The organism is Paraburkholderia phenoliruptrix (assembly GCF_902859825.1).
Lineage (GTDB): Bacteria > Pseudomonadota > Gammaproteobacteria > Burkholderiales > Burkholderiaceae > Paraburkholderia > Paraburkholderia phenoliruptrix.
Genome location: NZ_CADIKB010000021.1, coordinates 1 through 113,772, shown reverse-complemented (window position 1 = coordinate 113,772; position 113,772 = coordinate 1). Strand labels below are relative to the sequence as shown.

Here is a 113,772-nt window from a genome sequence, read left to right as displayed (position 1 = left end):
CGGCCCCGGGGTACGCGCCAATTTCCTGCGTCTGATGCAAGGCATAGGAAAAGGCCTGCCGCTGCCCCTTGGCGCCGTCCATGGACGACGCAGCCTCGTGTACGTCGAGAACCTCGCAGACGCGCTGATGCGTTGCGCGACGGATCCGCATGCGGCGGGCCAATGCTTCCATGTTGCGGACACGGACGCGCTTACCGTCGCTGAACTGTGCCGCGCGCTGGGCCGCCACTTGCGCCAGCCGGCGCGGCTGCTCCCGATACCCGAGCGTTGGCTGCGTCTGGCCGGCCGACTGACAGGCCGTTCTGCACAGGTGGATCGGCTGGTCGGCGCATTGCGGGTGGACACGGCGCGAATCCGCTCGGTGTTGGGCTGGACACCTCCGTATTCCACCGACGAAGGACTGGCGGCCACGGCCCGCTGGTACCGCACTACACAGGGAGATCGCGAGTGCTGACGTACCTCGTCACCTTGCCGGCTTGGGCGGCTGCAGCCCTGATCGCACTCGCATCCGCTTGCGCATGTGGAGCGATTCTCTGGACCTTGCTGCGCACCGGACTCGCCTGGCGTCTTGCCACGGATGTACCCAACGACCGGTCGCTTCACAACGCGCCCACGCCGCGAGTCGGCGGGTGGGGCGTGGTCCCCGTGGGCGTCATTGCGACCTTGCTGTTGGCGCCCGCACTCTGGTTCTCCGCGCTGGGCACGGCCTTCCTCGCGGCGGTTTCCCAGATCGACGACCGCCGCGGCCTGCCCGCGCGGGTCAGGTTTGTTGCGCACGTGTTGGCCGTTGTCGGCCTGGTGTCTCTCTTCGCCGCCAACGCGCCATGGTGGGTTTTGGCAATACTTGCCTTCCTGATGTTGTGGCTGGTGAATCTTTACAATTTCATGGATGGCGCCGACGGGCTCGCCGGGGGCATGGCCTTGTTCGGCTTCGCCGGCTACGCCGTGGCCGCGCTGCTGAGCGGTCATCCGTCGCCGGAGCTGGCCTGGTCCTCCGTCGCGGTGTCCGGCGCGGCTCTAGGCTTCCTCTTTTTCAACTTTCATCCGGCCCGAATTTTTTTGGGCGATGCAGGGTCCATTTCCCTAGGCTTTCTGGCGGGGGCATTCGGCTACTGGGGTTGGCGCGGGGGCGTCTGGCCCATCTGGTTTCCCGCGATGGTGTTTGCGCCGTTCATCGCGGATGCGTCCGTGACGCTCGCACGCCGGCTCCTGCGGGGAGAAAGATTTTGGCAACCGCACCGCGAGCACTACTATCAGCGTATGGTGCGCAGTGGGGTTGGTCATGCAAGGACCGCTTTGGCGTGGTATGTCGTCATGGCAACTGGCATAATGCTTGCTGTATTTGCTCTGGGCCGCGATGCTATCGTCCAGTGGGGCATCCTCGCCGGTTGGGTGGTGGTTCTTTTTCTGGCGGGTGTGGTTGTCGATATGCGCTGGCGTCGTTTCCAATCAACACTGTCAGACGAGTAAGGATGCCGCTGATGTTAAGAAACAAGGCCACCTGGCTGTCTTTCAGCGCGTTCCTTTTCGATCTGTGCGCGGTTGCGGGATCGTGGCTCATCGCGTATCTCCTCCGTTTCAACGGCTCGATCCCGGACGACTTCCGCGTCGGCGCCGTGCGTTCCCTGCTGTGGGTACTGCCGGTCTACGGCGTGATGTTCCGCATTTTCGGCCTGTACCGCGGCATGTGGGTATTCGCCAGCTTGCCCGATCTGCTTCGAATCTCGAAAGCTGTCATCGCCGGAGCGCTCGTTGCGATGGTTGTCTCGGTATTGGTGCAACCTTCGCCCATTGTGCCGCGCTCGGTCCTCGTCGTGTCGCCCCTCTTCCTGTTCCTGGCCATGGGCGGATCGCGGGCGCTGTACCGGGCGACCAAGGAGTTCTACCTTTACGGCGGCCTTGTCGCCCAAGGCAAGCCGGTCGTCGTGCTCGGCGCGGGCAACGCGGGTGCGAGCCTCGCGCGTGAGTTGTCGCGGTCGAGTGAATGGCGGCTGGTCGGCCTGCTCGACGACGACGTGGCCAAGCACGGGCGCGAAATCTACGGTTACAAGGTTCTCGGCTCGATCAGCGAATTGCCGCGCATGGCCGAGGAGCTGAAGACCGAATACGCGATCATCGCCATCCCGTCGGCCTCTGTGGATGTTCAGCGTCGCGTTGCCACGCTCTGTGTGCGCGCCGGCGTGCGCGCGCTCGTGCTGCCGGCGTTGACCGCTGTCAGCCAAGGCCAGGCCTTCCTCTCCCGCGTCCGCCAGATCGACCTCGAAGACCTGCTCGGCCGCGACCCGGTCATGATCGACACCGACCACGTCGAAGCGCTCCTCAAAAACCGCGTCGTCATGGTCACGGGCGCGGGTGGCTCGATCGGCTCGGAGCTGTGCCGGCAGATTCTGCGCTTCGGCCCGGTTCAACTGGTCGCGTTCGACATCTCCGAGTTCTCCATCTACCGGCTCAATGAAGAGCTGTCCGACAAGTATCCGGAAGTCTCCGTGGTGCCGATCATCGGCGACGTGAAGGACTCGCTGCTGCTCGATCAGGTCATGGCGCGCTATACCCCGCACATTGTTTTTCACGCCGCGGCCTACAAGCACGTGCCGCTCATGGAAGAGGTGAACGCGTGGCAGGCCGTGCGCAACAACGTGCTCGGCACCTATCGCGTGGCGCGCGCGGCGATCCGTCACGACGTCGCGCACTTTGTGCTGATTTCCACCGACAAGGCCGTCAACCCCACTAATGTGATGGGCGCGAGCAAGCGTCTCGCGGAAATGGTGTGCTCGTCGCTTCAGCAGCAAGGCACGCGGCGCACGCAGTTCGAGACAGTGCGCTTCGGCAATGTGCTCGGCAGCGCAGGCAGCGTGATCCCGAAATTTCAGGAGCAGATCGCGCGCGGGGGGCCCGTCACGGTCACGCATCCGGAAATCACGCGTTTCTTCATGACGATTCCCGAAGCGTCGCAGCTCGTGCTGCAAGCGTCGAGCATGGGGCACGGCGGCGAAATCTTCATTCTCGACATGGGCAAACCCGTGCGCATCGCCGATCTGGCGCACGATCTGATCCGGCTATACGGCTTTACGGAAGAACAGATCCGCGTCGTCTACACGGGCTTGCGCCCCGGCGAAAAGCTCTACGAAGAACTGCTCGCCGACGACGAAACCACCACACGCACGCCGCATCCGAAGCTACGTATCGCGAAGGCGCGCGAAGTGCCCGACAGCCTGATCGACAACCTGCTGCCGTGGCTGATGCAGCACCGCGTACCGACCGACGACGAGGTCCGCCGCGATCTGCGCCGCTGGGTCGCCGAATATCAGCCGGCCACGTCGACTGCACTGCGCAGCGTACCTGCGGCGGTTACGCGGGTTTCATGAGCGAGGGCGGGCTTCGCGCCGCGCATGTCGATCTCTCCTCCGCTGAGGACGCAGCAAAACGAAAGGCGCCCTAGGCGCCTTTCGTTTTTAGTGCTTCGCCTTCCTCACCACCATCCACCGCGGCGACTTGAACCGCACAATGCTCACATAAAGCCACACGTAAGTCGCCGCAAAGACCACCACAAAGCAGAACAGATGCAGCGTGTGCCGCCAGAACAACGTCGCCGGCACCACCGCAATCAGGCAGAGCAGCCACAAATAAGGCGACGTCAGCGAATTGCGCCGCGTGAGCTCGCGAGCGGTACGCGCGCCGACTGCCCAGCGCATCAGCCGCTTATAAACCAGCATGTGCAGATGCACGCCGTCCGGAATGCCCGGCGACATGCCGCGAATGAACTTCTTGCGGTAAATGGAAAAGCACGTCTCGAAGATCGGGTACATGAAAAGCAGCACCGGATACCACGCGGACACGTCGCGATTGCGCATCACCAGCATGATCGACAGTTCCGCGAGCATGAAGCCGATGAAATACGCGCCGCCGTCGCCGAGAAAAATCAGCCCCGCCGGGAAGTTCCAGATGAAAAAGCCAAGCACCGCGCCCATCATCATGAACGACGCGGACAGCACGATCGGGTCGTGCACCTGGAAAGCCACGTAGGCGAGCGACGCGAACATCATGAATGCGACCATCGACGCGAGGCCGTTGAAGCCGTCGATGATATTGATCGCATTCGCGAGCGCCGCCACCGCGAGCACGGTCACCGCGCACGAAATCACCGCATACGAGAGCAGAAAATCCAGCGGCGGCACGCTGATGCGCGTGACCGCGATATCCAGCAGGAAATAAGCAAGCGCCGCGGCCGCCATCGTGCAGACAAGGCGCGCGAGCGGCGACACGCGCTTGGTCAGGTCTTCTACGAGACCTGAGCCGAAGGCCGGCATGCCGCATGCAATCAGCCCGAGAATGCCGCCGGACACAGCCGGATAGGCACGATGCAACTGCACGGCCGAGACGACGAGCCCGAGCAGAATGCCGGTCCCGCCGATGCGCGGCACCGGACGAACGTGGAATTTCTGCACGCCGGCGAGATCGCTGTCCGTCGAGAATTTTTCATGCAGATGCGCATAGCGCACGATCACAAGCGTGATCAGCAGTGAAACGAGAAAGCCGAGCGCAAAACTGAGCATGAAAGTGGGCCTGAACAAAGACGCCGAATTATACAAACGAAACCTTGCACGCCCGGAAAAGCGCCGCGCTCGTCAAGGTCGCGAAGCATGCCGCGAAATATCCCAGATAGTGAGGTGTGAATCGCCCGGAAACCCGCGCCGGTCATGGATTTCACCTATTTAGCGAGGCGCTTCGCACGCCGTTAAAGCGGGATGCGGCGACGTGCGGACAACGCGGGTGAACAGGCACTCGCCGCGGATCGACAAGACTGTTCCGGAGAACCCATGCTAAACAACATCACAATTCGTGGCGGCCTGACGCTGGTCATCAGCGTGTTCGTTGCTTTTTTGCTGACCGTGATCGGTGTCGGCTATGGCGCGCTGCAACTGGCCAACAGCAGTCTCGACGACACGCAGCGCAGCGCCGGGGCGCTCTCGCATCTGAAGGCGAGCTCGGAAAAGCTGCTGCAGGTGCAATTGGCGCTGGGCTCCTATCAAACGCTCTTTAGTGTCGGCAAGCAGACCGACGATCTGCTGCCGGCGGCGCACAAGGTGCTCGTCGAGTCGAACAAGGACTTCCGCAATTACATGGCCGGCCCGTTTTCGAGCGACGCTGAGAAGAAGCTCGCGCAAAACGTCGAGCAGGCGCGCAGCGCGCTCGTCGATCAGGCGATCGAGCCCGAGTTCAAGGCGCTGACAGACTTCGACTTCAACACCTTCCGCAACATTCAGGGCGAGACGGCGAACGCGTTCTACAGCACGTATTCGAAGGCAATCGACGCGCTCGAACACGCGCAGACGGAAAACCAGCACCAGCAGGCCGAGACCGCCGCGCAACGCTTCCAGATCGCGACGCTGCTCTTCGCCGCGATCGGCGCGCTCGCCATCGTGATCGGCATCGGCGCGCGCATGGCGTTGTCGGCGGCGCTCATCAAGCCGGTCAACGCCACCGTCAAGCATTTCGAGCGCATGGCCGCAGGCGATTTGACGGTCGCGATCAAGAGCCAGTCGCGCAACGAAATGGGCCAGTTGCTGAGCGCCTTGACGAAGATGCGCGACGGCCTCGTTGAAACCGTATCGCAAGTGCGCGGCAGCACGACGGCCATCACGCAGGGCGCGAACGAAATCGCCTCGGGCAACGCGGACCTGTCCGCGCGCACCGAACAGCAGGCCGCGGCGCTTCAACAGACGGCGGCGAGCATGGAACAGCTCTCGGCGACCGTGAAGCAGAACGCCGACAACGCGAAGCAGGCCAACCGGCTTGCGCACGGCGCGCTCGACACGGTCACGCGCGGCGGCAACGTCGTCTCGCGCGTCACCGAGACGATGGACGGCATCACGGAATCGTCGCGCAAGGTGACGGAGATCATCGGCATGATCGAAGGCATTGCGTTTCAGACCAACATTCTCGCGCTGAACGCAGCCGTGGAAGCCGCGCGTGCCGGCGAGCAGGGGCGCGGCTTTGCGGTGGTGGCCTCGGAAGTGCGCAGCCTCGCTCAGCGCTCGGGCGCCGCGGCGAAGGAGATCAAGGAGCTGATCGGCGATTCGGCGGCGCAGGTCGAGCAGGGCGCGTCGCTTGTCGCCGAGGCGAGCCGCACGATGAACGAGGCGATGCAATCGGTCGAGCGCGTGACCGGCATTATGGGCGAGATCGAGGCCGCAGCGCTGGAACAGAGCGACGGCATCGAGCAGGTCAACAAGGCCGTTTCGCAGATCGACGAGGTCACGCAGCACAATGCCGCGCTCGTCGAGGAAGCGGCTGCGGCGGCAAAATCACTGGAAGAACAGGCGGCCGTGTTGCGCGAAGCGGTCGCCGTGTTTCGCGTGAGCGACGGCTCGGCGCGACACGCGAGCTACGCCGTGACGCCCACGAGCGGCGTGGCGGGCGCGGCGCTCGCCATGTCCTGATCCGGCGCACCGAGGGCGCTGCGGGTCCAAACGGCACCCGCAAGCGCCGCGCGGCGGGCAGCGTCTGCCGTCAGCCTGCAAATCCGCGAGGATTCGCCGACTGCCAGCGCCAGTGGTCCGCACACATTCTTTCGATGCCGAACTCCGCGCGCCAGCCGAGCACTTCTGAGGCCGCGCGCGGATCCGCAAAGCACGACGCCACGTCGCCCGGACGGCGCGCCACGATTTCATACGGCACCGGGCGGCCCGACGCCTTCTCGAACGCCTTCACCACGTCGAGCACGCTATAGCCCTGGCCCGTTCCCAGATTGACGACGAAGCTCGCGTCGCGCTTGACGAGCGCATCGAGCGCCGCGAGATGCCCGCGCGCGAGATCGACCACGTGGATGTAATCGCGCACGCCGGTGCCGTCCGGCGTTTCATAGTCGCCGCCGAACACCCGCAGTCTTTCCAGCTTGCCGACCGCGACCTGGGCGACATACGGCATCAGGTTATTCGGAATGCCCGCCGGATCTTCGCCGATCAGCCCGCTCTCGTGCGCGCCGACCGGATTGAAATAGCGCAGCGTGGCGATGCGCCACGACGGATCGGCCACTTCGAGATCGCGCAGCACCTGCTCGGCGATCAGCTTGGACTGGCCATACGGGTTAGTCGCGGAGAGCGGAAACGATTCGTCGATGGGGGAGCTTTTCGGCACGCCGTACACCGTCGCGGACGAGCTGAACACGAACTGCTTCACGTTGCGATCGCGCATCACGCCGAGCAGCGCGAGCAGGCTGCCCACGTTGTTGCTGTAGTACTCGATAGGCTTGGCGACCGACTCGCCCACCGCCTTCAGCGCGGCAAAGTGAATGGCGCCCGTGATCGGGTGCGCGTCGAAGATGCGATTGAGCGCCGCCTGGTCGCGCGCGTCGGCCTCATAAAACGCCACCGCGCCTCCAGTGATCTGTTCGACGCGCCGCAGCGACTCGCGGTTGCTGTTCACCAGATTGTCGATTACCACGACGTCGTAGCCACCGTTCAGCAGTTCGACGCAGGTATGCGAGCCGATAAAGCCCGCGCCGCCCGTTACCAGAATCGTGCCCTTCGTGGTCATGCTGTTGCTCCGTTAAAGTAAAACGCCCGTCATTTTTTGCACCAGGTCTTTATACGTTTCGACGACGACGCGTTCGTCGAACTCCTGCGCGACTTTCTGCCGGCCGCGTTCTGCCATGGCGCGGCGCTCGGCGCCGCTCATGTCGAGCATATGCGCGAGCGCGCCTGCCAGGCTTTCTGCATTGCGCGCTTCGCAAAGCAATCCGTTGACGCCGTGCGCGACCACTTCGCGGCAGCCCGGCACGTCGGTCGCGACAATGGGGCGCCCCATTGCCGAGGCTTCCATTAGCGTGCGCGGCACGCCTTCGCGATACGACGGCAGCACGATGCAATCCGCATCGGCAATAAAAGGCCGCACGTCGTGCGCCTCGCCGAGATAGTCGATGATGCCTTCCTGTTCCCACGCCGCCACTTCGTCGCGCGTGATCGCACTCGGGTTGTCGACGCCCACCGGCCCGAGCAACTGGAAACGCGCGTGCGGGTAACGCTCGTGCAGACGCCGCGCCGCTTCCACGTATTCGCCGACGCCCTTGTCCCAGAGCAGACGGCCAATCAGCACGAACCTGAATTCCGCGCGCTCGGGCAGGGGCGTGAAGCTGAACTGCTCGAGATCGACGCCTTCGCCATGCAAAAGCCGCGCGCGCTCAGGATGCACCAACAAATTCTGTTCGACAAACGCTGCCTGATCGTCGCGATTCAGAAACCAGACTTCGCGCGGGAAACGGAACGCAAAACGATACAGTTTTTTGGCGACCTGCGCGGCACGGCTCTGCTGGATGAACACATAGCCGAGCCCCGTGGTCACGGCGACCGACTGCACGCCCGCGAGTTTCGCGGCGATCGAACCGTAGATATTCGGCTTGATCGTGTAATGAAACACTACGTGCGGGCGGATCGCGCGGTAATGGCAATACAGCGAGTACAGCGTGCGAAGATCGTCGCGCGGATTGGTACCTTTGGAAGCGACCGGCAATTCGATGCAGCGGCAACCCATGGCCGCGAGCAGCTCGAAGGTGCGGTCGCGCGGCGCGAGCACGGTCACGTCGACGCCGCGCCCCACCAGCATGCGGATCAGCCCTTGCCGATACGTATAGATTGCCCAGGCGGTGTTACACACGAGTGTAATGCGTAACGCGGGCGTCGACTTGAGGGCTGGCTTCATGCTGGAAAGCGCTTGACGGTGAATGAAAGGGCGAAGGGCGCCGCGGTTAAATGCTTCGCGCGCGGTTCAATGAGTCGCGCGCGGTTCAATGGCTCGCACGGGGCGCGAGCAGGCCGCGCTTGACCCGCTGCAACGCGCGGTAAGGCGTCACGAGATGCAGCAGATTCTTGGCAAGACCGAGCCAGTCGTACGGATTGGCGACGTTGAAGTAGCGCAGTTGCAGCCGCAGCGTCGAGACTACCTGGCGGCGCCGCTTCGTCGCGCTGATGCCGCCTTCGTTCAGCTCGTAATAGAGGCCCAGTTCCGGCAGATTCGCGCAATCGTAGCGCTCCATCAGGCGTACGAACAGATCCAGGTCTTCGGCCGAGCGATACTTCGCGCGATAGTTGCCGACCGCGCGCACCGCGTCGATACGCAGCATCATCGAAGGATGTGCAAGGCATGAGCGGAAAAAACGCAGGCGCCGGATCTGCGCGGCTTCGGCGGGCGGGCGCAGCATGAAAAGCGGCTCGCCCGCGCGCGTGACGACCTGGGTCCACATGCCGAGCCCGGCCACCTGCGGATGCGCTTCCATATAGGCCCGCTGCTTCGCGAGCCGTTGCGGCACGCTGCGGTCGCCCGCGTCGATACGCGCCGCATAGCGAAAGCCGCGCTGGGCCAAAGCGTCGATGCCTGCTTCCAGCGCGCGCTCGATGCCGCCGTTCACCGGCATGCGCAGCACTTCGATCTGCAGGTTGGGCAGCGCAGGCGCGACGATGGGCGGCGTGCTGCCGTCATCGACGATCAGGACGTGCACCAGCGCACGTTCGCTGAACGACGCGAGCGTCAGATCGACGTCGGCCTGGCCGTTGTAGGCGGGCATCAGCACCGCGACGTCGTCGAGGCAGTGCGGCGGCGCGTCGGCGAAAGGAAGCGTCATGGGCTTAATTTGAAACGGATGTAATAAATATTAACGGCCGCCGCCGCCAGATAACCGCCCGCGAGACCGGCCAGCGCGCCATAGGCGCCAAGCCGCGGAATAGCCAGCAGGTTGACCACGAACGCGACACCGAGCGCGAAGAGCCACTTGAACAGCAACACGAACTTCGCCTGATACTTGAGTACGACGAGATTGCCGATCGCTTCAATGCCCGCCGGTACGGAAAGCCACACGGCCCAGCGGAAAATCTCGATAGCGCCTTCGAAGCCCGGCCCGAACACGCGCCGGATGATAAAGCCTGCGAGCAGGTCGAGCACGAGCGCGCCGGAGATCATCAGCGCGGCGGTCATCGCCGTGAGGCGCAACACGTTACGGCGCAGTTGCGCGGCCTGCTGCACGCGATAGACGAACGCGGGCGCGATGGTCTGCGCGAGCATCAGCGCGAGCGTGATCCAGTTTTCGTTCAGCTGTTGCGCGGCCGAATAGCGCCCGAGATCGGCGAATGAAATGGCGCGCTCGAGCATGAGCCGGTCCAGTTTCAGGAACAGGTACATACAGATGAGGCCAAGCCAGAACACCGTGCCCGCGCTCGCGAAATGCGTGAAGAGCGCGCGGTCGAAGTGCCAGCCCAGCTTGCCGCCATGCCGACGAATGTAATAGACGACCAGTACACTGCCGATCGCCGCCGACTCCAGCGCCCACAGCCAGCCAAAGCGCCAGGGCTCCGCGGCCGCGCGCACGAGCAGATACACGAGGCCCGCCTTGAGCACCGCAGTGCTCATGCTCGTAAGCAGCTGCGGCTTGCTGTAGGTCATGCTTTGCAGCCACGCATTGATCACGCCGACGAACGGCTCGCGAAACAGCATGGTGACCGCGAGCCCCGCGAGCATGGCGCCGACGAGCGGGTCGAAGAAACCCAGCGCAATGCCGAGCCACGTGAGCAGCAAGGCCGCGACCGACACGGAAAAGCGCAGCGTAAAGGCGCTGCCGAGCACGGTGCCGAGTTGCGCGGGCGGCCGCGCGACGATGGTGGGCACGAGAATCTCGGCTCCGCAGACCCACGTAATGGGCGAGAGCACGAGCAGCAGCGTATTGGCGTATTGCCATTTGCCGAACGTGTCGGGTCCGAAGTAACGCGCGAGCAGGCCGCTGATCGCTATCGCCACGCCGATTTGCGTGAGCCGTTCGAGACCAAGCCAGACAATATTCGCGAACGCGCGCGTGACGTCCGGGTTGGCAAAGCGTTTGAGCGTCAGCATCCGGCAAGCGCTCGCCCATGCACTTTGCGGCAGTTCATCCGCCTCGTTGGCCATCTGGGCAACTTTACAAATGGAGGGCGTCTAAGCATTAGAATGGCGTTACCAAGCTGGTCCGAAAGGCGCAATTATAAGTTGGAACCGGATCGCTTCCGGCAAGGGCGCAGCATCATGTCCGATCGCTATGATTTACCGATTCCGCATGACTGCGCCGGTCAAAATTTTCCATTGCACGCAAGTGAGCCAACATGATCTCCAAATCCATTTTCAAGGCGTATGACATTCGCGGTGTGATCGGCAAGACGCTCGACGCCGACGCAGCGCGTTCGATCGGCCGCGCGTTCGGCAGCGAAGTGCGTGCGCAGGGCGGCGACGCGGTGGTGGTCGCGCGCGACGGCCGTCTGTCGGGTCCGGAATTGATCCAGGCATTGTCCGACGGCCTGCGTGCGGCCGGCGTCGACGTGGTCAATGTCGGCATGGTGCCGACGCCCGTCGGTTATTTCGCGGCAAGCGTGCCGTTGCAGCTCGAGGGCGGCGAGCGCCGCGTCGATTCGTGCATCGTCGTGACGGGTAGTCATAATCCGCCGGATTACAACGGCTTCAAGATGGTGCTGCGCGGCTCCGCGATTTACGGCGAGCAGATTCAGGCGCTGCATCAGCGCATCGTCGACGAAAACTTTTCTGAGGGCAGCGGCACGTATGTCGAGTACGACATTGCCGACGACTATCTGCAGCGCATCGCAAGCGACGTGAAGCTCGCGCGTCCCATCAAGATCGTGGTGGATACCGGCAACGGCGTTGCGGGCGGCCTCGCGCCCCAGCTCTTCAGGAAGCTCGGTTGCGAACTCGTCGAGCTCTTCACGGAGATCGACGGCAACTTCCCGAACCATCACCCGGACCCGGCGCATCCGGAAAACCTTCAGGACGTGATTCGCGCGCTGAAGGAAACGGACGCGGAAATCGGCTTCGCAGTTGACGGCGACGGCGACCGCCTCGGCGTCGTCACGAAAGACGGCCAGATCATTTATCCGGACCGCCAGCTCATGCTCTTCGCCGAAGAAGTACTGTCGCGCAACAAGGGCGCGCAGATCATTTACGACGTGAAGTGCACGCGCAATCTCGCGAAGTGGGTGAAAGACAAGGGCGGCGAGCCACTCATGTGGAAGACCGGCCACTCGCTCGTCAAAGCGAAGCTGCGGGAAACCGGCGCGCCGCTCGCAGGCGAAATGAGCGGCCACGTGTTCTTCAAGGACCGCTGGTACGGTTTCGACGACGGCCTCTACACCGGCGCGCGTCTGCTCGAAATCCTCACACGCGTGGATGACCCGAGCAACCTGCTGAACTCGCTGCCCAATTCGCACTCCACGCCCGAGCTGCAGCTGAAGCTGGAAGAAGGCGAGAACTTCGAGCTCATCGCACGTCTGCAGAAAAACGCGCAATTCACCGGCGCGGACGACGTCGTGACCATCGACGGCCTGCGCGTCGAGTACCCGGACGGCTTCGGCCTCGCGCGCTCGTCGAACACCACGCCGGTCGTGGTCATGCGTTTCGAAGCCGATAACGACGCGGCGCTCAAGCGCATCCAGGAAGACTTCCGCCGCGTGATTCTCGCGGAGAAGGCGGACGCGAAGCTGCCGTTCTGATGCGGTTCTGACAGATCGAGCATAGGCAGCGGCGGCGCGGTGCTTTGCAACGCGCCGCAGCCATTGTCGCTAACGCGGCGCGGGTTTCACTTACCGCGCCGCGTTTTTTCATGCCAATTGGCCAGCTCGCGCTAGAATTGCCGTCCTGGCGCCATGACGTGCACGTCGTGGCGCCGCCCGCCGGAGGTCTCGCGCGAAGCAAAGCGGAAGGCTTCGCGGCACCTCTTTCAATGCATCTTCGGACCGCATAGCCGGTTTCCCTCTCTTGAGCGTGCAAAAGATATTGATCGTGAGGGTGTCGTCACTGGGCGACGTCGTTCACAACATGCCGGTGATCGCCGACATCCGGCGCCGCCATCCCGAGGCGCAGATCGACTGGCTCGTCGAGGAAAGCTTCGTCGGGCTCGTGGAACTGGTGAGCGGCGTGCGGCGGGCGATTCCGGTGTCGCTGCGGCGCTGGCGCAAGCGTCTCTTTTCGGTCGACAACTGGCGCGAGATCGGTGCGTTTCGCCGTGCGCTCGCCGCCGAGCACTACGATCTCGTGATCGACTGCCAGGGGCTCATCAAGACCGCGTGGGTCGCCAGCATGGCGCGCGGACCGCTCGTCGGCCTCGCGAATCGCACGGACGGGGCCGGCTTCGAGTGGCCGGTGCGTTTTTTCTACGACCGGCGTGTGCCGATCGAGCCGCGCACTCATGTCGTCGAGCGCACGCGGCAACTGGTGGCCGCAGCGCTGAACGATCCGCAGCCGCAGCCTACCGACGACATCGACTTCGGCATCGATACGGGGCGCGCCGCGCTGGCGCTCTCGGCGGCCAATCTGAATCTTCCGGTGCCTTACGTGGTGTTCGTGCACGCGACCTCGCGCGCGGACAAGCAATGGCCCGATACCGCGTGGATCGAGCTGGGGCAGTCGCTCGTGCGGCGCGGCGCGTCGATCGTGTTGCCGTGGGGCAGCGAATCCGAACGCGCGACGAGCGAGCGTCTCGCGAAGGAATTCGGCGCCGCGGCCATCGTGCCGCCCAGGTTGTCGTTGCCGGCGGTGGTCGGTCTCATTGAAGGCGCGGCCGCGACGGTCGGCGTTGACACAGGTCTAGTGCACATCGCGGCGGCGCTGAAGCGGCCGACGGTCGAGTTGTACAATTTCGCCACCGCGTGGCGGACCGGCGGTTACTGGTCGCCGAACGTCGTCAATCTCGGCACGGCCGGCCAGCCGCCCACGCTGCAACACGTGAAGTCCGCGCTTGCCGGCTTTGGCCTGCTGTAATTCGTCCGGCGCGCTTCGCCTTACGCATCATCCGTTTTCAAGGGCGATCATGAACGAAACCCAGATCATCGAAGTCGCGAACGCCGACTGGCACGGGCGCAACCTGTCCGTGCCGCGCGAGACGCTGCTCGCCGGCGTCGAACGCGGCAAGGTGCTGTATTTCCCGAATCTGCGCTTTGCGATCGAAGGCGGCGAAACCGCGCTGCTCGATCCCGCGCTCGCCGATCCAAACCGCAAGAACATCAGCCTCGAACCGAATGGCGGCGCGCTGCACGGCGTGGCCGGCGACGCCGTCACGCAGTCCGCGGTGCGCGCGTTGATCGCGCGTTATCAGGCGAATGCGCGCACGCTCGTCGACGGGCTTTTTCCAGAATACAACGGCAAGCTGCGCGTCGCGCCCACGAGCCTGCGGCTGCATCAGGTGGAAACGCGCCAGACGTCGTGGCGCAAGGACGACAGCCGTTTGCACGTCGACGCGTTCCCGTCGCGGCCGAATTACGGCGAGCGCATTCTGCGCGTGTTCACCAACGTGAATCCGCATGGTGTGCCGCGCGTGTGGCGCGTCGGCGAACCATTCGAAGACATGGCCAAGCGCTTCCTGCCGCGCATCAAGCCGCAAATGCCGGGTTCGGCATGGCTGCTCAATCTGCTGCATGTCACCAAGTCGCCGCGCAGCGAATACGACCACCTGATGCTCCATCTGCACGACGGCATGAAGGCGGACCTCGACTATCAGAAGACGAGCCCGCAGGAAACCATGCCGTTTCCCCCGGGCAGCGTCTGGGTGTGTTTCTCCGACCAGACTTCGCATGCGGTGATGTCCGGCCAGTTCATGCTGGAACAGACCTTCTTTCTGCCGGTCAAGGCGATGGCGCAGCCCGAATGCGCGCCCCTTGGCATACTCGAACGCCTCAAGGGCAGGGCGCTGGTTTGAGCGCCGCGGCTGGTTTGCATGCGCGGGCGCTGCCCGATTGGCTCGATTGGGCCGCTTGGCTCGATCGCCGCGCGCCCGCTCAAGCGGAGCGCCGATGCTGAGGGCGATCTACAACGCGCTGTGGTGGCTCATCGCGCCCGCCGCCGTGCTGCGGTTGCTGATCCGCTCGCGTAAGGAGCGCGGTTATCGTCAGCATATTGGCGAGCGCTTTGGCTATTCGCGCGGGCGTCTGCCGGAAGACAATGCGCCGCTCATCTGGGTGCATGCGGTGTCGGTCGGCGAGACGCGCGCCGCGCAGCCGCTCATCGAGGCGCTCATGAAGGCGCGCCCGGACGCGCGCATTCTGCTGACTCATATGACGCCGAGCGGCCGCGCGACCGGCGAGCAGATTTTCGGCGACCGTGTGTTGCGCAGCTATCTGCCGTACGACATGCCGCATGCGGTGCGACGCTTTTTGCGCGCGTGGCGACCGTCGCTCGGTCTGGTGATGGAGACCGAAGTGTGGCCCACGCTGATCGACGAATGCCGCCGCGCGGACGTGCCACTGATCCTGACGAACGCGCGCATGTCGGCGCGCTCGTATAAGCGCGCGGCGAAGTTCGGCGGCGCGACGAAAGATGTATTCGGCGGCTTTGCGCGCGTGCTGGCGCAAAGTCCTTCCGACGCGGAGCGGCTCACCGCGCTCGGCGCGCGCAATGTCGCGGTGCTCGGCAATCTCAAGTTCGACATGAGTACGCCGCCGGAACTGGCGGCGCGCGGCCATGCGTGGCGCGCGGCAATCGGCACGCGGCCCGTGTGGGTCGCGGCGAGCACGCGCGAAGGCGAAGAAGAGCTCGTACTGCAGGCGTTCGCTGCGCTCGGCGTGGAGGACGCGTTGTTGATTCTCGTGCCGCGTCATCCGCAGCGCTTTAACGAGGTGGCGGGGCTCGTCGAGAAAGCCGGCTTGCGCCTCGTGCGGCGTTCCGCGTGGGCGCCGGATGCGAAGGTGGCGTCCGCGGCCGCGAGCGGCGGCGTGCCTGCGTTGTCGGCGGAGGTGAACGTGCTGCTCGGCGATTCGATGGGCGAGCTGGGCGCTTATTACGCGGCGTCGGACCTGTCGTTTATCGGCGGCAGTCTGTTGCCACTCGGCGGACAGAATCTGATCGAGGCGTGCGCGGTCGGCGTGCCGGTGCTGATCGGGCCGCATGTGTTCAACTTCACGCAGGCCACAGCCGATGCGGTCGCCGCGGGCGCAGCGGTGCAGGTGCAGGATCCGGCCGATCTCGCTCGCGCGCTGCGTGAGCTCTTCAACGACAAGGCGCGGCGGCTCGCCATGGGCGGCGCGGCGTCGGCCTTCGCCGCGCGTCATCGCGGCGCGACCGCGCGCACCGTGGATGTGTTGATGGCGGTGCTGCCGGAGTGAGGGAGCGGGCGGCTCCGCCGCGCGCCGCCTCAATCACGCCTTCAACAATCCCTTGCGCTCGATAAACCGCACCACCTCGTCCAACCCGTCGAGCGCCTTCAGATTGCACATCACAAAAGGCCGCTCGCCGCGCATTTTTTTTGCGTCCGAGGCCATCACGTCCAGATTCGCGCCCACGAGCGGCGCGAGGTCCGTCTTGTTGATCACGAGCAGGTCCGACTTCGTGATGCCGGGGCCGCCCTTGCGCGGAATCTTCTCGCCGCCTGCCACGTCGATCACGTAAATCGTCAGGTCCGACAGTTCGGGGCTGAAGGTCGCCGCGAGGTTATCGCCGCCCGATTCGATGAACACGATGTCCGCGTCCGGAAAGCGCCCGAGCATGCGGTCGACGGCTTCGAGGTTGATCGACGCGTCCTCGCGAATTGCCGTATGCGGGCAGCCGCCCGTCTCGACGCCCATGATGCGCTCGGCCGGCAACGCGCCCGCAACCGTGAGCAGGCGCTGGTCTTCTTTCGTGTAGATGTCGTTGGTGATCGCGACGAGATCGTACTGATCGCGCATCGCCTTGCAGAGCATTTCGAGCAGCGTGGTCTTGCCCGAGCCGACCGGTCCGCCCACGCCCACGCGCAGCGGCGGCAGTTTTTTCGTGCGGACGGACGAGTGGGCGGTGTGTTGAGGTGCGTTCATGATGGATCGTTTTATGAGCGAAAAAGCCGCGAATACTGCGACTCGTGACGCGCCGACAGAATGCCGAGCTGCGGCGCAAACGTGTTGATGTCTTCCGGCGACGTCGCGAGCGCGCGCGTGACCGCCGCATCGATCGGCCCGCGTAACGCGACGATGATGCGTTGTCCCGCGAGCTGCCCAAGCGGCACCGCCTTCAATGCGGCGGCGGCCTGGTTTTCGACCCAGCTGAACGCGTAGGCGGCAAGCGCGGCGTCGACGGCGGCGTCATGCGCATACGCCGCGAAGGCGAACGCCGTGGGTTGCGCGAGCGGTGAGATCGCGGCGAGCGTCGCACGCCGCGCGGCATCGCCCCATTCCAGCGAGACGCACAACTGCCGCAGCGACCAGCCCATCTGCTCGGTTTCGCGCCGCAATTCGGCGGATTCGCGGCTCGCGAGGAATTCGTTGTTCGCTTCTCCGAGACCGGTGCTGTCGTGGCTGCGCCAGCGCTCCATCTGATGCGCCAGGAAAGGCAGCTCGCCGCGTGCGAGCACGTCGGTGAGGCCGCTGGCAATCCAGTCGCGGGCCGAATCGGCGTCGGTGATGAGTTGTGCTTCGATTGCCGCTTCGAGTCCCTGCGAATAACTGAAGGCGCCGATGGGCAGCGCCGGCGACGCGAGATGCAGCAGCGCCGTGAGTTCAGCGATGCGCATGCTGGTGATGATGCGCGTGGCCGCAGGATTCGTCGTGCACGTGGTCTTCGGGGCTGTGATCGTGCGCATGGTCATGACCGTGCTCATCAGCGTGGCCGTGCTCATGATCATGCGAATGCCCATGATGTTCGCCGAACACCTGCTGCGCCAACGCGTAATCTTCGGCGAAGGTCTCGTCGTGCCCATGCTTGTGGCCGCCGCCATACGCGCCCGTTTCGGGCTGAAACGGCATGGCAACCTGATCGACCGTCGCGCCGATGCGCTTGAGCATATCGGCCAGCACCGGATCGTATTCGAGCTTCAGATAATCCGCGCCGACTTCCACCGGCGTATGACGATTGCCGAGGTGATATGCCGCGCGCGTGAGCGTCAGCGCATCTTTCGCGCGGACCACGAGCACCGTTTCGGGCGCGGCGACGACGCGCACGAGGCCGCCGTCGTCGGCGACGAGCACATCGCCGTCGCGCAGCACGGTGCCGCGCGGCAGCAGCACGGCCACCTCTTCGCCGTTATCGAGCGTGGCCGCGAGGCGGCTCTTGCGGCGCTCGTCGAAAGCCAGCGTCAACGTCGGCGCGCGTTTGACGAGCACCGGCGCGAGTTTCAGGTGAGGCGCAATCAGCTTGTCGAGTGTGCGCATGATCAGAACAGGAAATAGCGTTGCGCCATCGGCAGGACACTGGCCGGTTCACAGGTCAGCAATTGACCGTCGGCAATCACCTGGTAGGTTTCGGGATCGACGCTGATCGACGGGCGCCACGCGTTGTGAATCATGTCCGCCTTCGTGATGTTGCGGCAGTTCTTCACAGCCACGATACGCTTGTTCAATCCGTAGCGCTCGGCCACGCCCGCGTCGGCGGCGAGTTGCGAAACAAATGTCAGCGACGTGCGCGCGAGGGCACCGCCGCGCGTCGCGAACATTTCGCGGTAATGCACCGGCTGCGGCGTGGGAATCGACGCGTTCGGGTCGCCCATCTGCGCCATCGCGATCATGCCGCCTTTGAGGATCAGCGAGGGCTTGATGCCGAAAAACGCCGGCTCCCAGAACACGAGATCGGCCCACTTGCCGGGCTCGATGGAACCCACCTCATGCGCGATGCCGTGCGTGATGGCCGGGTTGATCGTGTACTTGGCGACATAGCGTTTGGCGCGGAAGTTGTCGTGACGCGCACTGTCCTCGGGCAGCGCACCGCGCTGCACCTTCATCTTGTGCGCGGTCTGCCACGTGCGGATGATGACTTCGCCCACGCGGCCCATGGCCTGCGAATCGGATGAGAGCATCGAGAGCGCGCCGAGATCGTGCAGGATGTCCTCAGCGGCGATGGTTTCGCGGCGAATGCGCGATTCGGCAAACGCAATGTCTTCCGCAATCGACGGGTCGAGGTGGTGGCATACCATCAGCATGTCGAGATGCTCTTCGAGCGTGTTGACGGTGTAGGGCCGCGTCGGATTGGTCGACGAAGGCAGCACGTTCGCTTCGCCGCAGACCTTGATGATGTCGGGCGCGTGGCCGCCGCCCGCGCCCTCGGTGTGATACGTGTGGATCGTGCGGCCCTTGAACGCGGCCACGGTGGCTTCGACGAAGCCCGCTTCGTTCAGCGTGTCGGTGTGAATGGCGACCTGCGTGTCGGTGTCGTCCGCAACGGAAAGGCAGTTGTCGATGGCGGCGGGCGTCGTGCCCCAGTCTTCGTGCAGCTTCAGACCGATGGCGCCCGCGGCGATCTGCTCCAACGCCGGCTGCGGCTGGCTCACGTTGCCTTTGCCGAGAAAGCCGAGGTTCATCGGATAGCCGTCCGCCGCTTGCAGCATGCGTTCGAGATGCCACGGGCCCGGCGTGCACGTGGTCGCGTTGGTGCCCGTGGCGGGGCCGGTGCCGCCGCCGAGCATCGTCGTCACGCCGCTCGCGAGCGCTTCTTCAATCTGCTGCGGGCTGATGAAATGAATGTGCGTGTCGATGCCGCCCGCCGTCACGATCAGGCCTTCGCCGGCAATCACTTCGGTGGATGCGCCAATCGCAATCGTCACGTTCGGCTGGATGTCGGGATTGCCCGCCTTGCCGATGGCGGCAATGCGGCCGTCCTTGATGCCGATGTCGGCCTTCACGATGCCCCAGTGATCCAGAATGACCGCGTTCGTCACGACGGTATCGACCACGTCGGCATGCACGTGCTGCGACTGGCCCATGCCGTCGCGAATCACCTTGCCGCCGCCGAATTTCACTTCTTCGCCATACGTCGTGAAATCGCGCTCGACTTCGATCAGCAACTCGGTGTCGGCGAGACGCACGCGGTCGCCGGTGGTGGGGCCGAACATTTCCGCGTACGCGCGGCGGCCAATGCGTAAGGTCATGATGTAGGTCCGGAATTGAGCGGGGCGGTTCGGGCGAATGAGCGCGCGCGGCGCATCAGAGCTTGCCCATCACCTTGCCGTTGAAGCCGTAGACGATGCGCTCGCCTGCCAGTTCGACGAGTTCGACGGTGCGTTCCTGGCCGGGCTCGAAGCGCACCGCCGTGCCCGCCGCGATGTTCAGGCGAAAGCCGCGCGCGGCTTCGCGGTCGAACGCGAGCGCGTCGTTCACTTCATAGAAGTGGTAATGCGAGCCGATCTGCACCGGCCGGTCGCCGGTGTTCGACACGACGACGGTGACGGTCGCACGGCCCGCGTTGAGTTCGTGCTCGCCTTCGTCGGTGAGGAGTTCGCCGGGAATCATGGGGCGTGCCTTATGGAATCGGGTGATGAACGGTGACGAGCTTCGTGCCGTCCGGAAACGTGGCTTCGACCTGGATGTCGGGAATCATCTCGGGCACGCCTTCCATGACGTCCTCGCGCGTGAGCAACGTCGTGCCGTAGTGCATGACCTCGGCGACGGTCTTGCCGTCGCGGGCCGCTTCCATGAGCGCGGCGGTGATGAAGGCGACCGCTTCCGGATAGTTCAGTTTGAGGCCGCGCGCGCGGCGCCGTTCGGCAAGCAGCGCGGCGGTGAAGATCAGCAGCTTGTCCTTCTCGCGAGGTGTCAGCTTCATCGAATGAGTGCGGTGGGTTGGGCCCGGTCCGGGCAGACCGGCCGCGACAATGATAGGCGTTGCGGGCCGCCGCGGCGACCCGTGCAATGCCGGATAAGACAGCGACGCTATCAAGTCCGGCTAACGACGCGCTTACAGATCGGCAGGCAGCGCCGCGCCGAACCACTTCTTCGACATCGTATTGAGCGTGCCGTCGTGCTTCGCTTGAGCGATGGCGGCGTTGACCTTCTGCTGCAGACGCGGCTCGTTCTTGTTCATGCCGACGAAGCACGGCGAATTCTTGATGACGAACTTTGGCTCGGGGCGGCGCGGCGGGTTTTTAGCGAGAATCGCGGCGGCGACGATATTGCCGGCGGCAATCAGTTGAACCTGACCCGAGAGAAACGCGGCGATGGTCGCGTTGTTGTCCTCAAAACGCTTGATCGTGGCATTGGGCGCCATTTGCGTGAGTCCGAGCTCCTCCAACGCGCCGCGCGTCGCGCCGACCGTCTTGCCGGTGAGATCGGCGGGGCCGCTCACCTTGATGTCGGCGGGACCGAACACGCCCTGGTAATACGGTGCGTAGGCGGTCGAAAAGTCGATCACTTTCTCGCGATCCGGCGTCTTGCCGAGCGACGAGATCACGAGGTCCACCTTGCCGGTTTGCAGATACGGAATGCGATTCGCGCTGTTGACGGGCACGAGCTCGAGCTTCACGTTCATCGACTTCGCAAGCAGCGCGGCCGTGTCGATGTCGTAGCCTTGCGGCTTCATGTCCGGGCCGACGGAGCCGAACGGCGGATAGTCTTCCGGCACGGCGACCTTCAGCACGCCTGCCTTGGCGATGTTATCGAGCGTGTCGGCGTGGACCGCCGGCGAAGTCATGGCGAGGAGGGGCGAGGCGAGCAGGGCGGCGAGCAGCGTGCGGCGCGTGGAACGAAGCGTGGGTCGGTTCATGTGTCGTAGACGTGGTGGTGGGCAGGCGGCTGACCGTCTGGGGCGCGGCAGCTTCGCGGGTGGGGAATGCAAGGTGTGTGCCATTGCGGTGCGGCGAGCGCTGGCCAGAAGCGTCGCCTCTCCGTGCACTACATAGGGGCGCGGCATGGCTCCTGATTGGTGCATGCGCGTCTTACGCAGTGAAAGCGCGGTACCGACGCAACGCGTGTCTTGAACCTACGTCGCCCAGATCCTCAACGGCACCGCCTCGACCCCATGCACCACGGGCCGCAACTGCAGCCAGCACTGAGTCAAAGCGCGCTGGAGCGTTTCCATCGACCGCGAAACGGCTCGTACGAGCAACACGCCCTCCGTCACGCACGAAGCCGCCGCGCGCAGCGCGTCATCGAAAGTGAGCTGGGCGGTCAGCGCTTCGGCTAGTGCGTCGTCGCAAGCGGGCCCGACGGCCCACAGCGTGCCGTATGCCGGAAATCCGGCGAGGCCTTGCGCGGCATCGCGCAGCGGATCGTCGGCGGCGAGACTCGCGCGCTCCAGCCACAACAGGTCGCCTTGCGTTCGCGCGATTCGCGACACCGCCCGCAAGCTGCCGTGCGACCATCGCTCGCCGGCTGCCTGGCGCCCAAGCTGCGTCGTGTCCCAGCCGATCGCGGTGGCGCCTTCGTCGAGCGTCAGAGAAAAATCCAGCGCCGCATTCGCGTGATCAAAAACAATGTTGTTCTGCGGCAGCCAGTCGAGCCTGGCGTGCTCGCCGACATGCACCGCGATGTTCTGCCGCGCGGCGCGGCCATTCGACTTGTACCACTTGGTCGCGCCGGGCGTCGTGATGACCGCGTGCGCGCCAGCACCCACATCGACGTCGATGGAAAGCACGTCGCCGCCCGCAATCCCGCCTGGCGGATGCACGATCACCGCATGACAGATGGATTCGCCTTCGGGATAAAGCGGCCGTTGCACGCGCAACGGCCCGTCGTGAAGCCGATGCTGAAGCGCCGTGCGGCCGCCGTGCCTGACGAAGCCAAGCTCCAGATGCGCGCGCCATTGCGCATGCGCCTCCCCTTGCGCATGGGCCAGCGTGACGTGATTTTCGTGAAGCGACATGCGAATGAACGTGCTATCGACGTATGAACGAAGAACTAGAGGCGCGTGCAGGGCTCAACCGATAGCCCGGCACAAGACGCGCCGAGCATAGCACGCCCGCCAGCGCGTCAGAATCGCGCCGGACTCGCGCCAGAGTTACACCGCGATCAGCGCGCGCACGCCATCGGCATCCATATTGGCGCCTTCGCCGCCCGCGACAATCTCGCCGCGGCTCATCACCCAGTAGCGATCGGCAATGTCCTTCGCGAAGTCGTAATACTGCTCGACGAGCAGCACGGTCATGCCCATGTCCTCCACGAGCTGGCGCAGCGTGCGGCCAATGTCCTGAATGATGGACGGCTGAATGCCTTCCGTGGGTTCGTCGAGAATCAGCAGTTGCGGATCGCTCATCAACGCGCGGCCAATCGCGAGCTGCTGCTGCTGACCGCCCGACAGGTCACCGCCGCGGCGTCCGCGCATGTCCTTCAGCACGGGAAACAGCTCGTAAATCCGCTCGGGGATTTTCTTCGGCGCTTTCTTGCTGGCCGCGCCCACCAGCAGATTTTCTTCGACGGTGAGCCGCGGAAAGATATCGCGCCCTTGCGGCACATACGCGAGCCCTTTTTCCACACGCGAGTAAGTGGGCAGCTTCGTGATCGGCGCGCCGCGCCAGGCGATGGAGCCGCTTTTCGTCTGCACGACGCCCATCAGGCAGCGCAGCAACGTGGTCTTGCCGACGCCGTTGCGGCCAAGCAGCACGGTCAGCTTGCCTTCGGGCACGGTCAGCTTCACATCGCGCAGAATGTGGCTGCCGCCGTAGTACTGGTTCAGGTTGTCTACTTCTAGCATGTCCGTTCGACCCTTTTGAGCCTTTCGACTCTTTCGACGCTTCTGTTCGCCTGTTCGCTCATCGGCCGAGATACGACTCGATCACCGTCTCGTCGCGCTTCACTTCGTCGAGCGTGCCGTGCGCGAGCACGTGTCCTTCCGCCATCACCGTGACCTTGCCGGTCTCGCCGGAAAGCGCTGCCACGAACTCCATGTCGTGTTCGACCACCATCATCGAGCAGGTGCCGCGCAGGTGATTGAGCAGCTCGGCCAGTTGCATCGTCTCGTCGTCGGTCATGCCGGCGGCGGGTTCGTCGAGCAGCAGCAGCGCCGGCTGTTGCATCAGCAGCATGCCGATCTCGAGCCGCTGCTTCTGCCCATGCGAAAGCTCGCCCGCGAGGCGACGCGCTTCGCTCTCCAGACCGATCAGCACCAGCGTCTCTTCGATACGCGCCTGCGCCGTGCGGTCGAGCCGCGCGCGCAGCGACGCGAGCCAGCCCTTGTCGGTTTTCATCGCGAGCTCAAGGTTTTCCCATACGGGATGCTGCTCGAACACCGTCGGCTTCTGGAATTTGCGCCCGATGCCCGCACGCGCGATGGCGGGCTCGTTCATCCGCGTGAGGTCGATCGACTGGCCGAGGAACACCTTGCCCGAATCGGGCTCGGTCTTGCCGGTGATCACGTCCATCATCGTCGTTTTGCCCGCGCCGTTCGGGCCGATGATGCAGCGCAGTTCGCCGGCGTCGATCGAAAGCGTCAGCGTGTTCAACGCGCGAAAGCCGTCGAAGCTCACGGTCACGTCCTCCAGATACAGGATCGTGCCGTGCGATACGTCGATTGCACCCGGCACTACCGCGTGCCCCATGCTCGCGACGCCGCTCAGCGCGTGGCCGGACGGTTCTTCGGGCAGGTCCAGATCAGGAACCATCGGGTTTTCGTTCATGAGCGGTTCCTCTTGCGCGTCGCGAGATCCACGACTCCCATGATGCCGTTCGGCAGGAAGAGCGGGACCAGCACGAAGATCAGGCCAAGAAAGAACAGCCAGTATTCAGGGAAGTTCGCCGTGAAAAAGCTCTTCGCGCCATTCACCGCGAAAGCGCCGACAATCGGCCCGATCAACGTGCCGCGTCCGCCCACGGCGACCCAGATCGCCATTTCGATCGAATTGCCCGGTGACATCTCGCCCGGATTGATGATGCCGACCTGCGGCACATACAACGCGCCGGCAATCCCGCACAGCACCGCGGACACCGTCCACACAAAGAGCTTGTAGGCGAGCGGGCTGTAGCCGAGGAACATCAGACGCGTCTCGCCGTCGCGCACCGCGGTGACCACGCGGCCGAGCTTCGAGGTGACGATGGCGCGCGCGCCGATAAACGCGACGATCAGCACTGCGAACGTAATCAGCAGGAGCGCCGTGCGGGTGCCCGGATGCGTGATCGGAAAGCCGCCGATGCGCTTGAAGTCCGTAAAACCGTTATTGCCGCCGAAGCCCGTCTCATTGCGATAAAACAGCAGCATGGCGGCAAAGGTCATGGCCTGCGTGATGATCGACAGGTACACGCCCTTCACGCGCGAGCGGAACGTGAAAAAGCCGAACACCCACGCAATCACCGCCGGCACGAGCACGACGAGCAGCAGTGCGTAACCGAGATGCTGCGTGCCTTGCCAGTACCAGGGCAACTGATGCCAGTCGAGAAACACCATGAAGTCGGGCAGGTCGCTGCCGTACTTGCCGTCGTGGCCGATGGCGCGCATCAGGTACATGCCGATCGCGTAGCCGCCGAGCGCAAAGAAGAGCGCGTGCCCGAGACTCAGAATGCCGCAGTAGCCCCACACGAGATCGAGCGCGAGCGCGGCAATCGCGTAGCACATGAACTTGCCGGTGATGGTCGTCGCGTAAGCCGACAGATGCAGCGGACTCGTCTGCGGCACCACGAGCGTCGCGAACGGCACGCCGAGTCCGAACACGACGATCAACGCGATCAGCGCGAGCCACGCGCGGCGCGACAACAGCGCGGGACGCGGCGGCAGGCCGAGCGCGGAGCCGGACTGCGAGCCGCGGCCGGCGGCGCCGGCGGCTTTGGTGCCGACGTGTGCCGGCGCCGTCGAAGAAGAGGTTGCAGACGTCATCTCATGCCTCCGCGCTACGGCCCTTGAGGGCGAACATGCCCTGCGGACGCTTCTGGATGAATAGCACGATCAGCACGAGCACCGCGATCTTCGCGAGCACCGCGCCCCAGAACGGTTCGATTGCCTTGCTGACGAGCCCGAGACCGAAGCCGCCGATCACCGTGCCCGCCAGTTGCCCCACGCCGCCCAGCACCACCGCCATGAACGAGTCGATGATGTAGCTCTGGCCGAGGTCCGGCCCGACATTGCCGATCTGCGAGAGCGCACAGCCGCCCAGCCCCGCGATGCCCGCGCCGAACGCGAACGCATACGAATCGACGCGCGCCGTCTTCACGCCGACGCAGGCGGCCATGCGCCGGTTCTGCGTAACAGCGCGCACGAAGAGGCCGAGGCGCGTTTTCGTGAGCACGGCCCAAGCAATCCCGACGACTATCAGCGCGAACGCGAGGATCGCGAGCCGGTTGTACGGCAGAATGAGGCTCGGCAGCACGGTCACGCCGCCGCTCATCCACGAAGGGTTCACCACCTGCACGTTCTGCGCGCCGAACAGCATGCGCGTCGCCTGAATCAGAATGAGGCTGATGCCGAAGGTGGTCAGCAGCGTCTCCAGCGGGCGCCCATACAGATGCTTGAGCACGAGCCGCTCGATCACAATGCCGACCAGCGCGGCCGCCGCGAAGGAGGCGGGCACGGCGACGAGCGGATACCAGTCGAACGCGCCCGGCGCCACGCGCTGAAAGAGGTTCTGCACGACATACGTGGCATACGCGCCGATCATCAGAAACTCGCCATGCGCCATGTTGATGACGCCGATCAGGCCATAGGTGATGGCGAGTCCGAGCGCCGCGAGCAGCAACACGCTGCCGAGAGACAGTCCCGCGAACAGCGTGCCGGCAATCTGGCTGCGCCGCTGGATCGCGTCGAGTTCGTCGATGCCGCTTTGCGCCGCAGCCCGCACGCGCGCGTCGCTTTCCGCGAAAGAGCCGTCCGCTTTCTTCGCGACGAGCGGGCGCAGCAGTTCGTTCATGTCGAGGTCGTGCCGCGCGGCGACAAGCTGCACGGCTTCGAGGCGCTTTGCCGCGTCGGTGTCATGCAGCGCGCTCATCGCCCAGAGTGTGTCGAGGCGCTTTTTCAGCGCCGGGTCCGTCTCCTTCGCGCGGGCCGCGTCGACGAGCGGTTTGATCGACGGATCCGGGTTCTTCAGGAGCGCGTCGATGGCTGCCTCGCGCGTCGCCATTTCCGGCGAGTCGAGCTGCAGACCCGAGAGTGCGCCCGCGACTTTCGAGCGCAGCAGATTGTTCAGTGTGACCGGCTGCGCGTCGCCGGACTGGACGGCTTTGCCGGTGACGGCATCGCGCGTGGCGTCGCCGTCCTGGATCAGCACCGCGCCGGAGTCGGTGGCGAGCACGCCGTCTTCGGACAGCGCCTTCAGCACCGCGAGCGATTCCTTGTCGTGATTCGCGATGAGTTTGTCGATGGCCGCGGACTTCGCGTCGAAGTCGTCGGCGGCGAGCGGCGCGACATCGGCCGCGGTCAAGGCGAACGCGCCGTGCGGCGCGAGTGCGCCGAACGCGCACAGAGCAAGGGCGGCGCACGCATGACGCGTTGTGAACCGCCGCACAGAAATGAACAGTGAAAACGCCATGATGACCTTTGAAGAATGACTGACGGCGCGCTGCAACACGCTGCGCGCCGCCGGTTCGCCTCGTCGCGCCGCGACAGCTGCGTGAGCCGCCGCGACGCGCCATGTCATCACGCCACGCGCGAGCGTGAGCGCTTCAGGAACGCCGGAATCGAACTCACGACATCCGGCTTGCCCGCATTGCCGGCGATAAACGGGCTCCACGGCTGCGCGCGAACCGCGGTCTTGGTGCGCCAGACCACGTTGAACTGGCCGTCGGCGCGCACTTCGCCGATCATCACCGGCTTGTGCAGATGGTGGTTGCCATCCATCTCGAGCGTGAAGCCTGACGGCGCCGCGAACTGCTGGCCGACCATCGCCACGCGCACTTTGTCGACGTCCGTGCTCTTCGCTTTTTCGACCGCCTGCTTCCACATGTGGATGCCGACGAACGTCGCTTCCATCGGGTCGTTCGTCACGCGCTTCGTGCCGCCCGGCAGGTTGTTCTCCTTGACCCACGCGGCCCATTGCTTCTTGAACTTCTCGTTGGCGGGATTGCGCACCGACATGAAGTAGTTCCATGCCGCGAGATTGCCGACGAGCGGCTTCGTGTCGATGCCGCGCAGTTCTTCCTCGCCGACCGAGAACGCGACGACCGGCACGTCCGACGCCTTCAGCCCCTGGTTGCCGAGTTCCTTATAGAACGGCACGTTCGAGTCGCCGTTCACCGTCGAGATAACGGCCGTCTTGCCGCCTTGCGAGAAGGTCTTGATGTTCGCGACGATGGTCTGATAGTCGCTGTGGCCGAACGGCGTATAGACCTCCTGAATGTCGGCTTCCTGCACGCCCTTCGACTTCAGGAACGCGCGCAGGATCTTGTTGGTCGTGCGCGGGTAAACGTAGTCGGTGCCGAGCAGGAAGAAGCGCTTCGCGCCGCCGCCTTCGGCGCTCATCAGATATTCGGTTGCGGGGATCGCCTGCTGGTTGGGCGCCGCGCCGGTGTAGAACACGTTGCGCGACATTTCTTCGCCTTCGTACTGCACCGGGTAGAAGAGCAGGCCGTTGAGTTCCTCGAACACCGGCAGCACCGACTTGCGCGACACGGACGTCCAGCAGCCGAACACCACGGCGCACTTTTCCTGCGTGATCAGCTGGCGCGCTTTTTCCGCGAAGAGAGGCCAGTTCGACGCCGGGTCGACGACGACCGGCTGGATCTGACGGCCCATCACGCCGCCGTTCCTGTTGATGTCCGCGATGGTCATCAGGGCGGTGTCTTTCAGCGATGTCTCGGAAATCGCCATCGTGCCGGAGAGCGAATGGAGGATGCCGACCTTGATGGGACCGCTTGCCGATTCGGCGTGCGCGAACGGCGCGCGACCCGCGAGCGCGAGCGCGCCGGACATGGAGCCGAACTTCAACAGACTGCGACGTTTCATGTGTATCCCCTTGCCATTGATGATGAATGTTTATGGGCGTCGATCTCAGCCACAGGGCTTGCCCCGCATGACTTGCCGCTCGTGTACTGCAAGGCATATGCCATGTTGATGGGCCGGGCGCAGTGCGCGTACGCGCGCGCTGTGGCGCGGCTTCCCCGGGCCGGGCTTATGCGCAATGGCGTGCGAAACTGGTGCACGGACGTGGGACGCGCATCGTTCAGGTGCGATGCGCGCCGCGACGACGCGTCGAAATCGGCGGACGGGCTTTGGCGGTGCACGTGCGCAGCGGCGTTGTGCACGGGTGCGGCGCAAGTGAAGGGGCGCTTGGGGGCACCGCCGGATCGCGTCGGGCCTGTTATCCCAGCGGCCGAAGGCGGACGCGATGGAGTTCGCTCGCGACCTTAACGCAAGCGTTGAACGAGGCGTTGCAAGAGGTGTTGCAGAAGGCGGATCAGAAGCGAATCGTGTCGCGCGAGGCCGGCGCTTTCTCTTGCCGGCCTCGTGTGCCGCTCTCGTTGTGCGTCGGCGCTCTGTTAAAACGCGACGAAGGGTCCGCTTTGCGCGCCTGCCTGTGCGCCGCTAAGCGCGGTGTAGACACTGCGGCCGAAGAAGAACGGCAAGCCCCAGATGAAATAGCTCGGCAATGACGTGTACGACGCAATGTTGTCGAACGCGGCATACACGCTCGCGAGAAGGTTGGCGGTGTTGGCGACCTGGAAGGGCACGGTCGCAGCCCCGACTGCGCCGCTCGTCGGCTTGAGCAGAGCCGATAGGTTCAGCGTTGTCGCCGGTATATAGCGGCCCCATGCGTCGAACGGAATGGTCGTGTCGCGGAAGATGGTCGTGTTCGAGCCGCTGTCGATGACGCCGCTGCCGAATGTGTTCCCCTTGTAGGTCGTCGTGAAATAGCCGTTGCTGTCGAGCGGGATGATGTTCGCGCCGGAAGGCAGCGCATTGTTCTGCTGCGTTCCGATACCGAAGATGAGTTCGCCCGTCGCGCTTGCCTGGCCGCCCGGCTGCAACGAAGGCAGACGGATGATCGTGCCGTTGTTGTCGGTCGTGAAGTCCGCCACCGGATTCATGATTTGCGTGTCGAGCGGCACGCGCGTGTTCATGCACGGTCCCGTGGACGGGCAGTAGTAGTACGTTGCCGGCAGCACGTATTGTGCGGCGAGCGGAAAGTCGCGGACCGCGGAGCCGATGCCGACCACACCGTTCGCACCGAGCTGCGCGACGCTGCCGATATCGACGATGCCGCGCGACGCGCAATCCGTCGGCGTGGCATTCGCACCGTCGCCGATGATCTGCACCGGCAAGTTGCCCGCGAGCTTCCCACCGATGCTCACGTCCGCACGCTTGACCGAGCCCCACGTATAACCCGACGCGAACACCGCGCATTCGGAGATGGGCAGGTTGTGGCTGGCGTCGTCGGACGCGCCTGTCTGCGCGGGCAAGCTGCGCGCGAGCGCTGAGCCGAGCGCCGTGGCGAGCACACGTACGCCTGCGGAGCCGGTATCGAGCACCATGTGATCGATGGTCGCGCATTGATTCGCGCCTTGTACGCCAGGAATGCAGATCGTGACGGTGACGTAGGGCGTGTTGGCAAAGCCGCCCGTCCATCGTTCGATGGCGATGGGGACTGTGTTGGGGGTTGGCGTCGGAGTTGGAGTTGGGGTTGGCGTCGGAGTTGGAGTTGGGGTTGGCGTCGGAGTTGGAGTTGGGGTTGGGGTTGGAGTTGGAGTTGGGGTTGGAGTTGGAGCCGGAGCCGGAGCCGGAGTTGGAGTCGGGCTTGGAGTCGGAGTCGGAGTTGGAGTTGGAGCCGGAGCGGGAGCGGGAGCGGGAGTCGGAGCGGGAGTCGGAGCGGGAGCCGGAGCCGGAGGTCGAATTGGGCTAGGGCTAGGGCTAGGAGTCGGAGATGGACTCGGACTCGCCGCGGGCTTCGGAACCGGTGCCGCCGCAGGTGCCGGCGCCGATGCGGGCGAAGGACTTGACGAAGCAGGAGCAGAACTCTGATTCGCCGGAGCTCCGGAAGCCGGAGCCGAAGCGCCCGCTTTTTCGTTATTCTGCGCGGCGCTATTCGTACCGCCGTCGTTGCCGCCGCCCCCGCCGCAGCCCGCAAGCCCGACGCCAGCCGTTAGTAAAGCGAAACAAATTGTCTTGTTAAAAGTATTCATTGGTTTGTGGTTTCATGAATCGACGCCTGCCGTTACCGGATGTCTTCAGCGCGAACATTGGCGGGCAGGAGCCGCGGCAGAATGGCTTTGCCGAGGAAATTGCCAGGCCGGCCGACCGATTCGATCTGGAAGTCGTCGCTGCGCTCGATCAATGGACCTGTACCGCGAGGCCGCCCCCCACCCGCCGACGCCGCGCGGTAAAAATAAGTGCCCAGCAAGGTGTTCATATCCGGGCGAACCGGCCCCTGCCACGCGACGGCAAACACCACGTTGGTGGGCAGCACATACTCGCGAATAGCGACGCCGTCCGGGTCGCGTGCTTCGTGCACGGTGTAGGAGGCCGAAGCGGCAGGTGCGGTAACAGCCGCTGCGGACCGCAGCAACGGTTGCGGCCTGGCATGGAGGGTCGGCGTACTACCCAACGCCGCATAAGAAACCGTCGGCAACATCACCGCGACGGCGAAAGCGGCCTTTACAAAATTCATCGGAATGCTCCAGAAATCAGGTCGGAGCATGTTGCCAGCGCAGCCATATCGGAATATGCCGAGAAGGCTGCATGTGCATTGGGAAAGGGCGGAAGAAGGCGCGGCCATCACGCCGCGCGCTAGTGTCGCAAAAGATCAGAACGCGACGAACGGTCCGCTCTGGTTGCCGATTTTCACATTCCCGATGGCCGTGTACACGTCGCGTCCATAGAAGAATGGCAGTCCCCACAGGAACATGCCGCCCTTGTGATACGCGAAGTAGGAGCCGGCGTTGCTCAGCGCGTTGTAACCGGCTGAGCGGAGGGCGCGTGGGTCGGCGACGGTGAACGGCATATTGACCGGCTTGCCGGCGCCGTTCGTGGACTCCAACGTGGCGCTGAGATTGAGCGGTGCGGCCGGTATGTACCAATCGTCCGCCGTGGCCGCAATGGTGTCGTCCGGGAAAGCATAGGAGTTCGTGCCGCTGTCTATGGCGCTGCGGGTGAAGGCGCGGCCCTGGTACTGCGTCGTGAAGTTGCCGTATTTGTCGACGGCAAGCACAGTCGTGGTGGTCGGCATGACATTGTTCTGCTGCGTCCCGATGCCGAATACGAGTTGTCCTGTCACGCTCGTCTGACCGCCGGCCGGCACGGCGGGCAGCCGGATAATCGCGCCGTTGTTGTCCGCGGCGAATGCGACGATCGGATTCCTGACTTCCTTGCCGGCCAGCATACGTGTGCTGGTGCACGAGTTCTGCGACGGACAATAGTAATAGTTGCCCGGAATCGCGGTGGTCACCGCGTCGGCGGAGTCGCTCGCGAAATTGTCGATGCCGAGAATGCCGTTGACTCCGGCAAAGGCGCCCGCGCCGATGTCGGCGCCGTAGTTGCTGCAGTCGTCGGGCGTGGGGTAGGCGCCATCCGCATAGATCTGAATGGGGAGATTGCTCGCGGTCTTGCTGCCGATCGTGATGTCGGCTCGCTTGACTGAGCCCCACGTGTAGCCCGACGCGAACGGCATGCATTCGACAATGGGCGCGGAGCCGCTTGTGTCGTCGACAGCGCCGACCTGCGTCAACAGCAGCGGCGCCAGCGTGGGGATCGCGCGTGCCGCGATGCGCACGCCCGTGGAGCCGGTGTCGACGAGCATGTTGTCCACGGTCACGCATTGCGGCGGGGTCTGCGTGCCTGGCGTGCCCTGTGTGCTCTGAGTGCCCGGAACGCAGACCTTGATGGATGCCTTCAGCATGTTGATGCTGCCCATCGAATTGTCCACACGGACCTCGACCGTGTTGTCGCCCGTAGCGGGCAGCGACGAATTCCCCGAGCCGCCGGAGGTGCCGGCGCCGTGTGGTGTCCATTCCGGCGTGGCGTTCCAGCCAACCGCATTGCTGCCCTGATTGTTGCTGCCGCCGCTGCCTCCGCCGCCGCACGCGGACAGCATGAAAATCGCCATGGCGGCGGCGAGCGCCAGTGTCTTCTTCAATGTGTTCATCAGTGTTCTCTTCGCGCTGGCCGACGGTTACTCGAGGTCGCGCGGGCGCACGCCTGCGGGCACGAGACGCGGCACCCAGGCCATGCCGAAGAAGCGCCCGAGGCGCCCTGCGGATTCGATGCGGAAATCGTCGTTGCCTTCTATTAGTGGGCCGGAGCCGCGCACCCCGTTCTGGCCGGCTGCAACGTAATTGGTGAAATAGCTGCCGAGGAGCGCGCGCATGTCCGGACGAACCGGCCCGTCCCAGCTGACAGCAAACACGACGTTGGCCGGCAGCAGGTATTCGCGGATGGTGACGCCGTTTGCGTCAACGGTCTGGCGCACGGAGTACGCCGTCGTGCTGACCGGTGCACCCGCCGATAACGGCGTCGCGCTCGCCGAGGCCGGCTGCGCGGCGGCGGCCCGCAGCGCGAGCGGCAGGGACGCGGCCGCGACCGGCGCGCCCCCGAGGGCTGCATACGACGACAGCGGCAACGTAGTCGCGGCCAGCACCGCGATCTTCATGAATCTCATCACACAGGGCTCCAGAACGAACGGAGCATGGTGCCTGTGTGGTGTTCGCAAAAGCCTGCGAAATTTCGCAACGACAAGGAGGAAGAGGACGAACAAATTGCGACGCGCGTGCGTTGCAGTGCGCGACGAGCGGCCTTGCGTGCATTCATTCAGCAAGACCGCCCGTCGGCGCTTCGGCGATCAGACCTGAGCCTGTCCGCCGTCGACGAACAACTCAGCGCCGTTCACGAAGCTCGCGTCATCGGAGGCGAGGAAAAGCGCTGCGCCGGCGATTTCCTCCGGCTCGCCGACCCGCCCCATCGGAATACGCGAGGCGAGATAGTCGAGCAGGCCTTGCTGTTGCGCCGTGTCAGGGCCGGCCAGTTCGACGAGGCCGGGCGTTCTCGTCGCACCCGGGCTGATCGTGTTCACGCGGATCTGGCGATCCTTCAGATCGAGGATCCAGCTGCGCGCAAAGGCGCGGATCGCGGCTTTCGACGCCGAATAGACGCTGAAGGCGGCGGTGCCCTCGATGGTCGTCGTCGAGCCGGCGAGAATCACGGACGCGCCTTGGGCGAGCAGCGGCAAGGCCTTTTGCACGGTGAAGAGCGTGCCCTTCACATTGCGCTCGAACGTGTCGTCGTAATGCGCCTCGGTGATCTCGCCGAGCGGCAGCATCGAGCCGCCGCCGGCGTTCGCGAAGAGCACGTCGAGACGCCCCTTTTCGCCGCGAATCTGTTCGTACAGCGCGTCGAGCTGTTCGAGCTTCGACGAATCGACGCGTACGCCCGTGGCGTTGCCGACCGCGGCGACGGCCGCATCGAGCTCCGCCTGCCGGCGGCCGGTGATATAGACGTGCGCGCCTTCCGCTGCAAAGCGCTTTGCGGTGGCGAGTCCAATGCCGCTGGTGGCGCCGGTGACCAGGGCGATTTTGCCTTCGAGCTTGCGTGCCATGATGTTGCTCCTTTGCTGTGAAGTCGCGTTGACCGGGTTGGTGCCGCGATGTGAAGAGAATATCGACGCCCGCGTCGTTTCGAAATAGAATCGATAGAAAACCATCGTTGCAAAAATGAAATGACCAAGCTTCCCGACTTCGAAGGGCTCGCCATGTTCGCGAAGGTGGCCGAGGAGGGCTCGTTCGCGGCCGCGGCGCGTGCGATGGGGGTCTCGGTGCCCACCGTCTCGCGGGCCGTGGCGCGGCTCGAGGAGCGTCTTGGCGCGAGGCTGTTCAACCGCACGTCGCGCCAGCTCGCGTTGACCGAGTTCGGCCGTACGGTCTGCGAGAAGGCCGGCGACGTGTACCGGCTCGCCGAAGACGCCGAAAATGCCGCGCGCGAAATGTCGGCAGAGCCGCGAGGGCTGATTCGTCTCGCGGTGCCGATGTCGTTCGGCGTGCGTTGGGTGGCGCCGCTCTTGCCGGACTTCTTGCGCCGCTATCCGGAGGTGTCGATCGATCTGCACCTGTCGGATGCAACCGTCGATCTCGTCGCGCAAGGCTTCGACGCTGCGCTGCGCATTGCCGCGCTGCCCGATTCGTCGCTGGTGGCGCGGCGCCTGTGTGCCGTCTCGCAGCTTCTGGTGGCGACGCCCGGCTATCTGCAACGCTGCGGCCGGCCTCTTCATCCTCGCGAGCTTGCCGCGAGGCCGTGCCTCTCCTACGCGTACCGCGCGCGCAGCGACGTCTGGCGCTTTACCAACGATGCGGGCGAAGAAGAGGCCGTCACGCCGGCCGGCCCTTTGCGGGTCAACAACGCGGACGCGCTGCTGCCGACGCTGCTCGCCGGGCTTGCGATCGCCGAGTTGCCCGACTTCATGGCGAGCGAATATCTGGCTGACGGACGGCTGGAGGCGATTCTGAGCGGTTGGCATCTGACGCGAGGCGGGCTCTATTTCGTCACGCCATCGGCAAGAGCGCGGCCCGCAAAGGTCGCGGCGCTGGCGGACTTTCTTGCCGCACACCTGAGCGCACCCACGTGGCTTGCGGCGCAATAGCCGCAGCCGGATGCTCGTGTGTCCGTGGGGCCGAATCAACGATTGGTCGAAAAAGCGCAACAATCGTTCTCAACCGCCGCTCTTCCATAACGCGGGGCGCGTCCGTATTCTCCCTCCACCGTGTACCGCGCGGTTCGTATTGGAGTTGGCCCGACAGTCAGCGCGAATCGTGCTGGCTTTCGTCACATTGGCGCCGGATCATGTAGCCGGCTATCGCCCGACAACCTGAAACAGGAGAAACGACCATGCCGTACGTCGCAACGAAGGACAACGTCGAGATTTTCTACAAGGACTGGGGCCCGAAGGACGCGCAGCCTGTCGTCTTCCATCACGGCTGGCCCTTGTCTTCCGACGACTGGGATGCGCAGATGCTCTTCTTCGTGCAGAACGGTTATCGCGTGATTGCGCATGACCGGCGCGGCCACGGCCGCTCGTCGCAAGTGTCGGACGGACACGACATGGACCACTACGCCGCGGATGCGTTTGCGGTCGCCGAGGCGCTCGATCTGCGCAATGCCGTGCATATCGGCCATTCCACGGGCGGCGGCGAGGTGGCGCGTTATGTGGCGAAGCACGGCGAGCCCGCCGGCCGTGTCGCGAAGGCCGTGCTGGTGAGCGCCGTGCCGCCGCTGATGCTCAAGACCGAGGCAAATCCGGAGGGCCTGCCGCTTGAGGTTTTCGACGGCTTTCGCAAGGCGCGCCGACAATCGCGCGCAGTTTTTCGTCGACGTTCCGGCGGGTCCGTTCTACGGCTTCAACCGGCCGGGCGCGACGGTGCACCAGGGCGTGATCCACAACTGGTGGCGTCAGGGCATGATGGGCAGCGCGAAAGCGCATTACGACGGCATCAAAGCCTTCTCGGAAACGGATCAGACCGAAGACCTGCGCGCGATTTCGGTGCCGACGCTGGTGCTGCACGGCGAAGACGATCAGATCGTGCCGATCGCGGACTCCGCGCACAAGTCGATCGAGCTGTTGAAGAACGGCACGCTGAAGACGTATCCGGGCTTCTCGCACGGCATGCTGACGGTGAATGCCGACGTGCTCAACGCGGATCTTCTGGCGTTCGTGCGAGGGTAAAGCGCGCCTCCGCGCCCCGGCGTCGCTGGGGCGCTATTTCGACCCGGTGAAGAAGCCGCCGCTCGGCGCAAGAAAACGCGTGCCGGCGCGGCTTCAGCGCGGCGGAATAATCAGTACGTCGGCACCGACGGATCGACCTGACGCGACCACGCGTCAATGCCGCCTTGCAGATTGAACACGTTCGCGTGGCCGCGCGACTCGAGGAACATCGCGACCTGGGCGCTGCGCGCGCCGTGATGGCAGATGCAGACGATCTGCGCGTCATCGTCCAGTTCTTCGCTGCGTGCCGGAATTTCACGCATGGGAATCGACACGATGCCGGGCATGGCGGCGGTCTGGATTTCCCACGGTTCGCGCACGTCGAGCAGCACAGGAGCGGGGCGCGACGTGTCGGCGAGCCATTCGGCGAGAGCGGGAGCGGTGAGGTTTTGCATCAGCGGGACTTCCGTTCGAAGGACGGCGCGGCGCGCGCCGTCCATGAAAAACAGGCGGATCAGAACTTGAAGCGCGGCGGCTGCACGGCGTTGACGAGCGGCTCGACATACGTTTCGAACACGTCGGCAATGCGGTACTGCTTTTCGTCGATGCGCGTGATGATCTGCGCCTTCATGACCGGCGCCGTGCCGACGAACGCAGCCAGCCGGCCGCCGATTTTCAGATGCTCCAGAATGTCCTGCGGCAGCACGGGCAGGCCGCCCGACACGCAGATCACGTCATACGGTGCGGCGGCGGCCCAGCCGCGCGCGGCGTCGCCGGTGGCGACTTCCACGTTGAGCACGCCGTTGGCGATGAGGTTGGTCTTGGCCAGTTCCGCCAGTTCCGGTTCGATGTCTACCGTCAGCACATGTTGCGCGCGATGCGCGAGCAACGCCGCCATATAACCCGAGCCGGCGCCGATTTCGAGCACGCTTTCGTGCTTCTTCACCGCCAGTTCCTGCAGCACGCGCGCCTCGACGCGCGGCGCCAGCATGTGCTGGCCGGCCGGCAGCGGCACTTCGAAGTCGGCGAAAGCCAGTTCGCGGTACGCGGCGGGGACGAAGTTCTCACGCTTGACGATCGACAGCAGATTCAGCACGTCCTGGTCGAGCACTTCCCAGGGGCGGATCTGCTGTTCGATCATGTTGAAACGCGCTTGCTCGATGTTCATGGTGGATTTGCGGTTCTGGTTTGGCGAGTGTGGCGATTTTTCCGCTGCGCGGGGGGCGGGCATGGAGCCGGCGGCGCGCCCGCGCAGGGTAACTGCGGGATTGTACCAAATGGCGCCCGGGTTCCGGGCTTGGGCGGGCGCCTGGCCGTGCCGGCTCCGGTTCGTCTTGCCCCCGTGTTTATCCCTAGCAATCCGGCCTTGCAGTTCGGCGCGTCTTCGCCAAAAAATGTAATCGATTACATTTGCGGAAGCCGATTGCGTGTCCAAACCGACGTCAAAAGCGAAGCCTGCCTCGGTGGCCGGGAGCCGAGCGGAGCCCGACGTGCGGCCCGACGTGCAGCCCGAACTGCACTCCGAGCCGCAGCCGGAGTGGCGGGCTGGACCGCGTCGCCAGCCGCACGCGCAGTCGCGCTCGTCCGAGCCGGCCGGACCTGCCCGGCCCGCCGCCGAAGGCCTGTCGATTGCCGGCGTTGCGCGGCAAGCCGGCGTTTCGGTCGCCACGGTGTCGCGCGTCCTGAACGCCCACGAGAATGTCCGGCCCGCGACGCGCGACAAGGTGCTGGCGGCCATCGACGCAAGCGGCTACCGCGTCAACGAACTCGCGCGCAACTTGCGCACGGCGGAAAGCCGCCTGCTGCTGACCATGGTGCCCGACTTCGGCAATCCGTTTTACGCGGAGATCGTGCGCGGCATCGACAGTGTGGCGCGCCAGCACGGCTACTTCATGCTGTTGTGCGACACCGGCGCGGACGCCGGCCGCGAGCGCAGCTACTTTGACCTGCTGCGTCGCCGCCGCGCGGACGGCGCCATCTGTCTCGACCCGGCGACGATCCAGCAGGCGCTCGGCGAAGCGTCCAGCGCGCTGCCGTGGGTCGCCTGCTGCGAGTTCGAGCCGTCGATGGGCGTGCCCTACGTCGGCATCGACAACTACCGGGCTGCCGGCGACGCGGTGCGGCATCTGCTCGCGCGCGGTCACCGGCGCATCGCGCTCATCAATTCCGACATCGACTATCTGTACGCGCGGCAGCGGCAGCAAGGCTATCTCGACGCGCTGACCGAGGCGGGCATCACGCCGCTCGAAGATTGGCGCATGAACCTCAACAGTCTCGACTACGAGGCGGGCGCTTCGGCCGCCGCCGTGCTGATGGAGCCGTCGCACCCGAAAAACGCCGCGCCGACCGCGATCTTCGCCGTGTCGGACACGCTCGCGACCGGCGTGCTGCACGGCCTGCGCAGCATCGGCAAACGCGTGCCCGATGACATCGCCGTGGTCGGCTTCGACGACATCTCGATCGCGTCGCAAGTCGATCCGCCGCTCACCACCATCGCGCAGCCGATGCGCGAGCTCGGCGAAACCGCCGCGCGCCTGCTGTTGCAACGGCTCGCGAATCCGCTCGCGAGCGTGCCGGGCGTGCTGCTGCCGCATCGGCTCGTGATTCGCGGGAGCACCTGAATCATGAGCCTCGCGATCCGCTTCGACGACATCCGCAAGGACTTCGGCCCCGTGCGCGTGCTGCACGGCGTGAGCTTCGAACTCGCGCCCGGGCGTATCTACGGTCTGCTCGGCGAGAACGGCGCGGGTAAGTCGACGCTGATGAAAATCCTCGCCGGCTATGAAACCGCGACCTCGGGCACCGTGCTCGTGGATGGCCGCGCGCAGCATTTCAACGGCTCGCGCGAGGCGGAGTCGCAAGGCATCGTGCTGATTCACCAGGAGTTCAATCTCGCCGAGCATCTGACGATTGCGCAGAACATGTATCTCGGCCACGAGAAGCGCCGCGGCTGGTTCGTCGACGACGCCGCGATGCGCGCCGAAGCCGCGCGCTATCTTGCACAGGTCGGGCTCGACAAGGCGCCGGATACGAAGGTGCGCGAGCTGATCGTCGCGGAAAAGCAGATGGTGGAGATCGCCAAAGCGCTATCGCGCCGTGCGCGTCTGCTCATCATGGACGAGCCCACGGCAACGCTCACGCCGTCCGAGACCGAGCGTCTCTTCGCGCTGATGGCAAAGCTGAAGGCGGACGGCGTCACCATTGTCTACATCTCGCACAAGCTCGACGAAGTGGAGCGCATCACCGACGAGGTCATCGTGATGCGCGACGGCCGCTTCGTCGCGCGCAATGAGACTGCGGCGCTCGCGCGGCAACAGATGGCGAACCTGATGGTCGGCCGCGACGTCTCGGACATGTTCCCCGACAAGATCACGGTGCCCGCGACCGCGCCCGTTGCATTGAAGGTGGAGGGGCTCACGGTGCCGGACTGGGTCGACGGTTTGAGCTTCGACGTGCGCGCCGGCGAAGTGCTGGGCTTCGCGGGGCTTGTCGGCGCGGGCCGCACGGAAGCGTTCGAAGCGATCATCGGATTGCGCAAGCGCACGGCGGGGCGCATCGAGATCGCAGGCCGCCCGGTCGAGCTGAACAACCCGCGCGACGCGATGCGCCACGGCCTCACGTATCTCAGCGAGGATCGCAAAGGCAAGGGCCTGCACGTGAATCTGAACCTGCAGGACAACCTCACGCTGATGACGCTGGAGCGCTATACGCATCCGCTCCTCGATCTGAAGGCGGGCCGCGAGGCGTTAAAGCGCGCCGTCAGCGAATTTGGCATTCGCACCGGCGACCTGGCGAGCCGCGCGCGCATGCTCTCCGGCGGCAACCAGCAGAAGCTCGCGCTCGCCAAGTTCCTGCAGCCCGAGCCCGACGTGATCGTGCTCGACGAACCGACACGCGGCGTGGATGTCGGCGCCAAACGCGACATCTATTTCCTGATTCATCGCCTCGCCGCGCAAGGCCGCGCGGTGATCGTCATTTCATCCGAACTGATCGAGCTGATCGGCTTGTGCCATCGCGTCGCCGTGATGCGCGCGGGGCGTCTGCAAGCCACGCTCACGCTCGACCACCTGACCGAAGAGGAGTTGATCGCCCATGCGACCGGCACCCACTGAAGCCGTGCAATCCGGCCGCGCGTTGCGCTTTGCGCAGCGTCTGTATGCGCTTGGGCCGTTCGCCGGTCTGATTGCGCTGTGCGTCGTCGGCACGCTGCTGAACCGCGACTTCGCGACGCTCGACAACATGATGAATGTGCTCACGCGCACGTCGTTTATCGGCATCATCGCGGTCGGCATGACGTTCGTGATCATCTCGGGCGGCATCGATCTTTCTGTCGGCTCGATGGCCGCGTTGATCGCGGGCAGCATGATCTGGCTGATGAACGGGCTCGCGGCGGGCGTGGGCGGCCATACGTTCGCGCCGCTCGCGATCGTGATCCTCGGCATTGTGTTCGCGCTCGTGCTGGGCGGACTGTTCGGCTGTGCGCATGGCCTGCTCATCACCAAAGGAAGGATCGAGCCGTTCATCGTCACGCTGGGAACGCTCGGCATCTTTCGCGCGGTGCTCACATGGCTCGCCGACGGTGGCGCGCTGACGCTCGATAATTCGTTGTCCGATCTTTATGGGCCGGTCTATTACGCGAGCCTCTTCGGCGTGCCCGTGCCGATCTGGGTGTTTCTCGTGACGGCGGCAGGCGGCGCGCTGATTCTCAATCGCACGGCATTTGGCCGGCATGTGCAGGCCATCGGCTCAAACGAACAGGTCGCGCGTTATGCGGCGATTCGCGTGGATACCGTCAAGATCATCACCTATGTGCTGCTCGGCATTTGCGTCGGCGTGGCGACCGTGCTGTACGTGCCGCGTCTCGGCTCGGCGACGCCGACCACGGGCTTGCTGTGGGAGCTGGAGGCGATTGCCTCGGTGGTGGTGGGCGGCACGGCGCTCAAGGGCGGCGAGGGACGCGTGATCGGCACGGTCATTGGCGCCATTCTGCTTTCCGTGATTGCCAATATTCTGAATCTCACCAGCATCATCAGCGTGTATCTGAACGCGGCGGTGCAGGGCGTCGTGATTATTTTCGTCGCGTTCGTGCAACGCGGACGGCGGTAGCCATTCGCAGTGAAACAACGGCAGGGGCGCCCGCGCGCCTCATAACAGCAGATAGGAGACGCAACCATGAAGCAGGTCATTCGAGCGATCGGCGCCGGCATGCTGGCGTTGGGCATATTGGGTAGCGCAGGCGCGGCGCGCGCCGACGACAAGGTCACGCTGGGCGTCGCCATTCCAACCGCCGACCACGGCTTTACGGGCGGCATCGTCTGGTGGGCCAACAAGGCAAAGGCGGATCTGGAGAAAGCGCATCCGAATCTCAAGGTGATCGTAAAGACCGCAGCGGGCGCGCCGGAGCAGGCGAACCAGTTGCAGGATCTCGTCACCGTGAACAAGATCAACGCGCTCGTGATTTTCCCGTTCGAATCGGCGTCTTTGACGCAGCCGGTCGCGCAGGTCAAGAAAAAAGGCGTGTACGTGACGGTGGTGGACCGCGGCCTCACCGACACCAGCGCGCAGGACGCCTATGTGGCCGGCGACAACACCGCGTTCGGCAGAATTCCGGCCGAATATCTGGCGAAGGCGCTCGACGGCAAGGGCGACATCGTCGCGCTGCGTGGCATTCCGACCACGCTCGACAACGAACGCTGGACCGCTTTCACCGGTGTGCTGAAAGGCTATCCGAACATCAAGATTCTCGACGCGAAGTACGCAAACTGGAATCGCGACGATGCGTTCAAGGTGATGCAGGACTACCTCACGCGCTTCAAGCACATCGACGCCGTCTGGGCTGCCGACGACGACATGGCGGTCGGCGTGCTCAAGGCGATCGACCAGGCCAGGCGCAACGACATCAAGATCGTGTTCGGCGGCGCGGGCTCGAAGGGCATGGTCAAGAACGTGATGGACGGCGCGCCGCTCATCAAGGCCGACGTGTCGTACTCGCCGAAATTCATCTACGACGCGATCAAGCTGACGGCCGAGGCGCGGCTGAAGGGCGAGAAATTGCCCGCGACGACAATCATTCCGTCGGTGCTGATCACGAAGGAAAACGCGAAGGACTTCTACTTCCCCGACTCGCCGTTCTGAGCACGAGTCGCAACGCGCGCTCTCGTTAAAGGAGCCACACGATGAGAACCATCAAAGGCCCGGCGATTTTCCTCGCTCAGTTCATGGGCGACGAGGCGCCGTTCGACAATCTCGCCAATCTGGCCAACTGGGCCGCGGGGCTCGGCTTCAAGGGCATTCAGGTGCCGTGCGATACGCGCCTGATCGATCTGGAAAAGGCCGCGTCGAGTCAGGCGTATTGCGACGAGCTGCGCGAAACCGTGGACAACGCGGGCGTGATGATCACCGAGCTGTCGACGCATCTGCAAGGGCAACTGGTGGCCGTCCACCCCGCGTATGACAGCCTGTTCGACGGCTTCGCGGCGCCGCACGTGCGCGGCAATCCGGCGGCGCGCACGCAGTGGGCCGTCGAGCAAATGAAGCACGCGGCGAAAGCGTCGCAGCGTCTGGGGCTCGACACGCATGTGTCGTTTTCGGGCGCGCTCGCGTGGCCGTATGTGTACCCGTGGCCGCAGCGTCCGGCCGGTTTGATCGAAGCCGCATTCGACGAACTCGCGCGCCGCTGGACGCCGATTCTCGACGCGTTCGACGCCGCCGGCGTGAACGTCTGCTACGAGCTGCATCCGGGCGAGGATCTGCACGACGGCGTGACCTTCGAGCGTTTCCTCGCCGCTGTGAAGGATCATCCGCGCGCGAACATCCTTTACGACCCGAGCCATTTCGTGTTGCAGCAGCTCGACTATCTCGCGTTCATCGACATCTATCACGAGCGCATCAAGGCGTTTCATGTGAAGGACGCGGAGTTTCGGCCGAACGGCAGGCAGGGCGTGTACGGCGGCTATAGCGGCTGGGTGGAACGCGCGGGGCGCTTCCGCTCGCTCGGCGATGGGCAGATCGACTTTGGCGCGATTTTTTCGAAGATGGCGCAATACGATTTTCCCGGCTGGGCGGTGCTCGAATGGGAATGCGCGCTCAAGCATCCGCACGACGGCGCGCGCGAGGGCGCGCAGTTCATTCGCGAGCACATCATCCGCGTAGCCGAACATGCATTCGACGACTTCGCGCAAAGCGGCGCCGATGCAGCGCAACTGAAATGCCTGCTCGGCATCTGAAGCGAAGCGCGAACATCAGTGGAAGGAGAGAACGCGATGGCCTACAGACAACTGAGGCTCGGCATGGTGGGCGGCGGGCAGGGCGCCTTTATCGGCGCGGTGCACAGGATCGCCGCGCGCCTCGACGGTCGTTTCGAACTCGTGGCGGGCGCGTTGTCTTCCGACCCGCAACGCGCGCGCGAGAGCGCCGCCGAGGCGGGCATCGCGCGCAGCTATGACGACTGGCGCGAGATGGCGCGCGCGGAAGCGGCACGCGATGACGGCATCGACGCCGTCGCGATCGTCACGCCGAACCATCTGCACGCGCCGGTCGCGACTGCGTTTCTCGAAGCCGGCATCCACGTGGTGTGCGATAAGCCGCTTGCCATCTCGCTGGCGGAAGGGGAGGCGCTCGCGACACTCGCGCGCGAAAAAAACCGGCTTTTCGCGCTCACGCATACCTATTCCGGCTATCCGCTCGTGCGGCACGCGCGCGAAATGATAGAAGCGGGCGAACTCGGCCAGATCCGCGTCGTGCAGGTCGAATACGCGCAAGACTGGCTCGCCGAACCGGTCGAAACCGGCGGCCTGAACAAGCAGGCGGGCTGGCGCACCGACCCGGCGTTAGCGGGACCGGCGGGCTGTCTCGGCGATATCGGCACGCATGCCTACCATCTCGCCGCTTTCGTCACCGGCATGACGCCTGTCGCGCTTTCGGCCGAGTTGCACACCTTCGTGCCGGGCCGGCGCATCGACGATCACGTGCAGGCCATGCTGCGCTACGCGAACGGCGCGCGCGGCATGCTGTGGGCAAGCCAGGTGGCGAGCGGCGCGGAAAACGCGTTGCGTCTGCGCGTGTACGGAACCAAGGCGGGTCTCGCATTCGATCAGGAAGAGCCCAACGAATTGTGGTTCACGCCGCTTGGCGGCTCAGCGCAGCGTTTGACGCGCGCGCGTGTGAGCGGAGCCGCGGCCGCCCACGCGACGCGTGTGCCTGCGGGTCATCCGGAAGGTTATCTGGAGGCGTTCGCGCAGTTGTATCGGGACGCCGCGTTGCAGATCGAGGCGCTCAACGAGGGCCGCGCGCTTCCTGCCGAAAGTCTGCTGCTGACCACCGTGGACGACGGCGTGGCGGGCTTGCGCTTTATCGACGCCGTGCTCGCGAGCAGCGCGGCCAATGGCCAGTGGCGCGAGATCGCGCCGTAAGCGTTCTAGCTTCCTTTGCTTTTTCTGATCTGCGCTTCGAACGCCACATCGAGCTTGCTCGCCTTGCGCGGCTTTTGCGGACCGTACGCGTCGACGAACTTGACGAACTCGTCGAGCGCGAGCGGATCGGACACCTTCTTGTCCGCGCCGCCCGATTTGTCGACGAGGTAAAAGAGGCCGCCGGAGAGGCTGATCGCAGCGAACTGCGGATTGCCGCTGCGCGTTTTCAGCCGCTCGACAGCGTGGATGGCTCGCGTGGTGCGCATGATGTTGGGCTGCTGATAGGTTAAAGCAACTACTTTAGCAATTCGCACAGACCGCCGCCGCGACGGCGGCGGTCGCGTCGAGTAGCGCGCAGCGCGCGCTCGACGCATCCGCCGGCTTACTGACTGAGATACACAAACTTGCCGTTGCGGATGATGCCCATCACGCTCGCGCGCTGATCCAGCCCGACGTGGTCCTTCGCGCTCGTATTGACGACGCCGTTCGGCACGACCAGTTCATGCGCGTGTTCGAGTTCGTTGCGCAATGCGACGCGGAAAGCCGGCGTGCCGGGTTGCGCCGTTTTCAGCGCGCGCGTCACGGCGTCCTGCAGGCGCGGGTAGACGCCGGCGGCATCGCCCGCGAATTGCGTCACGCTGCCCGGACCGTACTTCGCTTCGTACTCGTTCGTGAAGGCGAGGGCTGCCTTCTTCGCGGGATGATCGGCCGGCAGCGTGCGCGCGACGACGACAGGCTGCGTCGGAAACAGCGTGCCCTCCACATCCTTGCCGCCCAGCTTGATGAACTCGGGCGTTGCGATGCCGTGCGTCTGATAGATCGGCCCCTTATAGCCGCGCTCGATTAACGTGCGTTGCGGCAGCACCGTCGGCGTGCCCGCGCCTGCAATCAGGATCGCGTCCGGTTTCGCGGCCATCAGCTTGAGAATCTGCCCGGTAACGCTCGCGTCGGTGCGGTTATAGCGCTCGGTCGCAACCAGCTGGATGTGGCGCAGCGCCGCGAACTTGCTGAACTCATTCAACCAGCTTTCGCCGTAGCCGTCCGCGAAACCGATGAAGCCCACCGTCTTCACGTTGTGGTTCGACATGTAGCGCGTCATTACGTCGGCCATCGCGCTGTCAGTCTGCGCCATCTTGTAGGCCCAGACTTTCTTGCCTTCCTGCGGTTCCACGACGCTCGCCGAGCCGATCAGCGTGATCATCGGCGTCTGGCTTTCGGCGACGGGGTCAAGCGCGGCCATGGCGGCCGGCGTGATGTTCGGACCGACGATCACGTCGACGTGGTCCTCGTTGATCAGCTTGCGGATGTTGCGCACGGCGGCGCCCGGGTCGGAACCGTCGTCGAGGAAAATGTAGTCCGCTTTCTGGCCGGCGATGGTGGCCGGCCACATCAGCATCGCGTTCTTGCTGGTAATGCCGATCACGGCCGCCGGGCCGGTGCTCGACAGGTCGATGCCGACCTTGATGTCGGCGTGCGCGGCGGTGGCGAGCCATAGCGCGCCGAGAGCGGCCAGGCCGCGAAGTCTGTTCTTATGCGACGTCATCGTGTGGGTCTCCGTAGCGGGAAATGCAAAGCGCGTGGTAAGCGGTGAATCAAAGTTCGTAGGTTTCGTGTTCGCCCTTGAGTGCCTGCTCGATCAGCTTGCGGTTCAGGCCCGGCGAGAGCAGCTCCACCAGCGTGTACACATAGCTGCGCAGATACGCGCCCTGTTTGAGCGCGACGCGCGTCACGTTGCTGCCGAACAGGTGGCCGACCGGCATCGCGCGCAAATGGCGGTCGCGCTCGCCGTTAAACGCGATATCCGCCATGATGCCGACGCCCAAGCCCAGTTCAACATAGGTTTTGATCACGTCGGCGTCGATCGCCTCCAGTACGATGTCCGGGTGCAGCCCGCGCAGCCGGAACGCCTCGTTGATCTTGCTGCGGCCGGCGAAGGCGTTGTCGTAAGTGATCAGCGGATACTGGGTCAGGTCGTCCAGCGAGAGCAGCTTGCGGTCGAGCAGCGGATGATCCGGCTGCATCACCGCGACGTGATGCCACTGGAAGCACGGCAGGGACACCAGTTCCTTATAGTTGGAAATCGCCTCCGTCGCGATAGCGACGTCGGCCTGGTCGTGCAGCACCATCTCGGCGACCTGCGTCGGGCTGCCTTGCAGAATTGAAAGGTGGACCTTGGGAAAGCGCTTCTTGAATTCGGCGATGGCGGCCGGCAGCGAATAGCGCGCCTGCGTGTGGGTGGCGGCGATCACGAGGTTGCCCTGGTCCTGCGCGGCGTAGTCCTTGCCGACGCGCTTCAGGCTCTCCACTTCCTGCAAGATCCGCTCGACCGACTGCAGAATGATCCGGCCCGGTTCGGTCAGCGAACGCACTCGCTTGCCGTGCCGCGTGAAGATTTCGACGCCCAGCTCGTCCTCGAGCTCGATGATCGCCTTCGACACGCCCGGCTGGCTTGTATACAGCGCCTTGGCCGCTTCCGTCAGATTGAAGTTCTGCCGCACAGCCTCGCGGACGAAGCGGAACTGGTGCAGGTTCATATATAACCTCTCCGCATATCAAAAGAATTTTTTAGTCGTTTGAAATATAAGGCGAGTTTATTACGATCTGTCCATCTTTTTCAATATGGATATCTGTATTTGTTATAAGCAAATGAGAGATAGGTCTAAACCCTGACTCGAAGTGGCTGACAAACACGGACGTTCAGAGCGCGGCGGAACCGGACCGCTGTGGGTAACGCAAAAAAATTGGGGTCCCCGAATGTACCAATACGATCAGTACGACCAGACCATCGTCGATGAACGGGTCGCGCAGTACGCCGATCAGGTTCGCCGCCGCTTGTCGGGCGAATTGAGCGAAGAGGAGTTCCGTCCGCTGCGTCTGCAGAACGGCCTGTACTACCAGCGCCATGCGTACATGCACCGCATCGCGATTCCCTACGGCAACCTGCGCAGCGACCAACTGCGCATGCTCGCCACCATCGCGCGCGAGCACGACCGCGGCTACGGCCATTTCTCCACGCGCTCGAACATCCAGTACAACTGGATTAAGCTCGAGGAAACGCCGGAGATTCTGCGCAAGCTCGCGTCGGTGCAGATGCATGCCATTCAGACGTCGGGCAATTGCATCCGCAACATCACCGCCGATCAGTTCGCGGGCGTCGCGCCCGACGAATTCGTCGATCCGCGGCCGTGGGCGGAAATTCTGCGTCAATGGTCGACGTTCCACCCTGAATTCCTGTGGCTGCCGCGCAAGTTCAAGATCGCCGTGTCCGGTTCGCATGAAGACCGTGCCGCCGTGCAGATTCACGACATGGGCGTGTACGTGAAGCGCAACGCGCAGGGCGAGCTGGTGGTCGACATTCTGGCGGGCGGCGGTCTGGGCCGCACGCCGATCGTCGGCGCCGTGATTCGCCGCGATCTGCCGTGGCAACACCTGCTGACTTACAGCGAAGCCGTGCTGCGTGTGTACAACCGCTACGGTCGCCGCGACAACATGTACAAGGCGCGTATCAAGATTCTCGTGAAGGCGCTGTCGCCGGAGAAGTTCGCCGCCCAGGTCGAAGAAGAATGGCAGCACCTGAAGGACGGTCCTTCGACGCTCACGCAAGCCGAACTGGATCGCGTGTCGCAATACTTCCAGCCGCCGGCGTACGAGAAGCTCGCCGACACGGACGCTTCGTTCGAAAAGCATCTGCTGGAAAACCGCGCGTTCGCGCGCTGGGTCGAGCGCAACGTGCGTCCGCATAAGGTGTCGGGCTACGCGGCGGTCACGCTGTCGCTGAAGAACGGCGTTGTCGCGCCCGGCGACGCCACGGACGCGCAAATGGAAGCCGTCGCGGATTGGGCCGACGAGTACTCGTTCGGCGAGATTCGCGTGTCGCACGAACAGAACCTGATTCTCGCGAACGTGAAGAAGCGCGACCTGTTCGCGCTGTGGGAAAAGGCGAAGACGCAAGGCTTTGCGACGCCGAACATCGGTTTGCTGACCGACATCATTGCGTGCCCGGGCGGCGATTTCTGCTCGCTCGCCAATGCGAAGTCGATTCCGATTGCGCTCGCCATCCAGCAGCGCTTCAACGATCTGGACTACGTGTACGACCTCGGCGACGTGTCGCTGAACATCTCCGGCTGCATCAACGCGTGCGGTCATCACCACGTCGGCAACATCGGCATTCTGGGCGTCGATAAGGACGGCTCCGAGTGGTATCAGGTGACGCTCGGCGGCGAGCAGGGCTCGGGCGCGGACGGCGCGCGCCTTGGCCGCGTGATCGGCCCGTCGTTCTCGGCGGAAGAAATGCCGGACGTGATGACGAAGGTGATCGACACGTTCGTGGAAAACCGCGAAGAAGGCGAGCGTTTTATCGATACGTACAACCGCATCGGTATCGCACCGTTCAAGGAACGCGTGTACGCATCGCGTCAACCGGCTCACGCGTAAGCGCGCAAAGGAAACACAACAGATGGCTTCTATCATCAAGAATCGCGCGATCGTCAACGACGACTGGACACTGGTGCGTCCGTCGGAAGACGGCTCGCTGCCCGCCGTGAACGAACTGCCGGCCGGCAAGGTGCTGGTGCCGCTCGCGTTCTGGCAAGCCGCGCGCGACGCGCTCGTCGCCTCGCGCGGCGCCGACGAACTGGGCGTGTGGCTCGCGCCGGACAGCGAACCGGCTGACATTGCGGGCGACCTCGACAAGGTCGCGCTGATCGCCGTGGACTTTCCGGTGTTTCGCGACGGCCGCGGCTACAGCATCGGCCGCTTGCTGCGCGAGCGCTATGGCTACAAGGGCGAACTGCGCGCAATCGGCGACGTGCTGCGCGACCAGGTGCGCCTGATGTTCCGCTGCGGCTTCGACGCGTTCGCCGTGCGCGAGGACAAGGACATCGCCGACGCAATCAAGGCATTCGACGACTTCACGGTGCAATACCAGGGCGCATTCGACGAACCGTCGCCGCTCTTTCGCCGCCGCGCTGCGCTATCGGCGTCGTCTGCTTCCGCAAAGGTCCCCGCATGAGCGCCGCTTTGACGCCGTCGCTCACGCCGGAGCTCGCTGCGAAGGTCGAGCGCCTGAACGCGCTGCTCGATTCGATCGCCGCGCGCCACGCGAACGTGAAGCTCGCGAGCAGCCTCGCCGCCGAAGACATGCTGCTCACGCACGCCATTCTCTCGCGCGGCGTGAAGATCGGCATCTTTTCGTTGAACACGGGCCGCCTGCATGCCGAAACGCTTGGCATGCTCGATCGCGTGAAAGAGCGCTATGGCTACGAGATCGAGCAGTTTCACCCGCAGGCTGCCGCGGTCGACGAATATGTCGCCTCGTATGGCCTGAATGCATTCTATGAAAGCGTCGATCTGCGCAAGCGCTGCTGCGAAATCCGCAAGGTGGAGCCGCTCAATCGTGCGCTGTCGGATGTCAGCGCGTGGGTGACGGGCCAGCGTCGCGAGCAGTCGGTGACGCGTGCTGAACTGCACGAGGAAGAGCACGACGCCGCGCGCAACATCGCGAAGTTCAATCCGCTCACGGACTGGACGGAAGCGGAAGTGTGGGACTACCTGAAGGCGTTCGACGTCCCGGTAAATCCGCTGCACGCGCGCGGTTATCCGAGCATTGGCTGCGAGCCCTGCACGCGTGCGGTGCGCCCCGGCGAAGACAGCCGCGCGGGCCGCTGGTGGTGGGAGTCGCGCGATACGAAGGAATGCGGCCTGCACATCACGACCATTACGCCGATTGCGGTGGACCGCAGCGAGAACGCTCCGGCTTGACGCATGGCTGAGTTGTGCGGCGTTGGTAGAAGATTGAAGACTTGCCTTTGCGTCTTCGCGCCGCACATACCGAACTGAATCTCTGAGCTTTCGCGAGCAACCGCTCGACAAGCGAATCAACGAAGGACCCAAACATGAGCACCACGCTCGATTCCACTGTCAACGCTCCGCTTGCCAATACGGCGAACCGGATGGATCACCTCGATTGGCTCGAAGCCGAGTCGATTCATATCCTGCGCGAACTGGTCGCCGAATGCAGCAAGCCCGCGCTGCTGTTTTCGGGCGGCAAGGATTCGGTCGTCGTGCTCGCGCTTGCCATGAAGGCGTTCGGCATCGGCGCAAATCGCAAGACCGTGCTGCCGTTCCCGCTCGTGCATATCGACACGGGCCACAACTACGACGAAGTGATCGACTTCCGCGACCGTCGCGCGAAAGAGATCGGCGCCGAGCTGGTGGTCGGCCACGTTGAAGATTCGATCAAGCGCGGCACGGTGCGTCTGCGTCGCGAAACGGATTCGCGCAATGCAGCGCAAGCGGTGACGCTGCTCGAAACCATCGAACAGCACGGCTTTACCGCGCTGATCGGCGGCGCGCGCCGCGACGAAGAAAAGGCCCGTGCAAAAGAACGCATTTTCTCGTTCCGCGACGAGTTCGGCCAATGGGACCCGAAAGCGCAGCGCCCGGAACTGTGGAGTCTGTACAACGCGCGTCTGCATAACGGCGAACATCTGCGTGTGTTCCCGATTTCGAACTGGACCGAGCTCGACGTGTGGCAATACATCGCGCGCGAAAAACTCGAACTGCCATCCATTTACTACGCGCACCGCCGCGAGATCGTGCGCCGCAACGGCCTGCTCGTGCCGGTCACGCCGCTTACGCCGATGCGTGAAGGCGAGGTCAGCGAAACGGCTGTGGTGCGTTTCCGCACGGTGGGCGACATCAGCTGCACGTGCCCGGTGGAAAGCGATGCGGACGACCTCGAGAAGATCATCGCCGAAACGGCCGTGACGGAAATCACGGAGCGGGGCGCGACGCGGATGGACGATCAGGTCTCCGAAGCCGCGATGGAACAGCGCAAGAAGCAAGGTTATTTCTAAGCACGCCGAACGAGGAACACGAACATCATGAGCAGCATTCACCAACCTGAAGACCTCGGCGTGCTTCGCTTCATCACCGCGGGCAGCGTCGACGACGGCAAGAGCACGTTGATCGGCCGTCTGCTGTACGACAGCAAGGCTGTGTTGTCCGACCAGTTGTCCGCGTTGTCGCGCGCGAAGAACAAGCGCACCGTCGGCGACGAAATCGACCTCGCGCTGTTGACGGACGGTCTTGAAGCCGAACGCGAGCAGGGCATTACGATCGACGTCGCGTATCGCTATTTCGCCACCGCCAAACGCAAGTTCATCATCGCCGATACGCCGGGCCACGAGCAGTACACGCGCAACATGGTGACGGGCGCGTCGACCGCGCATGCGGCGATCATTCTCGTCGACGCGACGCGCGTGACGTTCGTCGACGGCGTCGCGCAACTGTTGCCGCAGACCAAGCGTCACAGCGCGATCGTCAAGCTGCTCGGCTTGCAGCATGCGATCGTCGCGATCAACAAAATGGATCTGGTTGATTACAGCGAGACGCGTTTCAACGAAATCCGCGACGCGTATGTCGAACTCGCGCGACAGCTCGGTCTGTCCGACGTGCGCTTCGTGCCGGTGTCGGCGCTGAAGGGCGACAACATCGTGACCGCGAGCGAGCGCATGCCGTGGTACGCGGGCGAGCCGCTGCTTGATCTGCTCGAAGCGCTGCCTGTCGAAGTGGCGACGGGTGAGGCGCTGCGCTTTCCGGTGCAGTGGGTTGCGCGCCAGGACGGCAGCCAGGCCGACGATTTCCGCGGCTACATGGGCCGCGTCGAATCGGGCGAAGTGAAGGTGGGCGACACGATCGTCGTGCTGCCGGCCAACCGTGAAGCCACGGTGGCGGAGATCATTGCGCCGGTGGTGGGCGGCACGGCGGCGGTCGACCGCGCGTTCGCCGGTCAGACGGTGACGATCCGTCTCGCGGAAGACGTCGACGTGTCGCGGGGCGATACGTTCGTGTTGCGCGAAGCGGCGCCGGAACCGGCGAAGAAGCTCGAAGCCGACCTGTGCTGGTTCGACGACACGCCGCTCTCCACGCAGCGCAAATATCTGCTGAAGCAGACCACGAACACCGTGTTCGCGCGCATCGGTTCGGTTAAGGAAGTGCTCGACGTGCATACGCTGTCGCACTCCACCGAACGCCACGAACTGTCGATGAACGACATCGGCCGTGTGGCGCTGACGCTGCAAAAGCCGCTGGTGTGCGACGTGTACGACTCGCATCAAGGCACGGGCGCATTCGTGCTGATCGACGAGGCGACGCATCACACGGTCGCAGCCGGCATGATCCGCGCGTTTTCCGCGTAAGCGCGGCGAGCGGGCGGCGCTGTCGCGCTGCCCGGTTATTGCGCGCGGGGCGAGCGCACTGAACAACAGGCTTGAGCTAATGGGCAAGGTATATCTGATCGGCGCGGGACCCGGCGCCGCCGACCTGATCACGGTGCGCGGCGCGCGGCTTCTCGCGAGCGCCGACGTCGTTCTGCATGACGCGCTCGTCGAGCCGGCCATGCTCGACTACGCGCCGGCGCACGCGCGGCGCATTGCGGTGGGCAAGCGCTGCGGGCAGCTGTCCGCGGCGCAGCAGTTCATCAACAAGCAGATCGTCGACGCCGCGCTCGAACACGAGGTCGTGGTGCGCCTGAAGGGCGGCGATCCCATGCTGTTTGGCCGGGCCGACGAGGAAATGCGCGCGTTGGAGGCGGCGGGCATCCCTTATGAGGTGGTGCCTGGCATTACGGCCGCGCTCGCCAGCGCGGCCTCGCTGAAGCGTTCTTTGACGTTGCGCGGCGTGTCGCGCAGCGTAGCTTTGGCGACGTTCAGCCGCGCCCCCGGCTCCGACGAAATCCGCGAGCAGGTGAATGCCGATTCGCTCGTGTTTTACATGGGCCGTGACAGCGGGGTGGAGATTGCCCAGCAACTGATTGACGCCGGCAAGCCTCGAGCGACGCCTGTCGCGATTGTCGAGGCTTGCAGCACCGAACGCGAGCGGATGTTGACGTTGACGCTGGAAGCACTCGCTGCTGGCGAAGCGCAGCGGTGGGTGGACGCTTCGCAGCCTAGTTTGCTGATGATCGGCGAGGCTTTTGCGGAGCGGGAAGGGGCGAAGGACGTGGTGAGGTCTGCCGTGGGTGGGGTGTTGGTGGCGGCTTAAAAAACTCAACCCTGCCGCAAACAATACCCCACGACAGCATCAAGCACAGCCTCATCCTCGCCGACCGCCCCGGCGCAGCGAATCTCCACCGCAGGCAGCGTCTGCCGGCACCGCTCGATCAAATCGGGCAAGTCCTTCCTGATATGCCCGCCTTGCCCAAAAAACACGGGCACGACGGTAATGACATCGCAGCCGTCGGCCGCGAGCTGGCTTACCGCGGTGGGCAAGTCCGGCTCCATCAGCTCAAGAAAAGCCAGACGGACAAGCCCGTCGTCGCCGCCCGAGCCGCGCGCTGCGCGCAGCTTCGTGGCCAGCCGCTCGAACGGCTCACGCCAGCGCACATCGCGTGCGCCGTGACCAAACAGGATCAATCCATGCGTTGCCATCGCGAAGGCTCCTAATGGCGATCAACCCACTTTAGCCCGACGAGGCCGAGCACCAGATAAACCAGCCCCGGCGTCGCCGCCGTCAAGGGCGCGGGCCACGTGTTCAGCGTGCCGATATGCGAGAACAACGTGTTGAACAACTGGAAGCTCATGCCGAGCATGATCCCGCCGAACACCTTCATGCCGACAACGCCGGCTCGCGTATGCAGATACGCAAAGGGCAGCGAGAGCACCAGCATCACGAACACCGCAAACGGGTACAGCAGCTTGCGCCATAGCGCGATTTCATAGCGCTGCGTGTCCTGATGGTTCTCGGTCAAATGCTGGATGTAGCGGAACAGGTTGAACATCGACATGCGATCCGGCGACACCAGCAGCACCGACAGAATCTGCGGCGTCAATTCCGAGCGCAGTGAATATTCAGGCAGCACAACCTGCTTCGCGCGATACACCGGATTCAGCGCGTCGGCGGGCGTGCCGGAAGGCGGCGGTACGTCGATCAATTGCGTGTCCGTCACGCCTGTCAATTGCCAATGACCGGGCGGCTGATAAACGCCGCTCTTCGCGATGCGCACGTTCGAGAGCCGGAATTTGGAATCGAACTCGTAGATCCGGACGTTGCTGATGGTCGCGTCCGGCCTCAGTTCGCCGACGTTGACAAAGCGCGTGACCTGCTCGCCGTCCGCGCGCGCGGTCAGCGTGTCCTTCACCCACACGCCCGACTGGAAGTTGCTCGACACCGACGATCCCAGCGCCTCGAGCCGTACGCGCTCCGACAACTGATCGGTGTACGGGCCGATCACTTCGCCGATCAGATAGGTGAGAAATACCAGCGGAATGCCGATTTTCAGCAGCGAGCGCAGCGCCTGATTGGTGGCGAGTCCCGACACGCGGAAAATCGTGTACTCCGAATTCGCGGCCATTTGCGCGAACACGTAAATCGCACTGATCAACGCGGCGACGGGAATGATCTCGTAGAAGCGCGACGGCGTTTGCAGCGCGACGCGTAGAACCGCGTACTGGAATTTGTAGTTGCCGTGGCCGACCGAGTTCAGTTCGTTGATCAGGTCGAAGAAGAAAAACAGACCCGAGAACGCGAACAGAATGAAAATGAACGTGAGGTAGACCTGACGCGCAAAGTACCTTTCATAGATGCGCATTGGTCACGCTCCCTGCGTACGGCTGAACATGGCGCGCGTGAAGAGCGGCCGGTTGCGCACGCGCAGCCAGAAAATGAACGCGACAATGCCTGCCACGATCACATGCAGAATGACGAGCCCGACGCCGAACGACATCTTCCCTTGCTCGATCCACGACTGCACCACGTTCAGCAGGTTCGAATACGTCAGATAGATCAGCACCGCCATCACGAGATTGATGGTGCGGCTGCGCCGCGGGTTCTGGTGCGCAAGCGGAATGGCCAGCAGCATCAGGTTGATGGCGATGAGCGGCAGCCCCGCGCGCCAGGCGAATTCGGCGAGATTTTCGTTCGTCGGATTGCGCAGCAGCGTCAGTGTGGGCGTGCCCGTGGTAGTGGGCGTATTGACGACCGGCTGACTTTCGATTTTCACGCCGTAACGCTCGAACTCCATGATGCGGAAATCCGGATGGCCCGGTTCGCCTTCATAACGGCGGCCGTTTTCCAGCACGACGAAGCGGTCGCCGTTCTTGTGCGTCTCCGTGTGGCCGTTCTTCGAGACGACCACGTTGACCTTGCCGTTTTCCGTGCTCGTCACGAATACGTTTTCCACGTGCCCCTGGTCGGGTGACATCTTCTCGATGAAAAACACGCGATGCGTGCTCGCGGATTCGCGGAACTGGCCGGGCGCGAGCAGCGAAACCTCGTCGCGCTGCTGGAAACGCGCGCGAATCAGCTTGCTTTGCTGATTGGACCACGGCCAGCCGACGAACACAAAGAACATGATGAGAATCACGATCGGCGTGGCGAACATGCCGATCGGCTTGATGAATTGCGTGAGACTCACGCCCGAGGACAGCCACACGACCATCTCGGAGTCTTTATACCAGCGCGTCAGCACGAACAGGATCGACACGAACAGCGTGGCGACGAGCATGATGGCGAGATAGCCGATCACAGTGAGGCCGATCAGGACCAGCACGTCGCGCGGGTCGATCTCGCCTTGCGCCGCGAAGCCGACGATGCGGATCATCATCGTGGTCAGCACGAGCGTGAGCAGAACCATGAACACGGCACCAGCCGTATACGCGAGTTCGCGCTGGAGGGAGCGTTCGAAGATCATTATTGATGATGAGAGGGGGCGCTCTCAGCGACGCGCGGGTTGCTTTCCGTCACGCCTCCGGTGCAGCCGCCGCGGGAAAAATAGCGGATAATTGCGGCTTTCATCCTAAGCCCAGATTTTATCCGAGGACAAGCGCGATGGACTTTAGCATAAAAGCCTGTGATTGGACCAAAGGCTCGACAAACGGTTTCCTCACCGGAAAATCGGATTGCATCGTAATCGGCGTGTTCGAGTCGCAAACGCTCTCGGGCGCGGCACTTGAGATCGACGCGGCCACCAAGGGGCTCCTGACCCGCATCATCAAGGCGGGCGACATGGACGGCAAGGCCGGTACCACGCTGTTCCTGCATGAAGTCTCGGGTATCGGCGCATCGCGCGTGCTGCTCGTCGGCCTCGGCAAACAGGACGCTTTCACTCAGAAAGCCTACGGCGAAGCGGTGCGCGCAGCATGGCGTGCGCTTCTCGCCACCCGGATCGTGCAGGTCACCTTCACGCTGGCGCAACTGCCCATCCTCGAGCGGTCGGCCGACTGGGGCGTGCGCGCCGCGATCCTCGCGTTGCGCGAACTGACCTACAAGTTTACGCAAATGAAGAGCAAGCCGGACAACTCGGCGCGGGCGTTGAAACGCATTGTCTTCAGCGTGAACACCGGCGACGAGAAGGCCGCCAAGCTCGCCGCGAAGCAGGGCGCCGCGCTCGCCAACGGCATGGATCTGACGCGCGACCTCGGCAATCTGCCGAGCAACGTGTGCACGCCCACCTATCTCGCGAACACCGCGAAAAAGCTCGCGAAAGACTGGAAGCTGAAGGTCGAGGTGCTCGGCGAAAAGCAGTGCGAAGCGCTGAAGATGGGCTCCTTCCTGTCGGTCACGGCCGGAGCGGTCGAGCCCGCGCAGTTCATCGTGCTGCAGTACCTGGGCGGCGCCGCGAAGGCCGCGCCGGTGGTACTGGTGGGCAAGGGCGTGACGTTCGACACGGGCGGCATTTCGCTCAAGCCGGGCGATGCCATGGATGAAATGAAGTACGACATGTGCGGCGCCGGCTCGGTGCTGGGCACACTGCGCGCAGTCGCCGAAATGGGCTTGAAGATCAACGTGGTCGGCATCATTCCGGCTGTCGAGAACATGCCCTCGGGCACGGCGACCAAGCCGGGCGACATCGTCACCAGCATGAAGGGGCTGACGATCGAAGTCCTCAACACCGACGCCGAAGGCCGCCTGATTCTGTGCGACGCGCTCACGTACGCCGAGCGCTTCAAGCCGGCCGCGGTGATCGACATTGCCACGCTCACAGGCGCCTGCATCATCGCGCTCGGCCATCACAACAGCGGTCTGTTCTCGAAGGACGACGCGCTTGCGGGCGAGCTGCTCGATGCGTCGCGCGAGGCGTCGGACCCGGCGTGGCGCCTGCCGCTCGACGACGAGTACCAGGAGCAGCTCAAGTCCAACTTCGCGGACATCGCCAATATCGGCGGGCGTCCGGCGGGCAGCGTAACGGCCGCGTGCTTCCTGTCGCGCTTCACCGACGCGTATCCGTGGGCGCACCTCGACATCGCCGGTACGGCCTGGAAGAGCGGCGCGGCGAAGGGGGCGACGGGTCGTCCGGTGCCCTTGCTCGTGCAGTTTCTGATCGACCGGGCCGCGGACGGTCGCGCCGCGGACGGCCGCCTTGCCCCATGACGCATTGCAGTAAGATCGCGCGCGCCGGAATGTTTGCCGTATCGGCAACAAGCGCAAAGCGGAGCCGCCGATGACTCGAATCGATTTCCACTCGAACGTCGGCGACTCGCTGCTGTATGCGTGCCGCCTCGCGCGCAAGGCATACCAGGCGGGGCAGCCCACCATCGTCGTCGCGGAGCCGGAGCGGCTGCGCGCGTTCGACGAGCAGTTGTGGACCTTTTCGGCGCTCGACTTCGTGCCGCACTGCATGGCGGGCACGCCGCTCGCTGCACACACGCCGATCGTGCTCGCTGCGAATCTCGACGACGTTCCGCATCACCAGGTGCTGCTCAATCTGGGCGCAAGTGTGCCCGCGCAATTCGCGCGCTTCGAAAGATTGCTCGAAGTGGTCGGTAACGCACATGACGAGCTCATCGCCGGCCGCGAGCGCTACCGTTTCTATCGCGATCGCGGCTATGCTTTGAACAACTACAAGCAGGGCGGCTAGGCTTTCGTCCTACCTCGCGTTGTGCTTCGCGTTGCGGTCTGACGAGGCGCTCGACGCACACGCGGCCCGCTATTGCTACGACTCAAACACGGAGGGCGCACGTGTCCGACCCCAACGATAACTCGATCCCCATTCTGCAAGAAGTGCTCGTGCCGGGTCACGCGGCACAGCGGCGCTGCGCCGGCCACTTCGCCGGCCGCGACTTCCGTCCCATCGGCCACGACTCCTGCTGCTCCGGTCTCACCCGCCGGCGCTCCGGCGTCGACTTCGGCCGCTCCGGCCTCCGCTACCGCTGCTCGTCCGGCTGACATGCCGCTGCGCGCATCCGAGGAGCTTCGTGAGCCCGGTTTGCAAGCGGAGCCCGAGCTCGCGCCGCAGCCGGTGCTGTCGCCGGAAGACACGCTGGCTCCCGAGCCCGTGCTCGCGCCGGAGCCCGCTGCGGTTCCCGCGCGGCCTACAATCCATTCCGACGACGCCCACCGCGCAGAGGAAGCCGAGCACGCGCATGACGAGGTGCTCGCGGCATCGGCGGGGGTGTTCGACCGGACCGAGCCGCCGCCGCCGCTGGAAGCCGGCGCCACGGTCCCGCCGGACATCGCGCAGGAAGGCGGCGAGCAGCTGCCTCGCGGCGTCGACGCGGAGCTCATCGCCGGACGTCTACGCGAACGGTTTGCGGGTTTCCTCGCGGGCGACGGACTCACTATCGTCGAAGCGCGCTGCCGCAGCACCGTCGAGGAGCACACCACGCGGCTCGTCGATCAGATCACGCGCGAAGTCGTGTCGACGCTGGAAAAAGAAATGACCGGCTGGGTACGCGAAGCGGTTGAAGCGGAGATGGTGCGGCGAACCTCTGGCGCGTGATGCTCGCGTATTGATTGCAACCTGGCTGCTTTGGACAGCATAGTTCACGCGCGCCCAGACGCATCCGCGCGGCGCAAGCCCGGCTACTTCAACGTCAACACCCAGCTTGCCAGCGTGGCGGCCTGCTCGGGCGTGAGCTGCGTGTTGGCGGGCATCGGCACCTGGCCCCACACGCCGGTGCTGCCGTCAAGAATCTTGTGCTTCAGGTAGGTGGCGGCGTCCTCGCGGCCCGAGTATTTTGCGGCGACGTCGTGCAGCGCCGGTCCCATGAATGGGCGCGCTACCGAGTGGCAGCTCATGCAGTTCTGCTGTTGTGCAAGCGCGAGCCCGGTCGCCGCTTCCGCATGCGCCGTCGCGCTGACGCCGATGGAAAGGGCGGCGGACACCGCAGCCGCTGCAAGCACCGCATACGACATTGATTTCATTCTGGTCTCCGCCGGTGCAGTTGCCCGACTTGTGGTGCGAGCATTATAAAAGGAAAGGGGCGCACGGTTTTTCGTGCGCCCTTTCGCTTTTACGTAGGCATGGCGGCGGGATCTGTGCAGGCCGCTGCTTGAGAATGCTCCATCAGACCGCCGCGCCATGCCGCCGCCTTCGCGGAGCTTGTGCAGCCTGCTTCGCCGGAAGCCGCCCGTCGTCAGCCCGTGACCGCGCCCTTGTTGGCGGGCAGCGCGAGAGCCGAATACTTGGCCAGCACGCCCCGCGTGTAACGCGGCTTCGGTTGCTGCCAGGCGGCGCGGCGGCGCTGCAGTTCGGCGTCGTCGACGTTCAGTTGCAGCAGCAACCGGTGCGCGTCGATGGTGATCGAATCGCCTTCCTGCACAAGGCCGATCGTGCCGCCCACGAACGCTTCCGGCGCGACGTGGCCGACCACCATGCCCCACGTGCCGCCCGAAAAGCGCCCGTCGGTGATGAGACCGACGCTTTCGCCCAGGCCCTTGCCGATGATCGCCGATGTCGGCGCGAGCATTTCCGGCATGCCCGGACCGCCCTTCGGCCCGAGATAGCGCAATACGACGACGTCGCCGGCGACGATTTTGTCCGCCAGAATCGCTTCGAGCGCGCTTTGCTCGTCGTCGAATACGCGCGCCGGGCCGGTGATCACCGGGTTCTTCAGACCGGTGATTTTCGCGACCGCGCCGTCTTCCGCCAGATTGCCCTTCAGGATCGCGAGGTGGCCTTCCTTGTACAGCGCCTGTTCGATTGGAAAAATCACCTGCTGGTCTGCGCGCGGTTTGGCCGGCACGTCTTTGAGTTCCTCGGCGAGCGTCTTGCCGGTGATGGTGATGCAGTCGCCGTGCAAAAGCCCCGCGTCGAGCAGAATCTTCATGACCTGAGGAATGCCGCCGGCCTTGTGCAGATCCGTCGCGACGTACTGGCCCGACGGCTTCAGGTTGCAGATGACCGGCACCTTCTTGCGCATGCGCTCGAAGTCCTCGATGGTCCATTCCACTTCCGCGGCGTGGGCGATCGCCAGATAGTGCAGCACGGCGTTGGTCGAGCCGCCCGTCGCCATGATCAGCGCCACGGCGTTTTCAATCGATTTCTTCGTGATGATGTCGCGCGGCTTCAGGTCTTTCTTGACCGCTTCGACGAGCACCCGCGCCGATTCGGCGGCGGAGTCGACTTTTTCCTGGTCGGGGTTCGCCATCGTCGACGAATACAGCAGCGACATGCCGAGCGCCTCGAACGACGAGCTCATTGTGTTGGCCGTGTACATGCCGCCGCACGAACCCGTGGACGGGCACGCGTTTCTTTCGACCCCTTCGAAATCTTCCTGCGACATGCGGCCCGCCGCGAATTCGCCGACCGCCTCGAACGACGACACGATGGTCAGGTCGGTGCCCTTCCAGTTGCCCGGACGGATGGTGCCGCCGTACACGTAGATGCCGGGCACGTTCATGCGCGCGAGGCCGATCATGCCGCCGGGCATGTTCTTGTCGCAGCCGCCTATCACGACCACGCCGTCCATCCACTGACCTTGCACGCAGGTCTCGATGCAGTCGGCGATCACTTCGCGCGACACCAGCGAGTACTTCATGCCTTCGGTGCCCATCGACATGCCGTCGGAGATGGTCGGCGTGCCGAAGGTCTGCGGATTCGCGTCCGCGCCCTTGACCGCGGCGACGGCCGCGTCGGCCAGACGCTGCAGGCCGGCGTTGCACGGCGTGATTGTCGAGTGGCCGTTTGCAATGCCGATCATCGGCTTGTCGAAGTCTTCCTTCTGATAGCCAAGCGCGTAGTACATCGAGCGGTTCGGCGAACGGGCCACGCCCTGCGTGATGTTCTTCGAACGACGGTTGTAAGGCATGGGGAGCTCCAGTCTGTTGTTTTGCTGGTCGGTCCAGTGTAGTTCGGACGCGTCGGCCCAGAATGCTATTTTGCGATACGCGTGTCCAATATATTATTGACGGCCGATTAGGTCGTAAAATGTATTAATTATGCTGCCAGCCGTTCCCGACCTGCGTCAGTTGCGCTATTTCGTGACCGTCGCCGAAGAAAAGCACTTCGGCCGCGCAGCCGCGCGCCTGTCGATGACGCAGCCGCCGCTGTCGCAGGCGATTCGCGTGCTGGAGGAGACGCTCGGCGTCGAACTGTTCGCGCGCACCAAGCGCTCGGTCGAGCTGACGCGCGTCGGCGCCGACCTGTTGCCCGAGGTGCAGCGCCTGCTGGCGGGCGCGGAAGGCCTGCGGCCGCTCGCGCAGAGTCTCGCGCGCGGCGAGGCGGGCGTGCTGTCGCTCGCGTTCGTGTCGACGGCTGACTATGGTTTGCTCCCGCGCCTGTTGCGCGACTTCGGCGCGCGTCATCCGCGCGTGCGGCTCGAGTTGACGGAGGCCACGAGCGACGTGCAGGTGGACGAACTCATGGCCGGGCGCATCGACGCTGGACTTGTGATCGCGCCGCTGCCGTCGCGGCATGCCACGCAGTTGTCGTGGCTGCCGATCGAGCGCGAACCGCTCGTCATTGCAATGTCGACGGAGACGGCGGCGCGCGTGGCGGCGGCCGTAGGCAGCGCCGGCGATCCGCGCGCGGAATGGCTCGACGCGCCGGTCAGCCTGCGGGAAGTGGCCGATGCGCCGCTCGTCGTCTTCCCAAGACGTTTGGCGCCGGGCTTTTATGACATCATTATGGATTGCTACGGCGTGGCGGGGCTCGCGCCGCGGGTCGGTCAGGAGGCGATACAGATGCAGACCATCGTGAGTCTCGTATCGGCCGGCATGGGTGTCGCACTGGTGCCGCAATCGCTGCGTAACCTGCGCCGCACGGGCGTCGTGTACCGGCCGCTGTCGGAGTCCGTGCCCGCTATCGAGACAGGTCTCGTCTGGCGCAGCGCTGAGGTAAGTCCGGTGCTCGCGGGCTTCATCGACATCGTGCGCGCTCACGCCGCGGCTGCGGCGGCGCAGCCGGCTACGTCCGATGTCGCAGCGCAGCCGGCTACGTCCGATCCCGCGGCGCAGCCGACGGCGTCCCATGTCGCGGCGCAGCCAGGCCGACCCGAAAATTAGCGCGGCGGCCGCGAACGCATTACGCGCTGAGCCGTCCAACGCAGGCGGCGCGCGCCGCCCGTCGTCCGTACAAACAAGCTTCTGAACCTGAACTGCCCATAACAACACGATGCTCATTCACCCGAACTTCGACCCCGTCGCCATTCACCTGGGGCCGCTTGCCGTGCGCTGGTATGGACTGATGTACCTCGTCGCGTTCATCGCGGCGATTGTCGTCGGCCGGCTCCGGCTGCGTTTGCCGTACGTCGCGGCCCAAGGCTGGACGGCCAAAGACATCGACGACATGCTGTTTTACGGCGTGCTCGGCACGATTCTCGGCGGCCGGCTCGGCTACGTGCTGTTCTACAAGGCCAGCTTTTACTTTGCGCATCCGCTCGATATCTTCAAGGTCTGGGAAGGCGGCATGTCGTTTCACGGCGGCTTTCTCGGCGTCACGTTCGCGATGATGCTGTTTGCGTATCAGCGCAAGCGCTCGTGGCTGCAGGTCACAGACTTCGTCGCGCCGATGGTGCCGACTGGCCTCGCGGCGGGGCGGCTCGGCAACTTCATCAACGGGGAGTTGTGGGGGCGCGTGACGGATCCGTCCGCGCCGTGGGCCATGCTCTTTCCCGGCGCCGCGCCCGACGACGCCGCGTGGCTCTCCGCGCATCCGCAACTGGCCGCGCAATGGCATCTGAACGAAGTGTTCGCGCAATATCACATGCTGCCGCGTCATCCTTCGGAGTTGTATGAGATCGCGCTCGAAGGCGTCGCACTCTTCTTCGTGCTGTTTTTCTTCTCGCGCAAACCGAAGCCGCTCGGCGCCATTTCCGCGGTCTTCCTGATCGGCTATGGCCTCGCGCGCTTCACGGTCGAATTCGCACGCGAGCCCGACGACTTCCTCGGACTGCTCGCGATGGGCCTCTCGATGGGTCAATGGCTCTCGCTGCCGATGATCCTCGGAGGCATTGCCATGCTCGTGTGGTCGTATCGCCGTGGCCGCAGCGAAACCGCGCACGCGTTGCCGTAACGCGCGGCGCGTTCCGCGCGCAAGCGATTGACAGCAAAACGCCACCGCATGAACTGCATGCGGTGGCGTTTTCGTTGAGTGCTACAACCCGGCGGGGTAGCTGCGCGTTACTTCATTTGCACCGAGCCCGACACGTTGACCGTCACCGTCGACGTGCCGCCTTCTATCGGCACCGGCGCCGCCATCTTCGCGTCGGCGCCCATGGCGCGCGCGCTCATCATCATGACGGGCCGCGGCATCACGCCGTTGTGCCCGACGTTGACCTCGCGAATCGAATAGCCGCTGTAGCCGAATGCCTGCGCGGACGACGCCGCCTGCTCGCGGAACGAGCGGATCGCCTCGCCGGTCAGCTTCTGCTCGGCGGCGCGCTGCGCTGCGGGTGACAGCGAGAACTGGACGTTGCCCACCTGCATGATGGAAGCCATTTGCCCCGCGAGCTTCGACGCCGCCGCGAAGTCGTGCGACTCCAGCACGATTTCCGTGCGGCCGCGCCACGCGGAGATGCGTCCGTCGCGGTCGGTAGACGGATAGATCGAGAACGAACCCGTGCGCGCGGTCACGCCGCTCACGCCCTTCGCTTTTTGCAGCGCCGAATCGGCGCGCTGATTCAGCGTTGAGGTCAGCGCCGACGGATCGCTCGCCTCCTGCTCGTAGAACAGCGTAATGTCGACGACGTCTTGCGGTACCTCCGCGCTCGCCTGCGCATTCAGCGACAGCACGCCGGCCGGTTGATAGGGCGCGACGCTCTGCGCGCGCGCGGGGGCGGGCGAGAGCACGAGCGCAGCAGGTGCGGCGCAGACAAGCGCGAAAGCGAGTGCACGTGTGGTGTGTTTGGTCATTGTTGGACTCCTTGCTTGAACACGATGGCGCGCGAAAAACGGGAGAGGTTCGCGAGAACTACGTGAGAACTACGCGAGACCCCGCGCGATGCAACGGCGGCGCAGCGTTGCCCGAGCCGTTTGCGAGTCCGTTAGGCGCCTGTAACCTGAGCTTGGTTCCCTAATTTAACGTTGCTGCAACCTTTGCTCACAACGTCGCCCGCGTCCAATCGCAGGCGCGCCGAAGCACTGCCAGGAACCCGGCGAATTCAAACAAGCCGCTTCGTGATGAAGCGCCACTCCGCTTCGGTCACAGGCGTGATCGACAAGCGGTTGCCTCGTGCCAGCACGCGCATGTCTTTCAACTCTTCGTGTTCGCGCAAGGCCGCGAGCGGAATCAGCGGAATCTTCTTCTTGAACACGACGTCGACGAGCAGCCAGCGCGGCGTTTCCTGCGACGACTTGGGGTCGTAATACGGACTCTTGCTGTCGAACTGCGTGGGGTCCGGATATGCCGTGGACGCGACTTCCGCGAGCCCCGCGATTCCGGGCTCCGGACAACCCGAGTGATAGAACAGCACGCCGTCGCCAATCTGCATAACGTCGCGCATGAAGTTGCGCGCCTGATAGTTGCGCACGCCGGTCCAAGGCAGCGTGCGGTGCGGGGCGTTGGCGAGATGGTCGATGCTTGCTTCGTCCGGTTCGGACTTCATTAGCCAGTAGCGCATGAATCGAATTGAACGTTGAACGTTAAGGGTTTGAAGAAGCAGGGGAAACCGCTGCAACATACAACTGCAAAACGCAGCCGCGAGACAGAGATGCAAAACAGAGACGCAGAACGCGACGCACAAACAAAAACGGCACCGGACGCAAGTCCGATGCCGTTCCAAATAAGGTCCCCGCCTTAGCCGCTAGGCCGGCATCCTGAACCGGGGGTTCAGAATTGGTCGCAGTTAGCAGCACTTCGGGTACATCAGACAGAGTGACGCGCACGCCCGTGCTACAAATTTCCGCAACCGTGCACATGGCATTGGTTCAAGGAATATATGACCTTGGCGAACCAGGCAGGGAAGCTAAACCGATGAAACTAAAACGACTGAATTCAAACGTTTGCGATGCGTGGTTCGAGCATGCTTCACGAACGCTGCGCCTGCGCGCTTTCGCTTGAATTCCCGACCGGTCGCAAGACCGGTCAGCAGTACTGCACCCACTCCAGCACTACTTGCAACCACTGGTTACTGCACGCTGTACTGCGCGATGACAGTGCCCAGTTGTTCGTTCATTTGATGCATTGTACGCCGGATTTCCTCAGCAGGAAATGCTTCTCCGTGACGCACGCTTTGTTGCAGCTTAAGCAGTTCGGATGCCAGCGACAGCGCAGCCATGACGGCAATGCGATCCGTGCCGCGCACGTTGCTGTTATTGCGGATCTTCGACATTTCGGCGTCGACTCGCGCGACTGCCTCGAGCAGCGCACCTTCCGTTTCCGGCGAGCAGGCGAGACGATAGGGCACGCCGAGAATCGATACTTCGATCTGCTTGGTGGTCATGCATTTTCTCCGTGGCGAGTGGCGTCGCTCTCCGCTTCCACTTCATGCTGAGCGGGCTCGAGCAGATCGAGCTGGTTGTCCGGCTCGTGATGCGCGCGCGCACGCGGCAATTTCTCGAGGATCGCGTTCAGACGCACCTGAGCGTCGTCGATCTTGGCCGACAGCGCGTCGCGCTCCGCCTCCAGTGCATCGCGTTCCTCGCGCAGCAGTGCAAGTTCCGTGCGCGTCGCTTCGGCTTCGGCGCGCGATTGGGCGAGTTGCTCTTCGAGCGCGACGCGCGCTTCATTGTGGCGCTGGCTGATCGCGATCAGCTTGCCGATATTCTGTGAGAGTGTTTCGAGTTCGGTGAGCATGTGCTGCGTCCTCTAAAGACATCGCATTTTAGCGCGGAATGTCGCACGTTCCGACAATTGTCTCGTTTCGAGACGTAACAACACCGCTTTTTGCAGGCTTTTTTCAACTGAAGAAGAAAAACTACTCGCGTGCCGGCGTGTGCGTCGGACAATAGCTCGACCCTGTCGGAATCGAACGCACGCGCGGCTCGCATTCTTGACTCGCTCAGAGGGCGCTCATACACTGGCCGCACTCTGGTGCCCGCGCGCATTCACCGTGCGCGCAGTTAAACGGGAAGCAGGGCGCGCGGTTCATCTGAACGCGCCAACCTGCGCTGCCCCCGCAACGGTAAGCGACCGCATTCGCGTGCTCGTATTGCAGTTCAATACTGCATACGCAGCAGAGCAGTTCGCGCTTTGCAGTTCGATCCCCATCGCGTGTTCCGGTTCAACGCCGGTTCAACTCGCGAGTGTGCCACTGCGCGTCACGCGTGGGAAGGCGGGATGAAGGTCGCCAGCCCGGATACCGGCCAGAGGGAGGGGCGCGAAGCGCGAATGTCAAAAGCGCACGCGCCCCGTTACGCGAAGGCCTGCGGGGAAGCGGGCCGCGCATGCCATCCACGGGAAATCTCATTCCATGTTGTCCCCCATCGCCCGCGCGGTGTTGCTCGCTTCTGCAGGGCTGCCGCATGTCGCGCATGCGCAGGCCGCCGCGCCTGCAAGCGCCGACTCTCCGTTCACTGTTTTATCGCCGGTCGTCGTGACGGCCGAGCGCGGTCCGCAAGCGCTCGCCGACACGATTCCGCAAACGTCGCTCTTCGATCAGCAGGACCTTGCCGACACCACCGCGACGGATCTGCCCGGCCTGCTGCAACTCGCGCCTGGCGCGCAAATCTCGCATACGGGTGGGCCCGGTTCGACGGCGAGCCTCTATTTGCGTGGCGCGTCATCGACGCAATCGCTGGTTCTGATCGACGGTGTGCGTGTCGATTCGGTGAGTCTCGGCGCCGCGCAAATCGCGCAGATTCCGCTCGACCAGATCGATCACGTCGAGGTCGTGAACGGCAACGTGTCCGCGCTGTATGGTTCGGGCGCGATTGGCGGCGTGGTCCAGGTGTTCACGAAAGACGGCGGCGAGCATCCGCCGCGCTTCAATTTCTCCGTGGGCTACGGCAGCTATCACACGCAGACGCAGCAAATCGGTGCGAACGGCGCATTGGATAAAGACGGCCGCACGACCTTCAGCATCTCGCTTGCGCGCTCGAAGGACGACGGGTTTTCCGCGCTCAATCCGCGCGAGGCGCCCAATGCGAATCCCAACGCGAACGGCTATCTGAACGAGAGCATCTCGGCGTCGCTGCGTCACAAGTTCGGCGACAGATGGGACGCGGGCGTCAGCTATTTCCAGTCGAACGGCAACAACAGCTACGACAACGCGTATGGGGCGCCGACCGATCTGAACAACCTGTACACGAAGGTGCGCCAGGTGTCCGCGTTTGCGAACGGCAAGCTGACCGACTGGTGGACCACGCACTTCATCGTCTCCGAAGGCGACGACCGCAGCGTGTCGAACACCAACGGCCTCTACAGCGGCCGTTTCGATACCGACAATCGCCAGTACATCTGGCAGAACGATTTCGCGCTTGCCGCGCAGCAGAAGCTGCGCATCGGCTACGAGCATCTGGATCAGAGCCTCGATTCCGATACGTTTGCCGCGCCTACCCGTCGCGTGGATTCGGGCTTTGCGGGCTACACGGCGCGCTTTGGACGCCACCAGGTCCAGGCGAACGTGCGGCGCGACCAGTACTCGGATTTCGGCGGGGCGAACAGTTACTATCTCGGCTACGGCTTCGACATCACGTCGCACTGGAAGGTGAGCGCAAACTACTCGGATTCGTTTCGCGCGCCGAGCTTCGACGATCTGTACTATCCGCTAAGCGGCAATCCGTCCATCCAGCCCGAGCGCAGCCACTCGGTGGAAGCGGCGCTGCAGTACGCGTCGAATGCGCTCGGCGTGATGCGTTTGAGCGCTTTCCAGACGCGCTATTCGAACTTGATCGACTATCAGCAGGTCACGCCGGGCATCTACCTGGCCGAGAACGTGGGGCACGCGAAAGTGCAGGGACTCGAAGGATCGTGGAGCGGACATGTGGGCAAGACGGACGTGCGCGCGTCGCTGACGCTGCAAAATCCCGTCGACCTCGACAACGACGTGGATCTCGTGCGGCGTGCGCGGCGTTTTGCGTCGCTCGCCGTGAATCGCAGCATCGCAGGGTGGCGCGTGGGCGGCGAGTGGATCGTGAGCGGCCCGCGGGAAGACAGCAGCGGCAAGCTGGGCGGCTACGGCATCGTGAATCTGTCCGCGCGCTACAACATCACGAAGGCCTGGTACGTGGCCGCGCAAATCCAGAATCTGTTGAACAAGGACTATGAAACGGCCTACTCGTATAACTCGCCGCGGCGCGGTGCGTATGTCACGGTCGGCTGGCAGCAGCAGTAGGCCGTGCACCCTGCCGGGCGCGCGCCGATGAGCCGGCATCCCGGTTCGCTGCCCGCCACGCTCCAGCCGATGAGCGCAAAGCGCGCCGCCGCCATCTGGCTCGTGCTCGCGCTCGCCGCGCTGGTCGTGCTGATGGCGTCGCTCGCCTTGGGCAGCGTGGCGCTCGCGCCGTCGAGCGTGATCGAGGCGCTGGCGCCGCTGCCTGCGTCTTCGCCGCACGCGGCGTCTGCGGATCTCGCCGGCGAGATCGTGCGCACGCTGCGTCTGCCGCGCGCATTGGCCGGCTTCGCATGCGGCGCATTGCTGGCGATAGCGGGCGCGCTGCTGCAGGTGCTGTTGCGCAATCCGCTGGCGGAGCCCTATGTGTTGGGTGTCTCCGGTGGAGCCGCCAGCTTCGCGCTCGTCGCGATGATCGCCGGCTGCGCGTGGTGGCTCGTCGATGCGTCCGCGTTCGCGGGCGCCTTCGTGTCGATCCTTCTCGTGCTCGGACTTGCACGCCGCGAATTGTGGCGCGGCGAACCGCAGGACACGTCGCCGCGTTTGCTGCTGACGGGCGCGGTGATCGCCGCCGGTTGGGGCGCGCTGATCACGCTGCTGCTGAATCTCGCGCCCGACAATCGTTTGCGCGGCATGCTGTTCTGGCTCACCGGCGACCTCAACGGCAACGCGATGCCGTGGACCGCGCTTGCCGCGCTCGTCGTCGTGCTGATTGCGATCGTGCCGGTGGCGCCGCGACTGAATGTGCTTTTACGAGGCGACGCGGTCGCGCAGGCGCTCGGCGTCGCGGTCATGCCGCTGCGGCTGCGCGTCTACCTCGCAGCCTCGCTCGCCGCGGCGGCGGCCGTGACGACGGCGGGCACCATCGGCTTTGTCGGGCTCGTCGTACCGCATATGCTGCGGCTCGCGTTCGGCAACGATCAACGCATGCTGCTGCCCGCCGCGGCGCTTGGCGGCGGCGTCGCGGTCATGGGCGCCGACCTGGTCGCGCGCCTTGTCATCGCGCCTGCGCAATTGCCGGTTGGCGTCATCACGTCGATCGTCGGCGTGCCCGTGTTCCTGTGGATGCTGCTGCGCACGCGCCGATGATGCACGCCTCCAACCTCGCCCAAGCCTCGCTCAGCGCCCAGCGCGTAACCTTGCGCGCCGGCGCCCGGACCTTGCTCGACGCCTTCACGCATACCTTCTATCCGGGCGAAATCTGGTGCGTGGCCGGTCCGAACGGCGCGGGCAAAACGACGCTGCTGTCGACGCTCGCGGGTTTGAGACAACCCGTGGCGGGGCACGTCGAACTCGACGGCGTGCGCCTTGCCGACTGGCACGGCCAGCCACTCGCACAGCGTCGCGCGCTCATGCCGCAAAGCACGCCGGACACCTTCAGCGCAAGTGTGCTCGACGTCGTCACGCTCAACCGCTTTCCGCATCTGACCGGCTGGGGCTGGGAGCGTGAGGTCGATCGCGAGGCCGCGCGCGCGGCGCTGGATGTGCTCGGCCTCAGCGATCTGGCGGCGCGCGACGTGTTGTCGCTCTCCGGCGGCGAACGCCAGCGCGTGGCGCTCGCCGCCGTGTTGTGCCAGGAGGCACCGCTCTTGCTGCTCGACGAACCGCTTGCGCATCTGGATCTGCATCATCAGATAGAGTGCCTGGAAGTACTCCACGAATGGACACGCGAGGCGGCACGCACGGTCCTCTTTTCATGTCACGATCTGAATCTGGCGCGCCGCTTTGCGACGCACGCGCTGCTCCTCGACGGCGAGGGCGCCGCCTATGCCGGCCCCGTGCGCGACGTACTCACCCCCGCATTGACGAGCCGCATATTCGGCTATCCGCTCATCCTGATCCGCGAGGGCGACCACGAGGCGCTCATTCCCGCAGCGCGTTCGCGTCACGAATCGCTTTCGGTTCATGACAGGCCGGCACGCGGATAAACAGAACACAACATCATCTATTTGCAGGCACTCATGACATTCACGACTGGCTCGGCCGCGTTGCCCGAAGTTGAACCGCTCGATCAAAGCTTGCGCGGCGAACTTCAGCACATCATCGATACGAAGACGAAGCCGCCCGGCAGTCTCGGTCAGCTCGAAACGCTCGCGCGTCAAATGGGCCTGATCCAGCGCAGCACGCGTCCCGCGGTAGAACGGCCGGTGCTGATCGTGTTCGCGGGCGACCACGGTATTGCCGCCGAAGGCGTGAGCCCTTATCCGCAAGCGGTGACCGCGCAGATGGTTGCGAATTTCCTCGCGGGCGGCGCGGCGGTCAATGCGTTCAGCCGCGTGGCGGGCATCGAACTCGAAGTGGTGAATGCGGGCATTGCGACGCCGCTGCCGCGCACCGACGGGCTCGTCGACATTCCCGTTGCGGCGGGCACGCGCAACTTCGCGCACGAACCGGCGATGACGTACGACGAGGCGCTGGCCGCCATGCAAGCGGGCGCCGCGCGCGTGCGGCATCACGCGGCGCTCGGCAGCAATGTGATCGGTTTCGGCGAGATGGGCATCGCGAATACGTCGGCGGCGGCGTGTCTGATGAGCCGCCTGTGCGGCGTGCCGATCGGCGAGTGCGTGGGCCGCGGCACCGGTCTCGACGACGCGGGGCTCGCGAAAAAGCGCGCTGTGCTGGCCGCGGCGCTCGCGCATCACGACGCGTGTCATGCCGCATTCGATGTGCTCGCAACCTTCGGGGGCTTTGAAATCGCCATGATGGCGGGCGCGTATCTCGCGGCTGCGCACGCACGGATGACGATCGTCGTGGACGGCTTCATCGCCAGTTCGGCGCTGCTGGTTGCCGACGCGATCACGCCTCACGTGCGCGAATACTGCGTGTTTGCGCATGCATCGGACGAAGCGGGGCACCGGCGCATGCTCGCGCATTTCGGCGCGAAGCCGCTGCTGTCGCTCGACATGCGGCTCGGCGAAGGCACCGGCGCGGCGCTCGCCGTGCCGCTGCTGCGCGCGGCCTGCGCGTTCATCAACGAGATGGCGAGCTTCGAATCGGCTGGCGTCGCGAATCGCGAAGCCTGAGCGACGCGCGCCGACTTTTTCCCACATCATGCACGCGACGACGCACCCATGAACCCGCTGGCGGAATTGCGCTATTTCTTCACGGCGCTTGGCTATTTCACGCGTGTGCCCGTGCCGCGCTGGGTCGGCTACGAACCGCACTATCTGAATGCGGCGGCGCGTTATTTTCCGCTCGTCGGCGTGTTGATCGGCGGCGTCAGTGCACTAGTCTACCTCGCGGCGCTGCGCGTGTTTCCGGCGGGCATCGCGGTGTTGCTGTCGATGGCGTCGTCGCTCTTGATCACCGGCGCGTTTCATGAGGACGGTCTGGCCGATTGCGTCGATGCGTTCGGTGGCGCCTATACGCGCGACGACGTGTTGCGCATCATGCATGACTCGCGGATCGGCGCATTCGGCGCAATCGCGCTCGTCGTTGCGCTCGCGCTCAAGTGGCAAACGCTCGCCGCGTTGCCGCCGCTGCGCGCCGCCAGTCTGATGATCGCGGCCCATGCGGCAAGCCGCGCGGGCGCAATCAGCTACCTCGCGACGCACGACTACGTGCGCGCCGAAGGCAAGGCGAAGCCGGTTGCGCAGCGTCTGAGCGCCCCAGCACTCCTGTGTGCGGCGATTTTCGGATTGCCGTGGCTGTTGTGGCCGGACGGTCCGCGTGGGCTCTTCATGGGCGACTGGCGTTTTGCCGGCGCGGCGCTTGCGCTGCTGCTCGTGCTGCGCTTTGCAATGGGCCGCTATTTCACGAGGCGCATAGGCGGCTACACCGGCGACTGCCTTGGCCTGGCGCAGCAGATTTTCGAACTGGGCATCTACCTCGTGGGGCTCGCATGGATATCGTTCTGATTCGCCATCCCGCCGTCGCGCTCGACGCGGGTGTCTGCTACGGCCACAGCGACGTGGCGCTCGCCGAGGCCGCCGACGTGTCGTCGGCCGCGCTCGCGCTGCGGCTGGCGGCCTTGCAGGTCCCCGCGCCGCGCGTCGTCATGTCGAGTCCGCTGACGCGCTGCTCCGCGCTCGCCGTCGAAATGGCGAACGATTTCGGCTGCGTGCTGAGCCACGACGACCGCTTGAAGGAAATGAACTTCGGCGCTTGGGAAGAGCGCCGCTGGGACGCGATCGATCGCGAACTGCTCGACGACTGGGCTGCGAATTTCGAACACGCGCGAGCGCATGGCGGCGAGAGCGTGGCGCAGTTCGTCATGCGCGTGCGGGCATGGTTCGATGCGTACACGCAGACTCGCGAACTCTCGCCCGCGTATGTGGTCACGCATGCGGGCGTGATGCGCGCGATTGCGTCACTCGCGCTCGATCTGCCGCTCGAACGCTGCTTGCGCTGGTCGCTCGAGACGGGCGGCATGGTCTGGCTTCGCCGCGGCGCCGAAGGGCAGGCGTGGTCGCTTGTGAAATGGAATGCGTGAGCGCGGGCGCGGTTCGTCCGCTTTGCCGCGGCTGAGTCACGAGTGACGCTCTTGACTCACGCTCCTAAGTCACGCCCCTAAGTCACGCCCCTAAGTCCAGCTTAGGTCGGGCGCCTGAGTCAGTCACTTGGGTCACTGAGCGTTCGGCTTCCTGCGCGAGCGCGCGAGTTCGAGGTCCTCGCACATCTGCTTCGCGCCTTGCACGATGCGCGGCGAGGGCCGGTTGATGAGATCGCCGTCGATGGCAAACAGGTTGTTATCCGCCACCGCCAATAGACGCGGCCACGCGCGCCATGCGCCGAGCTGCGGCAACGGGGTGTCCGGTTTCGTCGCGCCGGGCGCCGCCGTGACGATGGCTTCGGGATTCGCGGCGAGCACCGCTTCCGTCGACACCGTCGGCACGAGCGGTTGCAGCGCGGCGAACACGTTGCGCCCGCCGCATAGCTCGATCACGTCGCTGACCATGTGCTCGCCGTTGAGCGTCATCAACGGCTGATCCCACACCTGATAGAACACGCTCACGGCCGGCCGTTTTGCGTACTGCGCGCGCAGATTCGCGATGTCGCGGCGATACGCGGCGGCCGCCGGATCCGCGGTGGACGACGTGCCGAGCAACTGGCCGAGCTTCGTCAGCGAGACGGCAATATCGTCCAGGCGGTGCGGCTCGCTGAAGAACAACGGTATGTGCAATTCGCGCAGACGTTCGAGTTGACGTTGTGCATTGCCATGCCGCCACACCACGATCAGATCGGGTTTCAACGCGACGATGCGTTCGAGATCGAGCGACTTGTTGTCGCCGACGCGCGGCAGCTGTTTCGCCTCGGGCGGATAGTCGCTGTAGGACACGGCGCCCACCATCTTCGATGCGCCGCCGGCCGCGTACAGCAGTTCGGTCACGTGCGGCGCGAGGCTGATGACGCGCTGGGCCGCGGCGGGGAGCGTCACGGCGGCACCTGTGTCGTCGGTCACGGTGATGCCGGCGCGCGCCGGCAAGGTCACGGCAATGAGGCCGGCAGCGAGGGTGAGGCGCATGAGGCGCATGAAGCGCGCGGATGAAGTCATCGGGGCCTGACGTCGAGTGTCTGCGTTGAGCGTTTCCATGGGCGCTGTAAGGCGCGGCTGTTTTGCGCGGTGATCCACGGATCAGCGTGTTCCCGCCGCGTCGATCGTTTCCATCGCGGCACGCAAGCTGTCTTGAAGACGCGCCCATTCCGCCTCGCTGTGAGGCAAGCCGAAACGCACGCTGCCCGAGGCGGCGAAAAGCCGCGTCCACACACCGCGTGTGGCCAGCGCTTCATGCAGGGCGGCGGCGCGCGCGTCGTCGGTCCATGCGAAAAGCGGCGTGGCGCGTGGGCGAATGCCGTGGGCCTGCAGCAGCGCGACGAGGCGCGCGCTGTCTGCGGCGAGCCGCGAGCGCATCTGCTGCTGCCAGGCGTGATCCGCGAATGCCGCTTTGACGGCATGCCGCGCCGGGCCGCTGACGGTCCACGCGCCCAGCGCGAGCCGCAAGCTTTGCAGCACGGCGGGTGATGCCAGCACGAAACCGGCGCGCACGCCCGCGAGCCCGAAGAACTTGCCCGGCGAGCGCAGCACGACGAGACCTTCGCGGTTCGTGTGGGCCGCAAGCGAAGCGGCGGGCACGGTGTCGGCGAAGGCTTCGTCGACAAGCAGCGTGCCGCCGCGCTCGCTCAGTTGCGCATGCCACGCAAGCAGCTTTGCCGCGCTCAGGTGCTCGGCGGTCGGATTGTTCGGATTCACAACGATTACATGCGTGAGCGCCTCGGGCAGGACGTCCCACGAAATATCGAGCGCTACGACGCGATGCCCGGCACGTTCGAATGCCGGTGCGTATTCGCTGTACGTGAGCGGCGCGACCCCGACTGGCGCGCGCGGCAGCAAGGCCGGCAGCGCACGGATGGCCGCCTGGCTTCCCGCAACGGGCAACACGTGCGCCGCATCGGGCACGCCGTAATAGCGCGCGGCGCACTCGGCGAGGCCGTCGCCTTCGTCGGGCAGACGGCGCCACGCATCGGCGGGGACGGGCGGCACCGGATAGCCGTGCGGATTGATGCCTGTCGACAGATCCAGCCAGTCTTCGTACGGGATGCGATAGCGCGCGGCGGCTTCGTGCAGGTTGCCGCCGTGCGTGATTGAAGCGAGAGGCGGGGCGTGAGGCGGGGCGTGAGGCGACGCGTCAGCCGATGCAGACGAAGCCGTCGCGGGCGAGCCCTGCTGAGGGTCCGTATGGCGAAGTGAATTCGGCACGGCGCTTCGCTCAGACATGCAGCGGCACGCTCAGCAAGGCCAGCACGATCAGTACCGCAAGCCACAGAATGACGGTGCGCTCGACCAGCATCAGCGCGGCCGTGATATGCGCGGCCTTTGCGGGATGGCCGAAGCCGAGCATGGGCCGATGTTCGAGCGCGCCGTGATACACCGCCGGGCCGCCGATCAGCACATTCAGGCTGCCCGCGCCCGAGGCCATCACCGGCCCGGCATTCGGACTGTCCCAGCGCGGCGCCTGCTCGCGCCAGCAGCGCCACGCGGTGCGCGTGTCGCCGAGCAGCGCGTAGCTCGCGGCGGTGAGGCGCGCGGGAATCCAGTTGAGCACGTCGTCGAGGCGCGCGGCGGCCCAGCCGAAGCGTAGATAGCGCGGCGTGCGATAACCCCACATCGCATCGAGCGTATTGGCGAGGCGAAAGCCGAGCGCACCCGGCCCGCCCGCAATTGCAAACCAGAAGAGGGCGCCGAAAATGGCGTCGTTGCCGTTTTCCAGCGCCGATTCGACCGCGGCGCGCGACAGGGCGGCTTCGTCGGCATGCGCGGTTTCGCGCGAGACGATGCGCGCGGTCAAGAGGCGCGCCTGCGCGAGGTCGCGCTGCGCGAGCGCCTGCGCAATCGGCTCGATATGGTCGTGCAGACTGCGTGCGCCGAGCGCGAACCACAGCAGCGCGACGTGGACGGCGCAGGCCGCAAAAAACGGCAGCACGGCCACGAGCCACGAGGCAGCGAGCACCGGCGGCAGCACGGCCAGCGCCCAGGCCAGCAAGCCCTTCAGCCGCAGGCGCCGGCCGCGGTTGTAGTGTGCTTCGAGGCGCGCCGCCCATTTGCCGAAGCCGACGAGCGGATGCGCGCCGCGCGGCTCGCCGATCCAGCGGTCGACGGCCACGCTCGCCGTTGCCAACGTCACGATGAGTGGAAGCGACAGCATCACGCGCCGCCCGCGGGTTTCAGCGCGAGCGGCAGGCCCGCGACCATCAGCGTGGCCTGGGTGGAGAGTGCCGCGATGCGCTGATTGAGCCGCCCGAGTTCGTCGACGTAAAGACGCGTGGCCGCGCCGAGCGGCACGACGCCCAGACCGATTTCGTTGCTGACAGCGATGATCTTGCCGCGAGCGTTCCCAAGCGCGGCCTCGAGCGCCTCGATGTGCGCCTGATATCGAGCGGGCGGCAGCGGCTCGCCGTCGGCGGGACACAGCAGGTTGGCGAGCCACAGCGTCAGGCAGTCGATCAGCGTGCAATGCCCGGGCGCGTCGACCTTCGACACCGCGCCCGCGAGGTCGAGATCCGCCTCCAGCAGCCGCCAGTGCGCAGGCCGCCGCGCGCGATGATGCGCGATGCGCGCGTTGAATTCGGCGTCGCCGGCCACGCGCGCGGTGGCGACATAGGTGACGGGCAGCGCGCTCCGGGCGGCAAGCTGCTCCGCGTGCACGCTCTTGCCTGAGCGCGCGCCGCCGAGAATGAAGGTGAGGTCGCGGGAAATCATCGCGTGATTGTACCGGCGCGCAGCGCGGCCCGGCGCGATGGGATAATGCCGCGATCCGTGCGGCGGCCGCGTGGTTTTCTGCTTCGCGGCCCGTCCTTCACTCTTGCCATCGCCGAGTCCAACGTTTCCGTGAGCACCCAATCCGTTTCGCCCGAGTTCCCGCATGACGCGCTCGCCGTGCCGCGCGGCACGCTGATGATCCAGGGCACCACGTCCGATGCCGGCAAAAGCACGCTCGTCGCCGGCCTGTGCCGGCTCGCGCGCCGCGCCGGGGTGCGCGTCGCGCCCTTCAAACCGCAGAACATGGCGCTTAACAGCGCGGTCACCGTTGACGGCGGGGAGATCGGGCGTGCCCAGGCGCTGCAGGCGGTGGCGGCCGGCATCGCCGCGCACACCGACCTGAATCCCGTGCTGCTCAAGCCGACGAGCGATCGCGGCGCGCAGGTGATCATCCACGGCAAGGCGCGCATGAATCTCGACGCCCGCGCTTATCACGAGTACAAGCCCGTCGCGTTCGAGGCGGTGCTGCAATCCTATGCGCGGCTGCAAGCGGCGTACGACACGATTTTCGTCGAAGGCGCGGGCAGTCCGGCCGAGATCAATCTGCGCGAGCGCGATATCGCCAACATGGGTTTCGCCGAGGCGGTGGATTGTCCGGTTGTGCTGGTGGCCGACATCGACCGGGGCGGGGTATTCGCGCATCTGACGGGAACGCTCGCGTGTCTGTCAGAAAGCGAGCAGGCGCGCGTGCGCGGTTTCATCATCAACCGGTTTCGCGGCGATATTGGACTGCTGAAGCCGGGGCTCGACTGGCTGGAAGCGAAGACCGGCAAGCCCGTGCTCGGCGTGGTCCCTTACCTGCACGGCCTCACGCTCGACGCCGAGGACATGCTGCCGCCCGAGCTGCGCGCCGCGCAGCGCGGCGACGCCGCACGCACGCTGCGGGTGGTCGTGCCGGTGTTGCCGCATATCAGCAATCACACGGATTTCGACGCGCTGCGCGCCCATCCGCAGGTCGATTTCCATTACGTGCGAAGCGGCATGGCGCCGCCGCCCGCTGATCTGATCATCCTGCCGGGTTCGAAAAACGTGCCGGGCGACCTGGCGTTTCTGCGTGCGCAAGGTTGGGACGCGGTGCTGCAACGGCATTTGCGCTATGGCGGGCGGGTGATCGGCGTCTGCGGCGGGATGCAGATGCTGGGCCGCGAGGTGGCCGACCCGCACGGCGTGGAAGGCGCGCCGGGGACATTCCCGGGACTCGGCTGGCTCGACTACTCGACTGTGCTGACGCGCGACAAGACGCTGAAGAACGTGACGGGCCGCCTGGCGCTGCCGGGCTCGCCGCAAGTCGCGGGTTATGAGATTCATATGGGCGAGACGCGGGGACCGGCGCTGGAAACGCCGGCGCTGCGGCTGGTACAAACCCGACAAACGCGAGAGGCGGAAGAGGCGGGAGAGCCGCATCCCGACGGCGCAATTTCCGCCGACGGCCAGATCCTCGCCACCTACGTGCACGGCCTCTTCGACACGCCGGCCGCCTGCGCGGCGCTGCTGGGCTGGGCGGGACTGAGCGACGCCGAGGCGATCGACTACCCCGCGCTGCGCGAAGCGTCGCTGGAACGGCTCGCCGACACGCTCGCCGAGCACCTCGACCTGGCGAAATTAATGGCCGCGGTGGCTTGATCGCCGCCCCGTTTGCGTCAGCATTGATTCTTATCGGGAAATAATCAAAGCGCGATTCAAGGTTTTTCGCGTGTATTGGTTGGAATAGAGTGGGGGCATTCGACCGGCTTCGTATCGAGCCGTCTTCCACTCTCACAAGGATCCGTCATGAACCCGAACCGCTCCGCCGACCTAGCGGCTTTGATCTTGCGCGTCGCCCTCGGCGTGCTCTACCTCGCGCACAGCCTGCAGAAAATTTTTGTGTTCACGCTGCCCGGCACGGCGCAGTTCTTCGCTTCGCTCGGCTTGCCTGGATGGCTCGCTTACGTGACGGCGTTCGTCGAGCTGATCGGCGGTATTGCGCTCTTGCTGGGCGTGCAGGTGCGCTGGGTCGCGCTCGTGCTGCTGCCGTTCATGCTCGGCGCGATGTCCGCGCATTGGCATAACGGCTGGGGCTTCGGCTCGCCGCACGGCGGCTGGGAATATCCGGCGTTCTGGGCGGTGACGCTCGTCGTGCAGTCGTTGCTGGGCGGCGGCGCGTTCGCGCTCGGCGGCCTGAAGGCGCCGCGCGCAGCGGTCGCCTGATTCATTCGCGCCAAGGGGAGGTTGGGGCGGCGCGGTTGCCGCCACCGGCCGCAAACCCTTCACGCGACGCAGGATGCAAAAAAGCACGCGCTCTCAGGCCGCGTGCTTTTTTATTCCCGGCGCGACCGGTTGCGCCGGTTGCGCGTTGGCAGTCTCGTCAATACAACACGATCTGCGTGCAGCGAAAGAGCGCGATGGTCTTGCCATTCGGATCGGTGACAGTCGCGTCCCACACCTGCGTGCTGCGGCCGAGGTGCACGGCTTTCGCCACCGCGCGGATCGCGCCTTCCGTTGCCGTGCCGAGGAAATTGCTTTTCAGCTCGACGGTCGTGAAATTGCGCGCCGTCTCCGGCAGGTGCGCGAGGCACGCGTAGCCGCAGGCGGTGTCCGCGAGACCGATCACCGTGGCCGCATGCAGAAAGCCGTTCGGCGCGAGCAGTTCCTCGCGCACGGTCAATTGCGCGCTCAGCATGCCTTCATCCAGCGACAGCACCTGCACGCCCAGCAAGCCGGGCAGCTTGCCTTTCTGGCGTTCGTGCAGGCGTTCGACGGTGTATTCCGGGCGGAGCTTGCTCATGGATTGCGCTTCCTCGAAAGATAAATTCGCTGACGGACGACGGCCGATTAGCCGTTCGGGGGCTTCGGCCTTGCTGGATTTGTCGATATTATCAACGGCTGGATCGGCGCGCGGGCTCAAGATGCAGCAAACCCGCGCGCCGGCATGACAGCGGGGCATCCCCCAAAGCAGCCAGCGCAATACAGACAAGCTGGCGGAAAACGAGGTAGAAAGCGGCAAACCGGCTGGCATCGCCAGCCTTCTTTCCGGGAGTATTCATGACGGTAATCGTGGTGGCGAATCCGAAGGGCGGCGTGGGCAAAAGCACGCTGTCGACGAATCTGGCCGGCTATTTCGCCGCAAACGGCGAGTGGGTGGCGCTCGCGGATCTGGACAAGCAGCAGTCGGCGCACGCGTGGCTGTCGTTGCGGCCCGACACCTTGCCGGCCATCGAGACCTGGGAAGTGAATCCCGAGACGCCCGCCAAACCGCCGAAGGGCCTCGAGCACGCGATCATCGACACGCCGGCCGGGCTGCACGGCAATCGCATGAACATCGCGCTGGAGCTGGCGGACAAGGTGATCGTGCCGCTGCAGCCGTCCATGTTCGACATCCTCGCGACGCAGGACTTTCTGGAGCGGCTGGCCAAGGAAAAGGCAGTCAGGAAAGGCGCAATCGAGATCGGCGTGGTCGGCATGCGGGTGGACGCCCGCACGCGCTCGGCCGAGCAGTTACACCGTTTCGTCGAAGGATTGAAGCTGCCGGTGCTCGGCTATTTGCGCGACACGCAGAATTACGTGCAGCTCGCGGCGCACGGCCTGACGCTGTGGGACGTCGCGAAAAGCCGGGTGGAGAAGGACCTGGAGCAGTGGCAGCCGATCATCGAATGGACGAACGGCGCCGCGAAAAAAGGCTGAGCGGGCGCTGTGCCGCGCTTGCCCGAGGCGTGGATAAAGAGTGGGACGGAGAGTCGGGCGGTGGTTCGAAGCCAGACCCGGAGCGAACCCCGGGCGCGCCGGCTCAGGTCCAGTTCTGCGTGGGCACGTGATCCCGGCTGCCCTTCATCTTGTTGTTTTCGTCGACGAACACCAGATCCGGCTTCCAGCCCGCCTTCAGTTCCGCCTCGTCGACCATGGCAAACGCCGCGATGATCACCAGATCGCCCAGTTGCGCGCGCCGCGCCGCCGAACCGTTCAGCGAAATCATGCCGCTGCCGCGCTCGCCCTTGATCGCATAGGTCGAGAAACGCTCGCCGTTGTTGATGTTCCAGATGTCGATGCGCTCGTTTTCGATAATGTTTGCCGCTTCCAGCAGGTCTTCGTCGATCGCGCATGAGCCTTCATAGTGCAGCTCGCAATGCGTGACCGCGACGCGGTGGATCTTCGACTTCAGCATGTTGCGTTGCATGGCTAGCCATTCCTTTGACGCTTAGGCGCTGTCCAGACTCTTAGGCGATGTCCAATCGCCTAAGACAATTTCAGATTTCGAGGTTGTCGATCAGACGGGTCGCACCCAGCTTGGCGGCCGCCAGCACGACGAGTTCCGCGTTCGCGTCTTGCGGACCCGGCGGCAGCAGATTCGAGCGCTTGCGCACCGCGACGTAGTCGGGCTGCCAGCCGCGCGCGGCGAGCGCTGCCATCGCGGCCCGTTCGAGCGACGCGAAGTCGCGCTCGCCCGCGAGCACGGCGTCGCGCACGCGGTTCAGTTCGGCGGCGAGCATCGGCGCTTCCGCGCGCTCGGCCGCCTCCAGATAGCGGTTGCGCGAACTGAGCGCGAGACCGTCGGTATCGCGCACGGTTTCAGCGGCGATGATGTCCGTCGGCAACGCGAACTGGTGGCACATGCGGCGCACGATCATCAATTGCTGGTAGTCCTTCTTGCCGAACACCGCGACGCGCGGCTGCACGCACGACATCAGCTTCATCACGACGGTACAGACGCCCTGGAAAAAGCCCGGCCGGAATTCGCCTTCGAGGATGTCGCCCAGATCGTGCGGCGGATGCACGCGGTACTCCTGCGGCTCCGGATACAGATCGCGCTCGGTCGGCGCGAACAGCACGTAGACGTTTTCTTTCTGCAGCTTTTCGATATCGGCTTCGAGCGTGCGCGGGTATTTGTCGAAATCCTCGTTGGGTCCAAACTGCAGACGATTGACGAAGATGCTCGCCACTACCGGATCGCCGTGCTGGCGCGCGAGCCGCATCAGCGACAGATGGCCTTCATGCAGATTGCCCATGGTCGGCACGAAGGCCGTGCGATTCTGGCCGCGCAACTGGTCGCGCAATTCATGGATCGAGCTGATGACTTTCATGATCGGACAGGGATTCCTCGCGCGGCGCGAGACTCGGTTGACGCACGGCGCTGGCCGATTGCGCGGCCCGCGGCCTCACTGGTAATGACAGGTTCGGAGCGCGGGATTGTAGTGGATTTGGCGCCGCTACGCACCGAAATGACGCCTGAAGCGCGACTCGGGAGCGTGCGGCCGGGCGGTGTTACGCCGCCGCGGAAACGCCTCGCGCGGCGGCGAGGCGCCTCGCTTCGGCTTCTCGCCGGCGCTCAGGCCGGCAGGTAGGCGAGGCGCACATAAATGGGTGCGAACGGCTCGGCCTGGGTAATTTCAACGAGCGATTCCCTGCACAGCTCAAGTACGGCGATGAAGTTTACGACCACGACGGGCACGCCCTTGCTGGTGTCGAACAGGTCGGAGAATTCCATGAAGCGCGCGTTCTGCAGCTGCCGCAGGATCGTGCTCATGTGCTCGCGCACGGACAGTTCTTCGCGCGAAATCTTGTGATGCTGCACGAGCTTTGCGCGCTTGATGACGTCGGCCCACGCGGCGCGCAGGTCTTCGCTGTTCACGTCCGGAAAGCGCGGCGTGATGCTTTGCTCGATGTAGACCTCGGCGCGCAGGAAGTCGCGCCCGAGTTGCGGCAACTGGTCGATGCGCTGCGCGGCCAGCTTCATCTGCTCGTATTCCAGCAGACGGCGCACGAGTTCGGCGCGCGGGTCTTCGGCTTCCTCGCCGCTGTCCGCTTTCTTGACGGGCAGCAGCATGCGCGACTTGATCTCGATCAGCATGGCCGCCATCAGCAGATATTCGGAGGCGAGTTCGAGATTGGTCTGGCGCAACTGGTCGACGTAGCCGAGGTATTGCACCGTGACATCCGCCATCGGGATGTCGAGCACGTTGAAGTTCTGCTTGCGGATCAGGTACAGCAGCAGATCCAGCGGTCCCTCGAACGTTTCGAGGAACACCTCGAGCGCGTCCGGCGGGATATAGAGGTCGGTGGGCAGCTTGAAGAGCGGCTCGCCGTACAGGCGCGCGAACGCAATGCCGTCGACGGTGTCCGGCGTCGAATCGGTGGCGGGCGCGGCGAGCGCGGCGTCGGACGAATCCGGCGGCGCGCCGTGTGCCTCGTCGGCGTGACTCATCGGTTGCGGCGCGGCGCTCAGAAGTTCTGGTAGTACTGGTAAGGCGTCTGTTCGACGCGCGAAGCTTTCTGCTCGGCACGCTCTTCCAGGTCGATCGGCTGCTTGTCCCACAAAAGCGCCCGGCCGCGGCGTTGCTCGGCTTCCAGGTTGGGCTTCTGCTGCTTGAGCTGGTTCAGGAACTGGGTGATGTCCGATTGATACATGGCTCGACGTCCGTAGTGGGTGAAATGGCGGCTTGCCCGGCCTTGGTGCGGGTGCCGCGACTCGATTTCGCGATTTTAGCGCATGCGCCGCGCGCGGTCGAAAAACCCCGCGGGCGGCGAACGCTTTGGCCGGCATGTTCGCGCGGCGGGCGTGGCTGGAACCCGCGCGCAATAGGCGCGTCAAAGGCGGGCGCGTCGGCCGCGGGCGGCGGGTCGCGCGCTACGGCGCCGCGGCGTTGGCTGCCGCCTTTCAGACGATGTCCTTGCGGGTCCGCTCGCGGGTGCATTACGAGATAGCGCGGAGACAGCGTTGTCCCGCCGATGTGGTCAAATAGCGAGCTTCGGCGGCACTGCGCGCCCGAACGACAAATTCATCAACCATGGCCGGAGGTCCTGCTTGGCGGGGTGTGCGATCGAAAAGCCGCATGAGCGGCGCGGCGAAGCCGGCCGGCGGGGCAGAGCGCCGTGGCCGGCGGCAGCCGGCGCTGCGGCGCTGCGGCGCTGGCTGCGCGCCGCGCGTGCGCTCGGCATCCTGCTGTCCTTGCTCGCCGGCGGCCCCGCTCATGCGGCGCGCGCAGCGGCCAGCTACAAGGTCGACGTCGAAGCCACGCCGCGTTCGCTGCGCAAGCTCCTCGACGAGCATCTGGACATTGCGCGCTTCGCAAAGCGCCCCGACATCAGCGACGACCAGTTCGAATTTCTGATCACGGCCACGCCCCAGCAGGTACGCGATCTGGCGGCGACGCAGGGCTACTTCACGCCCGTCGTTCGTACCGACGTGCGCACGGTGGACAACACCAAGCACGTCACAGTGAGTGTGGATCCGGGGCCGCAAACCACCATCAGCTCGATTTCGCTGTCGTTTCGCGGCCCGGTGTTGACCGAGGACCCGGCGCAGGAAAACGCCGCGCGCTTCGCGTTTTCGCTGCACGAAGGCGATGCCTTTTCGCAGGGCGACTGGGACGACGCCAAGAACGCGTCGCTGAAGGCTTTGCAGGCCCGCCGCTATCTCGGCGCGAAGATCTATCACTCCGAGGCGCGTGTCGATCCGCGCACGCACGAGGCGAAGCTGTCGGTCGTCTATGAAAGCGGCCCGACCTTCACGATGGGCAAGCTCGACGTGTCGGGCACGCGGCGCTATCCGGAGCAGATCGTCGAAAACGTCAATCCTATTTCAGTGGGCGACATTTACGACGTTCAGCGCATTACCGAATTGCAGCGGCAGTTGCAGAACACGCCCTACTACGCGAGCGTCGCGATCGACGTGGACAGCGACCCGGCCAAGCCTGTCGACACGCCGGTTCACGTGAAGGTGTCGGAATATCCGTACAACAGCATTCGCGGCGGCGTCGGTTATTCGACCGACAACGGCGCGCTGGTGCAGGGCGCGTACTCGTATCTGAACACCTTCGGCAAGGCCTGGCCGTTCACCGTCGACGGCCGTCTGGATCAGGTCCAGCAATACGGCCAGATCCAGCTGGCGATGCCGCCCGGCCCGCGCGCGTGGACTAACAGTGTGCTTGCCTCCTACACGACCACAGATGTTTCCGACACGCGCATCTACAGTATCCGCGGCGGCGTGCAGCGCGCTCGTACGTCGCAATTCATCGACTACACGTACGCGATCCTGTTCTATCAGGACCGGCTCGATCAGAACGTCGGTGCGCCGACCACGAGCCGCGCGCTGGTGCCGTCGTGGTCGTGGACGCGGCGCAATACCGACGACCCGCTGTTCCCGCGCAAAGGTAACCTGATTCATGTGGAGGCCGGCTTCGCGGTGAAGGGCGCGCTCACCGATCAGACGTTTATCCGCGGCTACGCGCGCGGCCAGCAGTATCTGCCCATCGGCAAGGAAGACCTCGTGGTGTTGCGCGCCGAACTGGGCGGCGTGTTCACGAGCGGCAGTTCGAGCGGCATTCCGGCGTCGCTGCTGTTTCGCGCCGGCGGCTCGAATTCGGTGCGCGGCTATGGGTATCAGAGCATTGGTAACAACGTCCAGGGCTCCGTGCTGCCGACCAAGTATCTCGTGACGGCGTCGGCGGAATACCAGCATTGGTTCAGCCACGACTGGGGCGCGGCCGCGTTCTTCGACGTCGGCACGGCCACCGACACCTGGGGCGAGAGGGTGTTTTATCCGGGCGTGGGCGTCGGCGCGCGCTGGCGCAGCCCGGTCGGTCCCGTCAACGTGGATCTGGCCTACGGCATCCGCAACAGAAGCGTGCGGCCCTATCTGACACTGGGGATCGCCTTCTGATGGACATTTCTCTGAACCCGAACCGCGCATGACGACGGACGTTTCCGCTCAACCTCCCGCGCCGCCGCCTGGCGACGAGCCGCCTGGCGCTCCGGAAGCGGGGCCGCCGGGGCCGCCGGCAAAGCGCCGCGGCGCCGCGCGTCTGCTGCTGAAAACGCTCGGCTGGATGCTCGCCGTGCTGGTGCTGCTGGTCGCGCTGGCGCTCGGCCTGCTGTACGGCGCCGTTACCACCGAGCGCGGCACCGCGTACGCATGGCAGGCGGCGGTCAAGTTGCTGGGCGGCAAGCTGACCGGCACGCTCGAAGGCGGCGCGCTCGCCAACGGCGTGCGGCTGCGAGCCGTGCGCTGGCGTGCGCTCGACGGCAGCGGCACGGACATCCAGATCGACCGGGTGTCGGGCCGCTGGGGGCTCACGCGCGAACCGTGGCGCTTCACGATCGACTATCTCCATGTCGGCACGGTGGATGCGCGCATCGGCGCGTCGTCGCCGGGCAGCAACGAGCCGCTCAAACTGCCGCAAGACCTGCGTCTGCCGATGCAGCTCGAAATCCGCGACGTCCAGGTGGACAGGCTGTTGCTGCGCCAGGGCACGTCGACGAGCGAGTTTGCGCACTTTGCTTTTCACGGACGCAGCGACGGGCGTCATCACGAGGCTGCCGTCGAGCGGCTCGACACGCCGTTCGGCGCGGTGACGGCGTCGGCGAAGCTCGACGGCGTGAAACCCTTTCCACTCACCGGCGACGTCGGTTATTCGGGGAAGGTCCGCGACGAGCCAGTGCAGGTGGGCGGCCATCTGAGCGGGTCGCTGCAGAATCTCCTCGCTGAACTCGATGCAAGCGGCATGAAGCTCGCCGGCCACGCCGAGCTCGAGGCCACGCCGTTCGCCGAGGTGCCGCTCAAGCGCGCCACGCTGAGCTTCGATCACGTCAACCCGCAGGCGTTTGCGCCGGGCGCGCCGCTTGCCGATCTGTCGGTGAGAGCGGAGTTGCAGCCGGTGGGGCAGGCGGTCGGCAGCGGTGGTTTTGACGGCGCGAAAAATGGCTCCGATGCGGCCGGCGCCAGTGCCAGTTTGCCTTCCAGTTCCGGTGCAGCCGTGACTGGCAGCGCCGCCGAGCGCCGCGCGCAGGCGGCAAGTTCCGTGCGCCCGCCCGCCGTAGGCAAACCCGCCGGCAAACCCGCCGCCGCCCCGTTTGCCGTAGCCGGCCACGTCTCGATCGTCAACGCGCGTCCCGGCGCGATCGACCAAAACCTGCTGCCGCTCATCGACGCTAACGCCGACGTGCGCCTCGACGCCGAGGCGCAACGCATCTCGAACCTGGCCGTCCGACTGGTGAAAAGCGCGACACTTACCGGCGGCGGCACGCTGACGGGCAAGCGCGGCCAGTTCGATCTGCAGGTCGCGGGGCTGGACCTGAACGCGCTCGAGGCGACCGTGCGCCCGACGCAGCTTGCCGGGCCGATCGCCATCCGTCTGAACGACGATATTCAAAGCGTCACGCTCGATCTTGCCGACCCGAAGGCGGCGCTGCGCGCGCAAGGCAAGCTCACCATGGACCCCGCGCGGCTCAGTTTCAACGACGTGCGCATTACCTCGGGCAAAGGCCGCATCGAGCTCTCGGGCGCGCTCAAGCACGACGCGAATTCGAGCTACAACCTGAAGGCGCAACTGACCGACTTCGACCCGTTGACGCTGACGTCGCAAATGCCGTCGCGCAAGCCGGTCGACGGGCCTTCCGCGCCGGAGAACGCGGCGAGAGGCAAGCTCGCCGCCGAAGCCGCGGCGCAAGTGGGCAGCACCGCTGGTGCAAAAAGCGCGGCCCCGGCCGACAAAGCGGCGGCGGCCGTCGCGAACACCGGCAAGGCCGTCGTAAAGACGGAGGTCATGGAGCGCAAAAAACCCGCGCCCAAACGCACGGCGCCGCCCGTGCGCAAGATCGAGGCGAGGGTCAACGGCACTCTGTCCGCCACCGGCATGCTCACTCCGGCTTTCACGACCAAGGCCGAGTTCCGGCTCGGCCCGAGCGTCTATGACGGTCTGCCGCTGACGGGCGGCGGCACCGTGCAACTGGCGGGTTCGCGCATTCTGCCGAGCCGCGCGAACCTGTCGGTGGCGGGCAACCAGGTCGATCTCGCGGGCAGCTTCGGCGCGCGCGGCGACCGCTTGCGCTTTCATATCGACGCTCCGGCACTCGAGCGCCTCGGCTTCGGCCTCGCCGGGCTCATTGCCGCCGACGGCGATCTGACCGGCTCGTTCGATCATCCGAATGTCGTGCTGAACTACAAGGCCGACAGCGTCGTGCTGAGCAGCAACCGCATCGGCCATGCGGAGGGGCACGCCGAATTGCGCGACGGCGCGAACGGTGCGCTGGTTTTCACGACCGACGCGCGCAACGTGAGCGCGGGCGGCGTGGATCTGGCCACGCTGACCGCGCGGCTTTCGGGCACGCGCGCCAATCATTCGCTCGAAGCCGCCGCGACCGGCAAGCTGCAGGACCGCCCGCTCGATCTGACGCTCGCGGCGAACGGCAAGCTTACCGAGGCGCGCGACGGCACGCACTGGGACGGCACCGTAACGCGTCTGCAAAACCGCGGCACGCCGGCCCTGAACCTGGAGTCTCCGCTCGCCGTCAGCGCCGGGCCCCGCCGCCTGACGCTCGGCGCGACGCGGCTCATGCTCGAAGGCGCGGTGCTGAGCCTGAAATCGTTCGCGTTCGACCACGGCCGGGTGCAATCGGCGGGCAGTCTGACCGGTATTTCGCTCGCGCGTCTGCAGGATTTGCGGCGCGAAATCACCGGCGCGCCACCGGCCGTCAAGACCGATCTGATTTTCGACGGCGACTGGGACTTCGCGCTCGGCAGCACGGCGAGCGGGCATATCCAGATAAAGCGCCGCAGCGGCGACGTCACGGTCGAGATCGGCCGCGGGCTGGCGTCGCTCGGCATTACCGATATCGGCGCGCGCGCCGACTTCAGCGGCGGCAACCGGCTCAACGCGACGCTGCATGCGCAGGCGAGCCGCATCGGCGTGATCGACGCCGACGCGCACACCACACTCGTCGCGCGCGAGGGCTTCCTGACCGTCGACGAGGAAAGCGCGCTCACCGGCAATGTGAGCGCCAATGTGCCGTCGCTGAAAACCACCGGTGGGCTGTTCGGCCCGAGTTATCTGCTCGACGGCCATCTCGCGCTCAAGCTCGCGCTCGGCGGCACGGTCGCGAAGCCCAATCTGACCGGCTCGCTGCTCGGCGACGACCTCTCCGCCACGCTTGTCGATCAGGGCGTGCAGCTGAAGGAAGGCATTGTGCGCATCGCGCTGTCGCACAATCTCGTGGACTTCCAGCAGGTCGAATTCCACGGCGCGAGCGGCACCTTGCGAGCCACGGGCCGGGTGCGGCTCGACGGCGCGGAGCCGGATCTGACGGCGAGCATCGTCGCGGACAAGCTCGAGCTTTTTGCCGCGCCGGACCGCAACCTGTCGCTGACGGGCAGCGCGACGGTCGCGAACGCGGGCGCGCAGGGCGGCCTGGCGATCAACGGCAAGTTCCTCGTCGACCATGCGCTCTTCGACATGCCGGAGCAGTCGGCGCCCAAACTGGGCGACGACGTCGTCGTGGTGCGTCCGGACGGTACCGTGGCCGGCGAGCGGCCGCAGCCGGTGCCCGGCAGCAACAAGCCGATGGGTCCGTTCGCGCCGCGTGCGAACATCGACATCAGTCTCGGCGACAACTTCCGCTTCCGCGGGCAGGGCGCCGACCTCGGCCTGACCGGCACCATCACGGCAATGAGCGCGCCGAATCTGCCGCTGCGCGCGGTCGGCAACGTCCGCGTGACGCCGGGCTCCACCTACACCGCGTTTGGCCGCAAGCTCAACATCGAGAACGGCTTTTTTACGTTCAACGGACCGGTGGCCAATCCGGGCATCAACATTCTGGCGATGCGCCGCAACCAGCAGGTGGAAGCCGGCGTGCAGGTCACGGGCACGGTTCAGTTTCCCGTCGCGAAGCTCGTTTCGGAGCCGAACGTGCCGGACAACGAAAAGCTCTCGTGGCTGCTGTTCGGCCACGGCACGGATCAGGGCAACAACCTCGGCCAGCAGAGCACGATGACCACGGCGCTCGCATTGCTCGGCAGCGCGAGCGGCAAGCGGATCGCGCAGACGTTCGGTCTCGACGAGTTTTCGATTGGCCGCAGCGAGGTCGGGCTGACCGATCCGCAGGTGGTGATGGTGTCGAAGGCGATCAACGAATGGCTGGTGATCGGCTACGAACAGGGCTTGCAGTCGGCAAGCAATGCGATCAAGGCGACCATCAACCTGACGCGCTACTGGTCCGTCGCGGCTTACGGCGGCACGTTCGACGGCATCACGCTGCTCTACACGCGCCGTTACGACCGGATCAAGTGGTGACGCGTGGTCACGTATCGGTCACGTATCGGAGACGTGTTGCGTGGATGAAAAAACGGCACGCCTTTTCAGGGGCATGCCGTTTTTTGTATTGCAAAGGGAAGCGGGGCGCTCCCGCCGCGTTCCCAAGAGTTACTTGACGCGCATGCCCGGCTTCGCGCCGCTGTGCGGCTCCAGCACGTAGAGCCCCGGGTCGGCTTTTTCATCCGCCGCCGACGCGGCCAGCACCATGCCTTCGGACAGGCCGAACTTCATCTTGCGCGGCGCCAGATTCGCGACCATCACCGTCAGCTTGCCGATCAGCTGCTCCGGCTGATAGGCGGACTTGATGCCCGAGAACACGTTGCGCGTTTTCTCCTCGCCGACATCCAGCGTGAGTTGCAGCAGCTTGTCCGAGCCTTCCACCGCCTTGCAGTCGACAATTTTCGCGACGCGCAGATCGATCTTTGCGAAGTCGTCGATCGAGATGACGCCGGGCGTTTCATCATGCGCGGCCGCAGCGCTCGCTGCGGTCGTTGCGGCTTTCGCGGCCTTCGACTTCGTCTTCGCGTCGGCAGCAGGCGCGGCCGTTTCCGGCGTGGCTTGCAGCGACTCCCGATTGGCCGCGAGCAGCGCCTCGATCTGTTTCGGATCGACACGCGTCATCAGATGCTTATAGGCGTTGATGGGACGCGCCGAGCTGAGCGGCACATTCGCGTCCGCCCATTGAAGCGGCTCGATGCCGAGGAATGCCTCGACCGATTCCGCCAGCTTCGGCAGCACGGGTTTGAGCGCGACCGAGAGCAGCCGGAATGCCTCGATGCTCACGCTGCAGGTTTCATGCAGCGCGACTGCGTTGGCCGGATCTTTAGCCTGGTCCCACGGCTTGGCGGTGTCGACGTAAGCGTTGACCGCATCGGCCAGTTCCATGGTGTGACGCAGCGCGCGGTTGTACTCGCGTGCCTCGTAGTTCCCAGCGATGTGCGGAATGGCGGCGCGCAGCGTGGCGAGGAGCGGATGCTGCATCGCGCTGTCCTGCACGCGGCCTTCGAAGCGCTTGATCAGGAAACCCGCGGCGCGGCTCGCGATATTCACGTACTTGCCGACCAGATCGCTGTTCACGCGCGCCTGGAAGTCGTCGAGGTTCAGGTCGAGGTCTTCCATCGTGCTGTTCAGCTTGGCCGCGAAGTAGTAGCGCAGCCATTCCGGATTCAGCCCGGTGTCGATCACGCTCTGCGCCGTAATGAAGGTGCCGCGCGACTTGGACATCTTCGCGCCGTCTACCGTCAGAAAGCCGTGCGCGAACACGTTGGTCGGCGTGCGATGGCCCGAAAATTCGAGCATGGCCGGCCAGAACAGCGTGTGGAAATACAGAATGTCTTTGCCGATGAAGTGATACTGCTCGGCCGTGGAGCCCTTGCGGACCCACGCGTCGAAGTCGAGACCGCGCTTTTGCGCGAGGTTCCTGAAGCTCGCGTAATAGCCGACCGGCGCGTCCAGCCACACGTAGAAGTACTTGCCCGGCGCGCCCGGAATCTCAAAGCCGAAGTACGGCGCGTCGCGCGAGATGTCCCAGTCGGCGAGCTTCGCTTCGCCCGCGTCGCCGAGCCACTCGCGCATCTTGTTGGTCGCTTCCGGCTGCGCGAGGCCGCCCACCCACGCGCGCAGGAAGTTCTCGCAGCGGGGATCGGAGAGGCGGAAAAAGTAGTGCGTCGACGTCTTGCGAACCGGCGTGGCGCCCGACACGACCGAATACGGATTGACGAGTTCGGTCGGCTGATAAGTCGATCCGCATACTTCGCAGCTGTCGCCGTACTGGTCTTTCGCGCCGCATTTCGGGCACTCGCCCTTGATGAAGCGGTCCGGCAGGAACATTTCCTTGACCGGGTCGTAGGCCTGCTCGATGTCGCGCGCCTCGATCAGCCCGGCTTCCTTCAGCGCGAGGTAGACGTTCTCGCTGAGGACGCGGTTCTCTTCCGAGTCGGTGGAATAGTAGTTGTCGAACGAAATGCCGAAGCTGTCGAAATCGCGCTTGTGCTCCTGCCAGACGCGGTCGATCAGCTGCTTCGGCGTCACGCCTTCCTTTTCGGCGCGCAGCATGACCGGCGTGCCGTGCGTGTCGTCGGCGCCCACGTAATAGACCTCGTGCCCGTGCATTCGCAGCGCGCGGACCCAGATGTCCGTCTGGATATATTCGACCAGATGGCCGATATGAATTTGCCCATTCGCATAGGGAAGGGCCGACGTGACGAGAATCTGGCGGCGGCCCGACGGCGCGCCTGCGGTGAGATCGGTTGCGGGTGCTGACATAAGGATGGTGGGAGCCTGCGGTGGGACGAAAGGTCGATTCTAGCAGGGCGGACGCCCGCCGGGCGCGGGCTCGCGGACCCGCGCCGGTGTCGCGCCGCTTGCCGTTGCGAAAAGCGAGCGCCCAAAAAAAACCGGGGCGATTAACCCCGGAGCAACAACGACAAGAGGAGAATGGTGACGCGGCGGCTTCGCCAGCCACGTACCGTAAAGACAGACAGCGGATTTCCGCGAGAGTTCGAAATTTTTTTCGTTCCCAGGTGAGATTTTCTGCGCTGGACGTTTTACGGCGTTGGCGTCACCCGGCGCGCCGGCGTTGACACCGCCGCTGGCGGCCACCGCGCAGGCAGCAGCCGGCGCAAGGCACCCGGCGCCGCCTGGCGCTCCGTCAGCGCGCGGCGGCCCGGCGCGCTTCACGCGCGGCCCGCCGCTTTTCTCCGCGCTGTCCTTACTGCGTCGTGTGTTGCGCCGTGGCGCGCAGGTAGATTTCCACGCGACGGTTGGCGGCGCGGCCGGCTTCCGTGCTGTTGTCGGCGATCGGCTGGTTCTGGCCCATGCCCTGCGCCGACAGGCGCTGCGGCGCGATGCCGCGTTGCTCGAGGAAGCCCACCACGCTTTGCGCGCGATTGACCGACAGCGTCTGGTTGTAAGCCGGCTGACCCGTGCTGTCGGTGTGGCCGACGACTTGTGCGATCACTTCCGGATTCTGCTGCAGCGTCTGCGTCAGCTGATCCAGCACCGGCGCGAAGGAGGGCTTGATCGCGTAGCTGTTGGTGTCGAAGGTGACCGAGCTCGGAATGTTGAGCTTGAGCGAGCCGTCCGGCTGCTCGGTGATCTGCGTGCCGGTGCCCTTGGTCGCGCCCGACAGCTTGTTGTGAATCGCTTGCCAGTTGTAGCCGGTAATGCCGCCCACCGCAGCGCCGACGCCGGCGCCGATTGCCGCGCCCTTGCCGCCGCCGAAGATTGCGCCCAGCGCCGCACCGGTGCCGGCGCCCACGCCCGTGCCGACGGCCGTGTTAGTACCCTGTTGCGAAGCGCAGCCTGCCAGCACGGAGCCGGCAACGGCGAAAACGGCCAGGCGAGTCATGATTTTTGCATTCATTTTTGATTCCTCTCGAGTGAAGCGAATGACGCGCACGAAGCGCGCAGGTAAAGCATTGCGCAACGTCAAGCCTTGGCGGCGAACGTTGCGGCAGCACAGCTGACTGCTCGCGCCGGGATTGATCCGCGGCAACAGCCGCGGGAAACCCCCAGCGAAAACTTGTGGCGAAAAACGCGCCGGTCCGTCTTCAGTCCCGGTCCGACAGTGAAGAAGGGTCTTCCGGCACCGCTTCGCCCGAGCCACTACAATAAAGGCTGGCGCGCAGCGATGCGGCCCCACGGCGGTCCGCCTGCCCGAAGGGTGCCCGGCACGCCTGGTTTTCGCAATGCTGCCTAACAATTTCTTGCAAATTCCGGCGCGTGGCCGAGAGTTCGATCGCGCCGCGCCGCAAGTGTTCCCCTCGGAGTGTCAATGAGTATCGATCGGGCATTGGTCGACGCTGCGCTCGCAGCCGTCACTGACCCTAACACTGGCCGGCCGTATGCCGCGGCCAGGAACCTGAAGAACGTCGCCGTGGAGGGTGACACGGTTAGCGTCGCGGTGGTACTAGGCTATCCGGCCACGCGTCAGTTCGAAGCGATCCGCAAGCAGTTCGACGACGCGTTGCGGGCCGTACCTGGCGTGCAACACACGCGCGTCGAGGTCTCCCAGGAGATCGCCGCGCATACCGTGCAGCGCGGCGTGAAACTCTTGCCGAACGTTAAAAATATTGTTGCCGTGGCGTCGGGCAAGGGCGGCGTCGGCAAGAGTACGACGGCGGTCAATCTGGCGCTCGCGCTCGCGAGCGAGGGCGCGTCGGTCGGCATACTCGACGCGGACATTTATGGGCCCTCGCTGCCCGTGATGCTCGGCATCGAGGGGCGCCCGGAATCGCCGGACGAAAAGACCATGAATCCGATGACGGGGCACGGTCTGCAGGCCAACTCGATCGGCTTTCTGATCGAGCAGGACAACCCGATGGTGTGGCGCGGCCCGATGGCCACCTCGGCGCTCGAACAGCTGCTGCGGCAGACCAACTGGCGCGATCTCGACTACCTGATCGTCGATATGCCGCCGGGCACCGGCGACATCCAGTTGACGCTCTCGCAGCGCGTGCCCGTGACGGGCGCCGTGATCGTCACCACGCCGCAGGACATTGCGCTGCTCGACGCGCGCAAGGGCCTGAAAATGTTCGAGAAAGTGGGCATTCCGATTCTCGGCATCGTCGAAAACATGGCCATGCACATCTGCTCGAATTGCGGCCACGAGGAGCACATCTTCGGCGCGGGAGGCGGCGAGCGGATGGGCAAGGAATATGGCGTCGACGTGCTCGGCAGCCTGCCGCTCGACATTGCGATCCGCGAGCAGGCCGACTCCGGCCGGCCGACGGTGGTGGCCGATCCGCATGGGCGGATCGCGGAGATCTATCGCACGATCGCGCGCAAGGTGGCCGTCCATATCGCCGAGCGGGCGCGCGACATGAGCTCGAAGTTTCCCAACATCGTCGTGCAGAACACCTGACGAGCCATGCGCATGCTGCGCCGCGGGCCGGCTGGCCGTGCTCCGGCGCGGTCGCCGGCGTCTGATTCCGCCAGGTCTCGCGGTATCATGTCGACTTCACAGGTTCGGCTCGACGGCCGCAGGGGCGGGCGCCAGGCCGGCAAGAGGATCGCATGGGAAAACGAATCGACGGGCAGGCGGTGCATGCGTTCATCGTCCTGACTGCCAGCAGCCTGCTGTTATGCGGCTGCAGCGCCTTCCTGAGACCACAGGAAAAGCGCGCCGACGCGCAGTTGCTGCCCACTGTGGGCAATCAGGCGCGCGGCCTCGTGACGTTCATCGAGCGCTCGGACGGAGTGCAGGTCTCCTACAATCTGGCGGGCTTGCCGCCCAATAGCGACCACGCGCTGCAAGTCCACGAGCGCGGCGACTGCAATGCCACCGACGGTTCGAGCGCCGGCCAGGTGTTCTCGCCCGCCGCCGAGCGCCTGAAAGCAGGCGCACGCGTGGAAGGCGACCTCGGCAACATTCACGCAGACGCGAACGGCGTGGCCACCGGTTTTATCGTTGCGCCGGACGTTTCGCTCGACGGCATCCGTTCCGTCTTGCAGCGCGCTGTGCTGCTGCATCACGACGCCACCGATCCCTACGCGTACCCGCAGCACGGCGCTGGTCCGGCGCTCGCTTGCGGCGTGATCCGGCAATGAGCGGACGCGCCGGTGGCCCGGCGGTTGAGCCTGGCGTTCTGGCCCGCCCGTTTGGCCAACGTTTTGGCCGCTATTCGGCCCCGCATGGTGGCCGCATTTTCGCCACATTTTCGCCGCTTCTTGCCACGCTTACCGCAAGATCAACCGTCCGCGATCCGCATCTGCAGCAGCCTCGTCGTGATCGCGTAAAATAAGCGCCTTTCGTCGTGCCGTCCGGCTGGCGGCATCGCAAGGCGCGCCAGCGCGTGGTTGCGCAAGCGGCTGCGCCCGGGCGCCTCGCCGGGGTTTTGACCCGACGCGCGCTAATCCGGCCGCAAGGTATCCGGCACGCGCCGGGTGGTTATCCGTCACACATCTGTTATTCACGTCGAGCAGCGTTCACCTATGACCATCAAATCCGACAAGTGGATCCGGCGCATGGCCGAGTCGCACAAAATGATCGAGCCGTTCGTGCCCGATCAGATTCGCGTCTCCGAGGACGGCCGGAAGATCGTCAGCTACGGCACCTCGAGCTACGGCTACGACATTCGCTGCGCCGACGAATTCAAGATCTTCACGAACATCAACTCCACCATAGTCGATCCGAAGAATTTCGATGAGAAGTCGTTCGTGGACTTCAAGGGCGACGTCTGCATCATTCCGCCCAATTCGTTCGCGCTCGCCCGCACGGTCGAATATTTCCGCATTCCGCGCTCGGTGCTGACCGTGTGTCTCGGCAAGTCCACGTACGCGCGCTGCGGCATCATCGTGAACGTCACGCCGTTCGAGCCGGAATGGGAAGGTCACGTCACGCTCGAATTCTCGAATACGACACCTTTGCCTGCCAAAATCTACGCGAACGAAGGCGTCGCCCAGGTGCTGTTTTTCGAAAGCGATGAGATTTGTGAAACGTCGTACGCGGATCGCGGCGGCAAATATCAAGGTCAGCACGGCGTCACGTTGCCGAAGACGTGACGTCGGCAGCGCACTGACCCACCAGCTATTCGGGTGACCGCTGCGATTTTCAGAATGCAGCGGTCGTTCTTTTTGGAGAATCGCCCATGAAGTTCCGTTTTCCCGTCGTCATCATCGACGAAGATTTCCGCTCCGAGAACATCTCGGGTTCCGGCATCCGGGCTTTGGCCGAAGCAATCGAGAAAGAAGGCGCGGAAGTGCTCGGGTTGACGAGCTACGGCGATCTGACTTCGTTCGCCCAGCAGTCGAGCCGCGCGTCGTGCTTCATCCTTTCGATCGACGACGACGAGCTGCTGCCCTACGTCGAAAACGTCGTGGTGGAAGGCGAGACGCCGGAGCTTGCGGCCGCCATCGTCGCGCTGCGTGCGTTCGTGACCGAAGTGCGCCGCCGCAACGCGGACATTCCGATTTTCCTCTACGGCGAGACGCGCACCTCGCGCCACCTGCCGAACGACATCCTGCGCGAGCTGCACGGCTTCATTCATATGTTCGAGGACACGCCGGAGTTCGTCGCGCGCCACATCATCCGCGAGACCAAGGTGTACCTCGACTCGCTCTCGCCGCCGTTTTTCAAGGAGCTCGTGAAGTACGCCGACGAAGGTTCGTACTCGTGGCATTGCCCCGGCCACTCGGGCGGCGTGGCGTTCCTGAAGAGCCCGCTCGGACAGATGTTTCACCAGTTCTTCGGCGAAAATATGCTGCGCGCCGACGTCTGCAATGCCGTGGACGAACTCGGCCAGCTGCTCGATCACACGGGGCCCGTCGCGGCGTCCGAGCGCAATGCCGCGCGCATTTTCAGCGCGGACCACGTGTTCTTCGTGACCAACGGCACGTCGACGTCGAACAAGATCGTCTGGCACGGCACGGTCGCGCCGGGCGACATCGTGCTCGTGGACCGCAACTGCCACAAGTCGATCCTGCACGCCATCACGATGACGGGCGCGATCCCCGTGTTTCTCACTCCGACGCGCAACAACTTCGGCATCATCGGGCCGATTCCGCGTTCGGAATTCGAGCCGGAGAACATCCGCAAGAAGATCGCGGCAAATCCGTTCGCGCGCGAAGCGCTGGCGAAGAACCCGAACCTCAAGCCTCGCATTCTGACCATCACGCAAAGCACCTACGACGGCGTGATCTACAACGTCGAGATGATCAAGGAGATGCTGGGCGAATGGCTCGACACGCTGCACTTCGACGAAGCGTGGCTGCCGCACGCCGAATTCCATGAGTTCTACCAGGACATGCACGCAATCGGCTCGGGCCGCCCGCGCATCGGCGCGATGATCTACGCGACGCACTCCACGCACAAGCTTCTCGCCGGCATTTCGCAGGCGTCGCAGATCGTCGTGCAGGATTCGAAGAACAGCCGCTTCGACAAGCATCGCTTTAATGAGGCGTATCTGATGCATACGTCGACGAGTCCGCAATACGCGATCATCGCGTCGTGCGACGTGGCCGCGGCGATGATGGAAGCCCCGGGCGGCACGGCGCTCGTCGAGGAGTCGATTGCCGAGGCGCTCGACTTCCGCCGCGCCATGACCAAAGTCGACGCCGAATACGGCGACGACTGGTTCTTCAAAGTGTGGGGCCCGGAGCAGTTCGCCGAAGAAGGCATCGGCTCGCGCGAAGACTGGATGCTGCGCCCGGACGACTCGTGGCACGGCTTCGGCCCGCTCGCCGAGGGCTTCAACATGCTCGACCCGATCAAGGCGACCATCGTCACGCCGGGTCTCGACATGAACGGCGACTTTGGCGAGACAGGCATTCCGGCGGCGATCGTCACGAAGTATCTGGCCGAGCACGGCATCATCGTCGAGAAGACCGGGCTGTATTCGTTCTTCATCATGTTCACCATCGGCATTACGAAGGGCCGCTGGAACTCCATGGTCACGGAGCTTCAGCAGTTCAAGGACGACTACGACAACAACCAGCCGCTGTGGCGCGTGCTGCCGGATTTCGTCGCGCTGCATCCCACCTATGAGCGTGTCGGTTTGCGCGATCTGTGCCAGCAGATTCACAGCGTCTACCGCGCGAACGACATTGCGCGCCTCACGACGGAGATGTATCTGTCGAGCATGGAACCGGCCATGAAGCCGTCGGACGCATTCGCGAAGCTCGCGCACCGCGAGATTGACCGCGTGCCGATCGACGAACTGGAAGGCCGCGTCACATCGATCCTGCTCACGCCGTATCCGCCGGGTATTCCGCTGCTGATTCCGGGCGAGCGTTTCAACAAGACGATCGTCAACTACCTGCGCTTTGCGCGCGAGTTCAATGAGCGTTTCCCGGGTTTCCACACGGACATCCACGGGCTCGTCGGCGAAATGATCAACGGCCGCATCGAGTATTTCGTCGATTGCGTGCGCGTCTGACAATGCGGCTGACGGGACTCCTCACGCTCGCTTGCACCGTGGCGCTCGTGCTGGGCGCCGCGCCGCTCGCGGCGCGCGCCGAAGTCGCCGCCGCCGATCCGATCGACGCGGCCATGCGCACGTGTCTCGCGCGCAGCGACATGTCGTCCACGGCGGGGCAGGTGCAGTGCATGGAGACGGCGCGCATCGGCTGGAAGACCGCGTTGGACAACGCCTGGCAGCAGTTGCAGCCGGAACTGCCGCCGGTGCGGCGCAAACAGTGGGACAAGAGTCAGGCAGCCTGGCAGGCTTCGCGCGATGCCGAAAAGCAGCTGCTCGCGGCGGTGTTCGCCACCACGCGCGGCACGATGTATGTGCTCGCCGAAGCCGATATGCAATTGCAGCCGGTGCGCGACCGGGCGCTCGTGCTGCGCAGCGCGGTGGCCGACGCGAGTGCGGGCGACCCTCCGCACACGAAGCGTCTGCGCGCCTGTGCCGCCGACGCGCGTTGCGAACACGCCATGTTCGACATGAACCGCTACTACCGCCGTCTGCAAGCGAAAATGCCGCTACACTCGCGCGCCACGCTCACGCGCGCACAAAAGGCGTGGACTGCTTATCTGAATGCGGCCACGCCGCTCGTCGACGAGCGCGGCCGTATCGACATCATCGGGGCACGCGTGGCCACGCTCAAGCGCCTGTCGGAAACGGCCGGCAACCACTAGATCCGCAGCCGAACGCGCGTATTCAGGTGAGCGCATAACTCTCGGGCTGCGGACCCGGCAGCTCGAGCGCGGGCTCGCCGCGCAGGTCGCGCATCGCGTCTTCGATCATAACGGACATGGTGTTCAGCGCGAGGTCGTTGTCGTCGGTGCCGAACGGCTCTTCGATTTGCGACGCAATCGCTTCGTGCGCCATGAACGTGTACGCGACGAACACCGAGAACACCGGCGTGAAAATGCCGATGCTGTCCACCAGTCCGAACGGCAGCGACGCGCAGAAGAAGTACACCGTGCGGTGAATCATCACCGAGTAGGCAAACGGCAGCGGCGTGGACGCAATGCGCTCGCATCCGCCGATCACATCCGACAAGCCATTCAGATTGCGGTCGAACGCAAGCACGGCCATCGGATCGATCGCGCCGCTCTGGGCCTGACGCTGCACCCATTCGCCGAGAAACAGCAGTAACGTGGCCGGCTTATAGCGCGATGCCATGACGCGCTCGAACAGCGCGGGCGGCAGGCGCGCGGCGAGGTCTTCGCGCGGATCGGTCTTGCGAAGCTGGTGGCGCAGCGCGTGAGCGAGCGCACCGAGCGCCGTGCAGAATTCGATCAGCTCTTCTTTCGGCAACGGGCGCGTGCGCAAGGTGAGCGCTTGGCGCGTCAGCGAACGGGAGTCGTTCAGCAACTGGCCCCACAGCTTGCGGGCTTCCCACCAGCGGTCGTAGCTCGCGTTGTTGCGAAAGCCGAGAAACACCGCGAGCGCAATGCCGACGAGCGAGAACGGCGCGGTCGTGTTGAGGTTCAGCGAGATCGGCAGCAGATGGTCGTGCGCCGCGACCGCGATCACCGCAATCGCGAGAATGAGGGCGAGCCGCGGAAGCAGCTGCGGAAGGACCGAGCCCCGCCAGGCGAGCAGCATGCGGAACCAGTGGAGATGCGGGCGAATGATCATCGGTATGCCTGGCCGTAAGCGATGGAGAGTCTATTATCGCTGCTCGACGCGGCCCCGCTTCGATCTGCCGCGCAATGCGAAAGATGCAATGCAAAAGGCCACGCTTTCGCGTGGCCTTCCTGCAGGCATCGGCCCGAACTAGTCGCGAGCCGATGAAGCCGCGCCGTGGCTGAGCCAGTCGAGCACGGCGGTGGCGTCGTCGTCGGCGCCCTGACGCACTTTGGCCACGGCTTCTGCGACGTCGGCGCTCGGCGCCGCGCGGCGAATTGCCACGCCGACCGCGAGAATGTCGATCATCACGAGATGCAGGATCCGCGAAATCATCGAGAGCTGCGACTCGCGAATTTCGATGTGATCGGTTTCGAGCGCGACCGTGGCGCGTTTGGCCAACGGCGTATTGCTCGACGTGATCGCAATCACTTTCGCGCCGGCCTGCATCGCCACGTCCAGCACGCGCAGCAGTTCGGGCGCGCGGCCCGACTTCGACACGGCGACGATCACGTCGCCCTTGCCGAGCAGCGCCGCCGACGCCGCCTGCATGTACAGGTCCCCGTAGGCAATGGTCGGAATGCCGAAGCGGAAGAACTTGTAGTGCGCGTCTTGCGCGACGATGTTCGAATTGCCGAGTCCGTAAAACTCGATGCGCCGCGCGCCGTTCAGCAGGTCGATGGCGCGCTCCACATGCTCGAAGTTCAGATGCTCGCGCAACTGCAGGATCGCCGACACCGTGTTGTCGAGCACCTTCGCGCCGAAATCAGTCGCGGTATCGCCGAGATGCACCTGGCTATGGCTGACCGGAATCGTGCCGGTCAAACCGGTGGCGAGCTTCAGCTTGAAGTCCGACAAGCCCTGGCAACCGAGCGAACGGCAGAAGCGGATCACCGTCGGCTGACTCACGTCGGCCTTGCGCGCGATGTCGACAATCGGATCGTTGATGATCGAGCGCGGGTGGTTCAGCGCGAGATCGGCGACGCGGCGCTCGGCCGGCGTCAACGCGTCGCGCATCTGCCGGATCCGCTCGAATACCGCCGACGAACTGCCGCCCGCGCGGTTCGACAACTGCTCCGCGAGAATCGCCGAGACACCGAGAAACGCGGGATATTCCGCGGTAATCACATAGGTCGGCACGTTCTGCAGATAGGCTTCGAAGCGGCCCTTCGCCTCGAAGCGCTTGCGAAACGACGAGCGCGCGAAGATTTCGCCGAGCCGCGGCACCACGCCGCCGCCAATGTAGATGCCGCCGAGCGCGCCGAGCGTCACCGCGATATTGCCCGCGAAGGTGCCGAGAATGCCGCAGAACACGTCGACGGATTCGGCGGCGAGCGGCTCGCCGTCCAGCGCGCGTCTGACGATCTCGCGGGTATCCACGTTCGCCGCCACGCGCTTCTTGTCGCGGCCCGCGAGCGCGCGGTAAATCACTTCGAGGCCGGGGCCCGCGGCCACGCGCTCGAACGACACGTGCGACCACTTCTTGCGCGCGTAGTGCAGCACGATGTCTTCGCGCTCGTCGGCCGGCGCGAAGGTGGCGTGGCCGCCTTCGCTGCCGAGCGCGATCCAGCGGTCGTCGGCGGGAATCAGACCCGACACGCCCATGCCCGTACCGGGACCGAGCAGGCCGATCACGCTGTTCGGGCGGCGCGCGCCGCCGCCGACCTGCACGCGCTGCGCCTCGGTCAGGCCCGGCAGGGCCATGGCGAGCGCGGTGAAGTCGTTCACGACGAGCAGCGTGTCGAAGCCGAGCGCGCGGCGCGTGGCTTCGATCGAGAAGGTCCAGTCGTGATTCGTCATGCTGACCTGGTCGCCGTCGACCGGGTTCGCAATCGCAATCGCCGCATGATTCACGCGGCCGATCTTCGTGTCCTTCAGATACTTCTTGATGACGTCGGCAACACCGGGGAACTCCGCGCACGGATAAACCTGCACCGAGCCGATTTCTCCCGGTCCGGTTTCCAGCGCGAAGCGCGCATTGGTGCCGCCGATGTCGGCGAGCAGCCTCGGTCCGTCGGCGTGCTGGCCCGCGCCCGGAACAGCCTTAGTTTGCACACCAGTAGACATCGAGTCTCACTCCCTTGTCGTTTGCCAACTGCGAGATGGCATTTTTTTGTAGCGAAGAGGCGGCGGCGTTCAGCACGTCCATCTTGCGCGGTCCTGCGATCAGCAGAAACAGGTGCTTCACTTCCTTGAGCGCCGACAGCGACCAGCTCACGCGCGCATGCGGCGCGCTGCCGGGATGCACGGCGACAAAGCGCTCGGCGGTGGTGATGGCATGGTCCCATTCGGGCGCGTCGGCGAAGATCGACGCGGTATGGCCGTCTTCGCCCATGCCGAGGATGGCGACGTCGGGCACGTTCGCAAAACGCGGGTCGGCGTTGAGCGCGGCGACATGCGAATGCAGATCCTGCGACGTGTCGACGAGCGGCCAGAAGGTGGTGTTGTGCGCGGCGTTTTGCAGCAGCGTGGCATGCACGAGCTGCGCGTTGCTTGCGCTATCCGTCTCGGGCACCCAGCGGTCGTCGACGAGTGTGACGGCCATGCGCGGCCAGTCGAAGCTTTGCGTGGACAACGTCTGCAGGAACGGGCGCGGGCTGCTGCCGCCGGACACGGCGAGCAGAGCCGGGCGCGCGCCGGCGTTGGACATACCGGCCGTGGACGCGCCGGCAATACCGGCGTCCGACGTTGCCGCCTGGGCGGCCAGCGACGCATGTAACGCGTCGCCGACAGCCTTCGCCAACGCGTCGGATTGGGCGCGTTGATCGTCGAAAGCGTGAAGCTCGATCACTTCTCCTCCGTGCTGCTTTTTTGTTAGCGCGGCGACTATCCGCCGCGAATCAATTCTCTTCTTCGAGCCAGCAGGTGCCGTGCTGCGCGAGCATCGCGCTGGCGGCAGCAGGGCCCCACGTACCCGACGCATACGGCTTCGGCGGTTTGTTCGAAGCCTTCCATTCGTTCAGGATCGGTTCGACCCAGCGCCACGCGGCTTCCTGCTCGTCGCGCCGCACGAACAACGCAAGACGCCCGTTGATCACGTCGAGCAGAAGGCGTTGATACGCTTCCATCTGCCCTTCGCGGAAGAACTGGTCGAACGCGAGGTCGAGGTGAACGCTTGCGAGATTCATGCCTTCGCCGGGCTGCTTCGCGAGACAGTACAGGCGAATCGTCTCGTTCGGCTGCAAGCGGATCACCAGACGATTCGCGCCCGCGCGCAGCGCCGACGCGCCCAATGCCGAATGCGGCACCGGGCGGAAATTCACCACGATTTCCGCGACGCGGTCAGCGAGCCGTTTGCCGGTGCGCAGGAAAAACGGCACGCCGGCCCAACGCCAGTTTTCAATCTCCACCTTCAGCGCGACGAAGGTTTCCGTCGTGCTGTTCTGCTTCACGCCGGGCTCCGTCGCATAGGCAGGCACGGCATTGCCGCGAATCACGCCCGAATGATACTGGCCGCGCACCGCAACCTTGCCGATATCGAGCGGACTGATGGGCTTGAGCGCCCGCAGCACGCGCAGTTTTTCGTCGCGCACGGAGTCGGAGTCCATCGAATGCGGCGGCTCCATCGCGACGATGGAAAGCAGTTGCAGCAAATGGTTCTGCACCATGTCGCGCAGCGCACCCGTATTGTCGTAGAAATCGCCGCGTGCTTCGACGCCGAGTTCCTCGGCGATCGTGATCTGGATGCTTTCCACCCACTCGCGGCGCCACAGCGGTTCGAACAGGGCATTGCCGAAGCGCAGCGCCAACAGGTTCTGCACGGGTTCTTTGCCGAGGTAGTGGTCGATACGGTAGATCTGCTCTTCCGCGAAGATTTCGCCGACCGCGTCGTTGATCGCATTCGACGACTTGAGGTCGTAGCCGAGCGGCTTTTCGAGCACGATGCGCGCGTTTTCGTTGAGCCCGACCGACGCCAGCGCGCGGCAGATCGGCACGAAGAGCGACGGTCCCGTGGCCAGATAAAACACGCGGATGCCGGGCAGGTCTTTCACCGCGTCGCGCAGCAGCACGAAGTCGTCGGGATTGCCGAGGTCGATCTTCGCGAACTCGATGCGTGTAAGAAAGCTCGCCCATGCCGCTTCGTCGACACCGTTCTTCGACACATGCGGCTTGACGTGCTCGTTCACCCACTGAAGGTATTCGCTGCGATCCGCCACGTGACGCGCGACCGCGACGATCTTGCCGCTGTCGGCCAGCATGCCGCCCGCACGGTGTGCTTCAAACAGTGCTGGGAGAATCTTGCGCATCGACAGATCGCCGGTTCCGCCGAAGAGAACGAAGGTGAAGCTTGAATCGGTTTGCATGAGTCTCCGTCGATGTCCTGGGGCCGCCGCGCTGACCGCTTACTGCCCGGAAAGGGCGACCGTAGTCCGATAAAATATTTTTTGACACTGAATTGTAGTTTAACTACAATTCAAATCAAGAGGTAGCGCTAATTCGATGAAAAAAGCGTGCGCGGGCAGGTAGGCTGCGCGTTTCGCGAATCGGCAGGCGCTCCCCTCGCATGTTAACGGACAACGGGACAACGCCTGCCGGCATCGGCGAACGGGTTGCCCCGGTTGACGTGCAAGGCACCTCGAGTCTGCCGCGCGACGCGGGCGGGCAAAAATCAAAAGAGGAGACAGTCTTTGCATCCCGAACCACTCATCTCTTGAGCTTCCAGCGGCCGACATCGGTCCGCCGGCACATGCGCCGCATGCGCCCGACCGTGCTCGATCGCCCAGTGTTTTGCCTGTTTGAACCAACCACAGCACCCTGGCGACATCAGGGGCCATTCGTTTTTTGTTCAGGTGTCTGGAGGAGATAAGCAATGAAATTTCGCGCGATCATGGGCGCTCTGTGCGCCGCAGGTCTGATGTGTGGCGTCTCGGCTGTGCAGGCGGCCGAGTCGGTCGAAGTGTTGCACTGGTGGACTTCGGGCGGCGAATCGAAAGCCGTCGGCGTCCTCAAGGACGACATGACGAAGCAAGGTTACACGTGGAAGGACTTTGCGGTTGCAGGCGGCGCCGGCGCGGCTGCCATGACGGCACTGAAGACGCAGGTGATCTCGGGCAATGCGCCGAGCGCCGCGCAGATCAAGGGCCCGCTGATCCAGGATTGGGCTTCGCAAGGCGTGCTGGTGCCGATCGACTCCGTCGCCGGTGACTGGAAGAAGAATCTGCCGCCGGAAATCGACAAGATCATGCACGCGGACGGCCACTACGTCGCGGCGCCGTTCTCGGTGCATCGCGTGAACTGGCTGTATATCAACAAGGCAGCGCTCGACAAGGCAGGCGGCAAGGTGCCGACCACGTGGCCCGAGTTCTTCGCGGTGGCCGACAAGATGAAGGCCGCGGGCATCCAGCCGATCGCGATGGGCGGCCAGCCCTGGCAAGACCTGACGCTGTGGGAAGACGTCGTGCTGTCGCAAGGCGCCGACTTCTACAAGAAGGCGCTGGTCGACCTCGACGAAAAGACGCTGACGTCGGACAAGATGGTCGGCGTGTTCGACACGGTCCGCAAGATCCAGGGTTACTTCGACGCGGGCCGCACGGGCCGTGACTGGAATCTGGCAACGGCCATGGTTATCAACGGCAAGGCCGGCATGCAGTTCATGGGCGACTGGGCGAAGGGCGAATTCGCGAACGCCGGCAAGAAGTCGGGTTCGGACTATGTCTGTGCCGCCGTGCCGGGCACCGAAAAGTCGTACACGTTCAACGTCGACTCGTTCGTGTTCTTCCAGCAGAAGGGCCAGAAGGCTGCAACGCCGGGACAGCTCGCTCTCGCGAAGACGATCATGTCGCCGGAATTCCAGGAACAGTTCAGCCTGTACAAGGGCTCGATCCCGGTGCGTCTCGGCGTGTCGATGGCGAAGTTCGACGACTGCGCGAAAAAGTCGTACGCGGATGAGCAAACCGCGATCAAGTCGGGCGGCTACGTGCCGTCGCTTGCTCACGGCATGGCTCAGCCGGACGCGGCAGCCGGCGCGATCTCCGACGTCGTCACGAAGTTCATGAACTCGCAGCAGGATTCGAAGAGCGCGGTTGCGGCGCTCGCGAAGGCAGCGAAGACCAAGTAAGTGAAGTAGCGAAGGGCGCGTCCGGGTATCGGCGCGCCCTTCGCGCCGTTGATCGCGTGAATTCGCGTCATGCGGTGTGCGTCCCTGGCACGCGCGCGCATCCGATGCACGCGGCTTCACCTGACAGTTCCAGCAGGAGTCGAGTAGTGACTGCTTCTATCAGCGGAAACGGGAAAACGGCTACCGTCGCCCGCCGCGCGTCGCCCATGGCGGCCCTTGCCGATCGCTTCATCCCGAAGCTGGTGCTCGCACCCAGCGTCGTGATCAGCCTGATTTTCGTTTACGGCTTCATCGCCATTACCGGCTATCTGTCGATGTCGAATTCGCGGTTGATGCCGCGCTACGACTTCGTCGGTTTCGACCGTTATCGCGAACTGTTCGATAACGACGTGTTCTGGACCTCGGCCGCGAACCTCGGCTGGTTCGGTATTCCGTTCATCGGCATCTGCATCGGCCTCGGTCTCTTTCTCGCGATTCTGCTCGATCAGCAGATTCGCAACGAAGGCGCGCTGCGCGCGGTGTTCCTGTACCCGATGGCGCTGTCGTTCATCGTGACCGGCACGGCGTGGCAGTGGATCATGACGCCGAGCATCGGCCTCGAAAAGGTCTTTCACGACTGGGGCTGGACGAGCTTCTCGTTCGGCTGGCTCGGCGACCCCGACAAGGCGATTTTCTGCGTGGTGATCGCGGCGGTGTGGCAGTCCACCGGCTTTGTGATGGCGCTCTTTCTCGCCGGCCTGCGCGGCGTGGACGGCGAAATCTTCAAGGCGGCGCAAATGGACGGCGCGAGTCTGCCCACCATCTACCGCAAGATCGTCATTCCGAGCATGCGTCCGGTGTTCTTCTCCGTGCTGCTGATTCTCTGCCACATCACGATCAAGACCTTCGACCTCGTCGTCGCGTTGACGGCGGGCGGTCCGGGCACGTCGTCGTCGCTGCCGGCCATTTTCATGTACACGTTTTCGTTCAATCGCGGGCAGCTCGGCGTCGGCGCGGCATCGTCGATCATGATGCTCGCCACCGTCGTGGCCGTGCTCGTGCCGCTCATGTATCTGGAATCGAGGAGCACCCGCAATGCAGCCTAAGATGACGATCAGCCGTGCCGTCATTTACGCGGCGCTGATTCTGTTTGCCCTGTACTTCCTGTTTCCGCTGTACGTGATGCTGTCCACGTCGTTCAAGGACATCGATCAGCTGCGCACGGGCAACCTGCTCACGCCGCCGTCGCACTGGACCGTCGATCCGTGGATCAAGGCATGGAGCGGCGCCTGTACCGGCGTGCGCTGCGACGGCATGCAGCCGTTCTTCATGAACTCGGTGCGCATGGTGATTCCGGCGGTGCTGATTTCGTCGATCATCGGCGCGTTCAACGGTTATGTGCTCACGCACTGGCGTTTTCGCGGCGCCGATCCGATCTTTACGATGCTGCTGGTCGGCTGCTTCATTCCGTTCCAGGCGATCCTGCTGCCCATGGCGCGTTTCGAAGGCGCGCTCGGTCTGTCCAACACGACGACCGGTCTCGTGGTGGTGCACGTGATCTACGGTATCGCATTCACGACGATGTTCTTCCGCAACTTCTACGTGAGCGTGCCGGCTGAACTCGTGAAGGCGGCGCGCATCGACGGTGCCGGTTTTTTCACCATCTTCACGAAGATCCTGTTGCCTGTGTCGCTGCCCATTTTCATGGTGTGCCTGATCTGGCAATTCACGCAGATCTGGAATGACTTCCTGTTCGGTATCGTGTTCTCCGGCGTCGATTCCATGCCGATCACCGTGGCGCTGAACAACCTCGTGAACACGTCGACGGGCGTGAAGGAATACAACGTGGACATGGCTGGCGCGATCATCGCCGCGCTGCCCACCTTGCTCGTCTACATCGTGGCCGGACGTTATTTCGTGCGCGGACTGACGGCCGGCGCAGTGAAGGGCTGAACCATTCGAAGCCGGCAGCGCTCGACCCACTCAGCGCTGCCGTCAAACAGACGTTTTCAGGCAGTACCAGAGACTAGAGGATTCACAGCATGGCAAGCCTTTCCATCCGTGACGTGTACAAGACTTACCCGAACGGGGTGCCGGTTCTGAAGGGTGTCAACATCGACATCGAAGACGGTCAGTTCCTGATTCTCGTCGGCGGCTCGGGCTGCGGTAAGTCGACGCTGCTCAACATGATTGCCGGCCTCGAAACGGTGACCAAGGGCGAGATCCAGATCGACGGCAAGACGGTGAACAACCTCTCGCCGAAAGATCGCGATATCGCGATGGTGTTCCAGTCGTACGCGCTGTATCCGTCCATGACGGTGCGCGAGAACATTTCGTTCGGCCTGAACATCCGCAAAGTGCCGAAAAGCGAGCAGGCGCAGATTGTCGACCGCGTGTCGAACACGCTGCAGATCACGCATCTGCTGGATCGCAAGCCGGGCCAACTGTCCGGCGGCCAGCGGCAGCGCGTCGCCATGGGCCGCGCGCTTGCGCGCGATCCGGTGATGTTTCTGTTCGACGAGCCGCTTTCGAACCTGGACGCCAAGCTGCGTATCGAGATGCGCTCGGAAATCAAGCTGCTGCATCAACGCCTCGGCACGACGATCGTCTACGTGACGCACGATCAGATCGAAGCCATGACGCTCGGCGACCGCATCGCCGTGATGAAAGACGGCATCGTGCAGCAATTCGGTGCGCCGCAGGACATTTACGACTCGCCGTCGAACCTGTTCGTGGCCGGCTTCATCGGCGCGCCGCCCATGAACTTCATTCAGGGCAAGCTCGTCGAACAGGGCGCGGGCGTGGGCCTCGAACTGGACACGGGCGTGACGCGCACGGCGCTTCTGCTGCCGTTCGACTCCGCGCAGGTCAGATCGCATATCGGTCGCGACGTAATTCTCGGCTTGCGCCCCGAGCGCATTACCGATTCGCGCGGGGCGCATGGCGACCACGGCAAGCTGCAACAGATCGAAGTGAAGGTCGACGTGATCGAGCCGACCGGTCCTGATACGCTCGTGTTCGCGCAGATCAACGGCAAGCGCGTGGTGAGCCGCGTGCACCCGGCGTCGAATCCGCAGCCGCTGACCAACACGACGCTGCTGTTCGATACGTCGAAGGCGGTATTGTTCGATCCGTCGAACGAGGAGCGGATCGCCTGAGTTCGGGCGACCGCGCAACAGACGCCGCGTCTTTCGGTTTGAAGCGAAAAGCCCCTCGGGTCGCGAGACCCAAGGGGCTTTGCTTATGCGCCTGTCTTGAACAGTCGCCGCGCTCGAGCGTCAGGCCTCCGGCAGACGCAAGTCCGGATTGTTGCGCACGAGTTCCGTCACCCATTCGGTGAACGCGCGCAGCCGCGAGCTGAGATTGCGGCGATGCGCGTACAGAATGGACAGCGGCGTGCCGGGGCTCGTGTAGTCGGTGAGAATTTCCTTCAACACGCCGCGCTCGATCAGATGCGCGACCATGAAGCGCGACGGTTGAATGATGCCGTGGCCGAGCGCGCCCGCGCGAATGTAGACCGAGCCGTCGTTCACCGCGAGCACGCTCTTCATCGCGACTTTTGCGATTTCGCCGTTGACCTCGTACTCGAACGGAAAGGTCTTGCCGGTGCGCGCCGACACGTAGTTGACCGCGCGGTGCTCGCTCAATTGATCGAGCGTGGTGGGCGTGCCGTATTTCTCCAGATACGCGGGCGAAGCGCACGTGACGATTCGCGCATGACCGATGCGCCGCGCGACGAGGCTCGACTCTTCCGGCGTGCCCATGCGGATCACGCAATCCACGGCGTCCTGGATCAGGTCGATGTTGCGGTCGGCGAGACCGAGCCTCACGTCGATTTCAGGGTAGCGCCGGTAGAAGTCGTCGAGTGCGGGCAGCAGCAGCGCGCGGGCGAGCGTGCCCGAGGTGTCGACGCGAATCGTCCCTACGGGGTTCTCCCGCTTGTTCGACAGCGACGACTCCGCGTCGGCGACTTCCGCGAGAATGCGCACGCAGCGCTCGTAAAAGAGCGCGCCGTCCTCAGTCACGCTGACCTGGCGCGTCGAACGATTGAGAAGCCGCACGCCCACATGTTCTTCGAGCGCCTGAATCGTGCGGCTCACTTTCGCCCGCGGCAGGTCGAGCGATTCGGATACTTTCGTGAAGCTGTTTGCCTCGACCACACGCGTAAATATCTCCATCGCTTCGAAACGGTCCATGTTTGGCCTTGTAGGTAATGAGCGGAAATTGGTTTCGACGTGAAGTGTATAGGCTCACATGGATGTTGTCCGCAAGGGGCCGCCAGGCGGGGCGGCGGGTCCGGTGCCGCCTGGGCCGCTCAGGTGCCGCCTCAGGTGCCGCTCAAGTGCCGCTCACGTGCGCTTCGTTGCGCTCAGTCCCAGTCAATCCCGCTCAGGCGCACCCAGCGGGAACAGCGGGCGGTAGGGCCGTGCTTCGTCGACGGCGCGGGCAAACGACGGGCGCGCCAGCAAGCGCTCGCGATAGGCGCGCACCTGCGTGAACTTCGGATCGATCGCGTGCGTCCAGTCGGCGTAAAAAAGCGCGGGTGCCGCCGCGCAATCGGCGACGCTGAACGTGCCGCCGGCGGCCCATTCGCGATCCGCCATGGTTTTGTCGAGCCACGCGTAGGCCGTGTCGAGCATCGCGCGCGCTTCGGCGACGCCGCGCGTGTCGCGCTCCGCCTCGGGGCGCAGGCGATCCGTCACGATCTTCTGCACCGGCGTGGAAATGTAGTTGTCGAAGAAGCGGTCCATGGCGCGCGCCTCGAGTGCCGCGCGGGCGTCGGCGGGCACGAGCGCGACCGGCCCCGGATGATAGAGGCCGAGATATTCGATGATGATGGTCGCCTCCATCACCGTGCGCTGGTGGTCGACCAGCACCGGAAAGCGCCGGATCGGCCACAGTTCGGCGAATTCGGCCATGATGCGCGGGTCGTCGTGCGCGAGCAGGCGGAACTCGAACGGCGTGCCGTTCTCGTACAGCGCGATCAGCGCCTTCTGGCAGTAGGATGAAAAAGGGTGGGCGTATAGCTTGAGGCTCATCGTGATCACCTTCGACGGTTAAAGGGTTGTTGCGGCCCGGCAGGGCCGTTCAAGTCACGACGAGCGGGCGCGGCCAAAATCGACACGCGGGCGTTGCAGCCGCGCGGCCACGACGCGAAAAAGCCGCTAATGCGGGAGGCGCACGTTGAGGCGGAAGGTCGCGAGCCGCGCCAGCAGAATAAAACCGGTGGCGATGAGCACGCTATACACGGTGTCGAAATTCACGTAGTCGAGCAGCACATACAGCCAGCAGCCGACAAAAGCGCACGTCGCGTAAGGCCGCGAGTCGCGCAGAATCAGCGGCACCTCGTTGCACAACACGTCGCGGATCACGCCGCCGAATACGCCCGTCGCCACGCCCATCATCACGGAGGTGAACCAGGGCATTTGGGCGTCGTGCGCAATCGAAGTCCCCGCGACGCTGAAGAGCCCGAGGCCGATCGCGTCGGCCACCAGCAGCACGCGCTCGGACAGGAGGCGCGAGGTCATCTTCAGCAGAGTCGGGGCGAAGAGCGACATCGCAAAAATGGCGATCAGGTAGTCCTGATGCTCGACCCAGTAGAACGGCCGGCGCTCCAGCAGCACGTCGCGCAGCGTGCCGCCGCCGAAGGCCGTGGCGATCGCCACGAGAAAAGTGCCGACGGCGTCGAGGCGGCGCGTCCTCGCCTCGATGAAACCGGAAATGGCGTACGCGAAGATAGCCAGCGCCTCCATGATGGAGAGCGCGAGAGTGAGTCTCGGATGGATCACCGCGGCTCCGCCGTGGGCCGCGCTTGAGCCGGCGCGGCGCCGGGTTGCAGCAACACGACGACCGCGCCCGCGCCGCCGTCATGCGGGCGCGCCTGGCAAAACGCGATCACTTCGTTTTTCTGCACGAGCCACGCGCGCACTTTGCCCTTGAGCACCGGTTCCTTGCCGATCGATCCCAAACCTTTGCCGTGAATCACGCGCAGACAGCGCAAGCCGCGCTTGACCGACTCGCGGATAAACTCGGCCAGCGCCTCGCGGGCTTCCTCGCGCCGCATGCCGTGCAGATCGATTTGCGCCTGCACGATCCAGTCGCCGCGCCGCAGTTTTCGCACCACTTCCTGGCTGACGCCGGGGCGGCAATAGGAGAGCGTTTCGTCGGTGTCGAGCAGTACCTCGGGGTCGTACTCGTCCGAGATGGCTTCGTGCAGCACCGCTTCCTCGTCGAGCCGCGTCTGCACCGGCAAAGGCGGCGGAGGGTTGCGCGGCAACGAGGCGCGCGGCGGCACGGCGAGCGGCGCCACCTCGCCGATTTCGCGCCGAAACAGATCGGCGTCCGCGGCCGCTTCGCGCTGGGCGGCCGCCGCGGCGGCGCGTTCACGCTCGCGCTTTTGCGCATCGACCTTCAACGCGTCGCGCAGCGCGCCGAGGCGGGCCAGGCCCGCGGCCGGCTCGATCTTCGGTTTGGCCGCGGGCGCGGCCGGCTCGCGCGCGGCGGGGGCGGCGGCGCGGGGGCGCTTCGGTTCGTGCGGATGAGGGTGGTTCTTCGGCATAGCGTGAGTGGACGCAGAAAAAGCGCGGAATGAGACCTGGAAAAGCCCGCGGACTGACACGCGCGGATTAACCCGCGCAAAGACACGCCGCATAAAACGTGACATAAAACGCGACGTAAAACGCCGCGATCCGATCCCGCGGCGTCTCACGACCATAATGCGGCTTCCAATGAAAAATGTCCGCTGTCAAGTCTTTGATGCAGACAGGCAGTGGCGCGAAAGGTCTTACGGAGCAACAAGTTAGGCCAGATTTCGGCCATCGAGTGCTCTTGCTGCTTT

General features: G+C 64.7%; 103 protein-coding genes, 1 other RNA gene, 2 pseudogenes and 1 riboswitch (1 of these 107 only partly in view). Of the genes and pseudogenes, 48 read left to right on the top strand and 58 right to left on the bottom strand.

Annotated elements, in window-relative coordinates; translation table 11 throughout:
- The 3 genes in view from HV711_RS20395 to HV711_RS20385 are tightly spaced (at most 11 nt apart) and all read left to right on the top strand, a layout consistent with a single transcriptional unit that may run on beyond the window.
- Positions 1–454 carry the end of a UDP-glucose 4-epimerase family protein gene (locus tag HV711_RS20395; protein ID WP_035481221.1) on the top strand. Its footprint begins 518 nt before the window's first position, so only the last 454 of its 972 coding nucleotides appear in the window; its start codon lies beyond the left edge, outside the window; it ends in the stop codon at positions 452–454.
- The gene (locus HV711_RS20390; RefSeq protein ID WP_175145215.1) at positions 448–1,470 is read left to right on the top strand and encodes an MraY family glycosyltransferase; all 1,023 of its coding nucleotides are present in this window, start codon (positions 448–450) and stop codon (positions 1,468–1,470) included. The genes HV711_RS20395 and HV711_RS20390 overlap by 7 nt, the downstream gene beginning before the upstream one ends.
- An 11-nt stretch (positions 1,471–1,481) precedes the next feature.
- Positions 1,482–3,365 carry a polysaccharide biosynthesis protein gene (locus HV711_RS20385; RefSeq protein ID WP_035481232.1) on the top strand — a complete coding sequence of 628 codons (1,884 nt, stop codon included), beginning with the start codon at positions 1,482–1,484 and terminating at the stop codon, positions 3,363–3,365.
- A gap of 87 nt (positions 3,366–3,452) precedes the next feature.
- On the opposite strand, the gene HV711_RS20380 is transcribed toward HV711_RS20385, so the two are convergent.
- Positions 3,453–4,553, bottom strand: coding sequence for an MraY family glycosyltransferase (locus HV711_RS20380; protein WP_035481219.1), 1,101 nt, complete (start codon positions 4,551–4,553; stop codon positions 3,453–3,455).
- Between the two features lie 264 nt (positions 4,554–4,817).
- Here HV711_RS20380 and HV711_RS20375 point away from each other — a divergent pair, with 264 nt between their 5' ends.
- Positions 4,818–6,440 carry a methyl-accepting chemotaxis protein gene (locus HV711_RS20375; protein WP_035481217.1) on the top strand — a complete coding sequence of 541 codons (1,623 nt, stop codon included), beginning with the start codon at positions 4,818–4,820 and terminating at the stop codon, positions 6,438–6,440.
- 70 nt (positions 6,441–6,510) lie between these two features.
- Here the strand turns inward: HV711_RS20375 and galE are convergent, their stop codons facing one another.
- From galE to HV711_RS20355, 4 genes are all read right to left on the bottom strand, one after another.
- The gene (gene galE / locus HV711_RS20370; protein WP_035481215.1) at positions 6,511–7,536 is read right to left on the bottom strand and encodes a UDP-glucose 4-epimerase GalE; all 1,026 of its coding nucleotides are present in this window, start codon (positions 7,534–7,536) and stop codon (positions 6,511–6,513) included.
- A 12-nt stretch (positions 7,537–7,548) separates the two neighbouring features.
- Complete coding sequence (locus tag HV711_RS20365; protein WP_035481213.1) at positions 7,549–8,697, bottom strand: glycosyltransferase family 4 protein; 1,149 nt, start codon at positions 8,695–8,697, stop codon at positions 7,549–7,551.
- Positions 8,698–8,782: 85 nt separating this feature from the next.
- Positions 8,783–9,616 carry a glycosyltransferase gene (locus HV711_RS20360; RefSeq protein ID WP_035481211.1) on the bottom strand — a complete coding sequence of 278 codons (834 nt, stop codon included), beginning with the start codon at positions 9,614–9,616 and terminating at the stop codon, positions 8,783–8,785.
- Positions 9,613–10,875, bottom strand: coding sequence for an oligosaccharide flippase family protein (locus HV711_RS20355; RefSeq protein WP_035481230.1), 1,263 nt, complete (start codon positions 10,873–10,875; stop codon positions 9,613–9,615). Before HV711_RS20355 ends, HV711_RS20360 begins: the two co-directional genes overlap by 4 nt.
- A gap of 245 nt (positions 10,876–11,120) precedes the next feature.
- Between HV711_RS20355 and HV711_RS20350 the strand changes: the two genes are divergently transcribed.
- The 4 genes from HV711_RS20350 to waaA all read left to right on the top strand — a co-directional run bounded on the left by HV711_RS20350 (position 11,121) and on the right by waaA (position 16,118).
- Positions 11,121–12,515: a phosphomannomutase/phosphoglucomutase gene (locus tag HV711_RS20350; RefSeq protein ID WP_035481209.1), complete on the top strand. Its 1,395-nt coding sequence runs from the start codon at positions 11,121–11,123 to the stop codon at positions 12,513–12,515.
- 265 nt (positions 12,516–12,780) lie between these two features.
- The gene (gene waaC / locus HV711_RS20345) at positions 12,781–13,782 is read left to right on the top strand and encodes a lipopolysaccharide heptosyltransferase I (RefSeq protein ID WP_035481207.1); all 1,002 of its coding nucleotides are present in this window, start codon (positions 12,781–12,783) and stop codon (positions 13,780–13,782) included.
- Between the two features lie 49 nt (positions 13,783–13,831).
- Complete coding sequence (kdoO, locus tag HV711_RS20340) at positions 13,832–14,716, top strand: Kdo hydroxylase KdoO (RefSeq protein WP_013587410.1); 885 nt, start codon at positions 13,832–13,834, stop codon at positions 14,714–14,716.
- Between the two features lie 94 nt (positions 14,717–14,810).
- Positions 14,811–16,118: a lipid IV(A) 3-deoxy-D-manno-octulosonic acid transferase gene (gene waaA / locus HV711_RS20335; protein ID WP_035481205.1), complete on the top strand. Its 1,308-nt coding sequence runs from the start codon at positions 14,811–14,813 to the stop codon at positions 16,116–16,118.
- Between the two features lie 33 nt (positions 16,119–16,151).
- Here the strand turns inward: waaA and ureG are convergent, their stop codons facing one another.
- The 18 genes from ureG to HV711_RS20245 form a co-directional block, all read right to left on the bottom strand.
- Positions 16,152–16,805, bottom strand: coding sequence for an urease accessory protein UreG (gene ureG, locus HV711_RS20330; RefSeq protein ID WP_035481203.1), 654 nt, complete (start codon positions 16,803–16,805; stop codon positions 16,152–16,154).
- An 11-nt stretch (positions 16,806–16,816) separates the two neighbouring features.
- Positions 16,817–17,497 (bottom strand): urease accessory protein UreF, encoded by a 681-nt coding sequence (locus tag HV711_RS20325; RefSeq protein ID WP_035481201.1) that lies wholly within the window; start codon positions 17,495–17,497, stop codon positions 16,817–16,819.
- A complete protein-coding gene (gene ureE, locus HV711_RS20320; RefSeq protein ID WP_035481199.1) occupies positions 17,484–18,134 on the bottom strand; it encodes an urease accessory protein UreE in 651 nt (216 codons plus the stop codon). The genes HV711_RS20325 and ureE overlap by 14 nt, the downstream gene beginning before the upstream one ends.
- 2 nt (positions 18,135–18,136) lie before the next feature.
- Positions 18,137–19,843 carry an urease subunit alpha gene (gene ureC, locus HV711_RS20315; protein ID WP_035481198.1) on the bottom strand — a complete coding sequence of 569 codons (1,707 nt, stop codon included), beginning with the start codon at positions 19,841–19,843 and terminating at the stop codon, positions 18,137–18,139.
- Between the two features lie 55 nt (positions 19,844–19,898).
- Entirely contained in the window at positions 19,899–20,204 is a 306-nt protein-coding gene (locus HV711_RS20310; RefSeq protein WP_013587416.1) for an urease subunit beta, read from the bottom strand.
- A gap of 10 nt (positions 20,205–20,214) precedes the next feature.
- The gene (locus tag HV711_RS20305) at positions 20,215–20,517 is read right to left on the bottom strand and encodes an urease subunit gamma (protein ID WP_028360356.1); all 303 of its coding nucleotides are present in this window, start codon (positions 20,515–20,517) and stop codon (positions 20,215–20,217) included.
- A gap of 132 nt (positions 20,518–20,649) precedes the next feature.
- Positions 20,650–21,453: a transporter substrate-binding domain-containing protein gene (locus HV711_RS20300; protein ID WP_035481196.1), complete on the bottom strand. Its 804-nt coding sequence runs from the start codon at positions 21,451–21,453 to the stop codon at positions 20,650–20,652.
- Positions 21,454–21,669: 216 nt separating this feature from the next.
- On the bottom strand, positions 21,670–22,551 hold the full coding sequence (locus tag HV711_RS20295; protein ID WP_035481193.1) for an urease accessory protein UreD: 882 nt from the start codon (positions 22,549–22,551) through the stop codon (positions 21,670–21,672).
- A gap of 135 nt (positions 22,552–22,686) precedes the next feature.
- Positions 22,687–23,379, bottom strand: coding sequence for an urea ABC transporter ATP-binding subunit UrtE (gene urtE, locus HV711_RS20290; RefSeq protein WP_035481190.1), 693 nt, complete (start codon positions 23,377–23,379; stop codon positions 22,687–22,689).
- Between the two features lie 58 nt (positions 23,380–23,437).
- Complete coding sequence (gene urtD / locus HV711_RS20285) at positions 23,438–24,301, bottom strand: urea ABC transporter ATP-binding protein UrtD (RefSeq protein WP_035481189.1); 864 nt, start codon at positions 24,299–24,301, stop codon at positions 23,438–23,440.
- On the bottom strand, positions 24,298–25,491 hold the full coding sequence (gene urtC, locus HV711_RS20280) for an urea ABC transporter permease subunit UrtC (protein WP_035481185.1): 1,194 nt from the start codon (positions 25,489–25,491) through the stop codon (positions 24,298–24,300). Before urtC ends, urtD begins: the two co-directional genes overlap by 4 nt.
- Before the next feature lies 1 nt (position 25,492).
- Positions 25,493–27,136: an urea ABC transporter permease subunit UrtB gene (gene urtB / locus HV711_RS20275; protein WP_051224241.1), complete on the bottom strand. Its 1,644-nt coding sequence runs from the start codon at positions 27,134–27,136 to the stop codon at positions 25,493–25,495.
- A 107-nt stretch (positions 27,137–27,243) separates the two neighbouring features.
- On the bottom strand, positions 27,244–28,548 hold the full coding sequence (gene urtA, locus HV711_RS20270; protein WP_028360362.1) for an urea ABC transporter substrate-binding protein: 1,305 nt from the start codon (positions 28,546–28,548) through the stop codon (positions 27,244–27,246).
- A 533-nt stretch (positions 28,549–29,081) separates the two neighbouring features.
- Entirely contained in the window at positions 29,082–30,722 is a 1,641-nt protein-coding gene (locus tag HV711_RS20265) for a DUF3443 domain-containing protein (RefSeq protein ID WP_082201466.1), read from the bottom strand.
- 32 nt (positions 30,723–30,754) lie between these two features.
- The gene (locus HV711_RS20260) at positions 30,755–31,207 is read right to left on the bottom strand and encodes a DUF2844 domain-containing protein (protein WP_035481182.1); all 453 of its coding nucleotides are present in this window, start codon (positions 31,205–31,207) and stop codon (positions 30,755–30,757) included.
- Between the two features lie 135 nt (positions 31,208–31,342).
- A complete protein-coding gene (locus HV711_RS20255; RefSeq protein WP_035481180.1) occupies positions 31,343–32,680 on the bottom strand; it encodes a DUF3443 family protein in 1,338 nt (445 codons plus the stop codon).
- A gap of 27 nt (positions 32,681–32,707) precedes the next feature.
- Complete coding sequence (locus HV711_RS20250; protein ID WP_013587429.1) at positions 32,708–33,193, bottom strand: DUF2844 domain-containing protein; 486 nt, start codon at positions 33,191–33,193, stop codon at positions 32,708–32,710.
- Positions 33,194–33,373: 180 nt separating this feature from the next.
- Positions 33,374–34,126, bottom strand: a complete 753-nt coding sequence (locus HV711_RS20245; RefSeq protein WP_035481177.1) for an SDR family NAD(P)-dependent oxidoreductase — start codon at positions 34,124–34,126, stop codon at positions 33,374–33,376.
- A gap of 120 nt (positions 34,127–34,246) precedes the next feature.
- Between HV711_RS20245 and HV711_RS20240 the strand changes: the two genes are divergently transcribed.
- The 3 genes and pseudogenes from HV711_RS20240 to HV711_RS33965 all read left to right on the top strand — a co-directional run bounded on the left by HV711_RS20240 (position 34,247) and on the right by HV711_RS33965 (position 36,244).
- Positions 34,247–35,164 (top strand): LysR family transcriptional regulator, encoded by a 918-nt coding sequence (locus tag HV711_RS20240; protein WP_035481174.1) that lies wholly within the window; start codon positions 34,247–34,249, stop codon positions 35,162–35,164.
- A gap of 245 nt (positions 35,165–35,409) precedes the next feature.
- Positions 35,410–35,964: pseudogene (locus tag HV711_RS20235) on the top strand (alpha/beta fold hydrolase); the annotation flags it as partial.
- A 13-nt stretch (positions 35,965–35,977) separates the two neighbouring features.
- Positions 35,978–36,244: an alpha/beta fold hydrolase gene (locus tag HV711_RS33965; protein ID WP_367648580.1), complete on the top strand. Its 267-nt coding sequence runs from the start codon at positions 35,978–35,980 to the stop codon at positions 36,242–36,244.
- 110 nt (positions 36,245–36,354) lie between these two features.
- Here the strand turns inward: HV711_RS33965 and HV711_RS20230 are convergent, their stop codons facing one another.
- Positions 36,355–36,678 (bottom strand): rhodanese-like domain-containing protein, encoded by a 324-nt coding sequence (locus HV711_RS20230; RefSeq protein ID WP_006048574.1) that lies wholly within the window; start codon positions 36,676–36,678, stop codon positions 36,355–36,357.
- A 59-nt stretch (positions 36,679–36,737) separates the two neighbouring features.
- Positions 36,738–37,391: a protein-L-isoaspartate O-methyltransferase family protein gene (locus HV711_RS20225; RefSeq protein ID WP_013587434.1), complete on the bottom strand. Its 654-nt coding sequence runs from the start codon at positions 37,389–37,391 to the stop codon at positions 36,738–36,740.
- Positions 37,392–37,845: 454 nt separating this feature from the next.
- On the opposite strand from HV711_RS20225, the gene HV711_RS20220 reads away from it, so the two are divergent.
- The 6 genes from HV711_RS20220 to HV711_RS20195 all read left to right on the top strand — a co-directional run bounded on the left by HV711_RS20220 (position 37,846) and on the right by HV711_RS20195 (position 44,634).
- Entirely contained in the window at positions 37,846–38,844 is a 999-nt protein-coding gene (locus tag HV711_RS20220; RefSeq protein WP_244142711.1) for a LacI family DNA-binding transcriptional regulator, read from the top strand.
- A 3-nt stretch (positions 38,845–38,847) separates the two neighbouring features.
- Positions 38,848–40,335: a sugar ABC transporter ATP-binding protein gene (locus HV711_RS20215; protein WP_035482880.1), complete on the top strand. Its 1,488-nt coding sequence runs from the start codon at positions 38,848–38,850 to the stop codon at positions 40,333–40,335.
- Positions 40,316–41,329 carry an ABC transporter permease gene (locus HV711_RS20210; protein ID WP_013587437.1) on the top strand — a complete coding sequence of 338 codons (1,014 nt, stop codon included), beginning with the start codon at positions 40,316–40,318 and terminating at the stop codon, positions 41,327–41,329. Before HV711_RS20215 ends, HV711_RS20210 begins: the two co-directional genes overlap by 20 nt.
- Before the next feature lie 66 nt (positions 41,330–41,395).
- Positions 41,396–42,358, top strand: a complete 963-nt coding sequence (locus HV711_RS20205; protein ID WP_028360371.1) for a substrate-binding domain-containing protein — start codon at positions 41,396–41,398, stop codon at positions 42,356–42,358.
- 41 nt (positions 42,359–42,399) lie between these two features.
- Positions 42,400–43,449, top strand: coding sequence for a sugar phosphate isomerase/epimerase family protein (locus HV711_RS20200; RefSeq protein WP_035482879.1), 1,050 nt, complete (start codon positions 42,400–42,402; stop codon positions 43,447–43,449).
- Positions 43,450–43,485: 36 nt separating this feature from the next.
- The gene (locus HV711_RS20195) at positions 43,486–44,634 is read left to right on the top strand and encodes a Gfo/Idh/MocA family protein (RefSeq protein WP_035482878.1); all 1,149 of its coding nucleotides are present in this window, start codon (positions 43,486–43,488) and stop codon (positions 44,632–44,634) included.
- 5 nt (positions 44,635–44,639) lie between these two features.
- Here HV711_RS20195 and HV711_RS20190 read toward each other — a convergent pair whose 3' ends face one another.
- The 3 genes from HV711_RS20190 to HV711_RS20180 form a co-directional block, all read right to left on the bottom strand.
- Complete coding sequence (locus tag HV711_RS20190) at positions 44,640–44,900, bottom strand: hypothetical protein (protein ID WP_028360374.1); 261 nt, start codon at positions 44,898–44,900, stop codon at positions 44,640–44,642.
- Positions 44,901–45,016: 116 nt separating this feature from the next.
- On the bottom strand, positions 45,017–46,177 hold the full coding sequence (locus tag HV711_RS20185) for an ABC transporter substrate-binding protein (RefSeq protein ID WP_013587442.1): 1,161 nt from the start codon (positions 46,175–46,177) through the stop codon (positions 45,017–45,019).
- 49 nt (positions 46,178–46,226) lie between these two features.
- The gene (locus HV711_RS20180) at positions 46,227–47,168 is read right to left on the bottom strand and encodes a CysB family HTH-type transcriptional regulator (protein ID WP_013587443.1); all 942 of its coding nucleotides are present in this window, start codon (positions 47,166–47,168) and stop codon (positions 46,227–46,229) included.
- A 220-nt stretch (positions 47,169–47,388) separates the two neighbouring features.
- On the opposite strand from HV711_RS20180, the gene HV711_RS20175 reads away from it, so the two are divergent.
- The 6 genes from HV711_RS20175 (at position 47,389) to cobA (ending at position 53,679) form a co-directional block, all read left to right on the top strand.
- Entirely contained in the window at positions 47,389–49,068 is a 1,680-nt protein-coding gene (locus HV711_RS20175; protein ID WP_035482876.1) for a nitrite/sulfite reductase, read from the top strand.
- Positions 49,069–49,090: 22 nt separating this feature from the next.
- Positions 49,091–49,645 (top strand): DUF934 domain-containing protein, encoded by a 555-nt coding sequence (locus HV711_RS20170; RefSeq protein WP_035482874.1) that lies wholly within the window; start codon positions 49,091–49,093, stop codon positions 49,643–49,645.
- Positions 49,642–50,394, top strand: a complete 753-nt coding sequence (locus HV711_RS20165) for a phosphoadenylyl-sulfate reductase (RefSeq protein ID WP_035482873.1) — start codon at positions 49,642–49,644, stop codon at positions 50,392–50,394. The genes HV711_RS20170 and HV711_RS20165 overlap by 4 nt, the downstream gene beginning before the upstream one ends.
- 134 nt (positions 50,395–50,528) lie before the next feature.
- Positions 50,529–51,491 (top strand): sulfate adenylyltransferase subunit CysD, encoded by a 963-nt coding sequence (gene cysD / locus HV711_RS20160; protein ID WP_013587447.1) that lies wholly within the window; start codon positions 50,529–50,531, stop codon positions 51,489–51,491.
- A 27-nt stretch (positions 51,492–51,518) separates the two neighbouring features.
- A complete protein-coding gene (locus tag HV711_RS20155; RefSeq protein WP_013587448.1) occupies positions 51,519–52,835 on the top strand; it encodes a sulfate adenylyltransferase subunit 1 in 1,317 nt (438 codons plus the stop codon).
- Positions 52,836–52,914: 79 nt separating this feature from the next.
- Positions 52,915–53,679: a uroporphyrinogen-III C-methyltransferase gene (gene cobA, locus HV711_RS20150; RefSeq protein WP_035482872.1), complete on the top strand. Its 765-nt coding sequence runs from the start codon at positions 52,915–52,917 to the stop codon at positions 53,677–53,679.
- 5 nt (positions 53,680–53,684) lie between these two features.
- Here cobA and HV711_RS20145 read toward each other — a convergent pair whose 3' ends face one another.
- From HV711_RS20145 to lptF, 3 genes are read right to left on the bottom strand one after another with little or no spacing between them, the layout of a single operon-like run.
- Positions 53,685–54,065 (bottom strand): sirohydrochlorin chelatase, encoded by a 381-nt coding sequence (locus HV711_RS20145; RefSeq protein ID WP_035482871.1) that lies wholly within the window; start codon positions 54,063–54,065, stop codon positions 53,685–53,687.
- An 11-nt stretch (positions 54,066–54,076) separates the two neighbouring features.
- Complete coding sequence (gene lptG / locus HV711_RS20140) at positions 54,077–55,225, bottom strand: LPS export ABC transporter permease LptG (protein ID WP_013587457.1); 1,149 nt, start codon at positions 55,223–55,225, stop codon at positions 54,077–54,079.
- A gap of 3 nt (positions 55,226–55,228) precedes the next feature.
- Positions 55,229–56,326 (bottom strand): LPS export ABC transporter permease LptF, encoded by a 1,098-nt coding sequence (gene lptF / locus HV711_RS20135; RefSeq protein WP_013587458.1) that lies wholly within the window; start codon positions 56,324–56,326, stop codon positions 55,229–55,231.
- A gap of 137 nt (positions 56,327–56,463) precedes the next feature.
- On the opposite strand from lptF, the gene HV711_RS20130 reads away from it, so the two are divergent.
- From HV711_RS20130 to HV711_RS20120, 3 genes and pseudogenes are all read left to right on the top strand, one after another.
- The gene (locus tag HV711_RS20130; RefSeq protein WP_035482870.1) at positions 56,464–58,005 is read left to right on the top strand and encodes a leucyl aminopeptidase; all 1,542 of its coding nucleotides are present in this window, start codon (positions 56,464–56,466) and stop codon (positions 58,003–58,005) included.
- Positions 58,006–58,075: 70 nt separating this feature from the next.
- Positions 58,076–58,492, top strand: coding sequence for a DNA polymerase III subunit chi (locus HV711_RS20125; RefSeq protein WP_028360381.1), 417 nt, complete (start codon positions 58,076–58,078; stop codon positions 58,490–58,492).
- 101 nt (positions 58,493–58,593) lie between these two features.
- Positions 58,594–59,353: pseudogene (locus HV711_RS20120) on the top strand (DUF2486 family protein).
- An 83-nt stretch (positions 59,354–59,436) separates the two neighbouring features.
- On the opposite strand, the gene HV711_RS20115 reads toward HV711_RS20120, so the two are convergent.
- Both HV711_RS20115 and ilvD read right to left on the bottom strand, forming a co-directional pair.
- A complete protein-coding gene (locus HV711_RS20115; RefSeq protein ID WP_013587462.1) occupies positions 59,437–59,778 on the bottom strand; it encodes a c-type cytochrome in 342 nt (113 codons plus the stop codon).
- 212 nt (positions 59,779–59,990) lie between these two features.
- Positions 59,991–61,664, bottom strand: a complete 1,674-nt coding sequence (gene ilvD / locus HV711_RS20110) for a dihydroxy-acid dehydratase (protein WP_035482869.1) — start codon at positions 61,662–61,664, stop codon at positions 59,991–59,993.
- A gap of 130 nt (positions 61,665–61,794) precedes the next feature.
- On the opposite strand from ilvD, the gene HV711_RS20105 reads away from it, so the two are divergent.
- Together HV711_RS20105 and lgt are read left to right on the top strand one after the other, a co-directional pair.
- Complete coding sequence (locus tag HV711_RS20105) at positions 61,795–62,859, top strand: LysR family transcriptional regulator (protein ID WP_035482868.1); 1,065 nt, start codon at positions 61,795–61,797, stop codon at positions 62,857–62,859.
- Positions 62,860–62,968: 109 nt separating this feature from the next.
- Entirely contained in the window at positions 62,969–63,868 is a 900-nt protein-coding gene (gene lgt / locus HV711_RS20100) for a prolipoprotein diacylglyceryl transferase (RefSeq protein WP_013587465.1), read from the top strand.
- Between the two features lie 107 nt (positions 63,869–63,975).
- On the opposite strand, the gene HV711_RS20095 is transcribed toward lgt, so the two are convergent.
- From HV711_RS20095 to HV711_RS20075, 5 genes are all read right to left on the bottom strand, one after another.
- Positions 63,976–64,707: an SIMPL domain-containing protein gene (locus HV711_RS20095; RefSeq protein ID WP_035482867.1), complete on the bottom strand. Its 732-nt coding sequence runs from the start codon at positions 64,705–64,707 to the stop codon at positions 63,976–63,978.
- A 248-nt stretch (positions 64,708–64,955) separates the two neighbouring features.
- Complete coding sequence (locus HV711_RS20090) at positions 64,956–65,414, bottom strand: EVE domain-containing protein (protein WP_035482866.1); 459 nt, start codon at positions 65,412–65,414, stop codon at positions 64,956–64,958.
- Between the two features lie 164 nt (positions 65,415–65,578).
- A non-coding RNA gene (gene ssrS / locus HV711_RS20085) (6S RNA) lies at positions 65,579–65,760 on the bottom strand.
- Between the two features lie 161 nt (positions 65,761–65,921).
- On the bottom strand, positions 65,922–66,236 hold the full coding sequence (locus tag HV711_RS20080; RefSeq protein WP_013338465.1) for a cell division protein ZapA: 315 nt from the start codon (positions 66,234–66,236) through the stop codon (positions 65,922–65,924).
- A complete protein-coding gene (locus tag HV711_RS20075; protein WP_015001970.1) occupies positions 66,233–66,589 on the bottom strand; it encodes an ATPase in 357 nt (118 codons plus the stop codon). The genes HV711_RS20080 and HV711_RS20075 overlap by 4 nt, the downstream gene beginning before the upstream one ends.
- 218 nt (positions 66,590–66,807) lie before the next feature.
- A riboswitch (cobalamin riboswitch) is annotated at positions 66,808–67,117 on the top strand.
- 88 nt (positions 67,118–67,205) lie between these two features.
- Between HV711_RS20075 and HV711_RS20070 the strand changes: the two genes are divergently transcribed.
- The 6 genes from HV711_RS20070 to cobC are packed head-to-tail and all read left to right on the top strand — an operon-like array spanning position 67,206 to position 73,497.
- Positions 67,206–69,068 (top strand): TonB-dependent receptor domain-containing protein, encoded by a 1,863-nt coding sequence (locus HV711_RS20070; RefSeq protein ID WP_035482864.1) that lies wholly within the window; start codon positions 67,206–67,208, stop codon positions 69,066–69,068.
- 27 nt (positions 69,069–69,095) lie between these two features.
- Complete coding sequence (locus HV711_RS20065; RefSeq protein WP_035482863.1) at positions 69,096–70,154, top strand: FecCD family ABC transporter permease; 1,059 nt, start codon at positions 69,096–69,098, stop codon at positions 70,152–70,154.
- Positions 70,151–70,993: an ABC transporter ATP-binding protein gene (locus HV711_RS33525; RefSeq protein ID WP_035482883.1), complete on the top strand. Its 843-nt coding sequence runs from the start codon at positions 70,151–70,153 to the stop codon at positions 70,991–70,993. Before HV711_RS20065 ends, HV711_RS33525 begins: the two co-directional genes overlap by 4 nt.
- Before the next feature lie 33 nt (positions 70,994–71,026).
- Positions 71,027–72,088, top strand: a complete 1,062-nt coding sequence (gene cobT, locus HV711_RS33520; RefSeq protein WP_035482862.1) for a nicotinate-nucleotide--dimethylbenzimidazole phosphoribosyltransferase — start codon at positions 71,027–71,029, stop codon at positions 72,086–72,088.
- Between the two features lie 48 nt (positions 72,089–72,136).
- A complete protein-coding gene (locus HV711_RS20055; protein ID WP_035482861.1) occupies positions 72,137–72,922 on the top strand; it encodes an adenosylcobinamide-GDP ribazoletransferase in 786 nt (261 codons plus the stop codon).
- Complete coding sequence (gene cobC, locus HV711_RS20050; protein ID WP_028360392.1) at positions 72,907–73,497, top strand: alpha-ribazole phosphatase; 591 nt, start codon at positions 72,907–72,909, stop codon at positions 73,495–73,497. Before HV711_RS20055 ends, cobC begins: the two co-directional genes overlap by 16 nt.
- 132 nt (positions 73,498–73,629) lie before the next feature.
- Here the strand turns inward: cobC and HV711_RS20045 are convergent, their stop codons facing one another.
- From HV711_RS20045 to cobU, 4 genes are all read right to left on the bottom strand, one after another.
- Entirely contained in the window at positions 73,630–74,559 is a 930-nt protein-coding gene (locus HV711_RS20045) for a cobalamin-binding protein (RefSeq protein ID WP_035482860.1), read from the bottom strand.
- An 81-nt stretch (positions 74,560–74,640) separates the two neighbouring features.
- Complete coding sequence (cobD, locus tag HV711_RS20040) at positions 74,641–75,780, bottom strand: threonine-phosphate decarboxylase CobD (protein WP_035482859.1); 1,140 nt, start codon at positions 75,778–75,780, stop codon at positions 74,641–74,643.
- The gene (gene cbiB, locus HV711_RS20035; protein WP_035482857.1) at positions 75,773–76,708 is read right to left on the bottom strand and encodes an adenosylcobinamide-phosphate synthase CbiB; all 936 of its coding nucleotides are present in this window, start codon (positions 76,706–76,708) and stop codon (positions 75,773–75,775) included. Before cbiB ends, cobD begins: the two co-directional genes overlap by 8 nt.
- The gene (gene cobU / locus HV711_RS20030; protein WP_035482856.1) at positions 76,708–77,262 is read right to left on the bottom strand and encodes a bifunctional adenosylcobinamide kinase/adenosylcobinamide-phosphate guanylyltransferase; all 555 of its coding nucleotides are present in this window, start codon (positions 77,260–77,262) and stop codon (positions 76,708–76,710) included. Before cobU ends, cbiB begins: the two co-directional genes overlap by 1 nt.
- A gap of 195 nt (positions 77,263–77,457) precedes the next feature.
- Between cobU and HV711_RS20025 the strand changes: the two genes are divergently transcribed.
- On the top strand, positions 77,458–78,945 hold the full coding sequence (locus HV711_RS20025) for a cobyric acid synthase (protein ID WP_244142710.1): 1,488 nt from the start codon (positions 77,458–77,460) through the stop codon (positions 78,943–78,945).
- Positions 78,946–79,092: 147 nt separating this feature from the next.
- Entirely contained in the window at positions 79,093–79,509 is a 417-nt protein-coding gene (locus HV711_RS20020; protein ID WP_028360397.1) for a DoxX family protein, read from the top strand.
- Between the two features lie 157 nt (positions 79,510–79,666).
- Here HV711_RS20020 and HV711_RS20015 read toward each other — a convergent pair whose 3' ends face one another.
- Positions 79,667–80,086 (bottom strand): PaaI family thioesterase, encoded by a 420-nt coding sequence (locus HV711_RS20015; protein WP_028360398.1) that lies wholly within the window; start codon positions 80,084–80,086, stop codon positions 79,667–79,669.
- Between the two features lie 91 nt (positions 80,087–80,177).
- Positions 80,178–80,345 carry a hypothetical protein gene (locus tag HV711_RS20010; RefSeq protein ID WP_156946569.1) on the bottom strand — a complete coding sequence of 56 codons (168 nt, stop codon included), beginning with the start codon at positions 80,343–80,345 and terminating at the stop codon, positions 80,178–80,180.
- Here HV711_RS20010 and HV711_RS20005 point away from each other — a divergent pair.
- The gene (locus HV711_RS20005) at positions 80,344–80,982 is read left to right on the top strand and encodes a ParA family protein (protein ID WP_013587482.1); all 639 of its coding nucleotides are present in this window, start codon (positions 80,344–80,346) and stop codon (positions 80,980–80,982) included. The genes HV711_RS20010 and HV711_RS20005 overlap by 2 nt on opposite strands.
- A 103-nt stretch (positions 80,983–81,085) precedes the next feature.
- On the opposite strand, the gene panD is transcribed toward HV711_RS20005, so the two are convergent.
- The 4 genes from panD to HV711_RS19985 all read right to left on the bottom strand — a co-directional run bounded on the left by panD (position 81,086) and on the right by HV711_RS19985 (position 83,700).
- Positions 81,086–81,472, bottom strand: a complete 387-nt coding sequence (gene panD, locus HV711_RS20000) for an aspartate 1-decarboxylase (RefSeq protein ID WP_028360399.1) — start codon at positions 81,470–81,472, stop codon at positions 81,086–81,088.
- 70 nt (positions 81,473–81,542) lie between these two features.
- The gene (gene panC, locus HV711_RS19995; protein ID WP_013587484.1) at positions 81,543–82,376 is read right to left on the bottom strand and encodes a pantoate--beta-alanine ligase; all 834 of its coding nucleotides are present in this window, start codon (positions 82,374–82,376) and stop codon (positions 81,543–81,545) included.
- A 245-nt stretch (positions 82,377–82,621) separates the two neighbouring features.
- Positions 82,622–83,497 carry a segregation and condensation protein A gene (locus tag HV711_RS19990; RefSeq protein WP_013587485.1) on the bottom strand — a complete coding sequence of 292 codons (876 nt, stop codon included), beginning with the start codon at positions 83,495–83,497 and terminating at the stop codon, positions 82,622–82,624.
- Positions 83,498–83,514: 17 nt separating this feature from the next.
- On the bottom strand, positions 83,515–83,700 hold the full coding sequence (locus HV711_RS19985) for a DUF3460 family protein (protein ID WP_013338483.1): 186 nt from the start codon (positions 83,698–83,700) through the stop codon (positions 83,515–83,517).
- A 397-nt stretch (positions 83,701–84,097) separates the two neighbouring features.
- Between HV711_RS19985 and HV711_RS19980 the strand changes: the two genes are divergently transcribed.
- The gene (locus tag HV711_RS19980) at positions 84,098–85,954 is read left to right on the top strand and encodes an autotransporter assembly complex protein TamA (RefSeq protein WP_175145213.1); all 1,857 of its coding nucleotides are present in this window, start codon (positions 84,098–84,100) and stop codon (positions 85,952–85,954) included.
- Positions 85,955–85,982: 28 nt separating this feature from the next.
- On the top strand, positions 85,983–90,359 hold the full coding sequence (locus tag HV711_RS19975) for a translocation/assembly module TamB domain-containing protein (RefSeq protein WP_035482854.1): 4,377 nt from the start codon (positions 85,983–85,985) through the stop codon (positions 90,357–90,359).
- 129 nt (positions 90,360–90,488) lie between these two features.
- Here the strand turns inward: HV711_RS19975 and metG are convergent, their stop codons facing one another.
- Positions 90,489–92,645: a methionine--tRNA ligase gene (gene metG, locus HV711_RS19970; protein ID WP_035482853.1), complete on the bottom strand. Its 2,157-nt coding sequence runs from the start codon at positions 92,643–92,645 to the stop codon at positions 90,489–90,491.
- A 445-nt stretch (positions 92,646–93,090) separates the two neighbouring features.
- On the bottom strand, positions 93,091–93,744 hold the full coding sequence (locus HV711_RS19965) for a YiaD family glycine zipper/OmpA-like lipoprotein (RefSeq protein WP_035482852.1): 654 nt from the start codon (positions 93,742–93,744) through the stop codon (positions 93,091–93,093).
- A gap of 411 nt (positions 93,745–94,155) precedes the next feature.
- On the opposite strand from HV711_RS19965, the gene apbC reads away from it, so the two are divergent.
- The 5 genes from apbC to HV711_RS19940 all read left to right on the top strand — a co-directional run bounded on the left by apbC (position 94,156) and on the right by HV711_RS19940 (position 99,960).
- Positions 94,156–95,244, top strand: a complete 1,089-nt coding sequence (gene apbC / locus HV711_RS19960) for an iron-sulfur cluster carrier protein ApbC (protein WP_013587490.1) — start codon at positions 94,156–94,158, stop codon at positions 95,242–95,244.
- A gap of 152 nt (positions 95,245–95,396) precedes the next feature.
- The gene (locus HV711_RS19955; protein ID WP_013587491.1) at positions 95,397–95,930 is read left to right on the top strand and encodes a superoxide dismutase family protein; all 534 of its coding nucleotides are present in this window, start codon (positions 95,397–95,399) and stop codon (positions 95,928–95,930) included.
- Between the two features lie 384 nt (positions 95,931–96,314).
- Positions 96,315–96,884 carry a dCTP deaminase gene (dcd, locus tag HV711_RS19950; RefSeq protein WP_013338490.1) on the top strand — a complete coding sequence of 190 codons (570 nt, stop codon included), beginning with the start codon at positions 96,315–96,317 and terminating at the stop codon, positions 96,882–96,884.
- A gap of 86 nt (positions 96,885–96,970) precedes the next feature.
- The gene (locus HV711_RS19945; protein ID WP_013587492.1) at positions 96,971–99,256 is read left to right on the top strand and encodes an arginine/lysine/ornithine decarboxylase; all 2,286 of its coding nucleotides are present in this window, start codon (positions 96,971–96,973) and stop codon (positions 99,254–99,256) included.
- A gap of 2 nt (positions 99,257–99,258) precedes the next feature.
- Positions 99,259–99,960: a lysozyme inhibitor LprI family protein gene (locus tag HV711_RS19940; RefSeq protein WP_013587493.1), complete on the top strand. Its 702-nt coding sequence runs from the start codon at positions 99,259–99,261 to the stop codon at positions 99,958–99,960.
- Between the two features lie 22 nt (positions 99,961–99,982).
- Here HV711_RS19940 and HV711_RS19935 read toward each other — a convergent pair whose 3' ends face one another.
- The 4 genes from HV711_RS19935 to zwf all read right to left on the bottom strand — a co-directional run bounded on the left by HV711_RS19935 (position 99,983) and on the right by zwf (position 105,201).
- Positions 99,983–100,909, bottom strand: coding sequence for a bestrophin family protein (locus HV711_RS19935; protein ID WP_013587494.1), 927 nt, complete (start codon positions 100,907–100,909; stop codon positions 99,983–99,985).
- Between the two features lie 138 nt (positions 100,910–101,047).
- Positions 101,048–102,964 carry a bifunctional transcriptional regulator/glucokinase gene (locus HV711_RS19930; protein ID WP_035482849.1) on the bottom strand — a complete coding sequence of 639 codons (1,917 nt, stop codon included), beginning with the start codon at positions 102,962–102,964 and terminating at the stop codon, positions 101,048–101,050.
- Positions 102,942–103,688, bottom strand: a complete 747-nt coding sequence (pgl, locus tag HV711_RS19925; RefSeq protein WP_013587496.1) for a 6-phosphogluconolactonase — start codon at positions 103,686–103,688, stop codon at positions 102,942–102,944. Before pgl ends, HV711_RS19930 begins: the two co-directional genes overlap by 23 nt.
- A 49-nt stretch (positions 103,689–103,737) precedes the next feature.
- Positions 103,738–105,201, bottom strand: a complete 1,464-nt coding sequence (gene zwf / locus HV711_RS19920) for a glucose-6-phosphate dehydrogenase (protein WP_035482847.1) — start codon at positions 105,199–105,201, stop codon at positions 103,738–103,740.
- Positions 105,202–105,707: 506 nt separating this feature from the next.
- On the opposite strand from zwf, the gene HV711_RS19915 reads away from it, so the two are divergent.
- The 4 genes from HV711_RS19915 (at position 105,708) to HV711_RS19900 (ending at position 110,092) form a co-directional block, all read left to right on the top strand.
- A complete protein-coding gene (locus HV711_RS19915) occupies positions 105,708–106,955 on the top strand; it encodes an ABC transporter substrate-binding protein (RefSeq protein ID WP_013587498.1) in 1,248 nt (415 codons plus the stop codon).
- Between the two features lie 146 nt (positions 106,956–107,101).
- Positions 107,102–108,040, top strand: coding sequence for a carbohydrate ABC transporter permease (locus HV711_RS19910; RefSeq protein WP_013587499.1), 939 nt, complete (start codon positions 107,102–107,104; stop codon positions 108,038–108,040).
- The gene (locus HV711_RS19905) at positions 108,030–108,887 is read left to right on the top strand and encodes a carbohydrate ABC transporter permease (RefSeq protein ID WP_013587500.1); all 858 of its coding nucleotides are present in this window, start codon (positions 108,030–108,032) and stop codon (positions 108,885–108,887) included. Before HV711_RS19910 ends, HV711_RS19905 begins: the two co-directional genes overlap by 11 nt.
- Positions 108,888–108,976: 89 nt before the next feature.
- Positions 108,977–110,092: an ABC transporter ATP-binding protein gene (locus HV711_RS19900; RefSeq protein ID WP_013587501.1), complete on the top strand. Its 1,116-nt coding sequence runs from the start codon at positions 108,977–108,979 to the stop codon at positions 110,090–110,092.
- Positions 110,093–110,212: 120 nt separating this feature from the next.
- On the opposite strand, the gene HV711_RS19895 is transcribed toward HV711_RS19900, so the two are convergent.
- The 4 genes from HV711_RS19895 to HV711_RS19880 all read right to left on the bottom strand — a co-directional run bounded on the left by HV711_RS19895 (position 110,213) and on the right by HV711_RS19880 (position 113,493).
- Positions 110,213–111,130, bottom strand: coding sequence for a LysR family transcriptional regulator (locus HV711_RS19895; protein ID WP_013587502.1), 918 nt, complete (start codon positions 111,128–111,130; stop codon positions 110,213–110,215).
- A 183-nt stretch (positions 111,131–111,313) separates the two neighbouring features.
- Positions 111,314–111,973 (bottom strand): glutathione S-transferase family protein, encoded by a 660-nt coding sequence (locus HV711_RS19890; RefSeq protein WP_028360407.1) that lies wholly within the window; start codon positions 111,971–111,973, stop codon positions 111,314–111,316.
- Positions 111,974–112,099: 126 nt separating this feature from the next.
- Complete coding sequence (locus tag HV711_RS19885; RefSeq protein ID WP_028360408.1) at positions 112,100–112,720, bottom strand: trimeric intracellular cation channel family protein; 621 nt, start codon at positions 112,718–112,720, stop codon at positions 112,100–112,102.
- A complete protein-coding gene (locus HV711_RS19880) occupies positions 112,720–113,493 on the bottom strand; it encodes a Smr/MutS family protein (protein WP_028360409.1) in 774 nt (257 codons plus the stop codon). The genes HV711_RS19885 and HV711_RS19880 overlap by 1 nt, the downstream gene beginning before the upstream one ends.
- Positions 113,494–113,772 lie beyond the last annotated feature (279 nt).

Coding starts and splice junctions, on each gene's coding strand:
- HV711_RS20385 (WP_035481232.1), top strand. CDS start 1,482: ATGTTAAGAAACAAGGCCACCTGGCTGTCTTTCAGCGCGTTCCTTTTC.
- HV711_RS20380 (WP_035481219.1), bottom strand. CDS start 4,553: ATGCTCAGTTTTGCGCTCGGCTTTCTCGTTTCACTGCTGATCACGCTT.
- HV711_RS20375 (WP_035481217.1), top strand. CDS start 4,818: ATGCTAAACAACATCACAATTCGTGGCGGCCTGACGCTGGTCATCAGC.
- galE (WP_035481215.1), bottom strand. CDS start 7,536: ATGACCACGAAGGGCACGATTCTGGTAACGGGCGGCGCGGGCTTTATC.
- HV711_RS20365 (WP_035481213.1), bottom strand. CDS start 8,697: ATGAAGCCAGCCCTCAAGTCGACGCCCGCGTTACGCATTACACTCGTG.
- HV711_RS20360 (WP_035481211.1), bottom strand. CDS start 9,616: ATGACGCTTCCTTTCGCCGACGCGCCGCCGCACTGCCTCGACGACGTC.
- HV711_RS20355 (WP_035481230.1), bottom strand. CDS start 10,875: ATGCTGACGCTCAAACGCTTTGCCAACCCGGACGTCACGCGCGCGTTC.
- HV711_RS20350 (WP_035481209.1), top strand. CDS start 11,121: ATGATCTCCAAATCCATTTTCAAGGCGTATGACATTCGCGGTGTGATC.
- kdoO (WP_013587410.1), top strand. CDS start 13,832: ATGAACGAAACCCAGATCATCGAAGTCGCGAACGCCGACTGGCACGGG.
- waaA (WP_035481205.1), top strand. CDS start 14,811: ATGCTGAGGGCGATCTACAACGCGCTGTGGTGGCTCATCGCGCCCGCC.
- ureG (WP_035481203.1), bottom strand. CDS start 16,805: ATGAACGCACCTCAACACACCGCCCACTCGTCCGTCCGCACGAAAAAA.
- HV711_RS20325 (WP_035481201.1), bottom strand. CDS start 17,497: ATGCGCATCGCTGAACTCACGGCGCTGCTGCATCTCGCGTCGCCGGCG.
- ureE (WP_035481199.1), bottom strand. CDS start 18,134: ATGCGCACACTCGACAAGCTGATTGCGCCTCACCTGAAACTCGCGCCG.
- ureC (WP_035481198.1), bottom strand. CDS start 19,843: ATGACCTTACGCATTGGCCGCCGCGCGTACGCGGAAATGTTCGGCCCC.
- HV711_RS20310 (WP_013587416.1), bottom strand. CDS start 20,204: ATGATTCCCGGCGAACTCCTCACCGACGAAGGCGAGCACGAACTCAAC.
- HV711_RS20305 (WP_028360356.1), bottom strand. CDS start 20,517: ATGAAGCTGACACCTCGCGAGAAGGACAAGCTGCTGATCTTCACCGCC.
- HV711_RS20300 (WP_035481196.1), bottom strand. CDS start 21,453: ATGAACCGACCCACGCTTCGTTCCACGCGCCGCACGCTGCTCGCCGCC.
- HV711_RS20295 (WP_035481193.1), bottom strand. CDS start 22,551: ATGTCGCTTCACGAAAATCACGTCACGCTGGCCCATGCGCAAGGGGAG.
- urtE (WP_035481190.1), bottom strand. CDS start 23,379: ATGCTAGAAGTAGACAACCTGAACCAGTACTACGGCGGCAGCCACATT.
- urtD (WP_035481189.1), bottom strand. CDS start 24,301: ATGAACGAAAACCCGATGGTTCCTGATCTGGACCTGCCCGAAGAACCG.
- urtC (WP_035481185.1), bottom strand. CDS start 25,491: ATGACGTCTGCAACCTCTTCTTCGACGGCGCCGGCACACGTCGGCACC.
- urtB (WP_051224241.1), bottom strand. CDS start 27,136: ATGGCGTTTTCACTGTTCATTTCTGTGCGGCGGTTCACAACGCGTCAT.
- urtA (WP_028360362.1), bottom strand. CDS start 28,548: ATGAAACGTCGCAGTCTGTTGAAGTTCGGCTCCATGTCCGGCGCGCTC.
- HV711_RS20265 (WP_082201466.1), bottom strand. CDS start 30,722: ATGAATACTTTTAACAAGACAATTTGTTTCGCTTTACTAACGGCTGGC.
- HV711_RS20260 (WP_035481182.1), bottom strand. CDS start 31,207: ATGAATTTTGTAAAGGCCGCTTTCGCCGTCGCGGTGATGTTGCCGACG.
- HV711_RS20255 (WP_035481180.1), bottom strand. CDS start 32,680: ATGAACACATTGAAGAAGACACTGGCGCTCGCCGCCGCCATGGCGATT.
- HV711_RS20250 (WP_013587429.1), bottom strand. CDS start 33,193: ATGAGATTCATGAAGATCGCGGTGCTGGCCGCGACTACGTTGCCGCTG.
- HV711_RS20245 (WP_035481177.1), bottom strand. CDS start 34,126: ATGGCACGCAAGCTCGAAGGCAAAATCGCCCTGGTCACCGGCGCCACC.
- HV711_RS20240 (WP_035481174.1), top strand. CDS start 34,247: ATGACCAAGCTTCCCGACTTCGAAGGGCTCGCCATGTTCGCGAAGGTG.
- HV711_RS33965 (WP_367648580.1), top strand. CDS start 35,978: ATGATGGGCAGCGCGAAAGCGCATTACGACGGCATCAAAGCCTTCTCG.
- HV711_RS20230 (WP_006048574.1), bottom strand. CDS start 36,678: ATGCAAAACCTCACCGCTCCCGCTCTCGCCGAATGGCTCGCCGACACG.
- HV711_RS20225 (WP_013587434.1), bottom strand. CDS start 37,391: ATGAACATCGAGCAAGCGCGTTTCAACATGATCGAACAGCAGATCCGC.
- HV711_RS20215 (WP_035482880.1), top strand. CDS start 38,848: ATGAGCCTCGCGATCCGCTTCGACGACATCCGCAAGGACTTCGGCCCC.
- HV711_RS20210 (WP_013587437.1), top strand. CDS start 40,316: ATGCGACCGGCACCCACTGAAGCCGTGCAATCCGGCCGCGCGTTGCGC.
- HV711_RS20205 (WP_028360371.1), top strand. CDS start 41,396: ATGAAGCAGGTCATTCGAGCGATCGGCGCCGGCATGCTGGCGTTGGGC.
- HV711_RS20200 (WP_035482879.1), top strand. CDS start 42,400: ATGAGAACCATCAAAGGCCCGGCGATTTTCCTCGCTCAGTTCATGGGC.
- HV711_RS20195 (WP_035482878.1), top strand. CDS start 43,486: ATGGCCTACAGACAACTGAGGCTCGGCATGGTGGGCGGCGGGCAGGGC.
- HV711_RS20190 (WP_028360374.1), bottom strand. CDS start 44,900: ATGCGCACCACGCGAGCCATCCACGCTGTCGAGCGGCTGAAAACGCGC.
- HV711_RS20185 (WP_013587442.1), bottom strand. CDS start 46,177: ATGACGTCGCATAAGAACAGACTTCGCGGCCTGGCCGCTCTCGGCGCG.
- HV711_RS20180 (WP_013587443.1), bottom strand. CDS start 47,168: ATGAACCTGCACCAGTTCCGCTTCGTCCGCGAGGCTGTGCGGCAGAAC.
- HV711_RS20175 (WP_035482876.1), top strand. CDS start 47,389: ATGTACCAATACGATCAGTACGACCAGACCATCGTCGATGAACGGGTC.
- HV711_RS20170 (WP_035482874.1), top strand. CDS start 49,091: ATGGCTTCTATCATCAAGAATCGCGCGATCGTCAACGACGACTGGACA.
- HV711_RS20165 (WP_035482873.1), top strand. CDS start 49,642: ATGAGCGCCGCTTTGACGCCGTCGCTCACGCCGGAGCTCGCTGCGAAG.
- cysD (WP_013587447.1), top strand. CDS start 50,529: ATGAGCACCACGCTCGATTCCACTGTCAACGCTCCGCTTGCCAATACG.
- HV711_RS20155 (WP_013587448.1), top strand. CDS start 51,519: ATGAGCAGCATTCACCAACCTGAAGACCTCGGCGTGCTTCGCTTCATC.
- cobA (WP_035482872.1), top strand. CDS start 52,915: ATGGGCAAGGTATATCTGATCGGCGCGGGACCCGGCGCCGCCGACCTG.
- HV711_RS20145 (WP_035482871.1), bottom strand. CDS start 54,065: ATGGCAACGCATGGATTGATCCTGTTTGGTCACGGCGCACGCGATGTG.
- lptG (WP_013587457.1), bottom strand. CDS start 55,225: ATGCGCATCTATGAAAGGTACTTTGCGCGTCAGGTCTACCTCACGTTC.
- lptF (WP_013587458.1), bottom strand. CDS start 56,326: ATGATCTTCGAACGCTCCCTCCAGCGCGAACTCGCGTATACGGCTGGT.
- HV711_RS20130 (WP_035482870.1), top strand. CDS start 56,464: ATGGACTTTAGCATAAAAGCCTGTGATTGGACCAAAGGCTCGACAAAC.
- HV711_RS20125 (WP_028360381.1), top strand. CDS start 58,076: ATGACTCGAATCGATTTCCACTCGAACGTCGGCGACTCGCTGCTGTAT.
- HV711_RS20115 (WP_013587462.1), bottom strand. CDS start 59,778: ATGAAATCAATGTCGTATGCGGTGCTTGCAGCGGCTGCGGTGTCCGCC.
- ilvD (WP_035482869.1), bottom strand. CDS start 61,664: ATGCCTTACAACCGTCGTTCGAAGAACATCACGCAGGGCGTGGCCCGT.
- HV711_RS20105 (WP_035482868.1), top strand. CDS start 61,795: ATGCTGCCAGCCGTTCCCGACCTGCGTCAGTTGCGCTATTTCGTGACC.
- lgt (WP_013587465.1), top strand. CDS start 62,969: ATGCTCATTCACCCGAACTTCGACCCCGTCGCCATTCACCTGGGGCCG.
- HV711_RS20095 (WP_035482867.1), bottom strand. CDS start 64,707: ATGACCAAACACACCACACGTGCACTCGCTTTCGCGCTTGTCTGCGCC.
- HV711_RS20090 (WP_035482866.1), bottom strand. CDS start 65,414: ATGCGCTACTGGCTAATGAAGTCCGAACCGGACGAAGCAAGCATCGAC.
- HV711_RS20080 (WP_013338465.1), bottom strand. CDS start 66,236: ATGACCACCAAGCAGATCGAAGTATCGATTCTCGGCGTGCCCTATCGT.
- HV711_RS20075 (WP_015001970.1), bottom strand. CDS start 66,589: ATGCTCACCGAACTCGAAACACTCTCACAGAATATCGGCAAGCTGATC.
- HV711_RS20070 (WP_035482864.1), top strand. CDS start 67,206: ATGTTGTCCCCCATCGCCCGCGCGGTGTTGCTCGCTTCTGCAGGGCTG.
- HV711_RS20065 (WP_035482863.1), top strand. CDS start 69,096: ATGAGCCGGCATCCCGGTTCGCTGCCCGCCACGCTCCAGCCGATGAGC.
- HV711_RS33525 (WP_035482883.1), top strand. CDS start 70,151: ATGATGCACGCCTCCAACCTCGCCCAAGCCTCGCTCAGCGCCCAGCGC.
- cobT (WP_035482862.1), top strand. CDS start 71,027: ATGACATTCACGACTGGCTCGGCCGCGTTGCCCGAAGTTGAACCGCTC.
- HV711_RS20055 (WP_035482861.1), top strand. CDS start 72,137: ATGAACCCGCTGGCGGAATTGCGCTATTTCTTCACGGCGCTTGGCTAT.
- cobC (WP_028360392.1), top strand. CDS start 72,907: ATGGATATCGTTCTGATTCGCCATCCCGCCGTCGCGCTCGACGCGGGT.
- HV711_RS20045 (WP_035482860.1), bottom strand. CDS start 74,559: ATGACTTCATCCGCGCGCTTCATGCGCCTCATGCGCCTCACCCTCGCT.
- cobD (WP_035482859.1), bottom strand. CDS start 75,780: ATGTCTGAGCGAAGCGCCGTGCCGAATTCACTTCGCCATACGGACCCT.
- cbiB (WP_035482857.1), bottom strand. CDS start 76,708: ATGCTGTCGCTTCCACTCATCGTGACGTTGGCAACGGCGAGCGTGGCC.
- cobU (WP_035482856.1), bottom strand. CDS start 77,262: ATGATTTCCCGCGACCTCACCTTCATTCTCGGCGGCGCGCGCTCAGGC.
- HV711_RS20025 (WP_244142710.1), top strand. CDS start 77,458: ATGATCCAGGGCACCACGTCCGATGCCGGCAAAAGCACGCTCGTCGCC.
- HV711_RS20020 (WP_028360397.1), top strand. CDS start 79,093: ATGAACCCGAACCGCTCCGCCGACCTAGCGGCTTTGATCTTGCGCGTC.
- HV711_RS20015 (WP_028360398.1), bottom strand. CDS start 80,086: ATGAGCAAGCTCCGCCCGGAATACACCGTCGAACGCCTGCACGAACGC.
- HV711_RS20005 (WP_013587482.1), top strand. CDS start 80,344: ATGACGGTAATCGTGGTGGCGAATCCGAAGGGCGGCGTGGGCAAAAGC.
- HV711_RS20010 (WP_156946569.1), bottom strand. CDS start 80,345: ATGAATACTCCCGGAAAGAAGGCTGGCGATGCCAGCCGGTTTGCCGCT.
- panD (WP_028360399.1), bottom strand. CDS start 81,472: ATGCAACGCAACATGCTGAAGTCGAAGATCCACCGCGTCGCGGTCACG.
- panC (WP_013587484.1), bottom strand. CDS start 82,376: ATGAAAGTCATCAGCTCGATCCATGAATTGCGCGACCAGTTGCGCGGC.
- HV711_RS19990 (WP_013587485.1), bottom strand. CDS start 83,497: ATGAGTCACGCCGACGAGGCACACGGCGCGCCGCCGGATTCGTCCGAC.
- HV711_RS19985 (WP_013338483.1), bottom strand. CDS start 83,700: ATGTATCAATCGGACATCACCCAGTTCCTGAACCAGCTCAAGCAGCAG.
- HV711_RS19975 (WP_035482854.1), top strand. CDS start 85,983: ATGACGACGGACGTTTCCGCTCAACCTCCCGCGCCGCCGCCTGGCGAC.
- metG (WP_035482853.1), bottom strand. CDS start 92,645: ATGTCAGCACCCGCAACCGATCTCACCGCAGGCGCGCCGTCGGGCCGC.
- HV711_RS19965 (WP_035482852.1), bottom strand. CDS start 93,744: ATGAATGCAAAAATCATGACTCGCCTGGCCGTTTTCGCCGTTGCCGGC.
- apbC (WP_013587490.1), top strand. CDS start 94,156: ATGAGTATCGATCGGGCATTGGTCGACGCTGCGCTCGCAGCCGTCACT.
- HV711_RS19955 (WP_013587491.1), top strand. CDS start 95,397: ATGGGAAAACGAATCGACGGGCAGGCGGTGCATGCGTTCATCGTCCTG.
- dcd (WP_013338490.1), top strand. CDS start 96,315: ATGACCATCAAATCCGACAAGTGGATCCGGCGCATGGCCGAGTCGCAC.
- HV711_RS19945 (WP_013587492.1), top strand. CDS start 96,971: ATGAAGTTCCGTTTTCCCGTCGTCATCATCGACGAAGATTTCCGCTCC.
- HV711_RS19940 (WP_013587493.1), top strand. CDS start 99,259: ATGCGGCTGACGGGACTCCTCACGCTCGCTTGCACCGTGGCGCTCGTG.
- HV711_RS19935 (WP_013587494.1), bottom strand. CDS start 100,909: ATGATCATTCGCCCGCATCTCCACTGGTTCCGCATGCTGCTCGCCTGG.
- HV711_RS19930 (WP_035482849.1), bottom strand. CDS start 102,964: ATGTCTACTGGTGTGCAAACTAAGGCTGTTCCGGGCGCGGGCCAGCAC.
- zwf (WP_035482847.1), bottom strand. CDS start 105,201: ATGCAAACCGATTCAAGCTTCACCTTCGTTCTCTTCGGCGGAACCGGC.
- HV711_RS19915 (WP_013587498.1), top strand. CDS start 105,708: ATGAAATTTCGCGCGATCATGGGCGCTCTGTGCGCCGCAGGTCTGATG.
- HV711_RS19905 (WP_013587500.1), top strand. CDS start 108,030: ATGCAGCCTAAGATGACGATCAGCCGTGCCGTCATTTACGCGGCGCTG.
- HV711_RS19900 (WP_013587501.1), top strand. CDS start 108,977: ATGGCAAGCCTTTCCATCCGTGACGTGTACAAGACTTACCCGAACGGG.
- HV711_RS19895 (WP_013587502.1), bottom strand. CDS start 111,130: ATGGACCGTTTCGAAGCGATGGAGATATTTACGCGTGTGGTCGAGGCA.
- HV711_RS19890 (WP_028360407.1), bottom strand. CDS start 111,973: ATGAGCCTCAAGCTATACGCCCACCCTTTTTCATCCTACTGCCAGAAG.
- HV711_RS19880 (WP_028360409.1), bottom strand. CDS start 113,493: ATGCCGAAGAACCACCCTCATCCGCACGAACCGAAGCGCCCCCGCGCC.